Below are 109736 nucleotides of genomic sequence, written 5' to 3' on the forward strand. Positions count from 1 at the left end.
TCAAGGTCGAGTGGCAGGAGACCGCCTTCGCCCAGATGCTGCCCTCGCTGCAGACCGGCCGCGTCGATGCAGTCATGGCCGGCATGAGCGACCTGCCGGCGCGCCGCGAGACCGCGGACTTCATCGACTATCTGGATTCCGGCGCGCAGTTCTACACGGTCACGGCTTTCAAGGACACGATCAAGACCCCGGAGGATCTCTGCGGCAAGAGCGTCGGCGCCAGCCGCTCGACCAACTGGCCGAAGCAGATCGGCGAGTGGAGCGATGCGAACTGCGTCGCCAAGGGCAAGCCGGCGATCAACGTGGTCGGCACCGAGGGCTCGGTCGATGCCCGCACCCAGCTCAAGACGCAGCGCCTGCAGGGCGGCGTCCAGGGCAGCGAGACGATGAGCCATTTCCAGAAGCTGGAGCCGAACACCTACATCCCGCTCGGCAAGCCCTTTACCAGCTCGCTCTCCGGCATCCCCTTCGCCAAGACGGCCGAGGGCACGCAGCTGCGCGACGCCGTCAAGGCCGCGCTCGATCGCCTGCAGGCGAACGGCACCTATGACGCGCTGATCCAGAAGTACGGCCTGCTCGACAACGCGGTGAAGCCGATCACGGTCAACCAGGGCAAGTAAGCCGTCTGGGTGGTGAGGCCCTCAGCCTTGCTGCCACGCAACGACCACGCTGTCATTCCGGGCGCAGCGAAGCGGAGACCCGGAATCCGTCGGAGAGCGCACGGCGCCCTATGATGGATTCCGGATCTGCGCGGCTTCGCCGCTTGTCCGGAATGACGGCGTTCTGCTGAAGCTCTCCCGAGCGGGGTTGCGGTGGCGGCGGTGCTGCCGTAACCCGGTCTGGTCTTTTCCGGATCGCCACCGCCTGCCGCCATGACAGTCTCGATCACCGACCGTTACGCCGCCCTGGTCGAGGCGGGCGCCATCGAGCGCGATCCGGCGCAGGTGGCGGCGGTGAAGAAGCTCGAGGCGCTGACGGCGGCGCTGGCCGCCCGCCGCCTCGCGCGCAAGGGCAGCGCGCTGGGCTGGCTCTTCGGCAAGAAGCCGGATACGGCGCAGGCGCCGAAGGGGCTCTATATCTGGGGCTCGGTCGGCCGCGGCAAGACCATGCTGATGGACATGTTCTTCGAGGCTGCGCCGGTGAAGCGCAAGCGCCGCGTGCATTTCCACGAGTTCCTCGCCGACGTCCACCGCCGCATCAACGCCTACCGGCAGAAGATCAAGAGCGGCGAGGTCAAGGATTCCGATCCGATCGCACCGGTTGCGGCAGATCTCGCGGAAGAAGCCTATCTGCTCTGCTTCGACGAGTTCACGGTGACCGACATCGCCGATGCGATGATCCTCGGGCGGCTGTTCACGGCGCTCTTCGCCGCCGGTATCGTCGTGGTGGCAACCTCCAATGTCGAGCCGTCCCGCCTCTATGAGGGCGGGCTCAACCGGGCGCTGTTCCTGCCCTTCATCCAGCTGCTGCAGAGCAAGGTCGAGGTTCTCAAGCTCGACGCTCGCACCGATTTCCGGCTGGAGAAGCTCGGCGGCGCGCCGGTCTACCATGTGCCCGCCGATGCGAAGGCCAGGGCCGCTCTCGATACCGTCTTCAAGGCGATTTCCGGCGCGGCCCACGGGCATAAGGCAGTGCTGAGCGTGCAGGGCCACGAGCTCGTCGTGCCGCATGCGGCGGACGGCGTGGCGCGGGCGCACTTCACCGATCTGTGCTCCCAGGCCTATGGAGCCTCGGACTACATCGCCCTGGCGCAGCGCTTCCATACGCTGGTGCTCGACGACATTCCGATCCTCGATTACGACCGGCGCAACGAGGCCAAGCGCTTCATCATCCTGATCGACACGCTCTACGAGCACCATGTGAAGCTCGTCGCCTCGGCGGCGGCAGAGCCGCATGAACTCTACCATGCGAAGCAGGGGCGCGAGGCCTTCGAGTTCGACCGCACCGTCTCGCGGCTGATCGAGATGCGCTCGGAGGATTATCTCGCGCTGCCGCATGGAAGGCCGGATTCGGTGGCGAGCGGCGATACAACGGGGCTGGTGGAGACGTGAGCGTGAGGCGAGCTCAGATCCCTGCCGTCATTCCGGAGCGCCCGAAGGGCGAGCCCGGAACCCATGAACACGCCGTTCGAAATCGGGCCGCAGCCTGCGAGGTGCCTCCCGCGTGGACGCCGGTGTTCATGGGTTCCGGGCTCATCGCTGCGCGATGCCCCGGAATGACGGCGGTGGGGTGCCCCGCTCCGGGAGACCTATGAGCCATGCCGCAGCGCGAGCCGAGCGAGACCCGCATCCTTTCGGTCGCCAGCGAGCATCTGCGCAAGTTCGGGCTGAAGCGCTTCACCGTCGTCGCCGTGGCGGAAGAGGCGGGCATGACCCATGCCAATGTCTACCGCTACTTTCCCTCGCGCGTGGCGCTGATCGACGCCGTGGTCGATGTCTGGCTGAAGGCGACCGAGCGCAAGCTCGCGGACATCGCCGATGGCCCCGACCCGGCTGACGACAAGCTCGAACGGCTGATCCTGGCGCTGGCCAAGGCCAATCGCGACCTGTTGCAGGAAGACCCGCATCTCTTCGCGGCGCTGTCGCTGGCCGTCGCCAAGCGCCATGCCATCAGCCGGCGCAACCGCACGCGGGTGAGGGCCCTGTTCGAGCGTGTCGTCGACGAGGGGGTCGCAACGGGCGTCTTCGAGCCGCGCGACCGCGAGCGCGCCGTCGCCTTCGTCATCGATGCGACGAACCGCTTCATTCACCCTGCCTCGTTGGCGCTGGAAGCCGACGTGCCGCAGGCCTCGGTGGACACGCGGCTGTCCACCTTGATCCGGGTGATCCTGCGGGTGCTCGGCAGTGGGATCGTGTGAATAATCTGGTTACGAATTACAATCTCTGTAAATTGTAACTTGTGCTTTTTATCCCAAACGGAACTGGGTGGGCGAGGCGACTTTCGATAAGTCTTTGAAAAATCGAGCTTGGCTTCGCGCAGATCGTCCCATCTGCGTCCAACGCCCGAGAAAAGCCGCTTTTCGGGCAAGGGTTGCGGCAAAAGCCCGGTTTGGGCCAAAGGAACGCACGGTTCGGCCGGCCCCCCGGCCTGCCGCAGAGCCAAGGCATTTTGAATCCCGAAGCCGGCAACTGCCGGTGTCGATGGTAGCGCCAGAAACAAAAGGACTAGGCAATGGCCCGTAAGAAGATCGCCCTCATCGGCTCCGGCCAGATCGGTGGCACGCTCGCCCACCTCGCCGGCCTCAAGGAACTGGGGGACGTCGTCCTGTTCGACATCGCCGAGGGCATCCCGCAGGGCAAGGGCCTCGACATCGCCGAGTCCGCTCCGGTCGACGGCTTCGACGCCGGCTACAAGGGCACGAACACCTATGAGGACATCAAGGGCGCCGACGTCGTGATCGTCACCGCCGGCGTGCCGCGCAAGCCCGGCATGAGCCGCGACGACCTGATCGGCATCAACCTGAAGGTGATGAAGTCGGTCGGCGAGGGCATCAAGCAGTATGCGCCGAAGGCCTTCGTGATCTGCATCACCAACCCGCTCGACGCCATGGTCTGGGCGCTCCAGAAATTCTCGGGCATCAAGCCGAACATGATCTGCGGCATGGCCGGCGTGCTCGACTCCGCCCGCTTCCGCCATTTCCTCGCCGAGGAGTTCCAGGTTTCGGTCAAGGACGTCTCGGCCTTCGTGCTCGGCGGCCATGGCGACGACATGGTACCGCTGGTCCGCTACTCGGGCGTCGCCGGCGTCCCGCTGCCGGACCTCGTCAAGATGAAGTGGACGACGCAGGAGAAGCTGGACGCCATCGTCGAGCGCACCCGCAAGGGCGGCGGCGAGATCGTCAACCTGCTCAAGACCGGCTCGGCCTTCTACGCGCCGGCTGCTTCCGCCATCGCGATGGCGGAGAGCTACCTCAAGGACCAGAAGCGCGTCCTGCCGGCCGCGGCCTATCTCAAGGGCCAGTACGGCGTGAAGGACATGTTCGTCGGCGTGCCGGTGGTGATCGGCGCCAAGGGCGTCGAGCGGGTCGTGAAGATCCGCCTCAATGGCGCCGAGAAGGAGATGCTGGCGAAGTCGGTCGCCTCGGTGCAGGGCCTCGTCGACGCCTGCAAGGGCGTCGACGCATCGCTGGCCGGCTAAGGCGAGCGATGCGCCGGGCGCAGGCACATAAGCAGCAGGTTATCGGGGGACAGCTGCGGCCGTCACCCGAGATGCAGCACCTTCTTGACAAGGTGGGTGAAGGAGCCGCGGCTCTTCTTGCGCTCGACGTCGGCCTGGCTTCTGAGCCAGGTCATCTGGACGACGCGCCGCTCGCCGACGAAGGATGTGTGCCCGTGCCAGGAGTTGTCCGCGCGACGGAACGCGAAGAGCGAGCCGGTGACCGGGCTGATCTCCTCCTTCATGTTCTCGAAGTCGGTGCCGTTGTAGAGCACCCGCAGGCGTCCGGCGGGCGAGTCCTGCCAGGCGTCGTTGAGATAGACGAGCAGGGTCGCGATCTTCGACTCGCTGTCGGTATGGATGCGTCCATCCTTCGCGGCGGAGAGCTTGCGGATCGTGATCATCTTCGGCTTGTCGACGAGGTCGATGTCGAGCTTTTCGGAGACGATCTCGGACATCTCGCGGCCCTTCATCTCCTCAAGGAGTTTCGCGAAGGCGCCATGCCGGTCGAGGTCTTCCTCGGGGTGGTAGCCCGACTCGCGAATGTTGGGGAAATCGCTGCGCAAGTTGTCGACAGCCCCCGGCAAGATGACGTTGCTGGCCACCAAGTAGTTGTAGGGTTCTCGCTCGGTCCGCGCGGAGCGAACGGAATCGATGTTGATGCAGGAATACGACATCGGCATAGGTTGATCCTCCAATCAGATCTTCAGTCTGATTGTTCCGTCCTATCATCGAAATCCTCGGCCACGCAATCGGCCGCGAGGGCCGCTCGCGCCGGGGTTTCGCCGTCTTCGACCAGCTGGGGTACGGTGCCCGGTTCCGGCCCCTCTTTTTCCAAAGCCCAGTCAGGAGCTACCGGATGAACATCCACGAATACCAGGGCAAAGCCATTCTCAAGGAATTCGGCGCGCCCGTTTCGGCCGGCTTCCCGGCACTGTCGGTGACGGAGGCGGTCGAGGCCGCCAAGAAGCTGCCGGGTCCGCTTTACGTCGTGAAGTCGCAGATCCACGCCGGTGGCCGCGGCAAGGGCAAGTTCAAGGAACTGCCCGCCGATGCCAAGGGCGGCGTGCGCCTTGCCAAATCGGTCGAGGAGGTCGAGGCCTTCGCCAAGGAGATGCTCGGCAACACCCTCGTCACCGTGCAGACCGGCCCGGCCGGCAAGCAGGTGAACCGCCTCTATATCGAGGACGGCTCGGACATCGAGAAGGAGTTCTACCTCTCGGCGCTGGTCGACCGTGAGACCTCGCGCATCGCCTTCGTCGTCTCGACCGAGGGTGGCATGGACATCGAGGCTGTCGCCCACGACACGCCCGAGAAGATCCTGACCTTCTCTGTCGATCCCGCCACCGGCATCATGCCGCATCACGGCCGCACCGTCGCAAAGGCGCTGGAGCTGACCGGCGACCTCGCCAAGCAGGCCGGCACGGTTCTGACCCAGATCTACAACGCCTTCGTCGCCAAGGACATGGCGATGCTCGAGATCAACCCGCTGATCGTGACCAAGCAGGGCCAGATCAAGTGCCTCGACGCGAAGGTGAATTTCGATTCCAACTCGCTCTACCGCCACCCGGACGTCGTCGCCCTGCGCGACGAGACCGAGGAGGACGCCAAGGAGATCGAGGCTTCGAAGTATGACCTCGCCTATATCGCGCTCGACGGCACGATCGGCTGCATGGTCAACGGTGCCGGCCTCGCCATGGCGACGCTCGACATCATCCAGCTATACGGTGAATCGCCGGCGAACTTCCTGGACGTCGGCGGCGGCGCCTCCGAGGAGAAGGTGACGGCGGCGTTCAAGATCATCACCGCCGACCCGAAGGTGAAGGGCATCCTCGTCAACATCTTCGGCGGCATCATGAAGTGCGACGTCATTGCCCGCGGCGTGCTCGCGGCGGTGAAGGCCGTCGGCCTTCAGGTTCCGCTGGTCGTTCGCCTCGAAGGCACGAATGTCGAGGAAGGCAAGCAGATCATCCGCGAATCCGGCCTCAACGTCATCCCCGCCGACGACCTCGACGATGCGGCGCAGAAGATCGTCGCCGCGGTCAAGAAGGCCTGAGGAGCAGACATGTCCATCCTGATCGACAAGAACACCAAGGTCATCTGCCAGGGCTTCACCGGCAAGAACGGCACCTTCCACTCCGAGCAGGCGATCGCCTATGGCACGCAGATGGTCGGCGGCACCTCGCCGGGGAAGGGCGGCTCGGTTCATCTCGGCCTGCCCGTCTTCGACACGGTCGCCGAAGCCAAGGAGCAGACCGGCGCCACCGCTTCGGTCGTCTATGTGCCGCCTCCGGGCGCCGCGGACGCGATCTGCGAGGCGATCGATGCCGAGATTCCGCTCGTCATCTGCATCACCGAGGGCATCCCGGTGCTCGACATGGTGCGCGTCAAGCGCTCGCTGATCGGCTCCAAGACGCGGCTGATCGGGCCGAACTGCCCGGGCGTCGTCACGGCCGGCGAGTCGAAGATCGGCATCATGCCGGCGAACATCTTCAAGCCCGGCTCGGTCGGCATCGTCTCGCGGTCAGGCACGCTGACCTATGAGGCGGTGTTCCAGACCACGAACGAGGGCCTCGGCCAGACGACCGCCGTCGGCATCGGCGGCGACCCGGTCAAGGGCACCGAGTTCATCGACATGCTCGAGATGTTCCTCGCCGACGACAAGACCCACTCGATCGTGATGATCGGCGAGATCGGCGGCTCGGCCGAGGAGGACGCGGCGCAGTTCATCAAGGACGAGGCCAAGCGCGGGCGCAAGAAGCCGATGGTCGGCTTCATCGCCGGCCGCACGGCGCCTCCGGGCCGCCGCATGGGCCATGCCGGCGCGATCATCTCGGGCGGCAAGGGCGGCGCCGAGGACAAGATCGCGGCGATGGAAGCGGCCGGCATCCGGGTTTCGCCCTCGCCGGCGCGCCTTGGAAAGACCTTGGTCGAGGTGTTGAAGGGCTGAAGGCGGCCGGGGCGCCGGAGCACGTCATGGTCGGGCTCGACCCGACCATCTCGTCCCGGCGGCCGTGACGCCCGAATGACAAGAGATGCTCGGGTCAAGCCCGAGCATGACGGCAGACTGAAGGAGGCCCGGGCAAGGGTCCGGGCCTATCGCAAGCGGTGAAGGAAGGCAGGAGCATCATGGCTCGCCAGGATATCAACGAGGCTCTCGCGCAGACCGGGTTCCTCTACGGCGGCAACGCGGCTTACATCGAGGATCTCTACGCCCGCTACGAGGCCGACCCGAAGTCGGTCGACGAGCAGTGGCAGAGCTTCTTCGGGGCGCTGCAGGACGACAAGCAGTCGGTGCTGGAGAACGCCAAGGGCGCCTCCTGGAAGAAGCCGAACTGGCCGGTCGCCGCCAATGGCGAGCTGATCTCGGCGCTCGACGGCAACTGGGCCGTGGTCGAGAAGGTCGTCTCCGACAAGCTCGGTGCCAAGGCCAAGGCCGCCGGCACGACGCTCTCTCCCGCCGATGTCCAGCAGGCGACGCGCGATTCCGTGCGCGCGATCATGCTGATCCGCGCCTACCGCATGCGCGGCCATCTCCATGCCAAGCTCGACCCGCTCGGCATCGAGAGCCGCAACGATCCCGAGGAGCTGTCGCCGGCCGCCTTCGGCTTCGGCGAGGCCGATCTCGACCGCAAGATCTTCATCGACAACGTGCTCGGCATGGAGTTCGCCACCATCCGCGAGATGGTCGCGGTGCTGCAGCGGACCTATTGCGGCACGGTCGGCATCGAGTTCATGCACATCTCCGACCCCGAGCAGAAGGCCTGGCTGCAGGAGCGCATCGAGGGGCCGGACAAGGAGATCGCCTTCACCAAGGAAGGCAAGAAGGCGATCCTCAACAAGTTGGTCGAGACCGAGGGCTTCGAGAAGTTCCTTGACCTGAAATTCACCGGCACCAAGCGCTTCGGCCTCGACGGCGGTGAATCGCTGGTTCCGGCACTGGAGCAGATCATCAAGCGCGGCGGCTCGCTCGGCGTGCGCGACATCGTCTTCGGCATGGCCCATCGCGGCCGCCTCAACGTGCTGACCCAGGTGCTCGGCAAGCCGCACCGCGCGCTGTTCCACGAATTCAAGGGCGGTTCCTTCGCCCCAGACGATGTCGAGGGTTCGGGCGACGTGAAGTACCATCTCGGTGCTTCGTCCGACCGCGAGTTTGACGGCAACAACGTCCACGTTTCGCTGACCGCCAACCCATCGCATCTAGAGATCGTCGACCCCGTCGTGCTCGGCAAGGTGCGCGCCAAGCAGGACCAGTTCGGCGACATCGTCGAGCGCTCGAAGGTGTTGCCGCTGCTGATCCACGGTGACGCGGCCTTCGCCGGCCAGGGCGTGGTGGCGGAGTGCCTCGGCCTTTCCGGGCTGAAGGGCCACCGCACCGGCGGTTCGCTGCACTTCATCATCAACAACCAGATCGGCTTCACCACCTATCCGCGCTATTCGCGCTCTTCGCCCTATCCGTCCGACGTGGCGAAGATGGTCGAGGCGCCGGTCTTCCATGTGAACGGCGACGATCCGGAGGCGGTCGTGTTCGCCGCCAAGGTCGCGATCGAGTTCCGGCAGAAGTTCCACAAGCCGGTCGTGATCGACATGTTCTGCTATCGCCGCTTCGGCCATAACGAAGGCGACGAGCCGGGCTTCACCCAGCCGCTGATGTACCGCAAGATCCGCGGCCACAAGACGACGCTGGAGCTCTATGGCGCCAAGCTCGAGGGCGAGGGCGTGATCAACGCTGGCGAGCTCGACGAGATGCGCGCGGCCTGGAAGGCGCGGCTCGAGGTCGAGTTCGACGCAGGCCAGGCTTTCAAGCCGAACAAGGCGGACTGGCTCGACGGCCGCTGGGCCGGCATGAAGGCGATCCGCGCCGACGAGGACGATCCGCGCCGTGGCGCCACCGGCGTGCCGGCTGAGACGTTGAAGGAGATCACCGAGAAGATCACCGCAGTTCCGGCCGGCTTCAACGTGCACCGCACGATCCAGCGCTTCCTCGACAACCGCAAGAAGGCGGTCGAGAGCGGCGAGGGTATCGATTGGGCAACCGCGGAGGCGCTGGCTTTCGGTTCGCTGCTGCTCGACGGCAACCCGGTCCGCCTCTCCGGCCAGGATTGCGAGCGCGGCACCTTCTCGCAGCGCCACTCCGTCCTGATCGACCAGGAGACGGAGGCGCGCCACACCTCGCTGAACAATATCCGCGAGGACCAGTCCCGCTACGAGGTCATCAACTCGATGCTCTCGGAAGAGGCGGTGCTCGGCTTCGAATATGGCTACTCGCTGTCGGAGCCGAACGCGCTGACGATGTGGGAGGCGCAGTTCGGCGACTTCGCCAACGGTGCGCAGGTCGTGTTCGACCAGTTCATCTCCTCGGGCGAGCGCAAGTGGCTGCGCATGTCCGGCCTCGTCTGCCTGCTGCCGCATGGCTATGAGGGCCAGGGTCCGGAGCACTCCTCGGCCCGCCTCGAGCGCTTCCTGCAGATGTGCGCCGAGGACAATATGCAGGTGGCGAACTGCTCGACGCCGGCGAGCTACTTCCACATCCTGCGCCGGCAGCTGAAGCGCGACTTCCGCAAGCCGCTGATCCTGATGACGCCGAAGTCGCTGCTGCGCCACAAGCGCTGCGTCTCCGACCTCAGCGAGCTGGCCGAGGGCTCGACCTTCCACCGCGTGCTGCATGATGATGCCGAGCGCGGCAAGTCGACCACCAAGCTCGTCAAGGACGCGAAGATCCGTCGCGTCGTGCTCTGCACCGGCAAGGTCTATTACGATCTGCTCGAGGAGCGCGAGAAGCGCGGCGTCGACGACGTCTATCTGATGCGCGTCGAGCAGCTCTATCCGTTCCCGCTGAAGACGCTGGCGCAGGAACTCGCGCGCTTCAAGGCCGCCGATGTGGTGTGGTGCCAGGAGGAGCCGAAGAACATGGGCTCCTGGACCTTCGTCGAGCCCTATCTCGAATGGGTGCTGGGCCATGCCGGCTCGAAGCCGAAGCGGCCGCGCTATGTCGGCCGCCCGGCCTCGGCCGCGACCGCGACCGGCCTGATGTCGAAGCACAGCGCGCAGCTCAACGCCTTCCTCGACGAGGCCTTCGCGGCTTGAGGGAGCGCGCCCGTGCCCTATTTCTTCTGCAGGTTGCTGCCGCCCCGGCCGGGCTTCCCGGGCGATGCCTCGGCCGAGGAGCTGCGCCTGATGCAGGAGCACGGCACCTATTGGCGTGAGCAGGCCGCGCGGGGCATCGCCATCGCCTTCGGGCCGGTGCTCGATCCTGCCGGAGCCTGGGGGCTTGGCGTCGCCGAGGCGAGCGGCGAAGATGAGATCAGAATGCTGACGGAAGGCGACCCGGTGATCCGCGCCGGGCTCGGCTTCCGTTTCGAAATCCACCCGATGCCGTCGCTGATCCTGCGCGACGCGCAAAGCTCCGCGCGAAACAGCGCTTGAATCAGAGAGAGGCCCGGAAGGGACTGAGGACAATGGCCACCGAAATCCGCGTACCAACACTCGGCGAATCCGTCTCGGAAGCGACGATCGGCAAGTGGTTCAAGAAGCCGGGCGAGGCGGTGAAGGCCGACGAGCCTCTCGTCGAGCTGGAAACCGACAAGGTGACGCTGGAGGTCAACGCCCCGGCCGCCGGCGTGCTCGGCGAGATCGTCGCCAAGGAAGGCGAGACGGTCGGCGTCAACGCGCTGCTCGGCTCGATCGCCGATGGCGGCGTGGCCGCCGCTGCGGTGCCTGCGCCGAAGGCGGAGGCCAAGCCAGCCGCCGCTGCGCCGGCTCCGGCCGCCGAGGCTCCGAAGGCGGCTGCGACCAAGGCCGCCGATTCCGGCCCGGCCGTGGCGCGTCTCGCCGCCGAGAGCGGCATCGACGCCTCCTCGGTCCCGGCTTCGGGCAAGGACGGCCGCGTGACCAAGGGTGACATGCTTGCCGCGATCGCGACCGGCGGCATCGTCGCTCCGGCCGCTCAGCCGGCTCCGGTCCAGCTCCGCGCCCCCTCGGCGCCGGACGATGCGTCGCGCGAAGAGCGCGTCAAGATGACGAAGCTGCGCCAGACCATCGCGCGCCGCCTCAAGGAAGCCCAGTCCAACGCCGCGATGCTGACGACCTTCAACGAGGTCGACATGACCAACGTCATGGCGCTGCGCAACCAGTACAAGGACGTGTTCGAGAAGAAGCACGGCGTGAAGCTCGGCTTCATGGGCTTCTTCGTGAAGGCCTGCGTCCAGGCGCTGAAGGAAATTCCGGCGGTCAACGCCGAGATCGACGGCACCGACATCATCTACAAGAACTACTACCACATCGGCGTCGCCGTCGGCACCGAGAAGGGCCTGGTGGTTCCGGTGGTGCGCGATGCGGACGCGCTTTCGATCGCCGGCGTCGAGAAGAAGATCGGCGAGTTCGGCAAGAAGGCCCGTGACGGCCAGCTCAAGATTGAGGAGATGCAGGGCGGCACCTTCACGATCTCGAATGGCGGCGTCTACGGCTCGCTGATGTCGACCCCGATCCTGAACGCGCCGCAGTCGGCGATCCTGGGCATGCACAAGATCCAGGAGCGTCCGGTCGTCGTCGGCGGCAAGATCGAGATCCGCCCGATGATGTATCTTGCGGTCAGCTACGACCACCGCATCATCGACGGCAAGGAAGCCGTGACCTTCCTCGTCCGCATCAAGGAAGGCCTTGAGGATCCGGCGCGCCTCGTGCTGGATCTCTGAGACAGCAAACCCGCGGCTGCGGGGCAGGAGGAGACAGGCCATGGCTTTTCAACCGAATGTCCCGCCGCTGCAGCCGCATCTCTGCGTCAAGGGCGGCAAGGCGGCGATCGCCTTCTATGAGAACGCGTTCGGCGCGACCTGCACTCGCATGCAGATGGCCGAGGATGGCGAGCGGGTGATGCACGCCAACCTCGCCCTCTTCGGCAGCGAGATCATGCTGCATGACGAGTTCCCGGAATTCGGCGGCCATGTCATGGCGCCGTCGAGCCTGAAGGGCACGGGCGTCGCCATCAACATCAACCTGGCTGCGCCGGCCGATGTCGACGCTTCCCTCGCGAAGGCCGAGGCCGCCGGCGCCGACGTCTTCATGCCGGCGAGCGACGTCTTCTGGGGCGCCCGCTATGGCCGCCTGCGCGATCCCTTCGGCCATGTCTGGGCTTTCAACGCGCCGTTGGCGCAGGGGTAGAGGCATTCCGCACTTAGGTTGAACCGCCACGCCGGTCATGCGCGCGCTTCCCCTCCCCCTTGTGGGGAGGGGAGAGGGGTTGGGGGTGGTGCCGCTTGGTGATCGGCGGCAGATCAATGCCGTGGCAGCAGCGCCGAAACCACCTCCCCGTCGATCGCCCCTGCTTTTCGACCCCCACCCCATCCCCTCCCCACAAGGGGGAGGGGAGTCGCGCGCTATCATCTCGATCGATCATCGCGCGCCCGCTACGGACGGCTGCGCGACCCCTTCGGCCATGTCTGGGCTTTCAACGCGCCGTTGTGAGCGCCCCGAACGGATTGGCCTGGGCTGAACAAGCTGTCACTCTCCTCCTCCCCAGGCTGGAGTGAGCCATGACCGCATTGCCTATGACGACCGAAATCACCGTTCTCGGCTGGAGCGTGCTGCTCCTGCTTGTCCAGATCGTCCTGCAGGCCGGCACCGCGGCTGACCTCGGACCGGGCTATCTTTTCAGCCCGCGCGACGAGCCGCGCGAACCGCAGAACATCGCCTCGCGGCGGCTCAAGCGGGCGCTCGACAATCTGCTCGAAACCTATCCGGCCTTCGTCGCGCTGGCGCTAGCGCTCACGATCACCGGCAAGGCCGGTGGCAGCGCTGCGACGGGCGCCTGGATCTACCTCGCCGCGCGGGTTGTGTATGTCGCGCTCTATGCAGCAGGCGTCCCGGTGCTTCGCACCCTCGTCTGGACGGCTTCGTTCGTTGGCCTCGCGATGATGCTCTATCGCCTGCTGAGCTGAGCCGAGAGCGTGCGGCGGCGCGGGCCGCCGCACCTCGGAGCCGCACTTATTTTACCACCATCGCCGAGAAGGGATGGACATAGGCCTGCAGCATCACGAGGCCGCCGACCAGGCTCGCCAGCACGATCGAGTGCCAGAAGACGAAGCGCAGGATCACGCCCTCATGGCCGAACCAGCCGGTCGCCGTCGAAGCGACGACGATCGACTGGGCATCGATCATCTTGCCCATCACGCCGCCGGAGGAGTTCGCTGCGCCCATCAGGATCGGCGAGAGGCCGAGCTGTTCCGAGGTGACCTTCTGCAGATTGCCGAAGAGCACGTTCGAGGCCGTGTCAGATCCCGTCAGCGCGACGCCCAACCAGCCGAGCAGTGTGCCGAAGAAGGGATAGAGCACCCCCGTTCCGGCGAAGGCGAGGCCGAGCGTGGCGTCGATGCCCGAAAGCCGGGTCAGCGTGCCGATCGCCAGCATCGCAGCGATGGTGATCAGCGAATAGGCGCAGAGTTTCAGCGTCCTGCCGTAGACCTGCGCCATCTTGAACGGGCCGAAGCCCATGGCGAAGCCGGAGATGATCGCCGCGATCAGCATGCCCGAGCCGGTATAGGAGAGCCAGGTGAAGGAGAAGATGGCTCCTTCCGGCGTCGGCTTCGCCGCGACGGGCGCGACCTTGTTGATCATGTTGTGCAGATCGGGAACGGGATAGTTCCAGGTCGCCCAGGGGTTGACCAGGTTCTTGAACCAGCCCGTGCCCCAGATCAGCAGGATGATGCAGACGATGATCCAGGGCGTCAGCGCCATCCAGACCTGCGACGAGCTTGGCCTGGTCGTGGCGGCGGGCTGTGTCAGGCTGCCGTCGTCGGAAACGTCGTGGCCGCGCAGTTTGGGTGAGGTCCAGACCTCTCTTGGCTTCCAGATCTGCAGGAAGCCGATCAGGCAGGCCATCGAGATGAGCGAGGCGCCGATATCGACGATCCAGGGATTGATGAAGTTCGAGATCAGGAATTGCGGCACGGCGAAGGAAACGCCGGTGACGAGGACCGCCGGCCAGATCTGCAGCATGCCGCGCCAGCCGGCGAAGACACAGATCAGCCAGAACGGCACCAGCACGGAGAAGAAAGGCAATTGCCGCCCGACCATGGCGCCGAGCAGGAACGGATCGATACCGGTGACCTGGCTCAGACCCTGGATCGGCGTGCCGAGCGCGCCATAGGCGACGGGCGCCGTGTTGGCGATGAGCGAGAGGCCCGAGGCCGCCAGCGGCGAGAAGCCCAGCCCGATCAGGATCGCACCGGTGACTGCGACCGGTGTACCGAAGCCAGATGCGCCTTCGAAGAAGGCGCCGAAGGCGAAGGCGATCAGCAGGAGCTGGATGCGCCGGTCGTCGGTGACGCTGCCGATCGTGGTCTGCAGGATCCTGAAGGCGCCTTTCTCGACCGTCAGCCGGTAGAGGAAGATGACGTTGAGCACGATCCAGCCGATCGGGAAGAAGCCGGTGACGGCGCCGAGCACCGTGGCGCGCAGGGACATCCCGGCCGGCATGGTGAAGATGAAGATCGCGACCAGATTGGCGACGATGAGCGCGATGACGGCAGCGATATGCGCCTTGACGGCGTTGGATGCGATGAGACCGAGCAGAACGACGACGGGTAGCGCGGCTGCGAGCGTCGACAGAACGCTGTTGCCGAATGGATCATAAACCTGATTCCACATGACGGCGTGCCCCTCCAGCGGGCTGATCTGCAGAGAGTTTCAGCGAATGGCGTTTCGTCCTTTTCTTGTGTTGGCGCAGTAAGCGCCGCTCATTGAGTCGCAGCAAGCGCCACGGCATGCAGTCAACACAGGAATGGCGTAGCGCTTGGCGCAGAACCGATGTATGCCGGCCGCCATCCGCCGCGGCGTTCGCCCGCGGCCTTAAGCCGATCAGCGGAAGGACGTCATGGCCTACGATCTCGTCGTCATTGGAACCGGCCCCGGAGGCTATGTCTGCGCTATCCGGGCCGCCCAGCTCGGCTTGAAGGTCGCGGTGGTCGAGAAGCGCAAGACGCATGGCGGTACCTGCCTGAACGTCGGCTGCATTCCGTCCAAGGCGCTGCTGCACGCCTCCGAGATGTTCGAGGAAGCCGGCCACACCTTCGAGAAGCTCGGCGTCGTCGTCGGCAAGCCGAAGCTCGACCTCAAGGCGATGATGGCGCACAAGCAGGAGACCATCGACGCCAACGTCAATGGCGTCGCCTTCCTGTTCAAGAAGAACAAGATCGAGGCCTTCCACGGCACGGCTTCGATCCCGGCCGCCGGCAAGGTCGTCGTCACGGCCGAGGACGGCAAGATGCAGGAGCTGGAGGCGAAGAACATCGTCATCGCCACCGGCTCGGAATCGGCGCCGCTGCCGGGCGTCGAGATCGACGAGAAGACGGTCGTGACCTCGACCGGCGCGCTCGAGATCGGCGCGGTTCCGAAGGAGCTCATCGTGGTCGGCGCCGGCGTGATCGGCCTCGAGATCGGTTCGGTCTGGAGCCGGCTTGGCGCCAAGGTCACCGTCGTCGAGTTCCTCGACCGCATCCTGCCCGGCATGGACAGCGAGGTCGCCAAGCAATTCCAGCGCATCCTGGAGAAGCAGGGCTTCACCTTCCAGCTCGGCTCCAAGGTCACCAAGGTCGATGTGGCCAAGAAGGGCGGTGCGATCGTCACCGTCGCGCCCACCGCCGGTGGCGAGGCCCGGACGCTCAACGCCGACATCGTGCTGGTCGCGATCGGCCGTCGCCCGAACACCGATGGCCTCGGCCTCGACAAGGCCGGCGTCGCCACCGAGCGGGGCAGTGTCGTCATCGACGACCACTTCAAGACCAATGTCCCGGGCATTTACGCCATCGGCGACGTGGTGCGCGGGCCGATGCTGGCGCACAAGGCAGAGGACGAGGGCGTTGCGGTCGCCGAGATCATCGCCGGCAAGCATGGCCATGTGAACTATGACGCCATTCCGGGCATCGTCTACACGGCGCCGGAAGTCGCAGCGATCGGCAAGACCGAGGAGGAGCTGAAGGCAGCCGGTGTCGAGTACAAGGTCGGCAAGTTCCCGTTCACCGCGAACGGTCGCGCCCGCGCCATCCGCCACACCGACGGCTTCGTGAAGTTCCTCGCCGATGCCAAGACCGATCGCGTGCTCGGCTGCCACATCATCGGTCCGCATGCCGGCGACCTGATCGCCGAGGTCACGGTGCTGATGGAGTTCGGTGGCTCGGCCGAGGATCTCGCCCGGACCTGCCACGCGCATCCGACGCTGGCCGAGGCGGTCAAGGAAGCCGCGCTCGCGGTCGACAAGCGCCCGATCCATATGTGAGTGAGCCACAACGTCATTCTCGGGCGAAGCCTGGCTTCGACCCGGGAATCGCGTGACGGGACTGGGTATCTTCTCGTCCCAATACCGTCGGGTCGAATTCGACCATGCTGAACGCAATGATTGTTCCGGCTCGCTCCGCCTTTGGTCGCAAGGCGATCCGATGCTAGGATCGGTGCCATGACCCGTGACGAAGCCACCGCCGAGTTGGTCTGCCGTGCCAAGGTCTTGCGCGATCGTGGCGCACAGGCGGCATTCGTCTATGGGTCGACCGCTCGCGACGAGGCAAGAGAGGACAGCGACATCGACATTTTCATTGATGTCGATCCTGGCCGGAAATTCTCGCTGCTCGATCTCGTCGGAATGCAGCGCTACCTGACGGAGGAACTCGGTGTCGCCATCGATCTGACAACGCGATCGAGCCTGCATCCCAAGCTCCGGGCGCAGATCGAACGGGAAGCGATCCAAGTCTTCTGATGGCGCGTCGAAGCGATGTCGTCCTTGAGGAAATCCTCGACGCGATCGCGCTCATTGAACATGAGCTTGTCGGCCATACCCGAACATCGTTCGCGGCATCGCTTTTTCTGCAGCGGGGCACGGAGCGGTCGCTCGAAATCATTTCCGAAGCCGTGCGGCATCTTCCCGATGTCTTGCTCGCAATGCGGCCAGACATTGCCTGGAATGATGTCCGTGCGATCGGCAACAGGATCAGGCACGAGTATTGGCGCGTCGATCCAGCGCTGATCTGGTCAATCGTTGTCGACGACCTTCCGGCTCTCCGTGCCGCGGTCGAGGATCTACGGCGTGCCTGCCCGTGAGCGACGATCGCTGCGATTGAAGGGCTATCCCCGCCGGGCGTGGAAGGCCGTCAGCGTGTTCTTGAGCAGGCAGGCGATGGTCATCGGGCCGACGCCGCCCGGGACCGGGGTGATGGCGCCCGCGACCTTCGCGGCATCAGTGAAATCGACGTCGCCGGTGAGCTTGCCGTCGGGCAGGCGGTTGATGCCGACATCGATCACGGTCGCACCGGGCTTGATCCAATCGCCCTTGACCATGCGCGGGCGGCCGACGGCGGCGACGACGATGTCGGCACGGCGGACGACGCCAGGTAGATCGCGCGTGCGCGAATGGGCGATGGTGACGGTGCAGTCGGCCTGCAGCAGCAATTGCGCGACCGGGCGGCCGACCAATTCCGAGCGGCCGATCACTACCGCGTCGAGCCCCGACAGCGAGGGCAGGGCCTGCCTCAGCAGGAGCATGCAGCCAAGCGGCGTGCAAGGCACGAGGCCGTTCTTGCCGCCCGCGAGCAGGCCGGCATTGATCGGGTGAAGCCCATCGACATCCTTGGCGGGATCGATGGCGTCGATGACGCGGCCGGTGTCGATATGCTTCGGCAGCGGCAGCTGGACGAGGATGCCGTCGACGCTGTCGTCGGCGTTCAGCTCGGCCAGCTTGGCGAGGAGTTCCGCTTCGGTGGTCTCAGTCGGCAGCCGGTGGGCGACCGAGTTCATGCCGACTTCGACGGCGAGCTTTTCCTTCGAAGCGACATAGACCTTGCTCGCCGGGTCTTCGCCGACGAGGACGACATGCAGCCCCGGCACGACCCCGCGCGCGGCCTTGATCGCAGCGACCTCGCGGCCGATCTCGGCCCTGAGCGCGGCGGCGGCGGCCTTGCCGTCGATGATGCGGGCTTCTCCGGTCATGATCCGACCTCGTCCTTGGTGATCATGCCGCCCTCATGCGCGATCCGGCCGGCCCGGACAAGCCCGAATGCGGCGGCGGCATGCCCACAGGCGCCATCGGCGGGGGAGGAACGGTAGGCGTGGCTTGCGGGCTTGGGGGCAGCCCGGTATCGACGAACCCAGGCGGCCATGAACGGAAGGGGCAAGGACAACGTGACGAGAGGTTTCGCCCGTCTGCCCGACGCTCCGGCCTTCCGCCTCACTGATCTGCGTGTCCCTGCCTGCCTGATCGAGGGCAGCGACATCCCGGCCGATCGCCGTGGGCTGGCGCGCGTGAATCTCGCCATCGCCGATGGCCGGATCGAGGCGATCGAGCCGGCCGGCGCGCTGACTGCGGGGGCGATGCCGACGCTCGATCTCGACGGCGGCATGGTGCTGCCACGGCTGGTCGATTGCCACACCCATATCGACAAGGGTCATATCTGGCCGCGCAGCCCCAACCCGGACGGCACCTTTCCGGGCGCGCTTGCGACTGTCGCGGCCGATCGCGAGGCGAACTGGTCAGCTGAAGACGTTCGCACGCGGATGGGCTTCTCGCTGCGCACCGCCTTCGCCCACGGCACGGCGGCGCTGCGCACCCATATCGATTCACTCGGCAAGCAGATCGGCATTTCCTGGCCGGTTTATGCCGAGATCCGGGCGGAATGGGCCGGGCGCATCGCGCTGCAGGCCTCGCCGCTGTTCGGGGCCGACGCCGCGCTCGATCCGGCCCATATGGCCGCGGTGATTGCAGCGGTGAAGGCGCATGGCGACCGCCTGCTCGGCTGCGTCACCTATATGATCCCGGAGCTCGACCGTGCGCTCGACATCCTGTTCCAGGCGGCGATCGAGAACGGCTTCGACCTCGATTTCCATGTCGACGAGACGAACGATCCAGCGGCGCGTTCGCTCGAGCACATCGCGGATGCGGCACTGCGCCATCGCTTTACAGGCCGCATCCTGTGCGGGCATTGCTGCTCATTCAGCCTGCAGGCGCCGGAGGACGAGGCGCGCATCGTCGCCAAGCTGCGCGAGGCCGGCATCGCCGTGGTCTCGCTGCCGCTATGCAACATGTATCTGCAGGATCGGCAGCGGGGTCGTACGCCGCGCTGGCGGGGTGTCACCGCGCTGCATGAGCTCAAGGCGGCAGGCGTGCCGGTGATGATCGCCTCCGACAATACGCGCGACCCGTTCTACGCCTATGGCGATCTCGACCTCGTCGAGGTGCTGCGCGAGGGCACGCGCATCCTCCAGCTCGACCATTCCGGGCCGGATTGGGCTTGTGCCGTGGCGCGCACCCCCGCTGAGGCTATGGGCCTGTGGAATGCCGGCGTCATCGCCGTTGGCGCGCCGGCCGACCTCATCCTGACGCGGGCGCGCGACTGGACCGAACTCTTCTCCCGGCCGCAGGCCGACCGCAGCGTGCTGGTCGCGGGTAAGCCGATCGACCGGACCTTGCCGGATTACCGCGAACTCGACCATCTGATGGCGAACGCGACGTGACGATCTTTTCCACCATGACCTTTCCCGTCATGGTCGGCCTTGTGCCGACCATCCACGTCTTCCTCCGTCGCCTGCGGTGTTCAAGACGTGGATGCTCGCCACAAGGGCGAGCATGACGTCACAGGAACACTCTGCATGACGACCCGCTACGACATCGCCACGCTGAAGACCCGCATCAGTGGCATCCGCACCGAGGAAAATCCGGCGCTGGTGAAGCAGAAGAGCCGCGACTTCTTCTGGTACTCGCCGGTGCTGAAGCGCCAGCTCGACCATGTCGTCGCCGACATCGTCGTCTCGCCGACGAGCGAGGCGGAGGTTCTGCAGGTCCTCGCCGCCTGCCATGAGCTCGGCATTCCCGTCACGCCGCGTGGCACGGGCACGGGCAATTACGGGCAGGCAATGCCGCTCTCTGGCGGCGTGCTGCTCGATCTTTCCGGCTTCAACAAGGTCAAGGAGATCGCCGCCGGCCGCTACATCGCCGAGCCCGGCGCGATCATGGCCCGGATCGACGACGAGACGCGGAGCCATTCGCGGCAGGAGCTGCGCCTGCACCCCTCGACCTACCAGACGGCCTCGATCGGCGGCTTCATCGCCGGCGGGTCCGGCGGCGTCGGCTCGATCAAATGGGGCGGCCTGCGTGACTGGGGCAACATCATCCGGCTCAAGGTCGCGACGATGGAGAAAAGCCCGCGCATCCTCGAATTCGCGGGCGAGGACCTGCACAAGGTCGCCCATGCCTATGGCACCAACGGCATCATCACCGAAGTCGAGATGCCGCTCGGGCCGGCCTATGATTGGGTCGACGTCATCATCGGCTTCGAGAGCCTGCGCGCTGCAACCGAGTTCGCCAATGCGGTCGGCGAGCAGGACGGGCTCGCGCTCAAGAACCTCTGCGTCGTCGCCGCGCCCGCCCCGCACGACTACTTCCTGCGCCATCGCAAGTTCCTGCCGCGCGACAGCCATCTCGTCATCGTCATGGCGGCCGATTTCGCAGTCGACGCGCTCTGCGCCTATGCGCGGCGCTTCAAGGGGGCGGAGCTGCTGCTGCGCACCGACAAGCTTGCGCCGGAGGACGCCAAGGGCCTGCCGCCAGCCTATGAGCTCGGCTGGAACCACACGACGCTGAGGGCGCTGCGCGTCGACCCGGCGATCACCTATCTGCAGGTGCTCTATCCCTTCCCGAACCAGGTCGAGCTGGTCGACAAGATCCATGCCCGCTTCGGCGACGAGGTGACCTGCCATCTCGAATTCGTCCGCTTCGACGGCAAGATCACCTGCTTCGGCCTGCCGCTGATCCGTTTCACCTCCGAGGAGCGGCTGGAGGAGATCATCGCGATCCATGAGGAGATGGGCGCGCCGATCTTCAATCCGCATCGCTACACGCTGGAGGAGGGCGGCATGAAGCAGACCGACGAGACCCAGCTCGCCTTCAAGCGCGAGGCCGATCCACAGGGCCTGCTCAATCCCGGCAAGATGATCGCCTGGGAGGATCCTGCTTACGATTACCACTCGGGCAAGACCTTCCTGTTCCGCAGCCTCACTGAGGCCGGCGTCGGCTAAGAGCAGGTTGGTTTCGCACGGAACCGTGCCGTCATCCCGGGCTTGACCCGGGATCCATCGAAGGACGCCGTAACTCTATGATGGATCCCGGATCGGCGCCGCTGACGCGGCTTGTCCGGGATGACGTTGTGGTTCCATCAAAAACAGTCCGCTCTCGGAGCCTCAGCAATGCGCGTTCTCGTGCTCTATGCTCATCCGGTTCCGGAGAGCTTCGGCGCAGCGGTCCATCAGACGGTGGTCGCGACGCTGAAGCAGGCGGGGCACGAGGTCGATGACTGCGACCTCTATGCTGATGGTTTCGACCCCGTGCTGAGCTGCGGGGAGCGCCGCGGCTATCACGACACAGCCAGCAACACATTGCCGGTTGCCGGCTATGTCGAGCGCGTCCGGGCGGCCGAAGCCCTGGTGCTCTGCTTCCCCGTCTGGAACTTCGGCTACCCGGCGATCCTGAAGGGTTTCCTCGACCGGGTCTTCCTGCCTGGCGTCTCGTTCAAGATGGTGGACGGCAAGGCTCAGCCGGCGCTCCACAATATTCGCCGGCTCGCGGCGGTGACGAGCTATGGCGGCTCGCGCTGGCGCGCCTTCCTGATGGGCGACCCGCCACGCAAGGCTGTTTGCCGGGCGCTGCGCGCAGTTTGCCATCCGCTGGCGCGCACGACTTACCTCGCCCATTACGAGATGAATCTCTCGACTGCGGAGAGCCGGGAGGTGTTCCTGCAAAAAGTCGCCACAAAGCTGGCGGTCTTTTAGCTCTGACGTCGGATTGTCATCTCTCTGTCATGTTGGCGCGCGACTACGCAGCCGGCGAAGCGTCTGCTTATCCGTCCAAGGATCGGCCCGAAGGATCGACCTATGACCAAGGCAATCGAGAAAAGCGTCGGCCGTGCCCTGCTCGTCACCGCCCGGCTGCATCGGTCGCGGATGGGCGAGAGACTGAATGGGCTCGGCCTGTTTCCGGGGCAGGAGCAGGCGCTGAAGGCGTTGCAGCCGGCACCGATGACCATGGGCGAGCTCGCCTCGCTCTTGCGCGTGAAGCCGCCGACCGTGTCGAAGACGATCGGGCGGCTGTCGCTGCAGGGGCTGGTGACGCGTGAAGGCGGCAACCGCGACGGCCGGCTGGTCCAGGTCGCCCTCACCGAAGCCGGGCAGAAGACCGCGGTCGAGCTCGATGCCGTCTGGAACGATGTCGAGGAGGAGCTTCTCGACAAGCTTGACGGCAAGGAGCGCAAGCAACTGCGCAAGCTGCTGCGCAAGGCCGCGAAGGGCCTGTCCAAGGCCGGTGCCGATCACGACGATCCGGATACCGATATCGACGAGGCCGATAGCGACGCCTGATTTCTGCATGGAGCGCATGCGCTCCTGCACTGGCAAAGGCTTCTAAATCGGTTCAATCTGGTTTCGTCATTCCTCCAAAGCATGGCGAAATCGGACGTGCCCCTGCCATCCGAGGCCTCTTCCGAAGCGGGTCGGGCCCGGCTCGCGGCCATCGGCCTGATGGGCGTGGCCGTCCTGCTGTTCTCGATGCTCGATGCCAGCGCGAAATGGCTGGGACAGTCGATGAACCCGCTGCAGGTGGTGTTCGCGCGCTACGCCGGCAGCATGATCCTGGTCCTCGCCCTGATCAATCCATGGACGCATCCCGGCGTGCTCAGGACCAAGCGCCCCTGGCTGCAATGGGGGCGTTCGCTGCTCCTGCTCGGCTCGACCGCGCTGAACTTCATCGCGTTGCGCTATCTCCAACTCGCCGAGACGATTTCGATCATGTTTGCGGCGCCGCTGCTGGTTGCGCTGGTCTCGGGGCCGCTGCTCGGCGAATGGCCGGGGCCGCGCCGGCTGGCGGCGATCGCTGTCGGCTTCCTCGGCGTGCTGGTGGTGACGCGGCCAGGCGTCGGCGGCATGCACCCGGCTGCGCTGCTCAGCGTGCTCGGCTGCTTCTGCTTCGCCTTCTACGCGCTCTCGACGCGGGTGCTGTCCGGCCATGATTCATCGGAAACCACGATGATCTATTCGGGCGCGGCCGGAACGCTCGCCACCATTCCGCTGCTGCCCTGGATCTGGGAGACGCCGCAGGGGCTGCTGCCCTGGTTGCTGATGTTCGCGGTCGGCGCGCTTGGCGGCTTCGGCCACTGGCTCTTGATCCTGGCGCACCGGCTGGCACCAGCGACGGTTCTTGCGCCCTTCATCTATTCGCAGATCGTCTGGATGGTGCTGCTCGGCTGGCTCGTCTTCGGCCAATGGCCCGATCGCTGGACCTTCGCCGGCGCCGGGATCGTCATCGCCTCCGGGCTCTATTTGCTCTACCGCGAGCGCGTGCGGCATGTGCCGGAGGAAGCCGCCTCGGCACGGCTGGATTGAGCCTGCAGAGGCGCGTCATGCTCGGGCTCGACCCGTATCTCTAGAAGGAAAGGCGCGGGGAACCCTCCCCCATAGGGAGAGGGCAGGGTGAGGGGAAGGCCGCTAACCGGAGTTGCTGTGAGGTGGTGGCTGCGCTGCTGAGGTGGTGCTCCACTGGTCGAGCGGCCTACACCTCACCCCTGCCCCTCTCCTTACAGGAGAGGGGTTCCCCGCGCCCTCTCGTCCCGAGATGCTCGGGGCAAGCCCGAGCATGACGTCTTGCAGGTGTCGGGCTTCTTTAGACCGTGACCTGGGTACCGACCTCGACGACGCGGCCGGTCGGGATCTGGAAGAAGCTCGTCGCGTCGGTCGCGCTCTTGGTCAGGCCGATGAAGAGATTGTCCTGCCAGACCGGCATGCCGGATTGCGGCGAGGGCTTGATCGAGCGGCGCGACAGGAAGAACGAGGTCGACATGATGTCGAACTTGAAGCCCTGCTTGCGCAGCATGGCGAGGCCCTTGGGCACGTTCGGGCTCTCCATGTAGCCATAGACCATGTCCACCCGCCAGAAGTCGTCGGTGATGCGGGCGAGGCGCACGCGCTCTTCCTCGGGCACACGCGGGGTATCGGCCGAGCGCACGGTCAGGATGACGTTGCGCTCGTGCAGGACCTTGTTGTGCTTGAGGTTGTGCAGCAGCGAGGCCGGCGCGGTCTCGGGGTCGCTGGTCAGGAAGACGGCCATGCCCTTCACCCGGACCGGCGGGCTCTTCGACAGCATGGTGACGAGCTCGAGCAGCGGCACGTCGGTCTTGCGGGTCTTGTCGAACAGAATCTTGGTGCCGCGCATCCAGGTCCACATCACCAGCGTCAGCGCCATGGCGAGCAGCACCGGCACATAGCCGCCGTGGAAGAGCTTCAGCATGTTGGCCGAGAAGAAGGAGACGTCGACCAGCAGGAAGGGCAGGATGAGCGCCGTGGTGGCGGTCAGGCTCCAGCCCCAGTGCCGGCGGATGACGATGGCGGCGAGCAGCGAGGAGACCACCATCGTGCCGAAGACCGAGATGCCGTAGGCGTGCGACAGGCTCGACGAGGTGCGGAACGACCAGACGAGGATCAGCACGACGACGAGCAGCAGCAGGTTGACGCGCGGCACATAGATCTGGCCCGAGGTCTGCTCGGAGGTGTGGCGGATTTCCATGCGCGGCAGCAGGCCGAGCTGGATTGCCTGCCGCGTCAACGAGAAGGCGCCGGTGATGACCGATTGGCTGGCGATGATGGTCGCTACCGTCGCCATGACCACGAAGGGCAGCAGCAGCCCCTCCGGCGCGAGCCGGTAGAACGGGTTGTCGATGGCGCTGGGGTCAGCGAGGATCAGCGCACCCTGGCCGAGATAGTTGAGCCACAGCGCCGGGAAGACGACGTAGAGCCAGGCGCCGCGGATCGGGCCGCGGCCGAAATGGCCCATATCGGCATAGAGTGCTTCGGCACCCGTCACGGCCAGACAGACGGAACCGAGCACGGCGAGCGCGACGCCGGCGTGGTCACGGAAGAACAGCAGCGCGTAATAGGGGTTGATCGAGCGGAAGACGCTGAGATCGTCGGCGATATGGTAGACGCCGAGGCCGGCCAGCGTCAGGAACCAGATCAGCATGATCGGGCCGAAGAAGGTCGCGACGCGATGGGTGCCGTGGCTCTGCATCACGAAAAGCCCGATCAGGATAACCGAGGCGATCCAGAGGATATAGTCGTCGAGCGCCGGGGTGATCAGCTTGACGCCCTCGATCGCCGAGAGCACCGAGATCGCTGGCGTGATGACGGTGTCGCCGTAGAACAGGCCGGCGCCGATCATGCCGAGCAGCAGCGCCATGTGGCTGCGTGCCCGGCCGAGGCTGCGCTGGGCGAGCGCGACGAGAGTCAGGATGCCGCCTTCGCCATTGTTGTCGGCCCGCATCAGCAGCACGACGTATTTCAGCGTCACGACGACGACGAGCGACCAGAGGATCAGCGAAAGAACGCCGATGACGACGGTGGGCGGAACGGTGACGTTTTCTTGCCCGCCGGTCGCGGCGAGGATCGTTTCGCGGAGCGCATAGAGCGGACTCGTGCCGATATCGCCGTAGACGACACCCAGAGCGCCAAGGGCCAGCGCGGCGTAACCGGACTTGCCGTGTCCATGGCTGACGGCTTGGCCTCGGCCGTCGTCGAGTCCGAAGCGGGAATCCTCCGGCCGGACGGTCGCAGGATTCGGGTTTTCATGCCCCATCAGGGATCTCCGCACGCGCTGCGGTGCAGCGAAAGGCCGGGGCCTCTAGCATAATGCGAACGGCGCGCAAAGGCAGGGATCAGTTGGCGGCGCCGAGCCCGGCGCCAAAGCGCCGCTCGACATAGCTCGCGACCATGGCCTTGAACTCCTCCGCAATGCCGGTGCCGCGCAGGGTTGCGACCTTCTTGCCGTCGACGAAGACCGGGGCGGTCGGCGCCTCGCCGGTGCCGGGAAGCGAGATGCCGATATCGGCATGCTTCGACTCGCCGGGGCCGTTGACGATGCAACCCATCACCGCGACGTTGAGGTTTTCGACGCCGGGGTAGCGCGTCTTCCATTCCGGCATGGAGCTCGAAATCCAGTTCTGGATGTCGCGGGCGAGCTCCTGAAACACGGTCGAAGTCGTGCGCCCGCAGCCGGGGCAAGCGGCGACGAGCGGCACGAAGGCGCGGAAACCCATGGTCTGGAGCAGCTCCTGCGCCGTCTTGACCTCGAGCGTGCGGTCGCCGCCCGGTTCCGGCGTCAGCGAATAGCGGATCGTGTCGCCAATGCCCTCCTGCAGCAGGATGCCGAGCGCGGCGGAGGAGGCGACGATGCCCTTCGAGCCCATGCCGGCCTCGGTCAGGCCGAGATGGATGGCGTAGTTCGCCCGGCTCGCCAGCATGCGATAGACCGTGATCAGGTCCTGCACGCCGGAGACCTTGGCGGAGAGGATGATGAACTCGCGGGCAAGGCCGAGTTCCTCGGCGCGTTCGGCCGAGAGCAGGGCGGACTGAACCATCGCCTCACGCATGATGGCGCGGGCATCGAGCGGCCGCGGCGAGCGCGCGTTCTCGTCCATCAGCGCCGTCAGCAACTCCTGGTCGAGCGAGCCCCAATTGGCGCCGATGCGCACGGGCTTGCCGTGCCGGATCGCCATCTCGACGATCTGGGCGAACTGCTTGTCCTTCTTGTCCTTGAAGCCGACATTGCCGGGGTTGATCCGGTATTTCGCCAGCGCCTCGGCACAGGCCGGGTGATCGGCGAGCAGCTTGTGGCCGATATAGTGGAAGTCGCCGACGAGCGGCACATCGACGCCGATGCGATCGAGCCGCTCCCGGATCTTCGGCACGGCAGCCGCGGCTTCGTCGCGGTCGACGGTGATGCGCACCAGCTCCGAACCCTGCCGGGCGAGCGCTGCGACCTGGGTCACCGTGGCGGCGATATCGGCCGTGTCGGTGTTGGTCATCGACTGCACGACGATCGGCGCGCCACCGCCGACGGTGACGTTGCCGACCTTGACCGGCACGGTGAGCTGCCGGGCGAGCGGACCGGCGCGTTCCGGCGTCAGATGGGAGAAGGCGCGCTCATTCATGCGGGCTGCTCTAGAGGCTGTCGGTGACCATGAAAAGGCTCATGACGAAGCGGCGTTCCGGCAATGCTCGCAGCGGCCGACGATCTCGACCATCTGATGGGAGGGCGAGAATTGCCGGGTTTCGGCGATGGCCGCCACTGCTTTCTTCATCGCGGGCGAGGAATCCTCGTCGACGCCGCCACAGACCTCGCAGATCAGGAAGGCGACGACCTCGTTCGCACCATGGCCGTGCAGGCAGGCGATATAGGCGTTCTTCGAGGACAGCCGGTGGACAAAGCCCTGCTCGACGAGAAAATCGAGCGCGCGGTAGATCGAGATCGGGGCGAGGCGCCGCCCGCCGGCCGGCGAAATCCGATCGGCGAGATCATAGGCGCCGACCGGACGATGATCTGCTTGGAGCGCTTCCAGCGCCTGCCGTCGGATCGGCGTCAGGCGCAGGCCGCGCTCGCGGCAGATCCGCTCGGCGCGGGCCAGCGCCTCAGCGGCATGGCGACGGTGATCCTCGGCATGGCGACAATTCTCGCCATGTGTGTGGTGCACAAGGTCGTCATGCATATGCGTGTTTGACTGCATTTTCGTCATGTTGCGTTGCAAAGAGTCATCGGGCAACCTGCGGGCGCCTGTCGTTGCGGCATTGCCACGTTCATGCCCGAACCTAAGCATTTTCTCCTCGATTGTCAGGGGCCTTGACGCTCATGTTCCTCAAAGACCGTACTGCCGCCATTACCGGCTCGACCTCCGGCATCGGCCTGGCCTACGCCCGTGCACTTGCTGCCGAAGGTGCCAACCTCGTCATCAACGGTATTCTGCCGCCAGCCGATGCAGAGAAGCTGCGCACCGATCTGGAGAAGGAGTTCGGCGTCAAGGTGCTGTTCTCAGCCGCAGACATGACGAAGCCCGCCGAGATCGCCGGCTTCATCGCCGATGGCGAGAAGGCCTTCGGTGCCATCGACATTCTGATCAACAATGCCGGCATCCAGTTTGTCTCGCCCATCGACGAGTTTCCGCCGGAGAAGTGGGACCAGATCATCGCGATCAACCTGTCCTCGGCCTTCCATACGATCCACGCTGCTCTGCCGAAGATGAAGGAGAAGGGCTGGGGCCGCATCATCAACACGGCCTCGGCGCATGCCTTCGTCGCCTCGCCGTTCAAGTCGGCCTATGTCGCGGCCAAGCACGGCATCGCAGGCCTCACCAAGACGGTGGCGCTGGAGGTCGCGACCAAGGGCATCACCGTCAACGCCATCGCCCCCGGCTATGTCTGGACGCCGCTGGTCGAGAAGCAGATTCCCGATACGATGAAGGCGCGCGGCCTCACCAGGGAGCAGGTCATCAACGACGTGCTGCTCGATGCCCAACCGACCAAGGAATTCGTCACGGTCGAGCAGGTCGCGGCGCTCGCCGTCTTCCTCTGCACCGACGGCGCCAAGTCGATCACCGGGGCGACGCTGCCGATGGATGGCGGCTGGACCGCCGCGTGAGCGGGCGCCCCTCCCGCAAGGCCGAGCCGGTCAAGGGGATGGCCGGGCCGAAGGCGGAAAAGACGGTCTCGCTGGCCCTGCAGGGCGGAGGCGCGCATGGCGCCTTCACCTGGGGCGTGCTCGACGTCATCCTGGAGGATGGGCGGCTCGGCATCGAGGCGCTCACCGGCACCAGCGCCGGCGCGATGAATGCCGTCGTTCTGGCAGAGGGCTGGATCGACGGCGGCGCCGACGGCGCCCGCGCCAAGCTGGAAGCCTTCTGGCGCGCGATCAGCGTCGACGGCAAGTATCGTGGCTCGGAGCGCCCGCTGCTGGACACGATGCTCGGCGCCTGGGGGCGTAACGGCACGCCGCCCGGCCTGCTGTTCTTCGAGATGTTCGCGAAGGTGGCGAGCCCCTATGACGTCAATCCGCTCAACATCAACCCGCTGCGTGGCGTGATCGCCGACCTGATCGATTTCAAGAAGGTCCGGGCCTGCGACGCGGTGAAGCTCTTCATCGCCGCCACCAATGTCCGCACCGGCAAGATCGCAGTGTTCGAAGGCGGCCAGCTCACTCCGGACCATGTGATGGCCTCAGCCTGCCTGCCGATGGTTTTCCAGGCGGTGGAGATCGATGGCGAAGCCTATTGGGACGGCGGCTACATGGGCAACCCGGCGCTGTACCCGCTGTTCTACAAGGCTCATTGCGACGACATCCTGCTGGTGCAGATCAACCCGGTCCAGCGCAAGGAGCTGCCGACCAAGGCGCGCGAGATCCAGGACCGGATCAACGAGATCACCTTCAACGCCTCGACACTGCGCGAATTGCGCGCGATCGACTTCGTCAACCGGCTCATCGACGCCGGCAAGCTGCCGCGCGACGAGTACAAGCGCGTGCTGATGCACCGGATCGACGGGGGCCCGCCGCTGGCGGAGCTGACCTCCTCGTCGCGGATGAACGCCGAATGGTCGTTCCTGCTGCGGCTGCGCGACATGGGCCGTATGGCGGCCAAGCGCTGGCTGAAGCGCAACTATGCCGCGATCGGCATGACGGGGACGCTCGATCTCAGGGAGGCGATCGGCTGAAGCCTGGCCATCGGAAATTCTTCGCGTTCCGGCGTCTCACTTGTTCCGGGGAGCGCGCTTGCGCGAGGGTGAGGCGAAATGTCATTCACCGGTGCGGGACCCGTTTTCAGAAGGACAGGGATTTTCCATGAGCAGCAAGCTGATCGTCACCGCCGGCCCCTATACCTTCGACGCGAAGCTCGAGCTCGAGGCCGCGCCGAAGACCTGCGCCGCCTTCCTGCGGCACCTGCCCTTCGCCAGCAAGATCGTGCATGTGCGCTGGAGCGGCGAGGGCGTGTGGATGCCGCTCGGCGATCTCGATTTCGGCGTCGGCTACGAGAACAACACCGCCTATCCGGCTCCGGGCCAGATCATCCTCTATCCGGGCGGCGTCAGCGAAACCGAGATCCTGCTCGCCTATGGCGGCGTGCAGTTCGCCAGCAAGGCCGGCGTCCTCTCCGGCAACCATTTCCTCACCCTGACCTCGGGCCTTGAGAACCTCTACGCGCTCGGCCGCAAGACCCTATGGGAAGGCGCGCAGGACATTCGCTTCGAGCTGGCCGGCTGAACCGCTTTCAATACGAGAGCTCGAGACAAGAGGGGCGGGGCGCATGGCGTGTCCCGCCCTTTCTGTTTCACGCGGCGGCCGGCGGATCCTCCGAGGGGTTCTCCGGCGCCGGTTTGCGCGGCTTCAGCACGTGGGGCGCGGCCGCTTCGGCTGGTGATGCCTCGTCGGCCTGCATTTCGGGCGCCGCAGGCTTCGTTTCCGCTTCGGCCTCGGGCTTGGCCGTGCCGGCGAGGTTCTGGCACAGGCCCAGCATGGCGCGGGCGATCTCGGCCTCGCCCATGATCGTCAGCGTCGCGCCGCATTTGGTGAGATGGGCGACTTCCGCGTCGGAATGGGCGCGGGCCACGATCGGCAGCGTCGGATTCTCGGCCCGCGCCTGCTCGCAGACCTGGCCGGCCTCGAAGCTGCCGGGTATGGCGACGAAGAGGCGGATGGCGCGGCCTATCCCGGCAGCGGACAGTACCTCGGGATCGGCCGCATTGCCAACGAGCAGCTCGGCGCCGTCGCGCTTCGCGATCTCGACCGCATCCGGATTGTCCTCGATGACCAGCAGCTTCGCGCCTTGGGCGAGCAGGCCGGCACCGAGCAGACTGCCGACCCGGCCGTAGCCGACCACGACAATGTGATCGTTGAGGCTGGTGGGGGTGATGTCGCGCTCTGGCGGCGTCTCGGGCTGGGGAACAGGGGCCTCGGCCTTTTCGGACGCAACCGGCTCGGCTGGGGCAGAGACGGGCTTCGGCTTCGCCACTGCGGGCGGTTCCGAGGCCAGGCGCTCGGCCAGCGCGAACATCACCGGGTTGAGCAGGATCGAGAGGATCGCGCCGGCGAGGATCAGATCGCGGCCCTGGGCGGGCAGGATTCCGAGCGCGGTGCCGAGCCCGGCCAGGATGAACGAGAACTCGCCGATCTGCGCGAGGGAGGCCGAGATGGTGAGCGCGACCGCGTTCGAGCGGCCGAAGGCGCGCACGATCAGCCAGGCGGCGGCGGATTTGCCGATCAGGATGATGGCGAGCGTCGCGACCAGCGGGCCCGGTGCCCGCAGGATGATGCCGGGGTCGAAGAGCATGCCGACCGAGACGAAGAACAGCACCGCGAAGGCGTCGCGCAGCGGCAGCGTTTCCTCGGCGGCGCGCTGCGAGAGCGGCGACTCCGACAGGATCATGCCGGCGAAGAAGGCGCCAAGCGCGAAGGAGACGCCGAACAGCGTCGCGGCCGAATAGGCGACGCCGAGCGCGACGGCGAGAACGGCGAGGCGGAAGAGCTCGCGCGAGCCGGTATGGGCGACCCAGTGCAGCACCCAGGGGATGACGCGCCGCCCGACGACGAGCATGAAGGCGAGGAAGCCGATCAGCTTGGCGAAGGTCAGGCCGAGCACGCCCCAGACGCCGAGGTCGAAGCGGGTTGCCAGCGGCGCGCCCAGGCTTGGCGCCGAGCCGCCATTTATGATCTCCGCCAGCACTGGCAGCAGCACCAGCGCCAGCACCATGGCGATGTCCTCGACGATCAGCCAGCCGACCGCGATGCGGCCGCGCTCGGTCTGGACCATCCGGCGCTCCTGCAGCGCGCGCAGCAGCACGACGGTCGAGGCGGTGGAGAGGGCGAGGCCGAAGACCGCGCCGGAGAACCAGCTCCAGCCGAGCATGGTGCCGAGCCCGAGGCCGAGCAGCGTCGCGATGCCGATCTGGACGACGGCGCCGGGCACGGCGATCGCCTTCACCGACAGCAGGTCTTTGAGCGAGAAATGCAGACCCACTCCGAACATCAACAGGATGACGCCGATCTCGGCGAGCTCATTGGCGAGGTTCTGGTCGGCGACGAAACCGGGCGTGAAGGGGCCGACGGCGACGCCAGCGACGAGGTAACCGACGAGGGGGGAGATCCGTAGCCGTTGGGCAAGCGCCCCGAAGACGAAAGCAAGGCCGAGGCCCGCGACGATGATGGCGATCAGCGGGCCGTGATGCATGGGTCTCCCGAATCCGAAACGTCAAGAAATCGAAAATGTTGGAACGTTTCGGAGCATGGGGACTGAGGTCGTCGATTTCAACCGAAAGACGTACGTCTTTTTGGGCTTGCCATGGCGAATTTTCTGCCTCTTCGGCGTGACCCATGGGCGCGACGTCAGCCGCCGGGTGGCCGCAGTGCAAGCGCCGGATAACGATCAGTCTTAGAGCCTGACCGAAAATGCGAGCCCTCATCCTGAGGAGGCCCGCAGGGCCGTCTCGAAGGATGGTCCAGATGTCTCCGGAGCCTCCTGGAACATCCCTCGAGACGCCATTCCTGGCGGAATGGCTCCTCAGGATGAGGGCTCGGGGATTTTTGAGTCAGACTCTTACGCCTTGGGTTTCTCGAGCAGGATCTGGCCCTGCTTCTCGACCCCGATCTTCAGCTTCTCGGCAAAGACGGAGAGCATCCAGGGCAGCGTCACCTCGACGCGGATGAGACGCTCTTCGACCTCGACGCGGCCATGGACGGTGTGGCCGAGCGCGCCGACGCCGAAATGCAGGCTGTCGCCCTCCCAGTGCTCCTCGACGAGCTGCATCCTGACCATGCCGAGCCTGTCGCGGATGCGGTCGATCCCGCTGCGCAGGCGGTTGAGCGCAGCCTCGCGACCGAGATCATGCGAGATGGTGATGGAGACGGGTTTGCCCATGGCGCCTCGACGAGCAGCGGAGCGGAAGTGCTCTATCTCTTTGTTTTGACGCAATTCCGGACGCAGAACCGCTATGCACTTCTGCTGGAATTGCTCTAGCTGCAGCCAGACATGGCGACGGCGCCGGAGATTTTCCAGCGCCGTCGAAAAGCCCGCCGGAAGGCGGGCGTGATTATCGACAGAATAATCCTGAGAGACGAGCGCGAATGAGCCCGGCGACCGGCCGGAAGCTCAGTGGCGCTCGCTCAGGCGCCGCTGACCGGTTTGCGTGACGCGCCAGGCGACCCCATCCGACTCGACGAGCCCGCGATCGCGCAAGGCGAGCAGCATCGTATCGTCGAAGATGAAATGCTGGGTCTGTTCTTCAATGCTTTCCAGCGCGATCCATTCCGGATCAGAGAGAACCGAGGGATGTGCGATCTGGAGGTGCTGAACGTGCATATAGCGTCTCCTTCTCGTTGATTGCCCCTGTTCCCTGGGAGATCGCATCCAAACATGACGGGGTTATGGCCGAACAGCGAAGAATCATGACCCATGGCTTTTTGCGTCGGCTGTCTTTTCGCAAGTCAGCGGGAACACAGCTGCTCCGTCTGTCGTTCCATGGCCATGTCCCTTTCAGGAACGGAGAGACCGCCATGGCGATGGCCAACAAATTTCCGCCGGATGTGCCGGATAACGCCGAGGAAGCTCAGGATCAGGCGGAAACCGCGGTGAGAACGCTGCGCGGCAAGGCGGCGGACATGGCCGACAAGGCGAGCGAGACCGTGAAGGACGGCTATGAGCGGGCGAAAGAAGCCTGGGACGAGGCCGACCCGATCGAGACGGTCCGCGAAGGCGGGCAAGCGGTGGTGCGGACGGTGGAGCGGCATCCGCTCGCCATGATCGGGCTTGGCGCCCTGAGCGTCGGGCTGATCGCCTGGGCGACGCTGCGCAGCCGGCCTGTCTCGCGTTGGGAGCGGTATCAGCCCGATTATGGCCGGGTGCGTGGCTGGCTCAATGACTACGGCTCCGATGTCGCGGAAGCCGGCAACCGTGCCTTGAAGGCCGGCAGCAACTGGCTGGGCGCTCGCCGCGAGGTTGCCGACGACTATGTGGATCGCGCGGGCGACTATGCGTCACGGGCGCGTGAATACGCCGACAGGGGCGGGCGCATGCTGGTCAAGCGGGCCGAGCGCGAGCCGATGGCGGCTCTGGTCGGGCTCGGGCTTGCCGTCTACGTGATCGGCTCGCTGCTGATTTCGGCCTCCGTGAAGGAGCCGCCTGCGGCGCCGGCTCGGAAGCGGTCCGCACGGCGCTGAGGCGCACGCAGCCACGAATGAGGAAGCACCCAAGAGAAAGCCCTGCGGCGCTGGGCGCCGCAGGGCTCGCAAACTCGAAAAGCGGCGCCTTCCGCAAGGAGGCTCCGCCTTATGTTCACCACCAGTAGCGGCGCGGGCCGTAATAACCGTAGCCCCGGTAATAGCCACGGTCGGCGCTGGCGGCGATGGCGCCGCCGACGACACCCGCGGCCACGCCCGCTGCAACGGCGCTGCCGGCCTCGTTCGAGGCGCGACGGTTCTCAACGTAATTCGCCGAACGGCACTGCTGATAGGCGCGGGTGCCGGGGCGGAAGCCCTGAGATTCACAGGTGACTTCGGCGTCAGCCATGGACTCCTGCGCGGTCTGGCAACCGGCGAGGAGAGCGGCCATCGCGCCGACGATCAAAATGCTACGCATATTATATCCCTTTTCAGCCTCCCATTGGCCTGTGCGGACTTAAGAGCAGGCGTTGGCGCAGGTCAAGAATAAGGCAGGTCTTGCGTTAAAGTTCGCACAGCCGAAATCATTCAATAGCCGCACAATCCCGCTCAGATTGAGCGAATGCCGAGTTGGTGAAGGAACCTGAAGGGGCATGCGCAGATCTGGGCTTGCATTTGCGCGACAGCGGCGGAACATGGTGCTCAAACCGATCAGGACAGCCCGGACCATGCCGATACCGCGTTTCTTCCTTCTTCTGCCGGCTTTGTTTCTGGGAGCTTGCGCCTATCACACCTCGCGCAGCAGCGCCGTCGTGGTCACGGATACGCAGGGCGTCGTGGAGGGCTGCACCAAGCTCGGCGTGATCGACGGCAAGTCCGATCTGCATTCGGTGCTGCTCGCCGATACGGCGCGCGATACGATCGTGACGCGCCTGAAGATCAGGGGGGCGGAGATGGGCGGCAGCCATGTCGTCTCCAGCGCCGCCGACATCAAGTGGAAGGGGCCGGACACATCGGGCACGGTCTACAAGTGCAATCGATGAGCCGGATGGCGGAAGGGGCCCGGGCGGGCGCCTGAAACGCGCTCCGGCGCCCGCAGGATTTTGGCGGTCAGCTCTTCAGCAGCCACTCATGCTCGGCGGCGTTGTGGAACTTCCAGGTCCGCTTCGGGCCGGCCATGACGTTGAGATAGTAGAGGTCATAACCGTGGCAGGTGGCGCAGGGGTGATAGCCCTTCGGCACCAGCACGACATCGCCGTCCTCGACGGCAAAAGCCTCGTCGAGGCTGCGGTCATCCGTGTAGACGCGCTGGAAGCCGAAGCCCTGCGGCGGGTTGAGACGATGATAATAGGTCTCTTCGAGATAGGATTCCTGCGGCAGGTCGTCCCGGTCGTGCTTGTGCGGCGGGTAGCTCGAAGTGTTGCCGGCCGGGGTGATGACCTCGACGACGAGCAGTGAATCCGCCGGCTCGTTTTCCGGCAGGATGTTGGTGACGTGGCGGGTATTGGAACCCTTGCCACGCACCTCCTGGCCGAGATCGTCCGGCTTGATGACGCGAACGGGCAAGCCACCTTTCAGGCCGGGAGCCGTGCAGACCGCGAGTTCGAGATCGGTGGTGGCGGTGACCGACCAATCCGAATCCTGCGGGACATAGACCGACCAGGGCTTGCCCTCGAAAGGGCTCATGCGCTGGCCGAGCTCGCCGAGATCCTTGCCACCGACCGCGGCCTTGCCCTTGCCGGTGACGAAGACGAGGCAAGTCTCGCGATTGCCGGTCGGGGCGGAGACGGTCTCGCCCGGCTTGAGGCGATGCAGATCGAAGCCGACATAGGTCCAGCCGGCATTGTCCGGCGTGACGTGAGTGACGCGGCCGTGGGTGCCGTTCGGCCTGACCTTGAGATGGGACATCGCGTTTCTCCGTTCAGGCCAATCCCGCTTCCTTGATGAAGCGCGTCAGGTTGGCGTGTCCGAGCTTGGCGTAAGCCGCGGGCTCGGCCTTCTTCGGGTCCTGCTCCGCCTCGACCACGATCCAGCCGGAATAGTCCCACAGCTCTCTCAGCACGCGGACATAGTCGATCAGCCCGTCGCCCGGCACGGTGTAGACGCCTGCGAGGACCGATTCGAGGAAGGACCAGTCCTCGCGATTGGAGCGCCACATCACCTCCTCGCGGATATCCTTGCAGTGGACGTGGTGGATGCGCGCCTTCCAGTGGCGGGCGAGGCGGGCGGGATCGCCGCCACCCCAGGTGGCGTGGCCGGTGTCGAGCAGGAGGCCCACAGTCGGGCCGGTGACGCCCATGAACCGGTCGATTTCGGCCTCGGTCTGCACCACCGTGCCCATATGGTGGTGATAGACGAGCTGCAGGCCGTACTCGGTCTTCACCGCCTCGGCGAAATTGGTGTAACGCGCGCCGAAATCGTCCCAGCGAGCCTTGGGCAGGACGGGGCGGGCCGAGAGCGGCTTGGTGATGTCGGAATGGATCGCGTTCGAGGTCTCGGCCGCGATCAGCACCGAGCAGCCCATGTCGCGCAGCAGCGTCGCATGGGCCCTCACCGCCTCCATCTCGGCGGCGACGTCGCGGACGAGCAGCTCGGTCGAATACCAGCCGGAGACCAGCGCGTGGCCATGGGCGTCGAGGATCGGCTTCAGCCTGGCGGCCTCGCGCGGGAACTTGTTGCCGAGCTCCATGCCGGTGAAGCCGGCTTCGCGGGCTTCCTTCAGGCAGGTCTCGAGCGGGATGTCGCCGCCGATCTCCAGCATGTCGTCATTCGACCAGCCGATGGGGTTCGCGCCGATGCGGATCATGTCAGGGTCTTTCTCGCCTAAGGGAACGGCTTCAGTTGCCGATGTGCTGACGCTTGCGCTGCGTCTCGTAGTTCGCCCGCGCCGTGCGGACCTCAACGCGCTCGCTGACCTCCGGCACGGCTACATCCCACCAGGCCCCGCCGGAGCCGGTCGAGATCAGCGGGTCGGTGTCGATGACGACGACAGTGGTGCGGGTATTTGCTTTCGCTTGCGCCAAAGCGGCTTCAAGCTCGGCGATCGAGGCCGCCTTGGTCGCGATCGCGCCCATGCTGGCGGCGTGAGCGACGAAGTCGATCTCCGGCAGCGTCTCGTGCCGGGTATCCTTGAGCAGGTTGTTGAAGCTCTCGCTGCCGGTCGCGTTCTGCAGGCGGTTGATGCAGCCGAAGCCGCGATTGTCGAGCAGGACGATGCTGAGCTTCAGCCCCAGCATCACTGAGGTCGCGATCTCGGAGTTGAGCATGAGGTAGGAGCCGTCGCCGACCATGACGACGACCTCCTTGTCGGGCCGCGCCATCTTGGCGCCGAGCCCGCCAGCGATCTCGTAGCCCATGCAGGAATAGCCGTACTCGGCATGGTAGGAGCCGGGCGCGCCGGCCTGCCAGAGCTTGTGCAATTCGCCGGGCAGGCCGCCCGCCGCATGGAGCAGGATCACCTCCGGACCGAGCGCGCGCTGCACCGCGCCGATGACCTGCGCGTCCGAGGGCAGGGCGGCGTTGCTGGCGGCGGTCGCCTTGTCCGCCTCCTTGCGCCAGGCGGCCTTGCCCGCCTTGGCGTCGGCCGTCCAACTCTCGGGCGCCTTCCAGCCGCCGATAGCCTCGGTCAGCTCGGCCAGACCCTCGCGGGCATCGGCGATGAGCGGCAAAGCGCGGTGCTTGCCGGCGTCGAAGGGCTGGACGTTGAGGCCGATGATCGTCTTCTGCTGGGCGCTGAACAGCGCCCATGAGCCGGTGGTGAAATCCTGAAGCCGCGTGCCGATGGCCAGGACGAGATCCGCCTCGGCTGCGAGGCGATTGGCGGCCGCCGTGCCGGTAACACCAACAGCGGCCATGTTGAGCGCATTGTCGTCCGGCAGGGCGGATTTGCCGCCTTGCGTCTCGCAGACCGGGATGCCGGTCGCGGCCGAGAAGCGGGCCAACTCGTCGCTGGCGCCGGAATAGAGCGCGCCACCACCCGCGACGATCAGTGGCTTCCTCGCCGCTTTCAATGCATCCACGGCCGCCTTCAGTTCGTCGCGGTCGGGGCGCGGGCGGCGCGGCGTCCAGAGGCGCTCAGTGAAGAAGCTCTCGGGATAGTCATAGGCTTCCGCCTGCACGTCCTGGCAGAGCGCGAGGGTGACGGGGCCGCATTCGGCCGGGTCGGTCAGCACCTGCATGGCGCGGGAAAGCGCGGAGATGATCTGCTCGGGCCGGGTGATGCGGTCGAAATAGCGCGAGACGGGACGGAAGCAGTCGTTTGCCGAAACGGTGCCGTCGCCGAAATCCTCGACCTGCTGGAGGACGGGATCGGGAATGCGATTGGCAAAGACATCGCCGGGCAGCAGCAGCACCGGCAGGCGGTTGACATGGGCGAGTGCCGCGGCTGTGACGAGATTGGTCGCGCCGGGGCCGATCGAGGTGGTCGCGGCCATGAAGCGGCGGCGCATATTCGCCTTGGCATAGGCGATGGCAGCATGCGCCATCGCCTGCTCGTTATGGGCGCGGAAGGTCGGCAGGCGCTCGCGCTCGTGCCAGAGCGCCTCGCCCAGACCCGCGACATTGCCATGGCCGAAGATCGCCCAGACGCCCCCGAAGATCGGCAGGCGCTGCCCGTCGATCTCGGTCATCTGCGCCGCGAGGTAGCGCGTCAGCGCCTGCGCCATGGTGAGGCGGACGGTGGCAGTCATGATCGGTCTCCGGGCCGGAGTTTTCTTAGCATCGGCTTGTTCCGAAAACCGGTTCCCACTTTTCGGGCCGATGCACTAGGCCGCCTTGCGGCCGCGCGTGGCAAGCCAGAGGTTGGTCAATGCCTCGAAGCGCCGGGCAATGTCGGCGATGGCGGCTTCGTCGTCGAGCTTGCCGGCGAGCCAGCCTTCCGCTGCGGCCATGAAGATGGTGCGGCCGACGGCGAAGCCCTTGACGATGGGCGCGCCCGCCGTGGCGGCGAAACCGGCCTCCAACTCCTCGGCCGGGGCGTCGAGCCCGAGCAGCAGGACGCCGCGGCACCAGGGATCGTGCTTCGCGATGGTCTTCTCGATCGCGGCCCAGGCGGCCGGCGAGGATTGCGGCTCGAGCTTCCACCAGTCGGGCTTGATGCCGAGCGCATAGATTTCTTCCAGTGCGCGGGCGACGGTGTCCGGCCCGAGCGGGCCGTTCTTGCCGGCGATGATCTCGATCAGCAATTCGCGGCCGACCTTGCGCGCCGCCTCGAACAGGCCGCGCAGCTTGTCCTGCTGGGCCTGCTTCAGCTCCGCCGGGTCGTCCGGATGATAGAAGCAGAGCGCCTTGATGCAGTGATCGACCGGCCATTCCGGCAGGAGCGAGCCGATGTCCTGGCTGGTCTCGAAGCGCAGCGGCCGCGATCCCGGCAGTTCGACCGGGCGGCCGAGCCAAGCGAAGGGGTGGCGGGCGAACTCGAACATCGCCTCGCGCCCATGCTTCTCGTCGAGCAGCATGCCGTAGCCGGGCCGGCCATCGGCGACACGGGCGGCGGCTTTCACCGCGAGCACCTTGAAGTCGCGGATGCGGGCGGGATCGGCACTGAGCTTTGCCGCGAGATCTTCCAGTTGGGCGCGGTGGTCGCAGGCGAGCGCCATCAGCGAGGGGATGCTGCGCCGACGTGTCGTCGCCCAATGGATGTGGTTGATGTCCTCGTCCTTGCGCAGGGCGCGGTGCGGGCTGCCGTTCTTCAGGAAGTACTGCAGCTCCTCGAAGGTCGGGCTCTCCGGCGAGCAGAGCAGGCGCGAGACGGCGAAGGCGCCGCAGGCATTGGCCCAGGTCGCGGCGGTCTGCAGGCTCTCACCGCCGAGCCAGCCGCGCAGGAAGCCGGACATGAAGGCGTCGCCGGCGCCCAATACGTTGTAGACCTCGATCGGGAAGCCCTTGCCGACGATGCCGTCCTCCAGATCGTCGGAGATCGCGCCTTCATAGACGATGCAGCCCATCGGTCCGCGCTTGAGCACGATGGTGGCGGGGGTCAGCGAACGGATGGTCTTCAGCGCCTGCAGCAATTCGCTCTCGCCCGAGGCGATCAGCACCTCTTCCTCGGTGCCGATGACGAGATCGCAGCCGGGCAGGACCGTCTTCATCCGCTCGGAGACGGCCTGCGAAGCGATGTAGCGGTTGTCGCCGGCATCATGGCCGGCGAGCCCCCAGAGATTGGGGCGATAGTCGATGTCGAGCACGACCTTGCCGCAGGCCTCGTGCATCAGCTTCATCGCCTTGCGTTGGGCGGCCTCGGGCTTCGGACGCGCGAAATGGGTGCCGGTGACGACGACGGCGCGGGCCCGCGCGATGAATGCCGGGTCGATGTCGCCTTCCTCCAGCGCCATGTCGGCGCAGTTCTCGCGGTAGAACAGGAGGGGGAAGGACTTGTCGCTCTCGACCGAGAGGATGGCGAGTGCGGTGAGCCGCTCGGAATCGGTCTTCAGACCGTCGAGATTGACGCCTTCGCGGGCGAGCTGCTCACGCAGGAAGCGGCCGAACTGCTCGTTGCCGACGCGGGTGAGCAGGGCCGAGCGCAGGCCGAGACGCGCGGTGCCGATGGCGATGTTCGCCGGGCAGCCGCCGACCGATTTGGCGAAGCTGGTGACATCCTCCAGCCGCGAGCCGATCTGCTGGCCGTAGAGATCGACCGAGGCCCGGCCGATGGTGATGACGTCGAGCGCCTGCGCCGATCCGCCGAGCGGTCCCGTCATATGCTCCTCCAGGCCTTGCCGCTTCTCATGACGTGCGGTTGGCCGAGCGGCCCCGCCTTGGCGGTATGAAATAATAATTCCATTAATCCGTCAACACGGAATGTCTATTCCTGTTCGCGCGAGCGACGCCGGCGGTTGCGTCCGGCGCGGCGGGCATCGCCGATGCCGACGGCAAGCGCCATGGCCAGGGCCATGGTCGAGGACAGGGTACGGAAGCCGCCGAAATCGGCCTCGGCCACCTCGAACCAGGTCTGGGCAACACTGGCGAGGGGCGAGAAAGCGCTGTCGGTGATGGCGACGACGGGCACGCCGCGCTCGGCGAGGCCGCGCGCATCCTCGATCGTGGTGGGTGTATAGGGCGAGAAGCTGATGACGAGGGCAGCATCCTTCGGCGTCGCGAAGGAGATGATCTCCGGACTCAGCCCCGCTGCCGACTCGACCAATTGGTTGCGCACCTCAAGCTTGCCGAGCGCATAGGCGAGGTAGCTCGCCACCGGGAAGGAGCGGCGGCGCGCGAGGATATAGATCGTCTCGGCCTCGGCGAGCGTCGCGATCGCGCGGTCGAGCGCCGCGTCGTCGAGCGCACGGCTCATCACGTCGAGCGATTTGCGCGAGGCGGTGAGGAAGCCGTCGAAGATGCGGTGATTGCGGGCCACTCCGCTCTCGCCGGCACGCAGAGTATTGAGGCGCTCCTCATAGCTCGAGTTGCGCTCCCGGAGCCGCTCCCGGAAGACAGCCTGCAAGCTCGTGAAACCGTCGAAGCCGAGATGCTGGGCGAAGCGGATCAGCGTCGAGGGCTGCACGCCGGCCGAGACCGCGATGCTGGCGGCGGTGCCGAAGGCGATCTCGTCGGGATTGTCGAGCGCATAAGCCGCGATCTGGGCGATGCGCTTGGGCAGGCTCTCGCGCTGGGCGAGAATCAGCGTGCGCAGCCCGTCGAAGTCACGCGGCAGTTCCGCAACGGCGGTTTCGCTCATTCTGGGTTTCCGTTGCCGTCCCTGTTGCGACAGTTCTGGCAGCGAAGCGGAAACGGAGCAAGCGTTCCAATCAGGGAATGAACAGTCGATATCAGCCCGGCAGCCCGGCGGTGCAGCTCTGGCCGCCGTCGACCGGCAGGCAGACTCCGGTGATGAATTTCGCCTCGTCGGAGGCGAGGAAGACCGCGGCGTTGGCGATGTCCCAGGCGGTGCCCATCTTGCCCATCGGCACCTGCGCGTTGCGGGCGGCGACCATCTCCTCGACGGTAGCGTATTGCGAGGAGATCTGCTTGTAGATCAATGGCGTATCGATCAGGCCCGGCATGATGCAGTTCGCGCGGATGTTCTGCTTGGCATACTGCATCGCGAGCGCGACCGTCGCCTGGTTCACCGCCGCCTTGGTGGCGTAGTAGGCGAAATAGGGATAGCCGGTCCAGCGGATGGCGGCGAGCGAGGAGATGTTGACGATCGCGCCGCCGCCGCCCTTCAACATCTCAGGAATTGCCGCCTTGGCGCAGCGATAGACCGAGCCGAGATTGAGCTGGAGCGAGGCGTTGAACTCACCCTCCGACAGCTCGACCGGTCCGCCCATATGGGTGACGCCGACATTGTTGTGCAGGATGTCGACGCGGCCGAAATGCCCGGCGGCCTCGGCGACGCAGGCCTCGACCGAGGCAAGGTTCGTCACGTCGGCGGCAAGCGCCAGTGCCCGGCCGCCTTCGCCAGCGATGATGGCGGCGGTTTCCTCGGCGGCGGCCCGGTTCAGGTCGATGCAGGCGACGCCCGCGCCTTCGCGGGCATAGGCGACCGCTGCCGCCTTGCCGTTGCCCCAGCCGGGCCCGGAAGAACCGGCGCCGAAAACGATCGCGATCTTGCCCTTCAGCCGGTCGGCCATGGTGGTTTTCCGCAGTTCACAGAGAGGGCGTCATTCCGGGTGGAGCGAAGCGGAGACCCGGAATCCATCATAGGGCGCTTTGCTCTACGATGGATTCCGGGTCGGCGCCGCTGCGCGGCTTGCCCGGAATGACGGGTGTTGTGCTTGGGATGGCCGCTCAGCTCAGCGAGCTGCCGACCGCCTTCTCCAGGATGCCCCAGGCCTCGTCGCCGTATTTCTTCTTCCACTCGGCGTAGAAGCCGGCCTTGCGCAGCGCATCGCGGAAGGCGTCGGCCTTGGTCTCGTTGACGACCATGCCCTTCGAGACCAGCTCGCCCTGCAGGCCGGCATTGAGCTTGGCGACGTCCTCGCGCTCCAGCACGGCGGCGGCGTTGATGTTCTTGGCAACGATGGCGCGCAAATCTTCCGGCAGCTTCTCCCAGGCGCGGCGGTTGGCCAGGAACCAGAAGCCGTCCCACATATGGTTGGTCAGGGAGAGGTACTTCTGCACCTCGAAGAGCTTGGCCGTCGCGATGATCGCGAGCGGGTTCTCCTGGCCGTCGACGATCTTGGTCTGCAGCGCGGTGTAGACCTCGGCGAAGTTGATGCTGGCCGGAGCCGACTGGAAGGCGGTGAACATCGAGGTCCAGAGCGGGGAGACCGGCACGCGGATCTTGAAGCCCTTCAGATCGTCGGGCGTGTTGACCGGGCCCTTGGACGAGGTGATCTGGCGGAAGCCGTTGTCCCAGATCTTGTCCATGACGACGAGGTTGGCCTTGTTGATCTGGCCACGGACGTATGCGCCGAGCTCGCCATCCATCGCCTTCCAGACCGCGTCGTAGTTCGGGAAGGCGAAGCCGATGCCGGAGAGCGAGGCGTTGGCGACCAGCGTCGAGAGGATCAGCGGCGAGAGGGTGAAGAACTCGACGCCGCCCGAGCGGACCTGGCTCAGCATGTCGGTGTCGGAGCCGAGCTGGTTGTTCGGGAAGATCTGGATGTCGACGCGCCCCTTCGTTTCTTCCTTGATCTTGGCCATCGCCTCGTTGGCGCGCAGGTTCATCGGGTGCGCGACGGGCAGGTTGTTGGCGTATTTGTAGGTGAACTCGGCGCTCTGCGCATTGGCGCGGCCGATATGGAAGGTGCCGATGGCGGAAGCGGCGGCTGTCGCCTTGAGCAGGCTGCGGCGTGAGATGGTCATGGGCGTTTCTCCTTGGCTGCTTTTACTTGTTTCTGCGGTTGATTTCAGGGGCGCGTCATCCCGGCCGCAGCGCAGCGGAGTGCCGGGATCCATCGTAGGGCTCCGCGCTCTACGATGGATCCCGGATCTGCGCGGCTAGCGCCGCTTGTCCGGGATGACGTCGAGCCTGTTCGTTCCGACATGAGCTTCACAGCACCCAGGTCGAGAGGCCGGGGACGAGGGCGATGACGACGAGGCCGATCAGCAGGGCGACGAGATAGGGCCAGATCGCGCCCATCGCCTCGTCGGGCGAGACATTGCCGATCTTGCAGGCGATGTAGAAGCCGATGCCGATCGGCGGCGTCATCAGGCCGATATTCATCGCGGTGACGACGACCATCGAGTAGTGCACGTCGTTGATGCCGAGGTTCTTGGCGATTGGGAACATCAGCGGCGCCATCAGCACGATCGCCGGCAGGCCCTCGAGGATGCAGCCGAGGATCATGAAGACGACGATGGTGACCGCCATGAAGGTGAGCCAGCCGCCCGGCAGCCCGGCCATGAAGGTCGCGAGGTCGCGGGCGAAGCCGGTCTGGGTCAGCGCCCAGGCCATGGCGAGCGCCGTGCCGAGGATCATCAGGATCGCGCCGGAGAGCGCGGCCGTCTCGACCAGCATCTGGTAGAACTTGGCCCGGCCGATGCCGCCATAGAGCACGATGCCGATGATCAGCGCGTAGAGCACCGCGATGGTCGAAACCTCGGTTGCGGTGGCGACGCCGCCACCGACCGCAGCGCGGATGATGAAGGGCAGGACGAGGGCGGGCGCGGCGATCAGCGCCGCCTTGCCGATGACGGAGAGGGGAGCGCGGCGCACGCCCTTCATGTCCTCGGCCATCGCCTTCCAGCGGGCGAGGCCGGCGAGCGCGACGAGCAGCACGCCGGCGATGACGAAGCCGGCATTGAACAGGCCGGCGATGGAGACGCCGGCGACGGAGCCGAGCACGATCAGCACGATCGAGGGCGGCACCGTGTCGGCCATCGCCGCGCCGGTGGAGAGCAGCGCGATCAGGTCCTTGGGCTTGTAGCCGCGCCGCTTCATCTCCGGGAAGAGGGCGGGGGCGACCGTCGCCATGTCCGAGACCTTCGAGCCCGAGATGCCGGAGACGAGGAAGAGCGAGCCGAGCAGCACATAGGACATGCCGGCGCGGACATGGCCGAGCATCGAGGCAAGGAAATCGACGATCGCCTTGCCCATACCGGTGGCGTCGAGGATGCAGCCGAGCAGCACGAAGATCGGCACGGAAAGCAGGATGATGCTCGACATGCCCTCGTCCATGCGCCCGATCATCACGACGGTCGGCACGCTGGTCGAAAACATCAGGAAGCAGAGCGTGCCCAGGCCGAAGCAGAAGGCGATGGGCACGCCGGCGACGAGGCAGAGCGCGACGACGCCGATCAGAAAGATCAGGATATTGAGATAGCCCAGCTTCTTGAAGGCAGGCGTGCCGAGCCAGAAGAGCAGGCCCAGCCCGGCGACCAGCAGAGCGGCCAGCACCAGATCCTGCGGGCGGGAGGTCTTGATCGCGTAGCGCAGGGCGAGGAGCAGCATCAGGATGACGCCGGTGGCGATAGCCGAGACGCGCCAGCTATTGGGAATGTTGAGCGCAGCCGAGGTGACGTAGCTCTCCTCGATCGCGTAATCGATCGCCGGATAGACCATGGCGGCGAGAAAGGCGGCCGCAGCGAGCAGCGCGAAGGTCTCGACGAACCGGCGCAGCCGCTCCGGCATCATACCGACGAAGAGCGTCAGCCGCAGATGCTCGTTGCGGTCGATGGCGATGGCTGCGCCGAGCATGGCGAGCCAGATGAACGAAATCGAGGCGACCTCGTCGACCCAGACGAAGGGCAGCGAGAAGACATAGCGCGATGTCACGCCTAGCAGGAGCACGCAGACGATGAAGGCGACGAGCGCGGCGGCGACGAACTCGACCGGGCGCATGATCGCGGAGCCAGGACGTGCGTCCTCGTTCTCGCTGAGATTCTCGGGCAGCGTCAACGTATCGACGACATCGACCATGCCGCGGCCTCAGCTAAAGCTCAGGCGGCACGAGCTTGCGCCCGCCACGCAGGTTGCCACGAGGGCCATCGTTCATCCTCCCTTCGCGCCGATCTTGTAGGTCGTCGACGTCGATTTCGGTCCATACTGTGAGCAGCGGACGGCCGGCAGATTTACACGAGGAAGGCGCCATTGCAATCAGCAATGCGCCAATCTAGGCTCAGGCGATAAGAACAAGGTCCATATTATGGACTATCAGGAGGAGCGCTTGCCGCAGAGTTTCGCGCCCGAAGCCGGCCTGTCCGGCTCGCAGAGCGTCGACCGTGCGCTCGGGCTGCTCTCGCTGATCGGGCGAGAGCCGGCCGACGGGCTGCCGCTTGGCGAGATCGTCTCCGGCAGCGGGCTCAACAAGCCGACGACGCGCCGGCTGCTGCTGGCTCTGATGCGGGCCGGGCTCGTCGAGCAGGAGCCGCTGACGCGGCGCTATTGCCTGGGCGAGGAGGCCTTCGTGCTCGGCGTGCTGGCGGCGCGCCGCCACGGCCTGCTCGAATTGGCGATGGACAGCCTGCGCCGGCTTTCGGCGGAGACGCAGGATACGAGCTTCCTGACCGTCCGGCGCGAAAACTACGCGATCTGCCTGCATCGCGAGGAGGGCACCTATCCGGTGCGGACCCATGCGCTCCAGACGGGGGACCAGCATCCGCTCGGCGTCGGCGCCGGCTCGCTTGCGCTTCTCGCTGCGCTGCCGGACGAGGATGTGGACCGCATCATCGCCGCCAACGAGACGGTGCTGCTGGCGCGCTATCCCGGCTTCGCGCCCGATCCGATGCGGGCCGATATCACTGCCACGCGCGAGCGTGGCTTCTCGCTCAACCCCGGCCGGCTGGTCGCCAGCTCCTGGGGCATCGGGCGGGCTTTCCGTTATCCGGACGGGCGCGTCGCAGGGGCCTTTTCGATCGCCGCGATCGACAGTCGCATGGCGCCGGTCCGGCAGGAGGAGCTGTCGCGGCTGCTGGCACGCGAGGCCGCGCGGATGGAAGCGCTGCTGGCGCAGATGTTCGTGTCAAAACGGGGCGCAGCGCCCATGACAGCGGCAGCGCCGCGATCCATCGAGACAGGGAGAGCCGCAAGATGAGCTCCGCAACCGCAGCCCCCGTCGGAGGCGTCGTGCCGATGTCGCAGCGGGTGATGAATCTCGCCCATATCGTGACGCAGAATGCGCGCCGGCTGCCGAAGCATCCCGCCTTCATCTGGGGCGAGAAGAGGCTCGACTGGGCTGAGATCGATGCGCAGGTCTCGGGCCTGGCGGCGGGTTTGAAGGCGCGCGGCATCGGCAAGGGCGACCGCGTGCTGGTCCATTCCAAGAATTGCGACGCGATGTTCGTCTCGATGTTCGCGACCTTCCGGCTCGGCGCCGTCTGGGTTCCCACGAATTTCCGCCTGCTGCCGGACGAGGTCGGTTATCTCGCCTCGGCCTCCGGTGCGAAGGCCTTCCTCTGCCATGGCGATTTCCCCGAGCATGCCGCTGCCGTCGCGGCGGCGAAGCCGGCGCCGGAGTTCACCTGGCGGATCGGCGAGGGGGCTTTCGGGGAGGACGAGGTCGGTGCGGTCATCGCGCGCCATCGTGGCAAGCGCGTCGAGAATGCCGCGGTCGAGCGCGACGATCCTTGCTGGTTCTTCTTCACCTCGGGCACGACGGGGCGCTCCAAGGCCGCCGTGCTGACGCATGGCCAGATGGGCTTCGTCGTGACGAACCATCTCTGCGATCTCGTGCCGGGCTCGACCGAGGCCGACGCCTCGCTGGTGGTGGCGCCGCTCTCGCATGGTGCGGGCGTGCATCAGCTGATGATCTCGGCGCGCGGCGCGACCTCGATCCTGCTGCCGACCGAGCGCTTCGACATCGACGAGGCCTATCGGCTGATCGCGAAGCACCGCGTCAGCAACATCTTCACGGTGCCGACGATCCTGAAGATGCTGGTCGAGCATCCGGCCGCCGACCAGCACGATCATTCCAGCCTGCGCTACATCATCTATGCAGGCGCGCCGATGTATCGTGAGGACCAGAAGGCGGCGCTGAAGAAGCTCGGCAAGGTGATCGTGCAGTATTTCGGGCTGGGCGAGGTCACCGGCAACATTACCGTGCTGCCGCCGGCGCTGCACGAGCCCGAAGACGGCCCGCATGCGCGCATCGGCACCTGCGGCTTCGAGCGCACCGGAATGCAGGTGCAGATCCAGGACGAGGACGGAAAAGAGGTTGGCGCGAACGTCCAAGGCGAGATCTGCGTGATCGGCCCGGCCGTCTTCGCCGGCTATTACGACAACCCGGAAGCCAATGCGAAATCCTTCCGCGACGGCTGGTTCCGCACCGGCGATCTCGGGCACATGGACGAGCAGGGCTTCGTCTACATCACCGGCCGGGCCTCGGACATGTACATCTCCGGCGGCTCGAACATCTATCCGCGCGAGATCGAGGAGAAGATCCTGACTCATCCGGCGATCGCGGAGGTCGCTGTGCTCGGCGTGCCCGACCCGGTCTGGGGCGAGATCGGCATTGCGGTCTGCGTGACCAGGCCGGGGCAGAGCGCGACCGAAGCCGAGATCGCGGAGTTTTTGGCGCCGAAGATCGCTCGCTACAAGATGCCCAAGCGCTTCCTCTTCTGGGAGGCGCTGCCGAAATCGGGCTATGGCAAGGTGCCGAAGCGCCTCGTCAAGGACGAGCTGGAGAAGCGCGGCGAGCTCGATTTCCTGAAGGGGAAGGCCTCGTGAGGCGGATCGAACAGCCCGGCACCGGCGCGCCCGAGCGCGTCCAGTGGGCGGAATGCCACGGGCTCGTCTTTCCGATGACGCTGCAGGCCGGTTTGCCGCTGCTGGAGGCGGTCAGGCGCAGCTTCGCGGCGGCGGGCTTCGTCTCGGGCGTGGCCAAGCTCGACGGGCTGAAGCTCGCGCCCTTCGCCTATGTCATGCCGGCGCTGTCGAAGACGCCGGAACACGCCGCCTTCTACAGCGAGACCTTCCGGCCGGCCGGCGTGTCGCAGGTGGAAGTGGGCGCGATGACCTTCGGCCAGCGTGACGGCGCGCCCTTCTTCCATGCCCATGCGCTGTGGACGGAAGGTTCGGCCAGGCGCAGCGGCGGCCATATCCTGCCAGACGAGACGGTGGTCGCGGAGACGATCACCCTGCCGGCCGTCGGCTTGGATGGCGCGGCCTTCGTCGCCGAGCCGGATAGCGAGACGAACTTCAAGCTGTTCGGGCCGAAGCTGGCGGCGCTGCTCGATGCGACCCGGAACGGGCGCTTCTTCGCGCTGCGGGTCAAGCCGAATGTCGATTTCTGCGGGGCGCTTGAGGCTTTCTGTACCGAGCGCGGTATCCGCGAGGCGCTGATCCATGGCGGTGTCGGCTCGACCATCGGGGCGCGGTTCGCGGATGGCGGGGCGGTCGAGAACTTCGCCACGGAGGTTGCGATCACGGAGGGGCGGATCGCGGACGGCGGCGAGGGTTTGCGGGCGGCGATCGATGTGGCGCTGGTCGACTATCGCGGCGGATTGGCGAGCGGGCGGCTCGTCCGCGGGGACAACCCGGTGCTGATGACCTTCGAGCTGGTGCTGGAGGCGCGCTGACGCGGTTCTGCATCAATCGAAGAGGCGCCGTCATCCCGGACAAGCGGCTTCAGCCGCGCAGATCCGGGATCCATGCCGGAGCGCAGATGACAAAGGTTCAGGCATGGATCCCGGGTCTCCGCTTCGCTCCGCCCGGGATGACGGCGGTCCCTCGGGTTTCCGATTTCAGTTCCTCCCGCCGCGCTGCTTCTCGATCTCCCTGTCACGCAAATCCTTCCGCCGGATCTTCCCCGTCGCGGTCAGTGGCAGCTCCGTCACGAATTCGACTTTGCGCGGATACTGGTAGGCCGCCAGCCTATCGCGCACGAAGGCCTGGATCTCGGCCGCCAATGCCGACGACGGTTCCACATCCGGCTTCGGCAGGACGAAGGCCTTGACGATCTCGGTACGTACCGGATCAGGCACGCCGACGACCGCGACCATCAGCACCGCCGGATGGCGGATGATGCAGTCCTCGATGTCGCCCGGCCCGATGCGATAGGAGCCGGAGGAGATGATGTCGTCGTCGCGGCCCTGAAACCAGAAATAGCCCTCCTCGTCGCGGGCGCCGGTGTCGCCGGTGACAAGCCAGTCGCCGACGAATTTCGCTGCGGTGGCGTCGGGCTGGTTCCAGTATTCCAGCATCATCACCGGATCGGGCCGCGCGACTGCGATCAGCCCCTGCTCGCCGGGCGGCAGCTCGCGGCCCTCGGGCGAGATTACCGCGACGCGGTGGCCCGGCACGGCGCGGCCCATCGAGCCCGGCTTCACAGGGTAAAGGCTCGCGCAGTTGGCGACGAGCAGGTTGGCCTCGGTCTGGCCGTAGAACTCGTTGACCGGGAAGCCGAAGGTCTCGCGGCTCCAGTCCAGCATGTCGGCGCCGAGCGTTTCGCCGCCGGTGCCGATGGAGCGCATGGCATAGCCGAAACGCCGGGGATCGCGCACCTGCCGCATCAGCTTGAGCGCGGTCGGCGGCAGGAAGGCGTTGCGAACCTTGTGCCGCGCCATCAGCGCGAAAGCCGCCTCGGGGTCGAACTTGCGGGCGCGCGAGGCCAGCACTGGCACGCCGCAATAGAGGCTCGGCAAGAGCACGTCGAGCAAGCCGCCGATCCAGGCCCAGTCCGCCGGCGTCCAGAACAGGTCGCCGGACTGCGGGAAGAACTCCTGCGGCAATTGCACGCCCGGCAGGTGGCCGAGCAGCACGCGATGGGCGTGCAGAGCGCCCTTCGGCTTTCCGGTGGTGCCGGAGGTGTAGATGATCACGGCCGGGTCGTCGGCGCGGGTGTCCGCCGCAGTGTAGCTGTCGGAGGCCTTCGCCATCTCCGCCTCGAAGTCGAGATGGCCGGCGCCGCCGACGACGAAGATCCGGCGCAGATCGGGCAGGGCATGGCGGATCGCCTCGACCTTGCCGATGTTCTCGGCGTCGGTGACGAGCACGCTGGCGCCGCTATGGCCGAGGCGGTGCTCCAGCGCTTCGGGGCCGAACTGGATGAAGAGCGGCAGCGCGACGGCGCCGCGCTTGTAGGTGCCGAGATGGGCGATCGCGGTCTGCGGTGATTGCGGCAGCAGGATCCCGACGCGCTCGCCCGGCCCGATGCCATGATGCGCGAGCAGGTTAGCGAAGCGATTGGAGGCGCGGGCGAGATCGTCGAAGGAGAGCGTCGCGACCTTGCCGCCGTCTTCCTCGAAGATCAGCGCCGGACGGCCCGAGCCATCGGCATGAGCGTCCGAGCAGGCGGTGCCGATGTTGAAGCGGTCGGGGATGCGCCAGGCGAAGCGGCGCAGCGTATCGTCATAGGTCGTGCCGCGTTCCAGCAAGGGCCGCTCCGGTCGTTTCCATGCGTTTGAGCTGATCCTGCCCAGCCGGTGGGCAGGCTGGCAACCCCGGCGGCTGAGGCATACGGTCTGCGCAAAAGCGCGAAGGGGAGGGAATGCTCATGAGCCGACCGATCTGGATCGAAGCCGCGATCAACGGGCCCTGGGGCAAGGAACGGCAGCCGGGCATCCCGATCATGATACCCGACATCGTCGCTGATGGCATTGCCGCAGCTGAGGCGGGAGCGGCGATCGTCCATCTCCATGTCTACGATGTCGCGACCGGCAGGCAGCGCGACGACTGGCAGCTTTATGCGCGGGCGATCGAGGGCATTCGCGCCCGGGTCGATGCCATTGTCTATCCGACCATCCCGATCCTCGGCTCTGCTTACGCCGGCGACATGCATGGCTCCGGCCGCTACACGCATCTTGAGGAGCTGGCGAAGCGCGGGCTGGTCGAGTGGGGCGTGCTCGATCCCGGCTCCTGCAACTGGACGACCTTCGCCGGCATCCCGCAGGGCGAGGCCGGCTTCATCTACCAGAACCCCGGCGAGCATATTCGCGAGGGGATGGAGGTGGCTGAGCGTCACAAGGTCCATCCGAGCTATGCGATCTACGAGCCCGGCTTCACCCGGCTCGGCGCCGCTCTCGCCAAGGCCTATCCGGGCATGCCGACGCCGATCTACCGGCTGATGTTCTCGGACGCTTTCGCCTGGGGCTTCCCGCCGCGCGAATGGGCGCTGGAGGCGCATCTCAGGCTGCTGGCGGAAGATGCGCCCGATGCGCCGGTGATGATCGCCGGGCTCGGCGTCGATCTCTCGGATCTGGTCGCGCCTGCAGTCGCGCGCGGCGTCCATGTCCGCGGCGGGCTGGAGGATGCGCCCTTCGGCGAGACGCGCGGCAATGCGGCGCTGATCGCCGATCTGGTCAGCAAGGTCGAGGCCGCGGGAGGCCGTACGGCGGCCGTCACCGAGGTGCGCGCCGATCTCGCGGCGCGCACCTCGGGAACCGGGGCTTGACAGCCTTCGATCGCTAGGCAGCCGTTTCGGTTGCGAGCCGGGCGCGCAGCTGATCGACGTCCGGGACGAACCAGAGCGCCGAACCTTCATTGGTTTCGCGCACGAAGTCGCGCAGGGCGCCGCTGGCGTCGAGGGCTGCGGCGATATCTCCGACGAGCGCGCAGCGCAGGCGATAGTTCGCGAATTTCTGGAAGATCTCGCCGCCGATGCGGGTGCGCAGGTTCAGTACGTCCGGGCCGAGCCGCTCGACCGGGATCGCGAGCAGGTCGGCGCCGACGGACCAGGCTTCGCCGATGAAGTCGTTGGCATCGGCGGGGCTCGCCAGGAGTGGCCCGGTGCTGGCGAACAGGAGGGTGCGGACGCTTCCGATTTCGATCAGTTGAGACATCGCCCCTGCCTAGTAACCCCCGTCATTGGTGACAAGCTGGGATGTCCGGTGAGCCGCCGGCAAGCTGCCGCATTGGAATGACGGTGACAGCGTCTTAAATGCTGAGAACGACTGATCCGCGAAAGCGAGCCGATGTCCGAACGCGATAGCGAAGCCAATCGACTTTCCGCCCGTGCCGCGCGTTATGCCCGCGTCGGCGCCAATGTCGGCGGGGTGGCGGCGCGGATTGCCGGCTCCCGGCTCTTCGGCGTGGAGGGGCGGGACGCCTCGAATGCCGAGGCGCTGGCCAAGGCGCTCGGCGGGCTGAAGGGCCCGATCATGAAGGTGGCGCAGCTCATCGCCACCATCCCCGATGTCGTTCCGCCCGAATATGCCGCCGAACTGCAGAAGCTGCAGTCGCAGGCGCCGCCGATGGGCGCGGCCTTCGTCAAGCGCCGGATGATGGCGGAACTCGGCCCGCAATGGCGCGAGCGTTTCGGCGAGTTCGATCTGAAGCCGGCGGCGGCCGCCTCGCTCGGCCAGGTGCATCGCGCGACGACGACTGAGGGCGCGCCGCTGGCCTGCAAGCTGCAATACCCCGACATGGAATCGGCGGTGGAAGCGGATATCGCCCAGCTCGAAGTGCTGTTCGCGCTGCACCGGCGCATGGGCGCTGTGATCGACACCAGCGAGATCGCCAAGGAGATCGGCGCGCGCGTCCGCGAGGAGCTCGACTATCGCCGTGAGGCCCGGCACATCGCGCTCTACCGGGCGATCCTCGCGGATACGCCGGAGGTGTGCGTGCCGGCGGTGGAAGCTGGGCTTTCGACCCGGCGCCTCCTTACCATGCACTGGCTCGACGGCAGTCCGATCCTGTCGCACAAGCAGGACGGGCAGCAGGCGCGCGATCGCATCTCGACGGCGATGTTCAAGGCCTGGTGGCGCCCGTTCAGCCATCACGGCGTCATCCATGGCGATCCGCATCTCGGGAACTACACGGTCTTTTCCGAGGACGGCATACCGCAGGGCATCAACCTGCTCGACTATGGCTGCATCCGCATCTTCCCGCCTTCCTTCGTTGGTGGAGTGGTCGATCTCTATCAGGGCCTGCGGGACGGCGAGGAAGCGCGCGTCATCCATGCCTACGAGACCTGGGGCTTCAAGGGGCTGAGCAAGGACCTCGTCGACACGCTCAACATCTGGGCGCGCTTCATCTACGGGCCGCTGCTGGAGGACCGGACACGGCGCATCGCCGAGGGGGTCAAGCCGTCGGAATATGGTCGCAAGCAGGCCTTCCAGGTGCATCAGGCGCTGAAGCGGCGGGGGCCGGTGACGGTGCCGCGCGAGTTCGTCTTCATGGACCGCGCCGCGATCGGGCTCGGCGGCGTCTTCCTGCATCTCGACGCCGAGTTGAACTTCCACCGGCTGTTCGAGGCGGAGATCGAGGGGTTCTCGGTCGAGACGGTCGCCGAACGGCAGGCTGCCGCGCTGACGGCCGCTGGGCTTTCGGTGCCGCGCGCTTAGAGCGTGCTGGGTTTACACGGAACCACGGCGTCATCCCGGGCTTGCCCCGGGATCCATGCCGGAGCGTTTCCGATCAAGGTTCAGGCATGGATCCCGGCTCTCCGCTTCGCTGCGGCCGGGATGACCCGCGTGGTTCCGTGTAAAATCAGCGCACTCCAGCCTGGCTGGATACTTTGCGGAGCGTCGGCTCAATCGCCTCCGCTACCGCCGTCTCCACCTCCGTCCCCGTCAAACCAGCCTGTCCCTCCGTAGCCTCCGGCCGAGCCGGTGTCGCGGCGCCAGGCGGCGATTCCTCGTCGTCGCGCTTGGTTTGCTCCCGCGCCTCGGCGAACCAGCGCTTGGCTTTCTCGCGCAAGGCTGGATCGAGATAGAGCGGATCGTCCTTCGCGGCCGCTTTGATCGGGTCGTCCATGAGCGCCTTCCCTTGACCGCCAGAGTATAGACGAATCCGGTCAAACCGGCTCCGGCTGCCGCCGAAGGGCGTTAACGCCTCCCCTTCAAGCTGCGGGGAGATGCTTTTTCTCGGATTAAATCGATTGAATTTATTGAATCGAGCCGCTAGAGGATGAGGGTGCGGCATTTGAGCCATGCCCGTCACGGTTGCGTTGCGCTGGTGCGTTGCCCGTGCGTCGCGGGTGCGCTACAGGCTTAGAGAGAGTGTGTCTTTTTCAGGATCGAGACGATGGCCGACCACGCCCAGCATGCCGACATCCCCGCGATGGACTACGAGGAGCATGAGCGCACCTATACCGGCTTCGTGCACTTCGCCGAGGTCGGCGGCATCGCCTGCCTCGCGATCGTTGCGGCGCTCGCGGTCGGCGGCACCAAGCATGCCTGGGCCACGGCGCTGATCGGAACGATTCTTGCGGTCATCGGCACCGGTGTCGGCATTGCTGCTCCCTCGATCTCCTGGCGCGCGCCGGTCGTCGCGCTGGTTCTGATGCTCCTCGCCCTCCTGCTGCTCTGACCGTCTCCCTATAACGCCGGAAAGGCCTGCCCCACCATGCGCATTGCTGTCCCAGCCGAAACGCAAGGGGCGGAAACCCGCGTCGCCGCGACGCCGGAGACCGTCCGCAAGTTCAAGGGCCTCGGCGCCGAGGTCGTGATCGAGACGGGGGCGGGCAAAGCCTCCGGCATCCCCGATGCGGAGTATGAGACGGCTGGGGCGACGATCGCGAAAACGGCCAAGGAGGCGCTGAAGGGCGCCGAGATCGTGCTGAAGGTGCGTCGTCCGGCGGAGAAGGAGATCGCGGCGCTGCCAGCCGGCGCGCTGGTCATCGCGACAATGGACCCCTACGGCAACGAGGCGCAGGTCGAGGCGCTGGCCAAGGCCAATGTCGCTGCCTTCGCCATGGAGTTCATGCCGCGCATCACCCGCGCCCAGGTGATGGACGTGCTCTCCTCGCAGGCGAACCTGGCCGGCTACCGTGCCGTGATCGACGGGGCCGCCGAATACGGTCGGGCGCTGCCGATGATGATGACGGCGGCGGGCACCGTGCCGGCCGCGAAGATCTTCGTGATGGGCGTCGGGGTCGCCGGCCTGCAGGCGATCGCGACCGCGCGCCGTCTCGGCGCCATCGTCACCGCCACCGACGTGCGCCCGGCCACCAAGGAGCAGGTCGAATCGCTCGGCGCCAAGTTCCTCGCCGTCGAGGACGAGGAGTTCAAGCAGGCGCAGACCGCCGGCGGCTACGCCAAGGAGATGTCCAAGGAGTACCAGGCGAAGCAGGCGGAGCTGACCGCCAGCCACATCGCCAAGCAGGACATCGTCATCACCACCGCGCTGATCCCGGGCCGCCCGGCGCCGAAGCTGATAACGGCTGCGATGGTCGAGAGCATGAAGCCCGGTTCCGTGATCGTTGACCTCGCGGTCGAGCGTGGCGGCAACTGCGAGCTGGCGAAGCCCGGCGAGGTCGTCACGACGGAGAACGGCGTCAAGATCGTCGGCCATCTCAACGTGCCCGGACGTCTGGCTGCAACCTCCTCCTCGCTCTACGCCAAGAACCTCTTCGCTTTCGTCGAGACGCTGATCGACAAGGCCGAGAAGAAGCTCGCGGTGAACTGGGACGACGAGCTGGTCAAGGCGACCGCCCTGACGAAGGACGGCGCCGTCATCCATCCGAATTTCTCAGCCAAGGCCTGAGCGAAGGAATTCCGACCATGGCAAATCCCTCTCCCGAACAGGCTCTGGAACAGGCCCGCAACGCGGCCGCTCTCGCCAAGCAGGCCGCCGAGCTCGCCGAGCGCTACGCCGAACAGGCTGCCGCTGCCGCCAGCATCGCGACTGGCGGTGTCGATCCGACGGTGTTCCGCCTCGCCATCTTCGTGCTCGCCGTCTTCGTCGGCTATTACGTCGTCTGGTCGGTGACCCCGGCGCTGCACACGCCGCTGATGTCGGTCACCAACGCGATCTCCTCGGTCATCGTCGTCGGCGCCCTGCTGGCGGTCGGCGTCTCGGCGGCGGATGCGCTGGGAGACGGGCCGATCTGGGCCAAGCTCTTCGGCTTCGTCGCGCTGATCCTGGCCTCGGTGAACATCTTCGGTGGCTTCCTCGTCACCGAGCGCATGCTCGCGATGTACAAGAAGAAGGGCTGACGCATGGCCGCGAACCTCTCAGCCCTCCTCTACGTCGTTTCGGGCGTCCTGTTCATCATGGCTCTGCGGGGCCTGTCGCATCCGACGACCTCCCGCCAGGGCAACCGCTACGGCATGATCGGCATGGCGATCGCCATCGTCACGACCGTGCTGTTCTTCCCGCCTGCCGGCTTCTCCGGCTGGCTGCTGGTTGCCGTTGGCATCGCCATCGGCGGCGGCATCGGCGCCTATATGGCGAAGCGCGTGCAGATGACGCAGATGCCGCAGCTCGTCGCCTTCTTCCACTCGCTGGTCGGCCTGGCGGCGGTGCTGGTGGCGGCGGCGGCGCTCTACGCGCCGGACGCCTTCGGCATCGGCCGCACCGGCGCGATCCACGGCTCGAGCCTGTTCGAGATGGCGCTCGGCGTCGCGATCGGCGCGATCACCTTCACCGGCTCGATCATCGCCTTCCTCAAGCTCGACGGGCGGATGAGCGGCAAGCCGATCATGCTGCCGCAGCGCCATGGCATCAATATCGGCCTCGGCATCGCGCTCGTGGTGCTGCTCGCGATCTTCATCAAGAGCGAGAGCCATGCGGTGTTCTGGCTGATCGTTGCGGTGTCGCTGGCGCTCGGCGTCCTGTTGATCATCCCGATCGGCGGCGCCGACATGCCGGTCGTGGTCTCGATGCTGAACTCCTATTCCGGCTGGGCCGCAGCTGGCATCGGCTTCACGCTCGGCAACATGGCGCTGATCATCACCGGCGCGCTGGTCGGCTCCTCGGGCGCGATCCTGTCCTACATCATGTGTAAGGGCATGAACCGCTCCTTCATCTCGGTCATCCTCGGCGGCTTCGGCGGCGAGACGGTCGCGGCGGCGGGCGGTGCGGTCGAGGCGCGGCCGGTCAAGCAAGGCTCGCCTGATGATGCCGCCTACATCATGAAGAACGCCGCCAAGGTCATCATCGTGCCGGGCTACGGCATGGCGGTGGCGCAGGCGCAGCATGCGCTGCGCGAGATGGCGGATGGGCTCAAGAAGGAAGGTGTCGAGGTCAAATACGCCATCCATCCGGTGGCGGGCCGCATGCCCGGCCACATGAACGTGCTGCTGGCCGAGGCCAATGTGCCCTATGACGAGGTCTTCGAGCTTGAGGACATCAACTCGGAATTCGGCCAGGCTGACGTCGCCTTCGTCATCGGCGCCAACGACGTCACCAACCCGGCCGCCAAGACCGATCCGCAATCGCCGATCTACGGCATGCCGATCCTCGATGTCGAGAAGGCCAAGACGGTGCTGTTCATCAAGCGCGGCATGGGCTCGGGCTATGCCGGCGTCGAGAACGAGCTGTTCTTCATGCCCAACACCATGATGCTCTTCGGCGACGCCAAGAAGGTCACCGACGAGATCGTCAAGGCGATGGCGCACTGAACCCGTCCCCGCAAAACTGGGCACCACTTTTGCGACGAGGACCGGTTTCAGACTAAACTGAGCCACTGTCATCGGATTGCTGCAAAGGGCCGGCTTGATCGCCGGCCCTTTCGTTTTCCGGGCGTGCCGCCGTGATCATCCTGCGCCTTCTGAAGCTGGTCGTTATTCTGGGCGTCGCCGGCTATCTCGCGATGCTCGGCATGCTCTATGCTCGGCAGCGCGAGCTGTTGTATCCGCGCGATCCAGCGAAGGCCGACATCGCGACGGCGGGCCTGGTCGCAGCCGAAGAGGCGACCATCGCGACCGCCGATGGCGAGCGGCTCGTTGCCTGGATCGTGCCGCCGCGGGCGGACAAGCCAGTCCTGCTCTATTTCCACGGCAATGCCGGCAATCTCGCACGGGCCGGCCGGGTGGGGCGTTTCCGGGCGCTGACGGAGGATGGCACCGGGCTCTTCGCCGTGAGCTATCGCGGCTATGGCGGCTCGACCGGCAGTCCGAGCGAAGAGGGGCTGCTGCAGGATGCCCGAGCTGCCTATGGCGCTGCGGTTGACCGTTTCGGCACGGGGCGGCTGGTCGGCTATGGCGAATCGCTCGGGACCGGTGTGGTGTTGAAGCTGGCGGCCGAGGTGCCGCTAAAGGCTGTCGTGCTCGAGGCACCCTACCGTTCGACGGCTGCCGTCGCGCAAGCCATCTATCCCTATGTGCCGGTGGGGCTGCTGATGAAGGACCAGTTCCGCTCTGAAGAGGTCATCGGGCGGATCAAGGCGCCGCTACTCGTGATGCACGGCGAGCGCGACAGGATCATCCCCTTCGCCCAGGGGAAGGCGCTCTATGAGCTCGCCAACCCGCCAAAGCGTTTCCTGCGCTTTCCCGATGGCGGGCACGAGGACCTGCCGCACTACGGCTCGCTCGCCGAGGTGCGACGCTTCCTGGCTGATGTCGCGGAAGGCAGAGTGATGGGGGCTGATACGCGAACGGTGGGAGAGCCGGCCACCAGGACCGGCGCCGCACCATGATCAGAGCATTTCCGCGCTTCTCTGAATCGCGGAAATGCTCCATCTTTTTGTTTTATCGCATTTTCTTTACGCGAACCGGCATCCACTTCGCTCGAAAATGCTCTAGCCGCGGAAGAACCCGCCGCCGCCCATACGGGACTGGCCAGCCCGGGCCTGGGCGTTGTTGCCGTCGAGGCTGAGCGCCCGCTGATAGGCTTCCGAGGCTTCCGTCTTCTTGCCGAGTTTTTCGAAGGCGAAGCCGCGTCCGGCCCAGGCATCGGCGTTGCGGTTGTCGACGTTGAGCGCGGCGGTGAAATCCTCCAGCGCGGCGTCGTATTTGCCGAGCGCGTTCAGGCTCTGGCCGCGGGCGATATAGGGCGGCGCGGTGTAGGGGTTCCGGTCGATCACCGAATCGAAATCGGTGACGGCATGCTGATGCTGGCCTTCCTTCTGGTAGACGAGCCCGCGGGCGTGGAAGGCTTCGGCCGCTTCCGGATTGAGGCGGATCGCGGTGTTGAGGTCGGCAATGGCCTGCTGGCTGTTGCCCTGCTGGCGCAGCAGGTTGGCGCGGGCGACATAGGCCGGCGCGTAGTTCGGATTGGCCGTGGTCGCGCGATTGAAATCGGCGAGTGCGGCGTCGTTGCGGCCGCTCTGGCGCAGTGCGAGGCCGCGATTCGTGTAGGCCGAGGCGAGGTTCGGATCGAGCTGGACCGCCTTGGTGAAGTCGCCGATCGCATCCGAGAAGCGGCCGACGCGGGCATAGGCCGCACCGCGAAGATTGTAGGCGCCGGGATCATTGGGGTTGCGGCTGATGACCTCTGTCAGCGAGCCGATATTGACGTTGGCGTCGGCGGTGTCGCGGGTGTCGAGCTCAGCGATGGCGGGTTGCGAGGAGAGGCCGGAGACGGTGTCGCATCCTGCGAGCGCAAGCGCCATGCCGGCTGCGGCCAGCCAATATCTGCCTCGAATCATGCTCTGCCTCTTTGGTTCCGTGCTTCGCCTGCCGCACGGCCTCCGCGCGGAAGGCTCATCCGGCTCAAAGCCGGACACGGCGTCTCTGCGCTCCCCAACCGACAGCGCCTCGCGGAAGAGAACGCCTGAAACCCGCCAAAACTTGGTTAACGTGGCTGAAAAGCAAGAGCGCCCGGAGCGGGCTCCGGGCGCAATTCGCTATCGGCCCTGAGTCCGGGGCGGCGCAATGGCCACCCGGGAACTGATCAGGGGCGCTTCGGCTTGGCCGGCGCGGGCAGGAGGCCTTCGCGCTGCAGCTTCTTGCGGACGAGCTTGCGAGCGCGGCGGACGGCCTCGGCCTTCTCACGCGCCTTCTTCTCGGAGGGCTTCTCGTAGTGACCGCGGAGCTTCATCTCACGGAAGATACCTTCGCGCTGCATCTTCTTCTTGAGAGCGCGAAGAGCCTGGTCGACATTGTTGTCGCGAACGAGAACCTGCACGTGAAACGTCCGTCCTTAGCGGTTGATCCAAAAATGAGGGCCGGCGACGGCACGAGGCACATCGCTCGAAGGTTCGTGCGGATAGCAGAATTCAAATCGCCTGTCCACGCCACAAACCCGTGAAAATCGGGGTTTGTGGTGGTTTCAGGCCAGCGCTGCGCCGAATGCCTAGACTCCGTCGCCGGTAATGCGCGTGACATGACCCATCTTGCGGCCGGGGCGGGCGTCGCGCTTGCCGTAAAGATGCAGATGAGCGCCGGGCTCGGCGAGAATCTCGCGCCAGTGCAGCGCGGCATCGCCGATCAGATTCTCCATCTCGACGTGGCCGCGGCGGGCAGTCGAGCCGAGGGGGAAGCCGCAGACGGCGCGGACATGCTGGTGAAATTGCGAGGTCTGCGCGCCCTCGCTGGTCCAATGCCCGGAATTGTGAACGCGCGGTGCGATCTCGTTGATGACGATGCGCTCGGCCTCGCCCTCTTCGAGCACGAACATCTCGACGGCGAAGACGCCGACATAACCCAGTGCTTCGCCGATGCGGCGTGCGGCATCGATGGCGGCGTCCGAAGCCCCGGCGGAGAGATTCGCGGGCACATGGGTGAAGGCGAGGATGTGGTCGCGGTGCTCGTTCTCGCAGACATCGAAGGCGGCGAAGGCGCCGTCGAGGCCGCGGGCGGCAACGACCGAGACCTCGCGGACGAAGGGCACGAAGCCTTCGAGGATCGCGGGAAAGCGGCCGATCGCTTCGTGTGCCTCGCCGAGATCGCTGCCCGGCGCGATCTTGACCTGGCCCTTGCCGTCATAGCCGAAGCGGCGGGTCTTGAGCACGGAGGGGCGTCCGAGCGCGGCGACGGCGGCCTCGAGGTCGGCCAGCGAATCGACGGCGCGGAAGGGGGCGACGGGCAGGCCGAGATTGGCGATGAAGCTCTTCTCGCTCAGCCGGTCCTGCGTGACCGCAAGCGCGCGGGCGCCGGGGTGAAGCGGGATGCGCCCGGCCAGGAAAGCAGCGGTCGCGGCGGGAACGTTCTCGAATTCGTAGGTCACCACGTCGACTGCGCCGGCGAAGGCGGCGAGCGCCGCCTCGTCGTCATAGTCGGCAATGGTGTGACGGGCGGTGACGTCGAAGGCCGGGCTGTCGGCCTCGGGCGCGAAGATGTGGCAGCGGATGCCAAGATCCGCCGCTGCCAGCGCCATCATGCGGGCGAGCTGGCCGCCGCCGAGGATGCCGAGCATGGCACCCGGCGCAAGGCCGATGGGAACAGGGGGGCTCATGCGTCCTCGCGGCTGGGGCGCTCGGCGATGCCGGCGCTCTGGCGGGCGCGATAGGCATCGAGCCGCTCGGCGAGAGCTTCGTCTGACAGCGCGAGCACGGCAGCGGCGAGAAGAGCGGCGTTGACTGCGCCGGCCCTGCCGATGGCGAGCGTGCCGACCGGGATGCCCGCCGGCATCTGCACGATGGAGAGCAGGCTGTCCTGCCCCGAGAGCGCCTTGGATTCGACCGGCACGCCGAAGACCGGCAGCGGCGTCAGCGAAGCGGTCATGCCCGGCAGATGGGCGGCCCCGCCGGCGCCGGCGATCACCACTTTGAAGCCTTCGGCCTTGGCGCCCTTGGCGAAAGCGAAAAGACGCTCCGGCGTGCGATGGGCCGAGACGATGCGGGCGTCATAGGGAATGGCGAGCGCGTCGAGCGCGTCAGCGGTATGGCGCATCGTCGCCCAGTCGGACTGGCTGCCCATGATGATGGCGACGGGAGGGTTGGTCTCGGCCATGGAATGCGCTCAAGGCTCCGCTTGGAGGCCGTTTTATCGATCTGCTTGCAGTGCAAGCAGATCGATAAAACAGTCTCCATCTTACTTAAAGTGAGAGACGGATTCACCGATCAGGTTGACGCAACCTGATCGGATCCGGCTCTCGGGAAGCGCGCGATCTAGACCGTCCAAGGCTTGCGAATCAAGGGCGAATCGGCCTGGCGCCGCCGAAGGAAGCGGCGTCAGGCGATAATGTCGGGCGTCAGCGCGTCCTCGATCTGGGCGATGCGGTCCTTCAGGTAGAGCTTGCGCTTCTTCAGCCGCTGCACCTGAACCTGGTTGACCGAGCCGACCCGTTCCAGCGCGTCGATGGCGCTGTCGAGATCGCGGTGCTCCTCGCGCAGCCGCGCCAGCTCCGCGGTGAAGGTCTCGACCTCTTCCGGGCTGAGCTCGAATCCCATGGCCATCTCATCATCGCCGCACTTGCGCGCGACTATGCCTTTGCCGCGACGCCCATCGCAAGAGCGGGCGTGGCGGCACGAGGGCTAGAAGGTCGTCCTATTCACGGCTTTCCGGAAACGGACTGGCTAGGATCACAGAATCTCATGAATGCCGTGTGACATCACAGGGAAGACGTGAAGCCAGCTCTATGCCAGATTGAGACGTCAACCGCTCATCAGGAGGATCCAGATGTCGTTGCAAACCCGTCTTGCGGAACTCGAGCGCAAGCACCGTCAGCTCGAAGACGCGATCGCACAGGCCGTGTTGAGCCCGTCATCGAGCGACCTCAGCGTCGCAGAGTTGAAGCGGAAGAAGTTGCAACTGAAGGATGAGATCGAGCGCGTCAGGCAGACGATGCCCATGCGCACCTTGCATTGAGGCGAGAGCGGGCGGCCTAGATCGCCGCGCGTCCTATCGGACGCGAGAGGGGTGATCTATGTATTTGTTATCGCATCGGATCTTTCCGAAAAGTGGATTCCACTTTTCGGTCCGATGCTGTAGCCCGCCAAGAATTCGACGATCAAGCGTTCGACGATGCGGATGGACCGGCCCCGGAAAGGGGCCGGTTTTTTGTTGGCGCTTGCCTTGCCGAGGGCCGTCAACAGGATGACGCAATCGCGCAGGAACATCTTGCGCGATCAGCCGTTGAGGCCGGGCGCTCATCCAAAGGGGAGGCAACCTTGGGCATCGTCTGGACCATCATCATCGGCTTCATCGCCGGGATCGTCGCCAAGTTCATCATGCCGGGCTCGAACGAGCCGTCCGGCTTTGTACTGACGACGATCCTCGGCATCATCGGCGCTTTCGTCGCGACCTATCTCGGCCAGTCACTCGGCTGGTACGCACCGGGCCAGGGAGCAGGGCTGATCGGCGCCATCGTCGGCGCGATCGTCGTGCTCGTCATCTGGGCCGCCATTTCCGGCCGCAATCGCGCGGTCTGATCCACGAGCCTATTCCAGGACAGAGGAGTGATTGCCGTGAGTGACGACAACAGCAGCAGCGGTTTCCCGTCCCTGACGGCCTTGCTCGGCCTTCTGGCCGTGGCGGGCTATCAAAACCGCGACAAGATCGCCGAGTGGCTCGGCAGTCGCGGCCAGCCGGAGCCGGGACAGGTTCCCTCGTCCGCACCGCAACCCGGGCAGGCGCAAGCGCTGCCGCAGGAGGGTGGCGGGCTTCTCGGCAGCCTCGGTGGCTTGCTGGGGGCGGGCGGCGTCGGTGCGATGGTCAACAACGGGCTCGGCGAGCTGGTCGACCGCTTCAACCAGGCGGGGCAGGGCCAGAAGGCCGATTCCTGGGTGCGCCAGGGGCCGAACGAGGAGGTCGCGCCGAACGAGCTGGAGCAGGCGCTCGGCCCGCAGGTCATCGACGCTATCGCGCGCCAGACCGGGCTGTCTCGCGAAGACCTGCTCGCGCGGCTGTCGCGGGTGCTGCCGGAGGCGGTCGATCGCTACACGCCTGAAGGACGCCTGGGCCGGACTTGACGCCGATCTCTGGCGCGGGCTCCTCAGAGCGCCCGCGCCATCTCCCGCAGGCGGAATTTCTGGATCTTGCCGGTCGAGGTCTTCGGCACCTCGGCGAAGACGATGGTCCGCGGACATTTGAACGAAGCGAGGTGCTGCTTGCACCAGGCGATGATCTCGGCCTCGGTCGCGGTCTGGCCAGGCTTTAGCTCGATGAAAGCGCAGGGTGTCTCGCCCCATTTCTCGTCGGGCCGCGCCACTACGGCTGCCGCCTGCACGGCGGGGTGCTTGTAGAGCGCATCCTCGACCTCGATCGAGGAGATGTTCTCGCCGCCGGAGATGATGATGTCCTTCGAGCGATCCTTGAGCTGGATGTAGCCGTCCGGATAACGCACGCCAAGGTCGCCGGTGTGGAACCAGCCCCCAGTGAAGGCGGCCCCGGTCGATTTCGGGTTCTTCAGGTAGCCCTTCATCACGACATTGCCGCGCATCATCACCTCGCCGAGCGTCTGCCCATCGCGCGGGACGGGCTGCATCGTCTCGGGGTCGAGCACGTCGAGCCCCTCCAGTGCCGGGTAGCGCACGCCCTGGCGCGCCTTCTTGGCCGCCTGATCGGCGGGGGAAAGCGCATTCCAGTCGTCGTTCCAGTCGTTGACGACGGAGGGGCCGTAGCATTCGGTCAGGCCGTAGAGATGCGTCACCTCGAAGCCTGCCTGCTTCATGCCGGCGAGCACCGCCTCGGGCGGCGGGGCGGCGGCGGTGAAGAAGGAGACCGTCTGCGGGAAGTCGCGCCGCTCGTCGGCTGGGGCGTTGAGCAGCGTCGACATCACGATCGGCGCGCCGCAGAGATGGGTGACGCCATGGTCGGCCAGCGCATCGTACATCGCCTTGGCGCGGACCTGCCGCAGGCAGACATGGGTGCCGGCGACGATCGAGATCGTCCAGGGGAAGCACCAGCCGTTGCAGTGGAACATCGGCAGGGTCCAGAGATAGACCGGATGCCGGCCCATATTGCCGGTGATGACGTTGGAGGTGGCGAGCAGATTGGCTCCGCGGTGGTGATAGACCACGCCCTTGGGGTCGCCGGTGGTGCCGGAGGTGTAGTTCAGCGCGATGGCGTCCCATTCGTCTGATGGCATCTGCCAGTCGAAATCCGGGTCGCCGCCGGCAATGAAGTCCTCGTACTCGATGCTGCCGAGGCGTTCGCCGGGCCCGTCATAAACCGGGTCGTCATAGTCGATGACCAGCGGCTTCGCCTTGCAGAGCGCGAGCGCCTCCTTGATCGTCTTCGAGAATTCGCGGTCGCAGATCAGCACCTTGGCCTCGCCATGGTCGAGCGAGAAGGCGATGATCGCGGCATCGAGCCGGGTGTTCAACGTGTTGAGCACGGCGCCGGCCATCGGCACGCCGTTATGGCATTCGAGCATGGCCGGCGTGTTCGGCAGCATCGCGGCGACCGTGTCGTTCTTGCCGATGCCGTGCTTCGCCAGAGCGGATGCGAGCCGGCGCGAGCGGGCATAGAACTCGGCATAGGAGCGGCGGAGCGGGCCGTGGATGATCGCCGTGCGGCTCGGGAAGACGGCGGCTGCACGCTCAAGGAAAGTGAGCGGCGTCAGCGGCTGGAAATTCGCCGGGTTGCGGTCGAGATCGGTGTCATAGGCCGAACGGGTCATCGGAAAACCTTCCACGCAAGCGCGGGAAGCCTTAGCGGCTAGCGCGCCCTTGCGTAATCCATCCCTTTTTCCGATGCGGCGCAATCGCGCGGTGGCAGCTCAGCCCAAAAGGTGCAGGTCGCGCACCCCGTCGAAGACCAGCTTCAGGCCGACGAGGAGCAAGAGCCAGTAGACGATGCCGTAGAAGCGCTCGGCCGGAACCCGCCGGACCAGCCAGACCCCGGCGAAGGTCGCCGCGATGGCGAAAGGCAGCAGCGCGGCGGAGGCCATGAGGTTCTGGCCGTTGAGCTGGCCGAGCGCGAGATAGGGGATGAGCTTCACCCAATTCATCGCGGCGAAGAAGATCGCGCCGGTGCCGACGAAGACGGCGGGCGGCAGCTTCTGCGGCATGACATAGATCTGGAAGGGCGGGCCGCCGGCATGGGCGACCATGCTGGTGAAGCCGCAGAGGAAGCCCCAGAGACCGCCAGCGCTCCAGTTCGCCTGCGTCGCAACCGCCGGCTTCTTGCCGTCGGTCAGCATGCGGCGCAGCGCGAAGCCGACCGAAATGAGTCCAACGGCGAGAACGACGGCCGCATCCGAGACTTTCGCCGCCAGCAGATAACCGGCGAGGATGCCCAGCAGCGCTCCGGGCGCCAGCGTCGCGAGATTGCGGCGGTCGAAGTCACGCCGGTAGGACCAGACCGAGACCACGTCCTGCGCGATCAAGAGCGGCAGCATGATCGCCGCCGCCGTCACCGGCGAGACGACGAGCGCCATCAGCGGCAGGGAGAGCAGGCCGAGCCCGGAAAAGCCACCTTTCGCGAGCCCCGTCAGGATGACGGCCGGCACCATGGCGGCGAAGAAGACGAGGTCGAAGGACATGGGTGACGCTGCGCCGCAGGGCCTAGAGGCTGTTAGGGACCGTGGAAGCGATTTGACGCTGGCGATTTTGCGCGAATGCAAGGAGTTCGAGGACGCAAACCTTTTGGTTTGCTACGAAGAATGACGCGGCAGTCGCGCAAAAGCGCCGCGCCCTGCGGGTGAGGTGAAAACGGTGGATCTGCAGCGTCGCATCGCTTGCCGATACGGACGTATCGGCAGCGCAATGCTCCTCCCATCTCCACCGTTTTGACCTCATCAAATCGTTTCCACGGTCCCTAACAGCCTCTAGAGGTGCAGAATGGGATGGGCGAAAGTCTTAAACGTGCAAGCTTGCGCTGACCGAGGGGAGTGCGCAGGATTCCGCGCAAAACCAGCCCCGCCATCGCCGGCTCGCTTTCGGGGCTTTAGGACGAAACCCGGCGCAGAGGAACGCTTCCGATGAATGGCTCCCATGCGGCACCCGCCCGCCCCGCCGAAGGCTATCGCGAAACCTATGCAAGCTGGCAGGCCGATCCGGACGCCTATTGGCTCGAGATCGCCAAGGGAATCGATTGGATCCGGCCGCCGGAGAGGGCCTTCGACGCCTCGGCCGGCATCTATGGCCGCTGGTTTCCGGATGCGACCTGCAATACCTGCTTCAACGCGCTCGACCGGCATGTGCGCGATGGGCGCGGCGAGCAGATCGCGCTGATCTACGACAGCCCGGTGACCGGGACGAAGGCCAAATACACCTACAGCCAGATACTCGACGAGGTCGCGACGCTCGCTGCCGTGCTGCAGGATCTCGGCGTCGCCAAGGGCGACCGCGTCATCATCTACATGCCGATGGTGCCCGAGGCGGCCTTCGCCATGCTGGCCTGCGCCCGTATCGGTGCGGTGCATTCGGTGGTGTTCGGCGGCTTCGCGGCGAAGGAGCTGGCGACGCGCATTGATGATGCCGAGCCCAAGGTGATCCTGACCGCGACCTGCGGCATCGAGCCGACGCGGGTGGTCGAGTACAAGCCACTGCTCGATGGCGCGATCGAGATGGCCCGGCACAAGCCGCAGACCTGCGTCGTGCTGCAGCGGCCGGAGGCCGACGCCTCGATGCATGCTGTCCGTGACAAGAACTGGCGCACGCTGGTCGCCGTGGCGAAGGCGGCCGGGCGCAAGGCTGATTGCGTCGAGGTCGCAGCGACCGACCCGCTCTACATCCTCTACACCTCCGGCACGACCGGCAAGCCTAAGGGCGTGGTGCGCGACAATGGCGGGCACATGGTCGTGCTCAAGGCGACGATGGATCAGCTCTTCGACGTCAAGCCCGGCGAGGTGATGTTCACCGCCTCTGATGTCGGCTGGGTCGTCGGCCACGGCTACATCGTCTATGCGCCGCTGATCCAGGGTGCGACCAGCGTGCTCTATGAGGGCAAGCCGGTCGGCACCCCCGATCCTGGCGCTTTCTGGCGGGTCATCGCCGAGCATGGCGTCAAGGTGCTGTTCACGGCGCCAACCGCCTTCCGCGCCATCCGCAAGGAGGATCCCGAGGGCAGGCATCTCGCAGGCCACGACCTGTCGCGGTTTAAGGCGCTGTTCCTCGCTGGCGAGCGGGCCGACCCCGAGACCCTGAAATGGGCCGAGGACCTGCTGAAGGTGCCGGTGATCGACCATTGGTGGCAGACGGAGAGCGGCTCGCCGATCGTCGGTGATCCGCTGGGCCTCGGCCTGCTGCCGGTGAAACACGGCTCGCCGACGGTGCCGCTGCCGGGCTGGGACGTGCAGTGCCTGGATGAGGCCGGCCATCCGGTGAAGCCGGGCACGATGGGCGCGATCGTGTTGAAGCTGCCGCTGCCGCCCGGCGCCCTGCCGACGCTCTGGAACGACGACGAGCGCTTTCGGCAGTCGTATCTGATGACCTATCCGGGCTACTACAACACCTCGGATGCGGGCTTCATCGACGAGGACGGCTATGTCTTCATCATGGGGCGCACCGACGACATCATCAATGTCGCCGGCCATCGGCTTTCGACGGGCGGGATGGAGGAAGTGCTGGCAGCGCATCCGGCCGTGGCGGAATGCGCGGTCGTCGGCATCCGCGACGCACTCAAGGGCGAGCAGCCTTGCGGCTTCGTCGTGCTGAAGGCGGGTGTCAGCCAGTCACCGGCCGAGGTCGAGAAGGAGCTGGTCGCGCTGGTGCGCGAGCGGATCGGCCCAGTGGCGGCCTTCAAGCTCGCCGTGACGGTGAACCGGCTGCCGAAGACGCGCTCCGGCAAGATCCTGCGGGCAACGATGAAGAAGATCGCGGACGGCGAGGATTATGCCGTGCCGGCGACGATCGAGGACGCAGGGGTGCTCGACGAGATCGGTACGGCGCTGAAGGGCAAGGGGATCGGGTAGCCAACCCCGCGTCATTCTCGGGCGGTGCGGAGCGCTGATCCGAGAATCTTGTCGAAGAGATGCTCGGGCCAAGCCCGAGCATGACGGTCGGAAGGAGGCCTCAGCCCTCGTCGTCTTCGTCGGCCGGGCGCTTGAGCTGCTTCAGCTTGGCGAAGACGGAATCGACGTCGATCGCCGCCTCCTCCTCGCGCTTTGGGCGGCTCATATCGGCGAAGGGCTGGCTTTCGCTGCGCGCGGGCGCCGGCGCGGTGGTCTCTTCGGCTGGCAGCAGGGTCGAGCCGGCTTCGGCCAAGGCGGCCGGGCGATCCTTGGCGGCGCGGCCGACCTCGAAGTCCAGGTCGATCTGCGAGCACAGGCCAAGGCTGACCGGGTCGATCGGGGTGAGCTGCTGGGCGTTCCAGTGCGTCCGGTCGCGGATCTGGGCGATGGTCGACTTGGTCGTGCCGATCAGGCGGATGATCTGCGCGTCCTTGAGCTCGGGATGGTTGCGCAGCAGCCAGAGGATCGCGTTCGGACGGTCCTGGCGCTTCGAGACCGGGGTGTAGCGCGGACCCTTGGCGCGCTTGACCTCCGGCACCTTCACCTTGCGCTCGGCGAGGCGCAGATGATGGTTCGGGTTCTTGGCGGCGCGCTCAAGCTCCTCGCGGGTGAGCTGGCCCGAGGTGATCGGGTCGAGGCCCTTGATGCCGGCCGCCACCTCGCCATCGGCGATGCCGCGCACCTCGAGCGGGTGCAGCTTGCAGAACTCGGCGATCTGCTCGAAGGTCAGCGAGGTGTTCTCGACCAGCCAGACCGCGGTGGCCTTGGGCATCAGCGGGGTTTGTGACACGGGGCGTCTCCTGGAAGGCCTTCGCGCCCGATCGGGCTCGTCAAGGCAGGGTCGCGGACAAAAGCTCTCATGCGCCGACCGGCCTCCCCGGCCGGCCATCCAAATCATCGACGATGAGCAGGATGGCGCGCCTTATAGGCGAGGGCGTGGCCAGTGTCCACGAAAAGCATGGAACTCTCACACCGTCAGCACGATCTTGCCGATATGGACGCTCGATTCCATCAGGCGGTGGGCATCCGCGGCCTGGGCGAGCGGGAACGTCGCATGGATCTGCGGCCTGCAGCGCCCGGCCTCCAGCAGCGGCCAGACCTTCTCGTGCAGCTCGGCGGCGATGGCGGCCTTCTCGGCGACGGTGCGGGGACGCAGCGTCGAGCCGGTATGGGTCAGGCGCTTCAGCATCAGGCGGCTGAAATTGGCTGATGTCTTCGGGCCGTTGAGGAAGGCGATCTGGACGATGCGGCCCTGATCGGCAGCAGCCTCATAGTTGCGGTCGATATAGTCGCCGCCGACCATGTCGAGGATGAGATCGACGCCGCGGCCTGCCGTCGCCGCTTTTGCCGCGGCGACGAAATCCTCCGCGCGGTAGTTGATCGCGTGGTCGGCGCCGAGCTCGCGGCAGGCACGGCATTTCTCGTCGGAGCCGGCCGTCGCCAGCACGGTCGCGCCGAAGGCCTTGGCGAGCTGGATCGCGGTGGTGCCGATGCCGGAAGAGCCGCCATGGACAAGGAAGCTCTCGCCCGCCTGCAGGCGCCCGCGCTGGAAGACATTGGTCCAGACGGTGAAGTAGGTCTCAGGCACGGCGCCCGCTTCGACGATCGAAAAGCCTTTCGGCACGGGCAGCGCATTGCTCTCATGAACGACGGCGTATTCGGCGTAGCCGCCGCCGGGGACGAGAGCACAGACCTGCTGGCCGATCGCGAAGCGCTCCGCCCCTTCGCCGCGCGCGACGACCTTGCCGGCGAATTCGAGGCCTGGGATGTCGGAGGCGCCCGGCGGCGGGGTGTAGCCGCCTTGGCGTTGCAGGACATCGGGGCGGTTCACGCCGGCCGAGGCAATGGCGACGAGGATCTGGCCGGGGCCGGGCCGCGGTACAGGGCGGGTTTCGGGGCGCAGGACTTCCGGGCCTCCCGGGCTGGGGATGCCGATCGCCGTCATCGTCTCCGGGATTTGCGCCATGGCCTATCGTCCTTCATCATGATGCGGTGCAGCGTGACTGCGGCCGCGAGTGGGGTAGCTTGCCGCGCGCAGTTTGAGCAGATGCGAGGCCGCCATGTCGATATTCCCGGAGGATGATCGCCCCAAACCGAAGAGTGTGCACGAGATCGGGCAGGACCTGTCGATGCTCTCGCTCGCAGAGATCGATGAGCGCATCGCCGTGCTGAAAGCCGAGATCGAACGCCTGGCCGAGGCTCGGGCACGCAAGGATGCGTCCCGCTCCGCGGCGGATGCGTTCTTCCGGAAACTCGCCTGAAAAAAGCGTCAAAAAGAAACGCCCGTTAAGGGGGCGTTAATGATTCCAAATTATGAATCGCATCATCCAGTTTGTCTGGATGTCGAGTGGCTCCTGCCCACTCTGTTTGACGCCTCCCTGTTGACCTTCGAGCCGCCTTTGGCGGCTCTTTTTTTGTTTTTGCGCTCCCTCGCGCCTTTTTGTGGAGAGGGCCGCTGCTTGTGCCCGGATGGGCCGCCGGCCGCGTTTCCGCCATAGCGGTGTAGCCCTGTTAAGGTTAACGACATCTTAGCGGCGTCCGGAAACGCGATCGGCGTTATCCTTGCCACGTCAGCGGCATGATCCGTGGCGCGTTCCAAAGGCGCACGGGCTTGTGCCGATGGGAGACACCGCATGAACGACGTCCAGCTGCTCGATCCGCCGACGGAGGAGGGCGCGCTTTCCTTTGCGCGCCGTTTCGTCCGTTCGGAGGCCTTCATGCTGCTGTTTCGCGAAGGCATGGGGCTGGTGGAACAGACCGCCGCCTATCTCGACGGAGAGGGGCGCAAGGAAGCGGCGGCGCTGCCGCGCGAGATCGCGCTGACCTATGCCACCGAGAGCATGCGCCTGACGACGCGGCTGATGCAGATCGCCTCCTGGCTTCTGGTCCAGCGCGCGGTGGCCGAAGGCGAACTCACGGCCGAGCAGGCCAGGAGCGAGCACAACAAGGTCAAGATCAGCGACCCGATGATCGCGCCCGCCGAGCACATCGTCGCACAATTGCCGGAGCGCCTGCGTGACCTGATGGCGCATTCGCAGCGGCTGCAAGCCCGCGTGCGCCATCTCGAAAACCAGATGTCGGGAACCGAGACCCACCGCGAAGCCGGCAATCCGGTTCAGGATCAGTTGGCGAGCTTGCAGGCGCGCCTCGGCATGAGGCGCTGAGGGAACGCCTGTCCGGAGGCCGCTGGATCGTGCGGTGTTTTGGCGGAACCACTGCCGTCATTCCGGGGCGCCGCACAGCGGCGAGCCCGGAACCCATGAACTCGACACCGATTCAGCGAGCGCGGGGAACCCTCTCCCGGAGGGAGAGGGCAGGGTGAGGGGTAGGCCGTCGAACGAGTAGCCGTGAGATGGTCGCTGCTGCGGTAAGGTTGACGCCTTACTGGTCCAGCGCTTCACCTCACCCCTGCCCCTCTCCTTACAGGAGAGGGGTTCCCAGCGCTGTCCGCGCTTTTCTGGATCAGAGTCGAGTTCATGGGTTCCGGGCTCGAGCGCGGAGTTTATCCTTGGGCCGACCGAAGGTCGGACCCGAGGGCGCTCGCCCCGGAATGACGGCAGTGGTTCCGTGAAAACACCGCACGCGCCCGGTCCCGAAAACAAAAAACCCGGCCGTGAGGCCGGGTTTTCTTGTCTTGGATCAACGACGGCGCCGCAGCGCCGCAGCATCACTTCTTGCCGATCGCGCCCAGGCCGCCGAAGCGCGAGTTGAAGCGCGAGACGCGGCCGCCGCGGTCCATCAGCTGCTGGGTGCCGCCGGTCCAGGCCGGATGCGTCTTCGGGTCGATGTCAAGGTTCAGGGTGTCCCCTTCCTTGCCGTAGGTCGAGCGGGTGAAATATTCGGTGCCATCGGTCATGACGACCTTGATGGTGTGATAGTCAGGGTGGATGCCGGTCTTGGCCATGACGAAATCCTCGAAACCTTACAAAACGGGCGTGTCGACAAGCAGGCGAGCCTGCCCGGCCCGTCGAAAGAATTCGGATGAGCCTGTCGTGAAGTCGCGTGCACATATCGCAGCCGGGGCTTCAGCGCAAGCTTAACCGGCAAGGAGGAGGCCCCTGCGGCGATGCGTCGTTTGCCAAGCGCGCCGCCATGGGCTTCACCGGCGAGATTGATATTGGTTGAAAAAGCGCGCGCGTCGCGTGCGCGAGACGAAGGAGGTTCGGCGCGTGGCCGAGGTTGACAAGAACGACAAGAAGGCGCGTCCCGACTTCCGCTCTCTCGCGACCTTCTGGCCCTATGCGCGCGCGCAGAAGGCGCGGATCGCCTTCGCGCTCGTCGCGCTGGTGATCGCGTCGCTGGCGACGCTGGTGCTGCCCATGGCCGTCCGGCGCGTCATCGATGTCGGTTTCGCCGGCGGCGAACGGCAGCTCGCCAATAGCTACTTCATCCTGCTGATCGGCGTGGTCGCCGTGCTGGCGCTGGCGAGTTCGGCGCGCTTCTATCTCGTCATGACCATCGGCGAGCGCATCGTCTCTTCGTTGCGCGCCGATGTCTTCCGCCACCTGACACGGCTGGAGCCGGCCTTCTTCGATTCGAGCAAGGCGGGCGACCTCGTCTCGCGGCTGACCGCCGACACGACCCAGATCAAGTCGACCTTCGCCTCGACCGCCTCGATCGCCCTGCGCAACGCCATCATGGCGCTGGGCGCGCTCGGGCTGATGGTGGCGACGAGCCCGCGGCTCTCCGCCATCGTCATCGGCGTGATCCCGCTGATCGTCGTTCCGCTGGTCCTTTCGGGCCGTTCGGTTCGCAAGCGGGCGCGGGCGGCGCAGGACAGGCTGGCCGATGCCTCCGCCTTCGCTGCCGAGGCTGTCGGCGCGATCCGGACGATGCAGTCCTTCGGGGCCGCCCGCCAGACCTCGGCCCGCTTCGAGACCGCCTCCGACGAGGCCTATGCCGCTTCGCGGGAGGCCACAGCCTCGCGCGCGCTGCTCTCCGGCGTCGCGATCTTCCTGGTCAGCGCCAGCGTCGTCTGCGTGCTCTGGACGGGGGCGACCGAGGTCTTCGACGGACGGATGACCGGCGGCCGGCTTTCGCAGTTCATCCTCTATGCGGTGCTGGCGGCAAGCTCGCTCGGCCAGCTCTCCGAGGTCTATGGCGACATCAGCGCGGCGGCTGGCGCCTCGAGCCGGCTCGGCGAGATCCTGGCCCTGAAGCCCGCGATCGCCGCGCCGCCGCATCCCAAGCGGATGCCGGGGCCCTCGCTCGGCGAACTCGCTTTCGAGAACGTCTCGTTCAGCTATCCCAGCCGGGTCGGCCCGGCGCTGTCGAATCTGAGCTTCTCGATTCGTCCGGGTGAGCGCGTGGCGCTGGTCGGGCCATCCGGCGCGGGCAAGAGCACGGTGCTGCAGCTCGCGCTGCGCTTCTACGATCCACAGGACGGGCGCGTCGTCGTCGACGGTGTCGCTGGCCCTGAGGCCGATCCGGAGGTCTGGCGCGAGCGCTTCGCACTGGTGCCGCAGGAGCCGACCGTCTTCGGCGTCTCGGTGCGGGACAACATCGCCTATGGCCGCCCCGACGCCTCGCGGGAGGAGGTCGAGGCCGCGGCGCGACTCGCAGCGGCCGATGAGTTCATCCGGGCGCTGCCGCAGGGCTACGACACGATCGTCGGCGAGCGTGGCGTCACGCTGTCGGGCGGGCAGCGCCAGCGCCTCGCCATCGCGCGGGCGATCCTCAAGGATGCGCCCATCCTGCTGCTCGACGAGGCGACGAGCGCGCTCGACTCGGAAAGCGAACGGGCGGTTCAGGATGCGCTCGACCGGCTGATGCTGGGGCGCACGACACTGGTCGTGGCGCATCGTCTCGCGACCATCCTCTCGGCCGACCGCATCCTCGTCATGGAAGATGGCCGCATCGTCGAGGAAGGCACGCATGCCGAGCTCAAGGCGCGCGGCGGGCTTTATGCGCGCCTGGCCGCGCTGCAGTTCGGGCTGGAAGCGGCTTAGGACAGAGCGGGACAAAAGCCGTCATTCCGGGGCGGCCCCTTGGGCCGAGCCCGGAACCCATGAACACGACGCTCCAGATATAGCCGGACCGGTTCGGAGCACTGCTCTTCCTGCTGAGACAGTGTTCATGGGTTCCGGGCTCAGGCCTTCGGCCTGCCCCGGAATGACGGCGCTGCCACAGCAAGGCCAGCTTGGCCAAGTGTCCACGAGACCTAAGGTCCCACCAGCGCGCGCTGTTGTGCCTCGCTGGGCTGGCCGAAGAAGCGGATATTGCCGGGCTGGATGAGAACGCCGAGCGCCTCGCTGCCGTCGGGCGAGAACAGCGCATAGAACCGGTTATCGCCGCAATCGTGGCGCTTGCAGGTGTCGACGCGCTCGAAGGTCTGGCCGCCGACGGTGACGATCGTGCTGGGTCCGCCCGGACCACTCAGCTGGTCTGCCTTGAGCCAGGCTTCGCGCGGGCCGAGCTTGCCGACCATGCGTGTCCAGGCCTCGCGATAGGTCGGCTGCTTCAGCATGTCGTGGAGGTAGCGCCCACCGCCGTTGGGCGCCTGGGCCGAGGCCGGGGCTGTCAGCATCAGCGCGAGAGCCCCAGCGATTGCGAAAGAGAGGCGCCGGACGGACATGCTCAGCGCTCCGTGATCTTGAACTCGATACGGCGGTTGCGGCGGTGTGCCTCGTCGGTATTGGCGACGTCGAGCGGCTGATATTCGCCGAAGCCGGTGGCGGCGACACGATCGGTCGGCAGGCCGCGCGAGATCAGGTATTCGACGACCGCGATGGCGCGCGCCGAGGCGAGATGCCAGTTCGAGGGGAACTGGGCCGTCTTGATCGGGCGGTTGTCGGTATGGCCGTCGACGCGCAGGATCCAGGGCAGGTCCGGCGGCATCTCGCGGCCGAGATCGAGCAGGATGGCGGCGAGCTTGTCGAGCTCGTCCTTGCCTTCGGGCTTCAGCACGGCCTGACCGGCATCGAAGAAGACCTCCGACTGGAAAACGAAGCGGTCGCCGACGACACGGATGTCAGGCCGGGTGCCGAGCACCTGCCGCAGGCGCCCGAAGAAATCCGAGCGGTAGCGCGCGAGTTCCTGGACGCGCTGGGCGAGCGCGACGTTGAGCCGCGAGCCGAGTTCGGAGATGCGGGTCTGCGATTCCTTGTCCTTGGCCTCCGAGGCGGCGAGCGCCTCCTCCAGCGCCGCAAGCTGGCGGCGCATGGCGAGGATCTGCTGGTTGACGAGATCGACCGTCGCCTGGGCGCGGGCGGACAGCTGCTTTTCGGCGTCCAGCGCTTTCTGCGTTTCGGCGAGTTGGGCCGGAGCGCCATTGTCCTGGGTGGCGAGCTGGCCCTGCAGGCGGCTGCGCTCGTCCTGCTCGCGCGTCAGGGTCGATTGCATGAGCTGCAGGCTCTCCTGCGCCTGCCGGTTCGAGGCGCGCTCGAGCGCGAGCAGGTCGGTGAGTTCGGAGATCTGCTTGTTGAGGCGTTCCAGCGCGGTGTCCTTGCCGGTCAACTCCTGTGAGAGGAAGAACTGGCCGAGGACGAAGACCGTGAGCAGGAAGACGATGCCGATCAGCATCGTCGAGAGCGCGTCGACGAAGCCGGGCCAGAAATTCGCGTCCTCGCGGCGATGGGCGCGGGAGAGGGCCATGGGTCAGGTTCCTGAGGTGCCGATGGCGATCATGGCTCGGTGATCTGGTCAGCCGTAAGGCGTTCGATCAGCCGCTTCAGATCCTTCTCGCGCGTGGCCTGCGCCTCGACCCAGTCGCGGATCATCTGCTGCTCGGAGCGCATATGCTGGACGAGGCCCTGGATGCCCTCGGCGAGGTTGGCGAGCGCCTGGGTCGCCGCACGGTTGTTCGAGGCGCCGTCCGCCATCGCAACGCTCAGCTTCTCGAAGCGGTCGGAGAACGGATTATCGGCGGCAAGCAGGGGCGCGATGGTCTCCGGCGTTGCGGTCCGGGTGCCGAGCCAGCTTTCCACCTCGTTGCGGAAGCGGCGCTGCGCCTGCGCCACCTGAAGGTCGAGGAAGCCGAGAATCAGCGAACCGGCGATGCCGAAGAGCGAGGACGAGAAGGACAGGCCCATGCCGGCGAGCGGGGCGGAAAGCCCGGCCTTCAGCTCGTCGAAGAGCACGCCGGCTTCGGCGCCGGTACGCAGCGACTTGATCACGGTGCCGACCGAGCCGACCGTTTCGAGCAGGCCCCAGAAGGTGCCGAGCAGGCCGAGGAAGACGAGCAGCCCCGCGAGATAGCGCAGGACCTCGCGCCCGTCATCGAGCCTGACCGCGATCGACTCGAGGGCGGAAACGGCTTGCGCCGGAGCCAGCGTGCCGCCCTCGAGTGCCGGCAGCACGGCGCCGAGGGGGGCGATGACCTGACCGCGCCGGACTTTCGCCTGGGCCGGGGCGGCGGCGAGGCGGGTCGCGGCACGGGCTTCGCTATGGAGGCGCCAGAGCTCGCGCAGGGCGATCAGCACGCCGACGAGCAGCGCGCCGACGATGAGGCCGTTCAGCCCCGGATTGGTCATGAAGGCCTGGGTCAGGCCGCTGTGGAGGATGTAGCCGAGGAAGCCGATCAGCGCGATGAAGATGAGCGCGCGGACGACGTAGCGAAGCGGGCGTGAGAAACGGGTCTCCGTCCGCAGGGTTGCGGCCGTCGCCGGCTCGGCCGCGAAATCCTCGTTCGCCATCAGTCGTCTTCCGTTCGCCTCGGAGTGCGGGGGGACTGTCGCCTCCCACGCCTCAGGGATCAAGCACGAAAGAGCTACAGTTCCGTCTCAGAGCCGGTTCGAAAACCTCCTCAGCCCTCATCCTTCGAGACGCCGCTTTGCGGCTCCTCAGGATGAGGGCTGGTGCGACCGGACAGCTTCTCAGGCGGCGGCGGTCTTCAGCGCGGCGCTCAGCGCCCGCTCGCCGGCCTCGTTGCCGCAGATGATGTCCTTCGCGCTCGTCACTGGCTTGCCGTCGAGCGTGCCGAAGGTGCCACCCGCCTCGCGGATCAGCACGGCGCCTGCCGCAAAATCCCAGGTGTTGAGGCCGCGCTCCCAATAGGCGTCCATGCGGCCGGCGGCGACATAGGCGATGTCGAGCGCGGCCGAGCCCATGCGGCGGACATTGGCGAAACGCGGCATCACGGCCGCGAGCTCGCGCAGGAACTGGCCGTGGCCGCCCTTGCCGATATGCGGGATGCCGGTGCCGATCAGCATCTCGGCCGGCTCGCTGCGGCCGGAGACGCGGAGGCGGCGGTTGTTGACATAGGCGCCCTTACCCTTCTCGGCCATGAACATCTCGTCCTTGGCGGCATCATAGACCACGCCGGCGATGAACTGGTTGTCGCGCTCCAGCGCGACCGAGATGTTCCAGTGCGGGATGCCGCGCAGGAAGTTGTGGGTGCCGTCGAGCGGGTCGATGTGCCAGCGGTTGCTCTCGTCCTTGCCGTGGACGACGCCGCTTTCCTCCATGACGAAGCCATAGCCGGGGCGAGCCTTCTCCAGCGCCTCGCGCAGGATCTGTTCCGCCTTGTGATCGGCCTTGGAGACGAAGTCGCCGGGACCTTTGGCCAGAACCTGCAGGTTCTCGACCTCGCCGAAGTCGCGCTTCAGCGAGCGGGACGCCTTCATCACGGCGTCGGTCATCACGGTCATCAGGGGGGAGCGGATCATCGGAACCTCTTGCGCGCCGCAACGGCGCGATGAGCCAGCGGCGCTGGTGATGCGCCCGGCAGGAATAGCGAACCGTCACTTGCGCGGCTCTTACTGCGCCGTCAAGACGGCGCTGCTGATGCGGCTGGCCGCAATGCGCGCGGCGCGGGCCTGCTGTTCGGGCTTCAGCCGGCCGAACAGGCCGTCGAGGCCGGGATCGTCGAGGCCCTGCGCGCGGGCGGCGAGATGCCAGGCGGCGGCCTCGATCGTGTCGGGCGGAATGCCCAGGCCGAACTGGTACAGCTTGGCCAGACGGTTCTGGGCAATCGGGTTGCCGCCCGCGGCGGCGCGCTGGAACAGCTTCGCCGCGCGCGCCTCATCCTTGGACACGCCGGTGCCGTTGAACAGCATGATCGCATATTCGACCATGCCGGGAACATTGCCGGCCGCAGCCGCCCGCTTCATCCAGTGTGCGGCCGTCTCCTCGTTCGCCGGCATGCCGCGGCCCTGCTTCGCCAGCACGCCGAGGGCGTACATGGCGTCGCTGACATTGGCCTTGGCGGCGGTCTCCAGGCAGGTGACGGCGCGCTGGTCATCAGCCTCGCGGCCGGTGGCGAGCAGGGTCAGCCCGAGATTGTAGTTGGCGGCCGGATGGCCGGCTGCAGCCGCCTTTTCAAGCAAGGCGCCGGCGCGGGTCGGATCACGCTTGCCGCTCTTCTCGTCGAGGAGCTGGGTCGCCAGAGCGAAGGCGGCATTGATGTCGCCGCGCGCCTCGGCCCGCTCATACCATTCGGTCGCGACCTTCTGGTCGGGCGCAACACCGAGCCCCTGGCGATAGAGCTCGCCGAGCAGCGTCATCGCGGCGGCGTCACCGCTGTTGGTCTCGATGCGCTTAAGCGCCTCGGACAGGGCGCGCCGGTAGTGGCCGACCTGATAGGCGCCATAGGCATTGTCCGCGTCGGGCGCGGCCCAAGCCGGTGCCGCAACCAGCATGGAGCCGGCGAGGCAGGCAAGGCGGGCGAGATGCTTCATCGCGCCGCCTTTCGCGCCGCGAACGCGGCGATCGCGGCATTGGTAGCCTCGACAAGTGCGCGGATATCCTGGCCCTCCTCGAAGGCCCAGGCGCCGAGCGCGACGAACTCGGCCCCGGTCTCGACCAGCGCGGGGACCGATTCGGCATCGGGCGCATAGGCGACGCAGGGCGTTTCGAAGATCTCGGCCCACCAGCCGGCACGCTCGATGACGGCGGCAAGCGGCGGCACGCTGCCGTCGGCGCGCGGCTCGCCGAACATCACATAGTCGACGCCGGCCTCGCCGACATCCATCGCATCGTGGCGGGCGCGCAGGCTGCCGGCGCCGATGATGCGCTCATTGCGCAGGCTGGAACGGGCCTCGGCGATCGCCTCGGGGCCGCCGGTGACATGCACGCCGTCGGCGCCGCCGCGGGTCGCGACGAGCGCGCTGTCCTCGACGACGAGGGCGACGTTATTGGCCTGGACCGGCCCGGCGAGGCGCTTGACGCGCTCGATGCGGCTGCGGTCGTCGCCGGGCGTGAGGCGCAGCACGATGGCGGCGATGTCGCCGCCTGCCATGGCTTGCATCAGGCGAAAGACGATCGCCTCCGCGTCCTCGACGGGCGGGGTGACGAGCATCAGGCGGGTGGGGGAGGAGTGCATGGTCATGATCGGCTGCGCAAACGGCCCGCAGCGAAGTCCAATGTCAAGACCACGAGCCCAGCAATCAGGCTCCAGAAGGCGGAGCCGATGCCGAAAAGCGAGAGGCTGGAGGCCGCGACGGCGAAGGCGACGACAGCGGCGAAGCGCTCCCTGTCGGAGGACATGGCCTGGGCGAGCGCCCCGGTGAGCGAGCCGACGAGGCCGAGGCCGGCGACCGCGACGATCAGCGCTTTGGGCATGGCGAGCACCAGCGCGATCAGCAGGCCGGCAAAGCCGGCGACGGTGAGCCAGAGCGCGCCATAGACCACGCCGGCTTTCCAGCGCTGCTTCGGATCGGGATGGGTGTCGCCGCCGGTGCAGATCGAGGCGCTGATCGCGGCCATGTTGGTCATATGCGCGCCGAAGGGCGCGGTGACGAGCGAGGTCAGGCCGGTGACGAAGAGGGCGGGCGCCGTTGGTGGGCCATAGCCGGCGGCGCGCAACACGGCGAAGCCCGGCAGGTTCTGGGCGGCCATGGTGACGAGGTAGAGCGGGACGCCGATGCCGAGCATGGCGGCAATATCGAAGCGCGGCGTGACAAATTCGAGGCCGGTCAACGCGAGTCCCCCGGCTGGCCATTGGGCGAGGCCGCCAGCGAAGCTGATGGCGATGCCGGCAAGCAGAGCGGCGATCACGCCGAGGAAGGGGGTGATCAGCCGCGCGACGAGGAAGACCGCGAGCAGCGGCAGGACGAGCGCCGGCGATAGCCGCATCTCGTCGAAGACGGCGACGACAAAGCGGAAGATGACGCCTGCCAGCATCGCGGACGCGACCGGCATCGGGATGCGCTCGATCAGCCGGCCGAGCGGGCGGAAGGCGGCGGTGAGCATCATCAGCACTGCGGCGAGCAGGAAAGCGCCGACCGCCGACGCCATGTCGAAGCCGCTGGCAGCGGCGATGAGGGCAGCTCCCGGCGTCGACCAGGCACAGATCATCGGCAGGCGGTAGCGCCAGGACAGCCAGGCGCTGGAGATCGCGGTCGCGACGGCGAGCGCCGCGATCCAGGAGACGGTCTGCCCGGCTGTCGCGCCGAGCGTCTGCGCCGCGGAGAGGATGACGGCAACCGAGGCGGCGAAGCCGACGAAGACCGCGACCAAGGCGGAGAAGACGATCGACATGGCGTTCCGGCAGAAGACGCGCGAAAGGGGGGCTGCCCTTCAACCAGAAATCGCTAGAGGCGTGAAGGCCCGGACCTGCGTGGTGGGTACGATGCAGAGTTCTGCGCGTCCATCGGCGAAAGTGTCGGCGCCGTCGCCCGGCCTACGACAGCAGGAAGGCGAGCCGCTCGTCGGCGCGACCGGGTGCGATCTCCAGAATTTCGGCGCTGACGACATTCTCGGCGACGAAGGGGTCGGAATTGACACGGGTTTCCAGGTCGATGCGCGTAACGCCATGAGCGAGCACCATGCCACCGAGCCCGGGCTTCAGGCTGCCGGTCATGAGGAAGACGCCGTCCTCGAAACCACGCCTGATCCACTCGTTGTGGGCTTCCACCAAGGCCGGAGCCTGCGCCTTGTTGGCGGAGAAGCGGAGAGCGACGACGAACATGAGAGTTCCCTTTCGAGATGGATCAGGGGGCTTCGGGCGAAGCAGAAGAGGGAGTTTGCGCGTCGAGCCACATGTTGATCGCCGCGAACTCGCGGCGAATGAAAGCTTCGTCGCGGAAGGCTGCGGCCAATGTCGCAATGCCCTGGCTGCGCATCAGCAGATGCATGGCGAGCGCATCGGCATCGGATGCCCGGCCGAGCGCGGCGAAGCGACCCGCCAGCCATCCCCGGAACAGCGTGAAGATTCCGGCTGCCTGTTCGAGCGCAGCATGATCGAGCTTGGCAAGCTCGGCACACAGCGTGCCGACAGGGCAGCCGTAGAGCATGATCTTGGTGCGGTTAGCGATCAGCATCCCGGTGAAGGAGCGGATATGATCGAGCGGCGTGTCGCCTGAATTCTGCCAAGCTGCGAGCAGAGCGCGGCTCCGTTCCACACGCTGTGCGATGACCGCGTCGAGAATCTCGTCCTTGGTTCTGAAGTGGTAATAGAAATTGCCGCGGGAGATGCCGGTGGCGGCCGCGATATCGGCAAAGGCGGTCGCCTCGAAACCGACCTCGTAAAACAGCCTGTCGGCCGCTTCTACGATTTGCTGTCTGGTATCGGCGGCGCCCAATTCAACCTCCAGGGGCGGTTCGGAATTCCCGGTCGGATCGACTAGGTCAATCGTCCCAATTTGTTTTTAGGACGATTGACCTAGGCCATCAAGAGCAAACCTGAAACGGCAAACGCCGCCGGGGTTGCCTGCGGCGTTCGATGGTTCAGGCGGGTTTTCGAGAAAGCCAGAGCACGCTGATTTTTAGCGGAAACGGCCCCGTCATTCCGGACAAGCCGCGAAGCGGCGGCGATCCGGAATCCATCATAGAGCTCGGCGCTCTCCGATGGATCCCGGGTCAAGCCCGGGATGACGGCGTGTTTCCGCGTAAAATCAGCAGGCTCTAAGAAACCGGGTTCTTCAGAGAACTCACGCCGCTTTCTTGGCGCCGAAGGTCGGGTCGAGCTCGCCCTTGGCGTAGCGCTTGGCCATCTCGGCGAGCGTGACGATCCGCTTGATCTTCGAGGCCTGGCCGGCGGTGTTGAACTCCTCCAGCCGCTTCTTGCAGAGGGCGGTCATTGCCTCCATGGCGGGCTTGAGGTACTTGCGCGGATCGAACTCGCCGGGGTTCTCGGACAGAATCTTGCGGATCTGGCCGGTCATCGCCATGCGGTTGTCGGTGTCGATATTGATCTTGCGCACGCCGTGCTTGATGCCGCGCTGGATCTCCTCGACCGGCACGCCCCAAGTCTGGGGCATCTTGCCGCCATACTGGTTGATGATGTCCTGGAGATCCTGCGGAACCGAGGAGGAGCCGTGCATCACCAGATGCATGTTCGGCAGCTTCTTGTGGATCTCCTCGATGACATGCATGGCCAGGATCGCGCCGTCGGGCTTGCGGGTGAACTTGTAGGCGCCGTGCGAGGTGCCCATGGCGATGGCAAGCGCATCGACCTTGGTCTCGGCGACGAACTTCACCGCCTCGTCGGGGTTGGTCAGGAGCTGGTCGTGGCTGAGCTTGCCCTCGAAGCCGTGGCCGTCCTCCTTCTCGCCCTCGCCGCTCTCCAGCGAGCCCAGCACGCCGAGCTCGCCCTCGACCGAGATGCCGCCGAGATGGGCCATGTCGGTCACGGTCTTGGTCACGCCGACATTGTAGTCCCAGTCGCCGGGGGTCTTGCCGTCGGCCTTGAGGGAACCGTCCATCATCACCGAGGTGAAACCGGCCTGGATCGCGGTCATGCAGGTCGCCGGCTCGTTGCCGTGGTCGAGATGCACGCAGACCGGGATATGCGGATAGATCTCGGTGACGGCGTCCATCATGTGCTTGAGCATGATGTCGTTGGCGTAGCTGCGGGCGCCGCGCGAGGCCTGGATGATGACGGGCGCGTCGGTCGCATCAGCCGCCGCCATGATCGCCAGCGCTTGCTCCATGTTGTTGATGTTGAAGGCGGGCACGCCGTAGTCGTTCTCGGCGGCGTGGTCGAGCAACTGGCGAAGCGTGATACGGGCCACGATGGCACTCCCCTTTGGTTCATCGATCTGATGGTGGATTTAGAGCGTCAGCGCCACCGGCGCAAAGCTAAAGCACTGACATGCTGAAAATGCGAAGGGCCGCTCCGTTGCCGGGCGGCACCTCGGGAAACGGCCGGAATCAGGCTTTCCGCAGCGCCTCGACGCCCGGCAGGGCCTTGCCTTCCATCCATTCGAGGAAGGCGCCACCCGCGGTCGAGACATAGGACAGGCTGTCCGCGACGCCGGCATGGTTCATGGCCGAGACGGTGTCGCCGCCACCGGCGACCGCGACGAGCTCGCCGGCGTTGACGCGCCTGGCCGCGGCCTTGGCGACGGCGACGGTCGCGGTGTCGAAGGGCGGCAGCTCGAAGGCGCCGAAGGGGCCGTTCCAGACCAGCGTCTTCACCTTCTCGAGCCGGAGCACGACCTCGGCGATGCTGAGCGGGCCGGCATCGAGGATCATCTCGTCGGCCTCGACACCGTCGGTCGGCACGACCCGGTAGCTGGGATGGGCCTTGAACTCGCGCGCGACCAGCGCATCGACCGGCAGCAGGATCTCGCAGCCAGCGGCCTTGGCCTTGGCCTCGATCTCGCGGGCGGTGTCGAGCAGGTCATGCTCGCAGAGCGACTTGCCGACATCGACGCCGCGCGCCGCCAGGAAGGTGTTGGCCATGCCGCCGCCGATGGCGAGGACGTCGACCTTCTTCACGAGGTTGCCGAGCAGGTCGAGCTTGGTCGAGACCTTGGCGCCGCCGACGATCGCCATCACCGGGCGGGCGGGATTGTCGAGGCCGGCGGAAAGCGCCTCCAGCTCCGCCTGCATGGTCCGCCCGGCATAGGCCGGCAGCACATGGGCGAGGCCCTCGGTCGAGGCATGGGCGCGGTGCGCGGCCGAGAAGGCGTCGTTGACGTAGATGTCGCCATTGGCGGCGAGCGCCGTGACGAAATCGGCGTCGTTCTTCTCGTCGCCGGGGTGGAAGCGGGTGTTCTCCAGCAGCAGGACATCGCCGTTCTTCGCGGCGGCAACGGCCTTGGCGACCGGCTCGCCGATGCAGTCCTCGACGAAGGCGACGGGGCGGCCGAGCGCCTGCGTGAGCGCCGGCACGACCTGGCTCAGGCTGTTCTTGTCGTCGCGGCCCTTCGGGCGGCCGAAATGCGCGAGCAGGATGACCTTGCCGCCCTTGTCGGCGATCTCGCGGATGGTCGGCAGCACGCGGTCGATGCGGGTGGTGTCGCTGACCTTGCCGTCCTCCATCGGGACGTTGAGGTCGACGCGGACGAGGACACGCTTGCCGGCGAGATTGGCGTCGTCGAGGGTACGGAAGGCGGTCATCGGCGTCTCTTCAAATGCGTTCGAACAGGCTGGGATAATCGACGACGAGGCCGTCCTCGTCGACAGAAAGATCGGCCTCGAAGCTGCGGTCGGCCGCCTGATAGCGGAACAGGCGCGGCTCCAGGCAGGTGTAGACCTGCCGGTCGAGCCGCGGCACGAAGCTGTCGAAGGGGATGTAGAGCATCGCGAATTCGCGACTCTGGCCGGGCTGCCAGCTCTCGCGCCGGATCGGCAGCGTATTCGTGAAGGGCGTGCCGGCGAGGTCGATGTCGATGCAGTCGTCGAAAGCGGGCAGGCGCTCGCCAAAGACATCGCGCCAAGCGCCGTCACGCCGTTCCAGAAACACGCGGCGCCCGTCAGTCGTGGCAATGGTGACGGCGGTCACGGCAAAGTCCGGACCGCAGTCGATGGCATAGGAAACGCCATAGGGCTTACCTTCGCCGCGCTCGCCGATCACCACGGATTCGGCGCGAATGCCAGCCGGCGTGCCGCGCAGCGTGAAATGCTCCAGCCCGACGCCCTCAACCGGCCGCCAGCGCAAGCTGCGCGGCTCCGCGAGAAGGACGACGTCCCGAAAGCTCATCGCGTCAGCAGGCTCCCGAACAGGCCGGGTACGCCAAATTTTAGCACCACAATGGTGAGGGCGACAGTGAGAACGGCCGTGACGATGGCGGTCAGGAACAGCGTGCCGGTGCGCGGCGTTGCATCGACGCGATCGCGCAGGGAAGAAATCTCGCCGCGGATGGAGGCGAAGTCCATCGTGCCGGCGGCGGCGTCGACCTTATGGGCGCTGCGCTCCAGCGAAGCCTCGGCGCGGGTCAGGACGGCCTCGTAGCGGGCGAATTTCTCCTCGATGCGCGCCGCCTTCTCCTCGATGCGGGAGAGCTGATCGAGCTGGCGCGGGTCGGGCTTCGATGCGGTTTCGACGGAAGCCGGCACCGCGGAGCCGACGATGGCGGGTGCGGGCGATGCAGGCATCGCGGCTGCGGGAGCGGGGCTGAATGCGGGGGGCGGCGTCACGGCGGGCGCCTCGAAAGGCACCGGGGACGTAACAGTCGGCTCGATCTTGGCCATGGGCTCTCCGGCAACTTGGAGGAAAGGGCGCGGCCGCGCGCGGCGCGGCCTCGCTTTCATGCGCCATGCCCCTTGCCGGGGACATGGCGGTTTTCGTTGCCGCATCGGATTCTCCCGAGAAGTGGAAGCCACTTTTCGGTCCGATGCGGTGGATCAGAGCAGGGCGGCCATGGCGACGGCCGTGTCGCTCATGCGGTTCGAGAAGCCCCACTCATTGTCGTACCAGGACAGCACGCGCACGAACTTGTCGTCCATGACCTTGGTCTGGTCGAGGGCGAAGGTCGAGGAATGCGGATCGTGGTTGAAGTCGATCGAAACATTCGGCTGGTCGGTGACGCCGAGGATGCCCTTCAGCGGGCCGCGCTTCGACGCCTTGATGATGGCGTCGTTGATCTTCTCGACCGAGGTCTTGCGCTTGGCGAGGAACTTGAAGTCGACGACCGAGACGTTCGGGGTCGGCACGCGGATCGAGGTGCCGTCGAGACGGCCCTTGAGCTCGGGAATGACCAGGCCGATCGCCTTGGCGGCGCCGGTCGAGGTCGGGATCATCGACATCGCCGCGGCGCGGCCGCGGTAGAGATCCTTGTGCATGGTGTCCAGCGTCGGCTGGTCGCCGGTATAGGCATGGATCGTGGTCATGAAGCCCTTGTCGATGCCGACCGTGTCATGCAGCACCTTCACCACCGGCGCGAGGCAGTTGGTGGTGCAGGAGGCGTTCGAGACGACGATATGGTCCTTGGACAGGGCCGTATTGTTGACGCCGTAGACGACGGTGAGGTCGGCGCCGTCGCAGGGAGCGGAGACCAGCACGCGCTTGGCGCCGGCGGCGAGATGCGCCGCAGCCTTGTCCTTGGTGGTGAAGAGGCCGGTGCATTCCAGCGCGATGTCGACGCCGAGCGCCTTGTGCGGCAGCTCCTTCGGATCGCGGATGGCGGTGACCTTGATCGGGCCACGGCCGACATCGATCGTGTCGCCGGAAACGGTCACGGTGCCGGGGAAGCGTCCATGGACGGAGTCGAAGCGGAAGAGGTGGGCGTTGGTCTCGACCGGGCCGAGATCGTTGATCGCGACGACCTCGATGTCCTTGCGCTTCGACTCGATGATTGCGCGCAGAACGTTGCGCCCGATGCGGCCGAAGCCGTTGATCGCCACCTTGACCGTCATGTCTTCCTCTCCTTCGCCGAGCGAACCGGCGCAGCCGTCGCTATCCACGCGGGCAATTCGGCCAAAGCATGGCCGAACGCAAGGCCTCTATTGGGAAACTCAGCTTTTCGCCCGAGGAATCAGGCGTTGTGCTGCTTGATCGCTGCTTCGGCGACGGCCTCCGCCGTGATGCCGAAGTGCTTGTAGACCTCCTTGTAGGGGCCGCTCGACCCGAAGGAGTGCATGCCGACGAACGCACCGTCATGGCCGATCACCGCATCCCAGCCGAAGCGCACGCCCGCCTCGACCGCGACCTTGACCGGCGCGGAGCCGATGATCGCGGCCTGGGTGGCCTCGTCCTGTGCCAGGAAGAGCTCGAGCGAGGGCACCGAGACGACGCGGGCGCGCACGCCCTTCTCGGCCAGCAGCTTGCGCGCGGCGACGGCGAGCTCGACCTCGGAGCCCGAGGCGAAGAGCGAGACCTGGGCCTTGCCGCCCTCGGCCGCGAGCAGCTCATAGGCGCCGGCCGCCGAGCGGTTCTTTGGCGAGGCATCGCTGCGCAGCTGCGGCAGGTTCTGACGCGACAGGGCCAGCACCGTCGGGCCGTCGGTGCGCTCCAGAGCGGCCTGCCAAGCTTCCGCCGTTTCGACCGCGTCGGCCGGACGGAAGACGCGCATGTTCGGCATGGCGCGCAAGCTGGCGATCTGCTCGATCGGCTGGTGGGTCGGGCCGTCCTCGCCGAGGCCGATCGAGTCATGGGTCATGACATAGACCACCGGCAGACCCATCAGGGCGGCGAGGCGCATCGACGGGCGGGCATAGTCGGCGAAGACCAGGAAGGTGCCGCCGGCCGTGCGGAAGCCGCCATGCAGGGTGATGCCGTTCATCGCCGCGGCCATGCCGTGCTCGCGGATGCCGTAGCGGACATAGCGGCCCTTCGGAGTCTTCGGGGTGAAGTCCTCGGCGGCCTTGGTCCGGGTGTTGTTCGACGGCGTGAGATCGGCCGAGCCCATCACCAGCTCCGGCATGACCGGGGTGATGGCTTCCAGCGCCAGCTCCGAGGCCTTGCGGGTCGCGACGGCTTGCGGCGCAGCGATCAGCCCCTTCTTGTGAGCGAGGATCGCCTTGTCGAGCTTGGCGGGAACCGTGTGGCCGAGACGGCGCTCGAACTCGCCGCGCTTGCGCGGCGAGAGCGCCTCGAAGCGGAGGAGCCAGTCCTTATGGCCGAGATGGCCGGCCATGCCGTAGTTGCGCCAGGCCTTCAGCACATCGGCGGGAACCTCGAAGGGGCCGCCTGCGATGCCGAGCTTCTGCTTGGCGGCAGCGAGTTCCTCGGCACCGAGTGGCTCGCCATGAGCCTTGGAGGTGCCGGCCTTCTTCGGCGCGCCGAAGCCGATCACGGTCTTGCAGGCGATCATGGTCGGCTTGCTCGACTTCTGGGCGCGGCGGATCGCGGCCTCGATGGCGTCGGGATCATGGCCGTCGACGCGCTCGGAGCGCCAGCCGCAGGCCTTGAAGCGCGCGACCTGGTCGACATTGTCGGTGATCGAGAGCGGGCCGTCGATCGAGATGCCGTTGTCGTCCCAGAGCACGATCAGCTTGTTGAGCTTCTGGTGGCCGGCGAGCGCGATCGCCTCCTGGCTGATGCCCTCCATCAGGTCACCGTCCGAGGCCAGCACATAGGTGTGGTGATCGACGACCTTCTTGCCGAACTCGGCGGCGAGCATGCGCTCGGCCATCGCCATGCCGACGGCGGTGGCGAGGCCCTGGCCGAGCGGGCCGGTGGTGGTCTCGACGCCGGAGGTCATGAAGTTCTCGGGGTGGCCGGGGGTCTTCGACTCGAGCTGGCGGAAGGCCTTGAGGTCGTCGAGCTCCATGCCGGGCGTGCCCGTGAGATAGAGCAGGGCGTAGAGCAGCATCGAGCCGTGGCCGGCGGAGAGCACGAAGCGGTCGCGGTCCGGCCAGCGCGGATCGATGGCGTCATACTTCATCACGCGGGTAAACAGCACGGTGGCGACGTCGGCGGCGCCCATCGGCAGGCCGGGGTGGCCGGACTTGGCCTTCTCGACGCCGTCCATCGCCAGGCCGCGGATGGCGTTGGCGAGCTTGTCGTGCTGGGCGCGGGCGATGCTGGTCATGATGGTCTCACAGGGCTCCGTCTGGCGGGAGGGCCGGGTCCGACCTGCGCGATAGCAGACCGGGGGAGGCGGGAAGGCAGTCTTGCAGCTGCTTTCGGCAAGCTTGGAAAGGACGGGTGGATTAGGCCCGGCCCTCCCTTCGAGTCAATTCGCGGAACCCTGCTTTCAGGGTCGCAGGCGCCGCCTTAGGGCGGTTTTCCGCAGACGGTGCATCAGCCATGGCGGGCAAGCCCTTGGGAGGCAGTGTCTATGCGCTTTTGGATCGATTCCTGTTTTCCGGCGTTCTGCTGTAAATTCAGGCACGAATCGTGTGAGCCGGCTTCGATCTGAAAGGAGAGCAACCGTGGCGAGCCTGATGCTGGACAATGCGCTGGCGCGTCTCGACAGCGCGCTGGGACAGCTCGAGGCGGCGGCACGGCGGCGGATCGAAGCGGAACGCGGCCGGGGCAATCTCGAAACCGAACTGGCGCTGATGCAGGACGACCGGGCGCGGCTCGCTGCCGATCTCGACGGTGCGATGGCGCGGCTCGGCCATGTCGAGACAGCTGCCGCCGATGTCGACCAGCGGTTGCTGCGGGCGATGAACGTCATCAGCGCGGTGATCGAGCGCGTGCAGGCACAGCAGCCGGCCGAGGAGCCGGAGCACGAGGCCGAAGCGAGCTAGAGCACGCGCCGATCGGATTGCATCGCAATCTGATCGGATCACGCGTTCTCTATCAATGTCTTGGAGACGGATTCACCGATCAGGTTGATTCGACCTGATCGGATCCGGCTCCAGAAGCGGAAAAGGCAGGAGAACGGATGCCGCAAGTCAACGTCATGATCGCCGGCAAGGCCTACCGCATGGCGTGCGGGGAGGGCGAAGAAGCCCACCTGGAGGGCCTCGCCCAATACTATGACGAGAAGATCGGCGAGATGCGGCAGGCCTTCGGCGAGATCGGCGACATGCGGCTGCACGTCATGGCGGCGCTGATGGTCGCGGACGAGGTCCATGAGCTGAAGCAGCGGCTGGCGAAGCTCGAATCCGACCTCGCCGCAACACAGGGCGATGCGGGGGCAGCCGACCAGCGTCTGAGCGAGGTCGAGGACCGGGCGGCGGAAGCGCTAGTTGCGGCGGCCGAGCGGATCGAGGGCGTCGCGAAGAGCCTGATTCCGACCGTTGTGGGCTGAGGCCCGGCCGGCAATGGCGTTTTGGTAGATCAAAGCGAAAAACCCCGGACGTTGCCGTCCGGGGTTTTTCTTGTGCAGCTCAGGCCGGGATCAGACGCCCGGGGCGCCGCCGGCGCCGTCCAGCACCGTGACGGCGCGGCGGTTCTGCGACCAGCAGGAGATGTCGTTGCAGACCGCGACAGGGCGTTCCTTGCCGTAGGAGATGGTGCGCATGCGGTTCGCCTGGATGCCGCGCGAGGCAAGGTAATCACGCACCGTCTGGGCGCGGCGGGCGCCGAGCGAATAGTTGTACTCGCGGGTGCCGCGCTCGTCGGCGTGGCCCTCGACCGTGAAGGTGTAGCGCGGATAGCGCTGCAGCCAGCCGGCCTGCTTGTCGAGGGTGGCAGTGGCAGTGGAGGTCAGGTCGGTGGAGTCGGTCTCGAAGAAGACGCGGTCGCCGACATTCACGACGAAGTCCTGGGCGCTGCCGGGCGTCGCGGCGCCGCCGGCGCCGAAGCCCGAGCCGTCGGCATTCTGGTCCTTGGAGCAGGCGCCGAGCGCGAGCGTCGCGGCGATGGCGGCGGCGAAACGGACGGCACGGCCGCCGGCGAAAAGATGGGTCATCATGGCTGAACTCCGGGCGATCGAAATCTCTTGGCGGCGCGCTTCAAGGACGGCTTCGCGTGGGTCCATCAATGAAGCGTCAACCTAAACGAGACCTTGCCAAATCAGGGCGAAGTGGCGGCATTGCGGCTTATGGTTAACCAATTATGGCGAAAGGCATTTGCGAGCCCGGCTGTGGCCTTGAGGGCACATGTGACGAAAGCCGCCGCTTGCCGGGAGGCCAATTGCGAGCCGTCGCGCATTCACGGGCATCGCTGGCAGGCCTGTGAAAGAAGCTTGCAAATCGGCGGAACAATTGCAGCGCCTGTTTCGTTCGGCTGGCCCTATCGTCTCGCGGTCGCAGGCTCGATACTTGCTTTGCTTTCACTTTTCCCGCGGACCGGAGATCGCGATGGCCCATTCCCTCAAGTCTGTCGCTGAGAGCGCGGCGCCCGTACGGGGCCCCAACCAGCCCGATCTGAACTCCGAGATCGTATGGGAAGCGCGTCGCGACCTCGCCGCGACGTTCCGGATGGCGGCGCGACACGGTTTCGAGGAGGGGATCTGCAACCACTTCTCCGCACTCGTGCCGGGCTATGACGACCTGTTCATCGTCAATCCGTATGGCTGGGCCTTCCGCGAACTGACCGCATCGAAGCTGCTGATCTGCGACTTCCACGGCAATGTCGTCGTGGGCGAAGGACAGCCGGAGGCGACGGCCTTCTACATCCACGCTCGGATCCACAAGAACATCCCGCGCGCCAAGGTCGCCTTTCACACGCATATGCCCTATGCGACGGCTCTCTCGATGACCGAGGGCGAGCCGCTGATCTTCGCCGGTCAAACGGCGCTGAAGTTCTACGGACGCATGGCGGTTGACCGCGACTACAACGGTCTCGCCCTCGACGAACACGAGGGCGACCGCATTGCGGCCGCGATCGGCGATGCCGACATCGTCTTCATGAAGCATCACGGCGTGATGGTGCTGGGGCCGACCATCGCCGAGGCCTGGGACGATCTCTACTATCTGGAGCGCGCCTGCGAGGTGCAGGCGCTGGCGCTCTCGACCGGCCGCCAGGTATTGCCGGTCAAGCCAGAGATTGCGGAGGCGGCCTATCGCCAGATGCGCGAGGGCGACCCGGAATCGGCACGCCTGCACCTAGCTTCGATCCGCCGGCAACTCGATGCCGAGGAGCCAGTCTATCGCGATTGAGCCGGATATCGAAATAAGCAAGCCGCCCGACGTCGCCGGACGGCTTCTTAAACAATGTGATCTGGTTTGGTTCAGATTTAGCGCTGGCCGCTCAGCAGTGGCGACCAGGTCGGGTCGGAGGCGAAGGCCGGTGTCGGCACCGGCACTTCGACGCGGCCGGTGATGTCGACCATGTACAGTTTGCCGCCGGACTGGCCGCCGGGATCGCGGAAGAACATCAGGTACTGGCCGTTCGGCGCCCAGTTCGGGGCCTCGTTGTGGAAGCCTTCGGTCAGGATGCGCTCGCCCGAGCCATCGGGGCGCATCACGCCGATCGCGAAGCCGCCACCACCCTGGCGGGTGAAGGCGATGAGGTCGCCGCGCGGCGACCATGAAGGCTGCGAATAGCGGCCCTGGCCGAAGGAGATGCGCTGGCCTTCGCCGCCGGAGGACGGCATCACATAGAGCTGCTGCTGGCCGCCGCGGTCGCTCTCGAAGACGATCTTCGAGCCGTCGGGCGCGTAGGAGGGCGAGGTATCGATCGCCGCCGTCGAGGTCAGGCGGGTCGTCGAGCGCGAGCCGATGTCGATGGCGTAGAGATTGGCGTTGCCGCCCTGCTGCAGCGAGAGCACGACGCGCTGGCCGTTGGGCGCGAAGCGCGGGCTCGAGCTCATGTCGGGAAAGTTGCCGACGATCTGGCGCTGGCCGGTCTCGATGTTGAGCACCTGCACGCGCGGCTGCTCGCCCTGGCGCTGCGACATGAAGGTGACGTCCTGCGAAACCGGCGAATAGCGCGGCGTCACCACCGAGGTGTCGCCATTGGTGAGGTAGCGCACATTGGCGCCGTCCTGGTCCATGATGGCGAGACGTTTTCGGCGGGTCTCCTTCGGGCCGGATTCGTCGACGAAGACGACGCGGGTGTCGAAGAAGCCGCCGAGGCCGGTGACCTTGCTGAAGATCGCGTCCGAGATGATGTGGCCGACGCGGCGGGCATTGCTCGGGTCAGTGAAATATTGCTGGCCGTCGGTCTGCGTGCCGGTGGCGACATCCCAGAGCCGGAACTCGGCGCGGATGCGCCCGGCCTCGCGCGCGACGCGACCGGTGACCAGCGCCTGCACGCCGCTGGCCTTCCAGGCGTCGAAGCGGGGTGCGGCGTCGAAGGGCGGGTTCGGTTCGGGGAAGCGGCTCTTGTCGATCGGCGTGAAGTAGCCGCAGCGCTTCAGGTTGTTGGTGATCACGCTGGAGACGAGCACGCCGCCATCGCCCGCGAAATCGGCGATGGCGATCGGCATGGGTTGGAAGGCGCCTCCGCGCAGGTCGATGACGAGCTCGGCTTTGGCCGCCGCGGGCACCATCAGGGCAGCGCCGGCAGTGGCGAGCAGGCGGCGGCGCGTCGGCGCGGCCGTCAGGAAGGGGAGGGGGATACGGTCGATCATCGGGGTCACATGACGTCCCTTGCGTCGAAATTGACGACGACGTCGCGCCAGTCGTCATAATAGGCGGCGAATTGAGCCGGAATGCGCAAAGGCGCGCAGCGGCGGGTGGCGGTCAGCGCCGAGTCGGCGGCGACACGGAAGAGCGGGTCGGACGAGGAGTTGATCACGCCCGGTTGACCGGCGAGCGAGCCGTCGGTATTCAGCTTCATCCGCACCGACGGGACGATATTGCCGTTGCCATGGGCGTTGGCGAGCGCGATCGGCACGTTCCAGCACTTCAGCAACTGGTCCTGGATGATGCCGATGAGCTGCGCCCGCAGCGACGGGCTGAGCTTCTGCGCAGCGCCGCGCTCGGTGCCAAGCGAAGCCGTGCGGTTGACCTGCGGCGCCGAAGAGCCGGAGGACTGCGCCTTCTCCTTCGACTGCAGCAGGCGCTCAATGTCGCTGGCATTGAAGTTCTTGGCGATCTGCGCCTCTTTCTTCGCCTTGGCTTCGGCCTCCTGCTTGGCCTTGGCCTCGGCGGCGAGCTTCGCCTTCTGCTCGGCCTCGGCCTTCGCCTTGGCGGCGGCTTCAGCCTTTTCCTTGGCAGCCTTGTCGGCTTCGGCCTTGGCGAGCGCCTCGGCCTTGGCCTTCGCCTCGGCCGCGCGCTTGGCGGCCTGGGCCTCGGCTTCCGCCTTGGCCTTGGCGGCGGCCTTCGCCTCCTCCTCGGCCTGCTTCGCCTTGGAGGCGAGCTCGGCTTCCTCGGCGAGCTTCGCCAGCTCCTCGCGCTTCTGCTCGGCTTCGCGGGCGGCCGCGGCCTCGCTCTTCTGCGGGGGCTGCTTGGCGGGCTCCGGCGGCTTGGTCTCGGGCTTGGGCAATTCGACGGGGCGGGCCGGCGGCGGCGGTGTCGAGGCGTTGTCCTCGGCGACTTTCAACTCGGGCGGGCGCGAGGGCGGGGCGGGCGTGTCGGTCTTGGCCTCGCCGGCTTCCTTGCGCTCGACGACCTCGGACTGGCGCTCGGCGCGCGGCGTCGGCTGCGCCTGCACCTTTTCGGCACTGCGCTCGCCGCGCGTGACCTGGTTCAGCGCATTGGGATCGACGAGTTCGACGGCGATCGCCTCCTCGTTCTCCGGCAGCGGCGCCGGCGATGAAAACGCCAGCAGCCCCGCGACGAGGACCGTCGCGTGGCCGAGCGCCGACACCAGCATGCCAGGTTCGGAGGTCGAAAGCTTCACGCCCTGAACATCCTTACGCTTGTTACGCTCAGCGGTTCGCTGGCTCGGTGACGAGCGCGACCCGCTTGAAGCCGGCCGAGGTGATGGTCGACATCACCGAAGCGACCCGGCCGTAATCCACCAGCTTGTCGCCGCGCACATAGATGCGCTCGTCGAAGCCCTGCTTGGCGAGACCCTGCAGCTTGCTGACGAGGTCCGGCTCCAGCGTCGGCTGATCCTGGAGGAAGATCTGCCCCTTGCTGTCGATCGCGATGGTGAGCGGCTTCTGATCGACATTGATCGGCTTGGCGCCGGTCTGCGGCAGATCGAGCGGCACGCCGGTCGCGATCAGCGGAGCGGCGACCATGAAGATGATGAGCAACACCAGCATGACGTCGATGAACGGCGTCATGTTGATCTCGGCGATGGCGCCATGGCGGCGCCCGCGGCGGCCCCGGCGGCCGGCGCCCTTCGCGGCTGTGGCGGCGGACATACCCATGGTTCAGCCCCTCACGCGGCCATGCGCTCGTCGATCTGCCGCGACAGGATCGCGGAGAACTCGTCGGCGAAGGCCTCGAGCCGGGCCTGGGCCTTGGCGACCTCGGCCTGGAGCTTGTTGTAGGCCATCAGCGCGGGAATTGCGGCGAAGAGGCCGATCGCGGTGGCGAAGAGCGCTTCGGCGATGCCGGGCGCGACCACTGCGAGCGAGGAATTCTTGGAAACCGCGATCGCGGTGAAGGAATGCATGATGCCCCAGACCGTGCCGAAGAGGCCGATGAAGGGTGCTGCAGAGGCGATGGTGGAGAGCACGAGAAGCTTCGATTCGAGCCGCTCAGTCTCGCGCTGGATGGTGACGTCGAGGACCTTGTCGATGCGCTGGGAGAGGCTGGCGACGGAGCGGCCGCCATTCTCGAAGGAGCGCTTCCATTCGCGCATCGCCGCGACGAAGACGGCGGCCATGTCGTTGACCGGCTTGCTCGCGAGGTCGCGATAGAGCTCCTCGAGCGAGCGCCCGGACCAGAACACCTCCTCGAAGGCGTCCATGTCGCGCCGCGTGCGCCGGTAGAGCAGCGTCTTGTCGATGATGATCGACCAGCACCAGATCGAGGCGCCGATCAGGCCCATCATCACCAGCTTGACGACGATATGGGCATGCCAGAACAGCGTCCAGAACGACATGTCGATCTGTGGCGCGGCCTGCGCGACATCGGCGGGGTTCATCCTGTCATCCTTCTCACCCAGGCGGTACGCCGGTGGCCCGAACCTGCAAGGCTCATGGCCCCGGCCCCAAACCCCGCCGCTCGCGTCGCGGGAGACCCACGCCGCCGCCCGTTTCGCGATCCGGGGAAATGCCGTACCCCGTCAATCGCGCGCGAATCCGGCGAAAGATGGGCCGAAACGGGGTTTCCCACGAAACGCATGCTCCAAGAGGAGTTAAGCATCCGGCAAGGTTAATGTCGGGTATACGCCCGGTGCGATGCGGCGATGACAGGGGCGGGCGGGGGCTCCGAGCCCCCGCTTGAACCATCGGACGGGCGCATGATTTTGCTGCTCCGCTGCAAGTAGCGGCCAGTATTCCGTGCAGATGTCGCGGATCGGGATCGTGAGGGAAGGCCCGGCGAGCATGTCCGGAAAAGCCCGCAATCTGACCCGACCGCAGGTTTTCACCCGCTGGAGCATCCTTCGAGACGTCATTCTTGACGGAATGGCTCCTCAGGATGAGGGCGCCCGGTGAATTTTCAAACGGTCTCTAAGATCGATTTGCGAAATACAGATGGATCATTCTGACCAGCTCCCGGCGGATTTCGGGGGCGTGGAGCATTCCCCGCCGTGCCGCATTGTGGATCACACCGTCAATCGCGTCCGAGACGACGAGTCCCGTTGTTGACGCTGAGACCTCCGCAAATCCCGACCGATAGGTCGTGGCGGCTTCCGTGTAGAGCGCAAGGTACTGCGCCTCGATTTGACTGTTCTGGTCCCGATAGGCCTCCAGGCCGGGAGCCTCGTCGAGAAGAACACGGTGCAGGCCGGGATGGGTGCCGTGGGCTTCGACAATGTTGGAAACCAGCGTTTCGACGAATGCGGCAAGGGGCAGTTCCGTTGCGAGGGCATTCCGCACAGCGTTCAAACTGTCATCCAAATGCTTCCGCCGGATGGCGTCGACGAGCGACACCTTGTCCGGGAAGTATTGATAAAGCGACCCGATGCTTACCCCGGCAGCTTCGGCGACCTTGTTCGTCGTGAAGCCGGTCCAGCCTTGCTCGCTGAGAACGCGAGCCCCAGCTTCGATCACCGCCTCGACCGTCGCTCGGGATCTGGCCTGGCGCGGCTGCTTGCGCATGGCCGGCTGCCGCTTGGCAATGCGAGTAGACAAGCCGATCTCCTCGTCCAAAATGTGAGGAAGTTACTCACATTTTTGCAAACGGGAAAGGTTCAGCCATGACCGCAACGCTTCGCACCCTGTATGGGTATCAAGCTTGGGCCAACAAAGACCTGCTCGGCAAGCTGGGGCTTCTCGATCCAAAAAGCCAGGGTGAAGCGCTTCGCACTGCTCTGAGATTGATCAGCCACTACCATGTCGTGGCAGAAATATTTGCGGGGCATCTCACCGGAGAGGGGCATCGCCACGCCGCCGACAACACTGCCGAGACGCCGACCTTGCAGGAGCTTGGCGCTTCCGTCGCAGCTACGGATAGGTGGTATCAGAACTATGTCCGAACGGCCGCCCGCGAAGAGCTTTCAGAGTCGATCACGTTTACATTCACCGACGGTGACAGAGGCTGCATGACGCGAGAGGAAATGCTTATGCATGTCGCCCTGCATTCAGCGGTCCATCGCGGTGAAGTCTGCCGAATTCTTTCGCAGTTAGCTATCACCCCTCCTTGGGATACCCTAGCTGTGTATTTGCACCAGGTAGAGCCGTTCAGGCGTGAGGTGAAACAGGAGCCTGCCTCGATGCCTGCATAGATCGCCGCGCGTCCGACAGGACGCGGTAACGGTGATCTATGCTTTTGTTATCTCGTTGGATTTCTCCGAAAAGTGGATTCCACTTTTCGGTTCGATTCTAGAGCATTTCCACGTTTCCCGGAATCGCGGAAATGTTCTAAGTCTTTGTTTTGTCGCATTTTATTCACGCGAACCGGTATCCACTTCGCTCGAAAATGCTCTAGCGTTGCGTCAGGAGATTGGCGTCTCGTGCCAGCCGCCAGCGTCCGTCCGCTTCCTTGCGCAGAAGCGTGAGTGTGTAGCCCGATCGGCGAACAGGGGTGTTGCCGGGCGGGAAAGCCGTCATGTCGATGCGATTGCGGAGGAAGGCCCAGTCGCCGAGGACCTGCAGTTCGAGGATTTCGCTGGAGCCCTCGATCCGGGTATCGCCCATGCTTTTTGAGGCGGCGGCGAAAGCTTGCTTTCCGAACGGCTCCTGTCCGGGGACCATGAAGATGACGTCCTCCGTCATCAGGGACAGAACGGTCGCGTGATCTCCCGCCTTGCTCGCCGACATCCAGGTTTCGACGACCTGGCGGATGGCTGTCTCGTCATCGGTCATGTCCTGAATCCTTGATACGAAGCCGAACTCCGGGAATCCGGCAGTTCAACGCGAGCCCTTGGCTAATGGTTGCGAGACATCCGCAGCCGATCCGATCGCAGTCCGGGATCGTGCTCGCCCCCTGGCCGAAAAGAAAAGCCCGCCCCGGCGGACCGGGGCGGGCGCGATGGAGGCTTGCCTCAACGGAGGCGTCAGGCGGCGTCAGGCTGGGCCGGGGGATTGGCCGGCGGGTTGTTGCGGCGTTCGGTCATGAACTGATCGAACTCGGCCTTGTCGCGGGCCATGCGCAGGCGGCCCAGGAAGTCGTGGAACTCGCGCTGCTCATCCTCGAGCCGGCGCAGCGTCTCGGCGCGGTACTCGTCGAAGGCACGGTTGCCGCTGGAGGGACCGCCGCGGCCCCAGCCGCCGAAGCCGCTGCCGAAACCGCCTTCGCGGCCGGCCATACGCTCGCGCAGACGATCCATCTTGCCCTGAAGACGGCTCATCCGGTGCTCGTAACGGTCTCCTGCGTATCCACAACCCATGCGTCCACTCCAGAAAAGAAAGGCCAGGGTCGCCAGACCCAGGGGCCAGAACACGATGAAGCCGAGAACCGCGAAGGCGATCCAGGCTCCCTTCCCATATTCGTCCAGCTTCTCGACGATCGGCATTGCTCCCTCTCATGACAGGACGTGAATGTAAATCACATTTACATAGATGCCCCGGACACCGCGGATTGTCAAGGAGCCGACTCGCGGAAAAGAATCAGCCGGGGTTGGAAGAGCCGTTGCCGCTGATGCCGAGGCCCTGGAAGTAGATCAGCATGCCGGCCTCCAGCAGCTCGGCAGCCGACATCGGCAGCGGGCGACGCCCGCCATCGGCGCGGCCGAACAGGGCGGCGACGCCATGCGACATCGCCCAGATGTGCAGCGCCATCATCAGGGCAGGGGGGCGCTTGCCCTGCGGCAGCTGGGCGATCAGGGCCTCGGAAGCCTGGCGCAGGCCGGCGAAGGCGCGGTCGGCCGCGGCGCGCAGCTCGAGACTGGCGTCGAGCGGCACGCCCGCCTCGAACATCGCCGAATAATAGGCGGGTTCGTCATGAACGAAGGCGAGATAAGCGCGCCCCAGCCGGTGGAAGGCGGTTTCGGGATCAGGGCGACCTTGATCCCAGGCGCGCGCGAGGGCGGCTTCGAAGGCCTGGAAGCCGCGCGCCGCGACATCGGCCAGCAATTCATCGCGGTCGCGGAAATGCCGGTAAGGTGCGGCCGGGCTGACGCCGGCCATGCGCGCGGCTTCGGCGAAGGTGAAGCCGTTCGGCCCCTTCTCGCCGATCAGCCCGAGCGCAGCCCGCACCAGCTCCTCCTTGAGGTTGCCGTGGTGATAGCCGCGGGGCGTTTCGGGTCTGTCGCGCTTCCAGCTCATGTTAAGAGCGCTAACATGCCGAGCCGACCGGCGTCGATGGGCACGCGCGATATCGTCAATCGTCGAGCATCAGGCGCTTGCGCAGACCGTCCGGGATGCGCCGGGCCCGGCCGCCACCGACGCAGGCAACCTTGACCCCGGCGGTGATCAGCTCCTCCTCGCCGCGCAGCACTCGCTGCGCGAGATCCATGGTGGCGCCGCGCGCTTCGACACAGCGGGTCTCGACGGTGAGCAGATCGTCCATCACGGCGGGGCGCAGGAAGTCGATCGTCATCTTGCGCACGGCGAAACCCAGCGCGGTCTCGCCATCGAAGAGCTCGCGCTGCTCGACGCCGAGCGCGCGGATCAGCTCGGTGCGCCCGCGCTCCATGAAGCGCAGATAGGAGGCATGGTAGACCACGCCCGAGAAATCGGTGTCTTCATAATAGACGCGGACAGTGATCTGATGGGGGCTGGTCATGCAGGCCGGCATATAGGGCAGACGCATCGCGAGTAAATGGCTGCGGGAACAAAAGCGCGGTCCGGCGCGTGATCAAGGGGGCGGGGGCAACAACGATACGGAGATATCCATGTCGCTATCGGCCAAGGCACTTGAACGGCTTCTCGACAAATCCGAATTCGATCTCGTGGGGCGCACGCGGCGCGGCAAGCTCTCGGGCGAAAGCGATGACGGCCTGCGTGATCTCGGCCGGACCTTGCGCGAGAAGCGTGACCGCGCCCGGGACATCGCCCGCCAGCAGCGCCGCGAGTTCCGCGGCAAGGCGCCGCCGCAGGGTTCGCGCCCAGCCTCGGACAATCAGGGCACCAAGGCCAAGGCCGATGCGCTGACGGTCGCGCTGAAGCGCGTGGGAGCCGAGCAGACCCGACGGGCCGAGAAACTGCGTGCGCCGAGCCAGCGCAGCCTCGCCCGCAAGGCGCTCGCCCTGAAGCAGCGCGAGCGTGCGCTGGAACGCCCGAAGAGCCGTACCGCCGGCAAGGGTATGCGGCCGGTCGAAAATCCGAAGGCGGCGAAGTCCGGTGCGCTCAAGGATGCCGGTGCGCGCCCCGCGATGATGCGCGCGAAGATTGCGCGCCAATAGCGGCGGATCGGTCAGCAGGTTCCGACAACGCCGCTGCAGAAGGCCCGGAAAGCTCAGAGGCTGTTTTGGAAACCCGCAGCCCTCTCCTGAGGAGCCGCGCAGCGGCGTCTCGAAGGATGCCCCAGAGGGTTCCGAAGCCTCCTTAAACATCCTTCGAGACGCCATTCCTCACGGAATGGCTCCTCAGGATGAGGGTTTGGAGTGCTCAGCGCTTGCAGGGCTTGTTCATGAAGGAGCCGCAGTCATAGGGCTGCGAAAGCTGCTCGCGGATCGAATAGTCCTTGCCCTCGAAGTGGTTGACGATGTCGTCGATACGCCAGCCGCCGTCCTCCCGCACCATCTGGAACTGGACGGTCACGGGCTTGCCGAAGCTGCGGAAATTGGCCAGCACGGTCGCCTTGCCGGCCGCAACCGGGATCGTGTCGAAGCTCAGCTTCTTCACCTCGCCGTCCTGGCCGTTGAGGAAGGGATCGGCGCCGATCTGGCCCATATCGCCGCTTTCGTCCTGATAGAGATCGTCGCGGGCGAAGAGCGCAGCCAGGCTCTTGCTCATCAGCCGGTCGCGATGCGGCGGGCGCCAGGCCGGCGGCGGGGCCTTGCCCTTGTCTGCGAGCGTCTTGATCGTGATGGCGTAGCCTTCTTCCACCGGCCCGCGCGGGACGTCGTCGCGGGCGCGGGCCGAGATGGCCAGGACTGCGAACAGGCCCGTCAGGGCGAGCGCCAGCGCGAAATTCCGCACGATCTGCTTCACGCCTCGTCCTCGTCGTTTCCGAACAAGCCGAACTGCGCCGTCTCGCGCGAAGGCTCGGGCATGCCGAGATGACGGAAGGCGTGCGGCGTCAGCAGGCGTCCGCGCGGCGTGCGCTGGATGAAGCCCTGCTGCAGCAGGAAGGGCTCGATGATCTCCTCGATCGCGTCACGCGGCTCCGAGAGCGAGGCCGCGATGGTCTCGATCCCGACCGGCCCGCCGCCGAAATTGATGGCGACGGTGGTGAGATAGCGCCGGTCCATCTGGTCGAGGCCGATGGCGTCGACGTCGAGCAGGGAGAGCGCCTTGTCGGCGACCTTGCGGGTGACGATCGGGTCACCGTCGACGATGGCGAAATCGCGCACACGGCGCAGCAGACGCCCGGCGATGCGAGGGGTACCGCGCGAGCGCTTGGCGATCTCGTTGGCGCCGTCGTCGGACATCGGCACGCCGAGCACGCGGGCGCCGCGGGCGACGATGCCCTGCAACTCCTCGACCGTGTAGAACTGCAGGCGGATCGGGATGCCGAAACGGTCGCGCAGGGGCGTGGTCAGGAGGCCGGCGCGGGTGGTGGCGCCGACCAGGGTGAACTTCGGCAGGTCGATCTTGACCGAGCGCGCCGCGGGGCCTTCGCCGATGATGAGGTCGAGCTGGTAGTCCTCCATCGCCGGGTAGAGGATTTCCTCGACCGCCGGGTTGAGGCGGTGGATCTCGTCGATAAAGAGCACGTCGCGCTCTTCGAGATTGGTGAGCTGGGCTGCGAGATCGCCGGCCTTGGCGATGACGGGGCCGGAGGTCGAGCGGAAATTGACACCGAGTTCGCGCGCCACGATCTGCGCCAGCGTCGTCTTGCCGAGGCCGGGCGGGCCGACGAAGAGGACATGGTCGAGCGCGTCGCCGCGGGTGCGGGCAGCGTTGATGAAGACCTGGAGATTGGCGCGCGCCGCCGCCTGGCCGGTGAAATCGGCGAGCGAGAGCGGACGCAGCGAGGCCTCGCTGTCGTCGTCGCGGCGTTCGGCCGTCATCAATCCGGAACGCTTGGGCTCGCTCACAGCGCGATCTCCAGTTCGAGGGCGTCGTGGATCGGAATGTCCCGGTATCCTGTCTTGATGATGGTCGGCACGACCGAGCGATAGGCGTCGATCGCCTCGAGATAAAGCCCGGAGAGGCGGAAGCCGCGGCGCTGGTAGAAGGTCAGGCCCGGCATGTTGTCGTTGGTCAGCATGGCCTTGAGCCTCTTGGCGCCGGCTGCTTTCGCGGTCGCGATGACAGCATCGAGCATCTGGATCGCCACGCCTTCGCCGGGGCGCAGCGAATGGAGCGCGCAGAGATAGGCGGTGTCATCCTTGACCGTCCAGCTTGCGAGGGCGGCCGTTGCGCCAGATGGTTCGAACAGGCCGAGCGCGTCGATCTCGGCGACGTCATAGACATGCAGGTCGATCATCATGCTGTGCGAGCCCCAGCTCGCCAGCATGATGCGGCAGAGTTCGGTCTTGTCGGTGACGACGCGCAATTCCAGCTCGTCGGGCGGTGCGCTCACTTCGCCAGTTCCTTCAGGCCCAGCTTGATGAGCTGGGCCGTGCCGGCGCCGTCGCCGGCGGCCTTGGCGGCGGCCGCGACGGCAGCCACGGCCTGGGCCTGAGGATAACCCAGATTGGCAAGTGCCGAGACGGCGTCGGCGATGGGTTGCGGCAGCTTCCTGTCCTCCAGCGCGCCGGAGAGCTGGACGACGCCGGGATCGATATGGCCGAAGGCCGGAGCCTTGTCCTTGAGTTCGGCGCAGAGCCGCTGCGCCAGCTTGGGGCCGACGCCGGGCGCGCGGGCGATCGCCGCCTTGTCGTTGGTGGCGATAGCCGTCGCGAGCGCGCCCGGGTCGAGCGTCGAGAGGATGGCGAGCGCGACCTTGGCGCCGACGCCCTGCACCACCTGCATCAGCCGGAACCAGTCGCGCTCGACATCGGACATGAAGCCGTAGAGGCGGATCGCATCCTCGCGGACATGGGTCTCGATCGAGAGCGCTGCCGCCTCGCCGGTCTTGGGCAGGCGCTGCAGCGTGCGTGCGGAGCACTGCACGACATAGCCGACGCCCTGCACGTCGATAATGACGTGGTCCTCGCCATAGGAATCGATCAGGCCCTTGAGCTTGCCGATCATCGTGTCTTTCCCCCGGCCGCCACTCTCAACCCGCCGCGCGCATCTGCGCGACCAGCGCCTTCATGCCGCGATGCTGGGCATGGCAGATCGCGACGGCGAGCGCGTCCGCCGCGTCGGCCGAGCTGGTCTCGGCCTTGGGCAGCAGTACGCGGATCATCGCCTGCACCTGCTTCTTGTCGGCGTGCCCGACGCCGACCACGGTCTTCTTGACGAGGTTGGCGGCATATTCGGCGACACTCAGGCCCGCGAGCGAGGGCACGACCAGCGCGATGCCGCGCGCCTGGCCGAGCTTCAGCGCCGATTGCGGATCGCGGTTGATGAAGGTCTCTTCCACCGCGGCCTCGTGCGGGCGATGCGTGGCGATGATCTTGTGCAGCCCCTCGTGCAGCTGCCGCAGGCGCTCGCCAAGGGCGAGATTGCCGTCGCTCTCGACGCAGCCGCAGGCGACGAAGGAGAGCTTGCTGCCTTCCGAGACGACGATGCCCCAGCCGGTCTTCCGGAGGCCGGGGTCGATGCCGATGATGCGAATCGCGGGTGCCATGACGCGCTCAAGCTAGCGGATGTTTCGGATTTGTCCCGCTCGGAACTTGAGCAGGGATGAATTCCCCTCATCGATCGCATCAAAAAGGAAAGTTGTTCTTGCCGGAGCGCGGCGGGCATGGTTCGCCGGATCAGACTTGCTCATGCCGACGCCATGCCCTTCAGCCTCTCCTCCTTCATGCCCGGACTCACCTTCGACGGCATCGCCGTGCTGCTGGCGGCAACGCTGCTCGGCGGACTGGTGCGCGGCTTCACCGGTTTCGGTTTCGCAATGGTGTTCATGCCGCTGGCTTCGGTGGTGCTCGGGCCAGTGGCGGCGCTGGGGCTGATCTGGTTCATCGACCTGCCTTTCGCCCTGCCGATCGCGGCGCGCAGCGCCAAGCGGGCCGAGTGGAGCGAGATCTTGCCGCTGCTGCTGACCGCGACGCTGGCCCTGCCGGCCGGCATCTGGCTGCTCACCTGGCTCGACCGCGAGACGATGCGCTGGCTCTTGGCCACGCTGGTGCTGATCGCGGTCGGGCTAATGGCCTCGGGCTGGCGCTATCACGGGCGCCCGACGATCTCGCTCTCGCTTGGGGTCGGCGCGCTGTCGGGGCTGTTCAACGGCATGGCCTCGATTGGCGGCATGCCGCTCGCGGTGTTCTGGCTTGGTGCGCAGCGCAACGACCGGCACAAGACGCGGGCCAATATGCAAGCCTTCTTCGGCGTCTCGACGCTGATCAGCGGCACGGTCCTGTGGTGGAAGGGCATCCTCAGCTTCGGCGCGCTGCTGATGGCGGTGCCGCTCTTCGCGGTCTACGGCATCGGACTCTGGGCGGGTACGCACGGCTTCCGCCTCGCCTCGGAGCAGAGCTTCCGGCGCGGCGCCTATCTGGTGATCTTCCTGAGCGCGCTGATCAGCCTGCCATTGTGGGATGCGGTGATCGGGCGGTGACAATCATGCGTCATGCTCGGGCTTGACCCGAGCATCTCGTTGTAGGGAGGCTCGAGAGCCTCATTCGGCAGGAGATTCTCGGGTCTGCGCTTCGCTTCGCCCGAGAATGACGCGCCCTGAAATCAGGCGCTGAGCTTCGCCATGATGTCGTCGGCGATCTCGAAATTGGCGAAGACGTTCTGGACGTCGTCGTCGTTGTCGAGCGCTTCCATCAACCGCATCATCGAGGCGGCTTTTTCCTCGTCGAGCGGGGCCGTCGTCGTCGGCCGCCAGACCGGCTTGGCCGAGGCGGGCGCGCCGAGCGCAGCTTCGAGCGCCTTGGAGACCTCGTTCAGGGCGTCGAAGGCGCAGGTGATGACATGGCCGTTCTCGTCGGAGACGACGTCGTCGGCGCCGGCCTCGATCGCGGCTTCCATCACCTTGTCGGCATCGCCAGCCTCCGGCGGATAGCTGACCTCGCCGACGCGGTTGAACATGAAGGAGACGGAGTTGCTCTCGCCCAGCGCGCCGCCGGCCTTGGTGAAGTAGGAGCGGACGGCGGAAGCGGTGCGGTTGCGGTTGTCGGTCAGGGCCTCGACGATGACGGCGGCGCCGCCCGGGCCGTAGCCCTCGTAGCGGACCTCATCGTAGTTGTCGCCTTCGCCACCGGCCGCCTTGTTGATGGCGCGCTGGATATTGTCCTTCGGCATGTTCTCGGCGCGGGCGGCGAGCACGGCCATGCGCAGGCGCGGGTTCATGTTGATGTCGGGCATGCCCATCTTGGCTGCCACAGTGATTTCGCGGGCCAGTTTCGAGAACAGCTTGGAGCGCACCGCATCCTGCTTGCCCTTGCGGTGCATGATGTTCTTGAACTGTGAATGGCCGGCCATGGGAGCTCGTTACCTTCGAAGGTTGCGGCAGAAAAATGCTGGAAGCCCGGCCTTATAGGCGCCGCCTCCTGCTCCGTGCAAGACAGGAGAGGGAGCGATGCCGTCAGGAAACCCAGGCGGTCGGCAGGGCCTCGCTGAGATGCGGGCCGATCCGCACGGCCCAGACCGCCTTCGCCAGCCCGGTGGCGTCGTCGATGTCGACTGCGACGCCGGAGAGCGTGCCCTCGCCGGTGGCCGGCTCCAGCCGCGCGCCCGGCACCTTCTGCAGGAAGCGGCGCACCGGCTCGTCCTTCTGCATGCCGAGCACGGAATCATAGTCGCCGCACATGCCGGCATCGGATTGATAGGCCGTGCCGGCCGGCAGGATGCGGGTGTCGGAAGTCGGCGCGTGCGTGTGGGTGCCGACGACGAGGCTGGCGCGGCCGTCAAGAAAATAGGCCATCGCCTGTTTCTCGCTCGTCGCCTCGGCATGGATGTCGACGATGACGGCATCGGCGACTTCGCCGAGTGGGCAGGCGGCGAGCTCACGCTCCACCGCGGCGAAGGGGTCGTCGAGCGGGTCCATGAAGAGCCGTCCCATGACGTTGACGACGAGAACGCGGGCGCCGTTGCGGGCCTCGATGACGGTAGCGCCACGGCCGGGCGTGCCCGGCGGGTAGTTCGCCGGGCGGATCAGCCGGTCCTGCCTGGTGATGAAGACAAGCGCCTCGCGCTGGTCCCAGGAATGATTGCCGAGCGTGATGACGTCCGCGCCGGCGGCGAGGACCTCGTCGCAAATCGCCTCGGTGATGCCAAAGCCACCGGCGGAGTTCTCGCCGTTGATGACGACGCAGTCGAGCTTCCAGGCTTCGCGCAGGGCCGGCAGGCGCTCCTGAACCGCAATCCGGCCGGGGCGGCCGACGATGTCACCGAGGAAGAGAAAACGCATGAGGCCATCCGGACGCAGTGAAACATCTTCACTCGCGCGAAGACGCGCGGGAATCAACCGCAGCGGATGGTTTCGCGTTCGGTGACAATCCAGTCGAGGCGCCGGTCGTGCGGCTCGTGCGGCACGGCCTCGATCTCCTGTGCGGCATAGCCGATGCCGATGCTGATGGTCGGCCCGAGCTCCGCCAGCGCACGGTCGTAATAGCCCTTGCCGTAGCCGATGCGGTAGCCGCGCCGGTCGAAGGCTGCGAGCGGCACGATCAGGATGGCAGGCTTCACCTCGGGCTCGGAGGGAGCCGGGACGAGCGTTCCGAAGCCGCCGGGCACGATCGGCTCGTAGGGCGCCCAGCGGCGGAAGATCATGCGCTTGTCGACGATTGCCGGGAGGCAGAGCGGCAACCCGCGCTCATGCAGGGCTTCGAGGATCGGGCGTGGATCGGCCTCCGAGCGCATCGGCCAATAGGCGGAGACCGGGCCGGCGCTGTCCCAGACGGGCAGCGCGAGGACACGGTCAGTAATTTCCGGATCCCATTCGAGCCGGCTGTCGAGATCCAGCGCGTCGCGGCGTGCCAGCGCGGCGTCACGAAGAGCGGCCTTGCGTGGGGAAGGGGAGGCCGGGGGTATGAAAGACGTATCGGGACGCGTGGTCGTCATGGTCAGGCTGCGGAGCCACCTCGGCCGTGGAGTTTTGAATCCCGGGACACCTACTAAAGTAGGTGGGCGCCGTGTGTCCGGTTCCGATGGATCCGGTCAGGGACAGCTCCCTAGGGAGTCGTATGGGCCCGGGGAATGCTGTCTCTCACGCACCAGGCAGCCCCGCTTCGCCAATGTAGGCAAGCCGCCGGCAAAGCGCCAGAGGCGATTTGCCGGCACGCAGCCAAATCTGCGGGGGCGCCATGAAAGTGTTCATATTTTGGCCGTGGTGAGCAGGTGATATAGGAAAGCGCGACATGTTCGGAAAACCGGTTTCATCGATGCTTTCTTCGATCCTTGCCCGTCATCTCTCCCGTCCGGGACTGACTGCGCTTGCCCTGGCCGCGGCGCTTTGCGGTGGTGCCGTGCCAGGTTCGGCACAGGATGCCGCCGACCTGCTGGTGCGCACGACGCGGCTGGAGAACCAGTTGCGCCAGATGTCCGGCCAGATCGAGCAGCTCCAGTTCGAGAACCGGCGCCTCAGCGAACAGCTCCGCAAGTTCCAGGAGGATGTCGATTTCCGCCTGAACGAGAAGGGCGGCGGGCGTTCAGGCACGGCCGCGCCGGGCGCTCCGCCGGCCGGTGGCGCTGCTCCCGCGCCACAGCGCCAGCGCCGCGGCGATGCCTTCGACCCAACGATGCAGCAGAGCGCGGCCGGCGCACCGCAGCAGCTTGGCGGCGGGATCGCCAGCATCATCGAGGATGACGATGGCGGCGGACCTGCCACGGGTCGGCCACTCGACCTGCAGGGCGTCGGGCGCCCGGTTCCGCAGGGCGGCCTGCAGCAGCAGGCCGTGCCGCGGGGCGCGAGCGTCGCGGCCGTCAGCGGTCCGCAGACCGCGAAGGACGCCTACGACCTCGCCTTCGCCTCGCTTCAGCGCAGGGAATACGAGCAGGCGGAGATGGGGTTTCGCCAGTTCCTGCAGAGCTATCCGCGCGACCGGCTGGCGGTTGATGCGACCTACTGGCTCGGCGAGAGCTATCTGCAGCGCCAGCGCTACCGCGAGGCGGCCGAGCAATTCCTGAAGATCTCGCGGGAATCGCCGAAGGCAACGAAGGCGCCGGACAGCCTGCTCAAGCTCGGCATGGCCCTGAACGGGCTCGGCGCCAAGGACCAGGCCTGTGCGACCTATGCCAAGGTCGGCGTCGATTATCCGTCGGCCTCCAATGCGGTGCGTCAGGGCGTGGCGCGCGAGCGGCGCCGCTCCGGCTGCGCTTGAGCGCGCTGCCGCAGAACGAGACGAATGTGCCGCCGGTCTCGCCTGTCGAGGCCGGCGAACTCTTTCTGGGGCTGACAACGGAAAGCGGCCTGCTCGTCGCGGTTTCAGGCGGGCCGGATTCGATC

Annotated in this window: 114 protein-coding genes and 1 other RNA gene (2 of these 115 cut by a window edge); 49 read left to right on the forward strand and 66 right to left on the reverse strand. The window is 66.3% G+C overall.

Annotated features, from left to right (window positions below; translation table 11 throughout):
- From FQV39_RS25420 to mdh, 4 genes are all read left to right on the forward strand, one after another.
- A protein-coding gene (locus tag FQV39_RS25420; protein ID WP_149132824.1) for an ABC transporter substrate-binding protein crosses the window boundary here: on the forward strand, positions 1 to 620 show its 3' portion. The gene continues 211 nt to the left of window position 1, outside the view; 620 of the gene's 831 nt are visible here — the last part of the coding sequence; the start codon falls outside the window, past its left edge; it ends in the stop codon at positions 618 to 620.
- Between the two features lie 252 nt (positions 621 to 872).
- On the forward strand, positions 873 to 2051 hold the full coding sequence (gene zapE, locus FQV39_RS25425; RefSeq protein WP_149132825.1) for a cell division protein ZapE: 1179 nt from the start codon (positions 873 to 875) through the stop codon (positions 2049 to 2051).
- Positions 2052 to 2257: 206 nt separating this feature from the next.
- On the forward strand, positions 2258 to 2857 hold the full coding sequence (locus FQV39_RS25430; RefSeq protein WP_149132826.1) for a TetR/AcrR family transcriptional regulator: 600 nt from the start codon (positions 2258 to 2260) through the stop codon (positions 2855 to 2857).
- Positions 2858 to 3171: 314 nt separating this feature from the next.
- Positions 3172 to 4137: a malate dehydrogenase gene (mdh, locus tag FQV39_RS25435; RefSeq protein ID WP_149132827.1), complete on the forward strand. Its 966-nt coding sequence runs from the start codon at positions 3172 to 3174 to the stop codon at positions 4135 to 4137.
- Between the two features lie 62 nt (positions 4138 to 4199).
- Here the strand turns inward: mdh and FQV39_RS25440 are convergent, their stop codons facing one another.
- On the reverse strand, positions 4200 to 4838 hold the full coding sequence (locus tag FQV39_RS25440; RefSeq protein WP_149132828.1) for a 2OG-Fe(II) oxygenase family protein: 639 nt from the start codon (positions 4836 to 4838) through the stop codon (positions 4200 to 4202).
- 176 nt (positions 4839 to 5014) lie between these two features.
- Here FQV39_RS25440 and sucC point away from each other — a divergent pair, with 176 nt between their 5' ends.
- From sucC to FQV39_RS25475, 7 genes are all read left to right on the forward strand, one after another.
- Entirely contained in the window at positions 5015 to 6211 is a 1197-nt protein-coding gene (gene sucC, locus FQV39_RS25445) for an ADP-forming succinate--CoA ligase subunit beta (RefSeq protein ID WP_149132829.1), read from the forward strand.
- 9 nt (positions 6212 to 6220) lie between these two features.
- Positions 6221 to 7105, forward strand: coding sequence for a succinate--CoA ligase subunit alpha (gene sucD / locus FQV39_RS25450; RefSeq protein WP_149132830.1), 885 nt, complete (start codon positions 6221 to 6223; stop codon positions 7103 to 7105).
- Positions 7106 to 7284: 179 nt separating this feature from the next.
- Positions 7285 to 10242: a 2-oxoglutarate dehydrogenase E1 component gene (locus FQV39_RS25455; protein ID WP_149132831.1), complete on the forward strand. Its 2958-nt coding sequence runs from the start codon at positions 7285 to 7287 to the stop codon at positions 10240 to 10242.
- A gap of 12 nt (positions 10243 to 10254) precedes the next feature.
- Positions 10255 to 10581 carry a YciI family protein gene (locus tag FQV39_RS25460; protein ID WP_149132832.1) on the forward strand — a complete coding sequence of 109 codons (327 nt, stop codon included), beginning with the start codon at positions 10255 to 10257 and terminating at the stop codon, positions 10579 to 10581.
- Between the two features lie 32 nt (positions 10582 to 10613).
- Positions 10614 to 11849 carry a 2-oxoglutarate dehydrogenase complex dihydrolipoyllysine-residue succinyltransferase gene (gene odhB, locus FQV39_RS25465; RefSeq protein WP_149132833.1) on the forward strand — a complete coding sequence of 412 codons (1236 nt, stop codon included), beginning with the start codon at positions 10614 to 10616 and terminating at the stop codon, positions 11847 to 11849.
- 40 nt (positions 11850 to 11889) lie between these two features.
- Entirely contained in the window at positions 11890 to 12315 is a 426-nt protein-coding gene (locus tag FQV39_RS25470) for a VOC family protein (RefSeq protein ID WP_149132834.1), read from the forward strand.
- 371 nt (positions 12316 to 12686) lie between these two features.
- On the forward strand, positions 12687 to 13091 hold the full coding sequence (locus FQV39_RS25475; RefSeq protein ID WP_149132835.1) for an MAPEG family protein: 405 nt from the start codon (positions 12687 to 12689) through the stop codon (positions 13089 to 13091).
- A gap of 46 nt (positions 13092 to 13137) precedes the next feature.
- On the opposite strand, the gene FQV39_RS25480 is transcribed toward FQV39_RS25475, so the two are convergent.
- Entirely contained in the window at positions 13138 to 14799 is a 1662-nt protein-coding gene (locus FQV39_RS25480; RefSeq protein WP_149132836.1) for an L-lactate permease, read from the reverse strand.
- A gap of 226 nt (positions 14800 to 15025) precedes the next feature.
- Here FQV39_RS25480 and lpdA point away from each other — a divergent pair, with 226 nt between their 5' ends.
- The 3 genes from lpdA to FQV39_RS25495 all read left to right on the forward strand — a co-directional run bounded on the left by lpdA (position 15026) and on the right by FQV39_RS25495 (position 17241).
- Entirely contained in the window at positions 15026 to 16426 is a 1401-nt protein-coding gene (gene lpdA / locus FQV39_RS25485) for a dihydrolipoyl dehydrogenase (protein ID WP_149132837.1), read from the forward strand.
- Between the two features lie 177 nt (positions 16427 to 16603).
- Positions 16604 to 16900, forward strand: a complete 297-nt coding sequence (locus FQV39_RS25490; protein WP_149132838.1) for a nucleotidyltransferase family protein — start codon at positions 16604 to 16606, stop codon at positions 16898 to 16900.
- On the forward strand, positions 16900 to 17241 hold the full coding sequence (locus FQV39_RS25495) for a HepT-like ribonuclease domain-containing protein (protein ID WP_149132839.1): 342 nt from the start codon (positions 16900 to 16902) through the stop codon (positions 17239 to 17241). The genes FQV39_RS25490 and FQV39_RS25495 overlap by 1 nt, the downstream gene beginning before the upstream one ends.
- Before the next feature lie 24 nt (positions 17242 to 17265).
- Here the strand turns inward: FQV39_RS25495 and folD are convergent, their stop codons facing one another.
- Positions 17266 to 18126, reverse strand: coding sequence for a bifunctional methylenetetrahydrofolate dehydrogenase/methenyltetrahydrofolate cyclohydrolase FolD (folD, locus tag FQV39_RS25500; protein WP_149132840.1), 861 nt, complete (start codon positions 18124 to 18126; stop codon positions 17266 to 17268).
- A 192-nt stretch (positions 18127 to 18318) separates the two neighbouring features.
- Here folD and FQV39_RS25505 point away from each other — a divergent pair, with 192 nt between their 5' ends.
- From FQV39_RS25505 to FQV39_RS25525, 5 genes are all read left to right on the forward strand, one after another.
- Entirely contained in the window at positions 18319 to 19647 is a 1329-nt protein-coding gene (locus FQV39_RS25505) for a cytosine deaminase (RefSeq protein ID WP_472840662.1), read from the forward strand.
- 135 nt (positions 19648 to 19782) lie between these two features.
- Complete coding sequence (locus FQV39_RS25510; RefSeq protein ID WP_149132842.1) at positions 19783 to 21207, forward strand: FAD-binding oxidoreductase; 1425 nt, start codon at positions 19783 to 19785, stop codon at positions 21205 to 21207.
- Positions 21208 to 21375: 168 nt separating this feature from the next.
- Entirely contained in the window at positions 21376 to 21957 is a 582-nt protein-coding gene (locus FQV39_RS25515) for an NAD(P)H-dependent oxidoreductase (protein ID WP_149132843.1), read from the forward strand.
- A 102-nt stretch (positions 21958 to 22059) separates the two neighbouring features.
- Positions 22060 to 22542: a MarR family winged helix-turn-helix transcriptional regulator gene (locus FQV39_RS25520; protein ID WP_149132844.1), complete on the forward strand. Its 483-nt coding sequence runs from the start codon at positions 22060 to 22062 to the stop codon at positions 22540 to 22542.
- Positions 22543 to 22638: 96 nt separating this feature from the next.
- A complete protein-coding gene (locus tag FQV39_RS25525; protein ID WP_248313139.1) occupies positions 22639 to 23562 on the forward strand; it encodes a DMT family transporter in 924 nt (307 codons plus the stop codon).
- Positions 23563 to 23839: 277 nt separating this feature from the next.
- Here the strand turns inward: FQV39_RS25525 and FQV39_RS25530 are convergent, their stop codons facing one another.
- The 3 genes from FQV39_RS25530 to FQV39_RS25540 all read right to left on the reverse strand — a co-directional run bounded on the left by FQV39_RS25530 (position 23840) and on the right by FQV39_RS25540 (position 27740).
- Positions 23840 to 25804 carry a potassium transporter Kup gene (locus FQV39_RS25530; RefSeq protein WP_149132846.1) on the reverse strand — a complete coding sequence of 655 codons (1965 nt, stop codon included), beginning with the start codon at positions 25802 to 25804 and terminating at the stop codon, positions 23840 to 23842.
- Positions 25805 to 25883: 79 nt separating this feature from the next.
- Positions 25884 to 27158 (reverse strand): flavodoxin-dependent (E)-4-hydroxy-3-methylbut-2-enyl-diphosphate synthase, encoded by a 1275-nt coding sequence (gene ispG / locus FQV39_RS25535; protein ID WP_149132847.1) that lies wholly within the window; start codon positions 27156 to 27158, stop codon positions 25884 to 25886.
- Positions 27159 to 27197: 39 nt separating this feature from the next.
- Positions 27198 to 27740 (reverse strand): Fur family transcriptional regulator, encoded by a 543-nt coding sequence (locus tag FQV39_RS25540; RefSeq protein ID WP_248313140.1) that lies wholly within the window; start codon positions 27738 to 27740, stop codon positions 27198 to 27200.
- A 113-nt stretch (positions 27741 to 27853) separates the two neighbouring features.
- Between FQV39_RS25540 and FQV39_RS25545 the strand changes: the two genes are divergently transcribed.
- From FQV39_RS25545 to FQV39_RS25555, 3 genes are all read left to right on the forward strand, one after another.
- Complete coding sequence (locus FQV39_RS25545; RefSeq protein WP_149132848.1) at positions 27854 to 28639, forward strand: 3-hydroxybutyrate dehydrogenase; 786 nt, start codon at positions 27854 to 27856, stop codon at positions 28637 to 28639.
- The gene (locus FQV39_RS25550; protein WP_248313141.1) at positions 28636 to 29706 is read left to right on the forward strand and encodes a patatin-like phospholipase family protein; all 1071 of its coding nucleotides are present in this window, start codon (positions 28636 to 28638) and stop codon (positions 29704 to 29706) included. The genes FQV39_RS25545 and FQV39_RS25550 overlap by 4 nt, the downstream gene beginning before the upstream one ends.
- Before the next feature lie 127 nt (positions 29707 to 29833).
- Positions 29834 to 30253: a DUF3830 family protein gene (locus FQV39_RS25555; RefSeq protein ID WP_149132849.1), complete on the forward strand. Its 420-nt coding sequence runs from the start codon at positions 29834 to 29836 to the stop codon at positions 30251 to 30253.
- 67 nt (positions 30254 to 30320) lie between these two features.
- On the opposite strand, the gene FQV39_RS25560 is transcribed toward FQV39_RS25555, so the two are convergent.
- From FQV39_RS25560 to FQV39_RS25570, 3 genes are all read right to left on the reverse strand, one after another.
- Positions 30321 to 32216 (reverse strand): cation:proton antiporter domain-containing protein, encoded by a 1896-nt coding sequence (locus FQV39_RS25560; RefSeq protein WP_149132850.1) that lies wholly within the window; start codon positions 32214 to 32216, stop codon positions 30321 to 30323.
- 366 nt (positions 32217 to 32582) lie between these two features.
- The gene (locus FQV39_RS25565; protein WP_149132851.1) at positions 32583 to 32903 is read right to left on the reverse strand and encodes a polyhydroxyalkanoic acid system family protein; all 321 of its coding nucleotides are present in this window, start codon (positions 32901 to 32903) and stop codon (positions 32583 to 32585) included.
- 231 nt (positions 32904 to 33134) lie between these two features.
- On the reverse strand, positions 33135 to 33344 hold the full coding sequence (locus FQV39_RS25570; RefSeq protein ID WP_149132852.1) for a hypothetical protein: 210 nt from the start codon (positions 33342 to 33344) through the stop codon (positions 33135 to 33137).
- A gap of 194 nt (positions 33345 to 33538) precedes the next feature.
- Between FQV39_RS25570 and FQV39_RS25575 the strand changes: the two genes are divergently transcribed.
- Positions 33539 to 34201 carry a hypothetical protein gene (locus FQV39_RS25575; protein WP_149132853.1) on the forward strand — a complete coding sequence of 221 codons (663 nt, stop codon included), beginning with the start codon at positions 33539 to 33541 and terminating at the stop codon, positions 34199 to 34201.
- A gap of 115 nt (positions 34202 to 34316) precedes the next feature.
- Here the strand turns inward: FQV39_RS25575 and FQV39_RS25580 are convergent, their stop codons facing one another.
- Positions 34317 to 34619, reverse strand: coding sequence for a hypothetical protein (locus FQV39_RS25580; protein ID WP_149132854.1), 303 nt, complete (start codon positions 34617 to 34619; stop codon positions 34317 to 34319).
- A 250-nt stretch (positions 34620 to 34869) separates the two neighbouring features.
- Between FQV39_RS25580 and FQV39_RS25585 the strand changes: the two genes are divergently transcribed.
- Positions 34870 to 35184 carry a DUF4156 domain-containing protein gene (locus tag FQV39_RS25585; protein WP_149132855.1) on the forward strand — a complete coding sequence of 105 codons (315 nt, stop codon included), beginning with the start codon at positions 34870 to 34872 and terminating at the stop codon, positions 35182 to 35184.
- A 67-nt stretch (positions 35185 to 35251) separates the two neighbouring features.
- Here FQV39_RS25585 and iolB read toward each other — a convergent pair whose 3' ends face one another.
- From iolB to FQV39_RS25625, 8 genes are all read right to left on the reverse strand, one after another.
- On the reverse strand, positions 35252 to 36049 hold the full coding sequence (gene iolB, locus FQV39_RS25590; protein WP_149132856.1) for a 5-deoxy-glucuronate isomerase: 798 nt from the start codon (positions 36047 to 36049) through the stop codon (positions 35252 to 35254).
- 13 nt (positions 36050 to 36062) lie between these two features.
- Complete coding sequence (iolE, locus tag FQV39_RS25595) at positions 36063 to 36947, reverse strand: myo-inosose-2 dehydratase (protein WP_149132857.1); 885 nt, start codon at positions 36945 to 36947, stop codon at positions 36063 to 36065.
- 31 nt (positions 36948 to 36978) lie between these two features.
- Positions 36979 to 38829, reverse strand: a complete 1851-nt coding sequence (gene iolD, locus FQV39_RS25600) for a 3D-(3,5/4)-trihydroxycyclohexane-1,2-dione acylhydrolase (decyclizing) (protein WP_149132858.1) — start codon at positions 38827 to 38829, stop codon at positions 36979 to 36981.
- A gap of 75 nt (positions 38830 to 38904) precedes the next feature.
- Entirely contained in the window at positions 38905 to 40839 is a 1935-nt protein-coding gene (locus tag FQV39_RS25605; protein ID WP_149132859.1) for a bifunctional 5-dehydro-2-deoxygluconokinase/5-dehydro-2-deoxyphosphogluconate aldolase, read from the reverse strand.
- Between the two features lie 104 nt (positions 40840 to 40943).
- Entirely contained in the window at positions 40944 to 41816 is an 873-nt protein-coding gene (locus FQV39_RS25610) for a MurR/RpiR family transcriptional regulator (RefSeq protein ID WP_149132860.1), read from the reverse strand.
- Positions 41817 to 41907: 91 nt separating this feature from the next.
- Positions 41908 to 42711 carry an SDR family NAD(P)-dependent oxidoreductase gene (locus FQV39_RS25615; RefSeq protein ID WP_149132861.1) on the reverse strand — a complete coding sequence of 268 codons (804 nt, stop codon included), beginning with the start codon at positions 42709 to 42711 and terminating at the stop codon, positions 41908 to 41910.
- A gap of 157 nt (positions 42712 to 42868) precedes the next feature.
- Positions 42869 to 43888, reverse strand: coding sequence for a TRAP transporter substrate-binding protein (locus FQV39_RS25620; RefSeq protein ID WP_149132862.1), 1020 nt, complete (start codon positions 43886 to 43888; stop codon positions 42869 to 42871).
- 187 nt (positions 43889 to 44075) lie between these two features.
- Entirely contained in the window at positions 44076 to 45944 is a 1869-nt protein-coding gene (locus FQV39_RS25625; RefSeq protein ID WP_149132863.1) for a TRAP transporter large permease, read from the reverse strand.
- A 247-nt stretch (positions 45945 to 46191) separates the two neighbouring features.
- Between FQV39_RS25625 and FQV39_RS25630 the strand changes: the two genes are divergently transcribed.
- The 3 genes from FQV39_RS25630 to FQV39_RS25640 are packed head-to-tail and all read left to right on the forward strand — an operon-like array spanning position 46192 to position 49540.
- A complete protein-coding gene (locus FQV39_RS25630; protein WP_472840608.1) occupies positions 46192 to 47058 on the forward strand; it encodes an IclR family transcriptional regulator in 867 nt (288 codons plus the stop codon).
- Positions 47055 to 48689 carry an acyl-CoA synthetase gene (locus tag FQV39_RS25635; RefSeq protein ID WP_149132865.1) on the forward strand — a complete coding sequence of 545 codons (1635 nt, stop codon included), beginning with the start codon at positions 47055 to 47057 and terminating at the stop codon, positions 48687 to 48689. The genes FQV39_RS25630 and FQV39_RS25635 overlap by 4 nt, the downstream gene beginning before the upstream one ends.
- Entirely contained in the window at positions 48686 to 49540 is an 855-nt protein-coding gene (locus FQV39_RS25640; RefSeq protein ID WP_149132866.1) for a PCC domain-containing protein, read from the forward strand. Before FQV39_RS25635 ends, FQV39_RS25640 begins: the two co-directional genes overlap by 4 nt.
- A gap of 165 nt (positions 49541 to 49705) precedes the next feature.
- Here FQV39_RS25640 and FQV39_RS25645 read toward each other — a convergent pair whose 3' ends face one another.
- Complete coding sequence (locus FQV39_RS25645; protein WP_149132867.1) at positions 49706 to 51337, reverse strand: acyl-CoA synthetase; 1632 nt, start codon at positions 51335 to 51337, stop codon at positions 49706 to 49708.
- Between the two features lie 119 nt (positions 51338 to 51456).
- On the opposite strand from FQV39_RS25645, the gene FQV39_RS25650 reads away from it, so the two are divergent.
- On the forward strand, positions 51457 to 52353 hold the full coding sequence (locus FQV39_RS25650) for a 3-keto-5-aminohexanoate cleavage protein (protein ID WP_149132868.1): 897 nt from the start codon (positions 51457 to 51459) through the stop codon (positions 52351 to 52353).
- Between the two features lie 13 nt (positions 52354 to 52366).
- On the opposite strand, the gene FQV39_RS25655 is transcribed toward FQV39_RS25650, so the two are convergent.
- The gene (locus FQV39_RS25655; RefSeq protein WP_149132869.1) at positions 52367 to 52741 is read right to left on the reverse strand and encodes a DUF4180 domain-containing protein; all 375 of its coding nucleotides are present in this window, start codon (positions 52739 to 52741) and stop codon (positions 52367 to 52369) included.
- 132 nt (positions 52742 to 52873) lie between these two features.
- On the opposite strand from FQV39_RS25655, the gene FQV39_RS25660 reads away from it, so the two are divergent.
- Positions 52874 to 54244: an ABC1 kinase family protein gene (locus tag FQV39_RS25660; RefSeq protein ID WP_149132870.1), complete on the forward strand. Its 1371-nt coding sequence runs from the start codon at positions 52874 to 52876 to the stop codon at positions 54242 to 54244.
- Positions 54245 to 54389: 145 nt separating this feature from the next.
- Here FQV39_RS25660 and FQV39_RS25665 read toward each other — a convergent pair whose 3' ends face one another.
- Complete coding sequence (locus FQV39_RS25665) at positions 54390 to 54656, reverse strand: hypothetical protein (protein ID WP_149132871.1); 267 nt, start codon at positions 54654 to 54656, stop codon at positions 54390 to 54392.
- 270 nt (positions 54657 to 54926) lie between these two features.
- On the opposite strand from FQV39_RS25665, the gene FQV39_RS25670 reads away from it, so the two are divergent.
- The 5 genes from FQV39_RS25670 to FQV39_RS25690 all read left to right on the forward strand — a co-directional run bounded on the left by FQV39_RS25670 (position 54927) and on the right by FQV39_RS25690 (position 59262).
- Entirely contained in the window at positions 54927 to 55211 is a 285-nt protein-coding gene (locus tag FQV39_RS25670) for an aa3-type cytochrome c oxidase subunit IV (RefSeq protein WP_149132872.1), read from the forward strand.
- A 36-nt stretch (positions 55212 to 55247) separates the two neighbouring features.
- Complete coding sequence (locus FQV39_RS25675; RefSeq protein ID WP_149132873.1) at positions 55248 to 56387, forward strand: Re/Si-specific NAD(P)(+) transhydrogenase subunit alpha; 1140 nt, start codon at positions 55248 to 55250, stop codon at positions 56385 to 56387.
- 17 nt (positions 56388 to 56404) lie between these two features.
- Positions 56405 to 56839: an NAD(P) transhydrogenase subunit alpha part 2 gene (locus FQV39_RS25680; RefSeq protein WP_149132874.1), complete on the forward strand. Its 435-nt coding sequence runs from the start codon at positions 56405 to 56407 to the stop codon at positions 56837 to 56839.
- Positions 56840 to 56842: 3 nt separating this feature from the next.
- Positions 56843 to 58246 (forward strand): NAD(P)(+) transhydrogenase (Re/Si-specific) subunit beta, encoded by a 1404-nt coding sequence (locus FQV39_RS25685; protein ID WP_149132875.1) that lies wholly within the window; start codon positions 56843 to 56845, stop codon positions 58244 to 58246.
- A 131-nt stretch (positions 58247 to 58377) separates the two neighbouring features.
- Positions 58378 to 59262: an alpha/beta hydrolase gene (locus FQV39_RS25690; protein WP_349238562.1), complete on the forward strand. Its 885-nt coding sequence runs from the start codon at positions 58378 to 58380 to the stop codon at positions 59260 to 59262.
- A 102-nt stretch (positions 59263 to 59364) separates the two neighbouring features.
- On the opposite strand, the gene FQV39_RS25695 is transcribed toward FQV39_RS25690, so the two are convergent.
- From FQV39_RS25695 to FQV39_RS25715, 5 genes are all read right to left on the reverse strand, one after another.
- A complete protein-coding gene (locus FQV39_RS25695; RefSeq protein ID WP_149132876.1) occupies positions 59365 to 60213 on the reverse strand; it encodes a tetratricopeptide repeat protein in 849 nt (282 codons plus the stop codon).
- A 245-nt stretch (positions 60214 to 60458) separates the two neighbouring features.
- Positions 60459 to 60692, reverse strand: coding sequence for a 30S ribosomal protein S21 (gene rpsU / locus FQV39_RS25700; RefSeq protein ID WP_089174137.1), 234 nt, complete (start codon positions 60690 to 60692; stop codon positions 60459 to 60461).
- A gap of 168 nt (positions 60693 to 60860) precedes the next feature.
- Entirely contained in the window at positions 60861 to 61961 is a 1101-nt protein-coding gene (locus FQV39_RS25705) for a 5-(carboxyamino)imidazole ribonucleotide synthase (protein WP_149132877.1), read from the reverse strand.
- Complete coding sequence (gene purE, locus FQV39_RS25710; RefSeq protein ID WP_149132878.1) at positions 61958 to 62458, reverse strand: 5-(carboxyamino)imidazole ribonucleotide mutase; 501 nt, start codon at positions 62456 to 62458, stop codon at positions 61958 to 61960. The genes FQV39_RS25705 and purE overlap by 4 nt, the downstream gene beginning before the upstream one ends.
- A gap of 221 nt (positions 62459 to 62679) precedes the next feature.
- Positions 62680 to 62898: a YdcH family protein gene (locus tag FQV39_RS25715; protein WP_112579711.1), complete on the reverse strand. Its 219-nt coding sequence runs from the start codon at positions 62896 to 62898 to the stop codon at positions 62680 to 62682.
- A 229-nt stretch (positions 62899 to 63127) separates the two neighbouring features.
- On the opposite strand from FQV39_RS25715, the gene FQV39_RS25720 reads away from it, so the two are divergent.
- The gene (locus FQV39_RS25720) at positions 63128 to 63316 is read left to right on the forward strand and encodes a YdcH family protein (protein WP_149132879.1); all 189 of its coding nucleotides are present in this window, start codon (positions 63128 to 63130) and stop codon (positions 63314 to 63316) included.
- 56 nt (positions 63317 to 63372) lie between these two features.
- Here the strand turns inward: FQV39_RS25720 and FQV39_RS25725 are convergent, their stop codons facing one another.
- On the reverse strand, positions 63373 to 63567 hold the full coding sequence (locus FQV39_RS25725; protein ID WP_149132880.1) for a hypothetical protein: 195 nt from the start codon (positions 63565 to 63567) through the stop codon (positions 63373 to 63375).
- Positions 63568 to 63618: 51 nt separating this feature from the next.
- Here FQV39_RS25725 and FQV39_RS25730 point away from each other — a divergent pair, with 51 nt between their 5' ends.
- Both FQV39_RS25730 and FQV39_RS25735 read left to right on the forward strand, forming a co-directional pair.
- Positions 63619 to 63879 carry a GlsB/YeaQ/YmgE family stress response membrane protein gene (locus FQV39_RS25730; RefSeq protein WP_149132881.1) on the forward strand — a complete coding sequence of 87 codons (261 nt, stop codon included), beginning with the start codon at positions 63619 to 63621 and terminating at the stop codon, positions 63877 to 63879.
- 36 nt (positions 63880 to 63915) lie between these two features.
- A complete protein-coding gene (locus FQV39_RS25735; RefSeq protein ID WP_248313142.1) occupies positions 63916 to 64419 on the forward strand; it encodes a YidB family protein in 504 nt (167 codons plus the stop codon).
- Positions 64420 to 64442: 23 nt separating this feature from the next.
- On the opposite strand, the gene FQV39_RS25740 is transcribed toward FQV39_RS25735, so the two are convergent.
- Complete coding sequence (locus tag FQV39_RS25740; protein WP_149132882.1) at positions 64443 to 66071, reverse strand: acyl-CoA synthetase; 1629 nt, start codon at positions 66069 to 66071, stop codon at positions 64443 to 64445.
- A 99-nt stretch (positions 66072 to 66170) separates the two neighbouring features.
- Complete coding sequence (locus FQV39_RS25745; RefSeq protein ID WP_149132883.1) at positions 66171 to 66935, reverse strand: sulfite exporter TauE/SafE family protein; 765 nt, start codon at positions 66933 to 66935, stop codon at positions 66171 to 66173.
- Positions 66936 to 67373: 438 nt separating this feature from the next.
- On the opposite strand from FQV39_RS25745, the gene FQV39_RS25750 reads away from it, so the two are divergent.
- Positions 67374 to 69308 carry a propionyl-CoA synthetase gene (locus FQV39_RS25750; protein ID WP_149132884.1) on the forward strand — a complete coding sequence of 645 codons (1935 nt, stop codon included), beginning with the start codon at positions 67374 to 67376 and terminating at the stop codon, positions 69306 to 69308.
- 100 nt (positions 69309 to 69408) lie between these two features.
- Here the strand turns inward: FQV39_RS25750 and FQV39_RS25755 are convergent, their stop codons facing one another.
- Positions 69409 to 70137, reverse strand: a complete 729-nt coding sequence (locus FQV39_RS25755) for a DUF1013 domain-containing protein (protein WP_149132885.1) — start codon at positions 70135 to 70137, stop codon at positions 69409 to 69411.
- A 177-nt stretch (positions 70138 to 70314) separates the two neighbouring features.
- Positions 70315 to 71313 (reverse strand): NAD(P)H-quinone oxidoreductase, encoded by a 999-nt coding sequence (locus tag FQV39_RS25760; RefSeq protein ID WP_149132886.1) that lies wholly within the window; start codon positions 71311 to 71313, stop codon positions 70315 to 70317.
- A 94-nt stretch (positions 71314 to 71407) separates the two neighbouring features.
- Here FQV39_RS25760 and FQV39_RS25765 point away from each other — a divergent pair, with 94 nt between their 5' ends.
- Together FQV39_RS25765 and rcdA are read left to right on the forward strand one after the other, a co-directional pair.
- A complete protein-coding gene (locus FQV39_RS25765) occupies positions 71408 to 71608 on the forward strand; it encodes a DUF1192 domain-containing protein (protein ID WP_149132887.1) in 201 nt (66 codons plus the stop codon).
- Between the two features lie 372 nt (positions 71609 to 71980).
- Positions 71981 to 72511 (forward strand): protease adaptor protein RcdA, encoded by a 531-nt coding sequence (gene rcdA / locus FQV39_RS25770; RefSeq protein WP_149132888.1) that lies wholly within the window; start codon positions 71981 to 71983, stop codon positions 72509 to 72511.
- A gap of 503 nt (positions 72512 to 73014) precedes the next feature.
- On the opposite strand, the gene rpmE is transcribed toward rcdA, so the two are convergent.
- Positions 73015 to 73251, reverse strand: coding sequence for a 50S ribosomal protein L31 (rpmE, locus tag FQV39_RS25775; RefSeq protein WP_149132889.1), 237 nt, complete (start codon positions 73249 to 73251; stop codon positions 73015 to 73017).
- 265 nt (positions 73252 to 73516) lie between these two features.
- Here rpmE and FQV39_RS25780 point away from each other — a divergent pair, with 265 nt between their 5' ends.
- Complete coding sequence (locus FQV39_RS25780) at positions 73517 to 75295, forward strand: ABC transporter transmembrane domain-containing protein (protein WP_149132890.1); 1779 nt, start codon at positions 73517 to 73519, stop codon at positions 75293 to 75295.
- Between the two features lie 212 nt (positions 75296 to 75507).
- On the opposite strand, the gene FQV39_RS25785 is transcribed toward FQV39_RS25780, so the two are convergent.
- From FQV39_RS25785 to tkt, 15 genes are all read right to left on the reverse strand, one after another.
- Complete coding sequence (locus FQV39_RS25785) at positions 75508 to 75921, reverse strand: Ivy family c-type lysozyme inhibitor (RefSeq protein WP_149132891.1); 414 nt, start codon at positions 75919 to 75921, stop codon at positions 75508 to 75510.
- Positions 75922 to 75923: 2 nt separating this feature from the next.
- Positions 75924 to 76940, reverse strand: a complete 1017-nt coding sequence (locus FQV39_RS25790; RefSeq protein ID WP_149132892.1) for a peptidoglycan -binding protein — start codon at positions 76938 to 76940, stop codon at positions 75924 to 75926.
- Positions 76941 to 76969: 29 nt separating this feature from the next.
- Positions 76970 to 77980 (reverse strand): flagellar motor protein MotA, encoded by a 1011-nt coding sequence (locus tag FQV39_RS25795; protein WP_248313143.1) that lies wholly within the window; start codon positions 77978 to 77980, stop codon positions 76970 to 76972.
- Positions 77981 to 78160: 180 nt separating this feature from the next.
- A complete protein-coding gene (locus FQV39_RS25800; protein WP_149132893.1) occupies positions 78161 to 78952 on the reverse strand; it encodes an inositol monophosphatase family protein in 792 nt (263 codons plus the stop codon).
- 90 nt (positions 78953 to 79042) lie between these two features.
- Positions 79043 to 79963, reverse strand: coding sequence for a tetratricopeptide repeat protein (locus FQV39_RS25805; protein WP_149132894.1), 921 nt, complete (start codon positions 79961 to 79963; stop codon positions 79043 to 79045).
- Positions 79960 to 80613, reverse strand: a complete 654-nt coding sequence (locus FQV39_RS25810) for a thiamine phosphate synthase (RefSeq protein ID WP_149132895.1) — start codon at positions 80611 to 80613, stop codon at positions 79960 to 79962. Before FQV39_RS25810 ends, FQV39_RS25805 begins: the two co-directional genes overlap by 4 nt.
- The gene (locus FQV39_RS25815; RefSeq protein ID WP_149132896.1) at positions 80610 to 81764 is read right to left on the reverse strand and encodes a benzoate/H(+) symporter BenE family transporter; all 1155 of its coding nucleotides are present in this window, start codon (positions 81762 to 81764) and stop codon (positions 80610 to 80612) included. Before FQV39_RS25815 ends, FQV39_RS25810 begins: the two co-directional genes overlap by 4 nt.
- Before the next feature lie 142 nt (positions 81765 to 81906).
- On the reverse strand, positions 81907 to 82194 hold the full coding sequence (locus tag FQV39_RS25820; protein WP_149132897.1) for a YciI family protein: 288 nt from the start codon (positions 82192 to 82194) through the stop codon (positions 81907 to 81909).
- A 22-nt stretch (positions 82195 to 82216) separates the two neighbouring features.
- Positions 82217 to 82807 carry a TetR/AcrR family transcriptional regulator gene (locus FQV39_RS25825; protein WP_149132898.1) on the reverse strand — a complete coding sequence of 197 codons (591 nt, stop codon included), beginning with the start codon at positions 82805 to 82807 and terminating at the stop codon, positions 82217 to 82219.
- Between the two features lie 348 nt (positions 82808 to 83155).
- Entirely contained in the window at positions 83156 to 84238 is a 1083-nt protein-coding gene (gene fba, locus FQV39_RS25830; RefSeq protein WP_149132899.1) for a class II fructose-bisphosphate aldolase, read from the reverse strand.
- A 139-nt stretch (positions 84239 to 84377) separates the two neighbouring features.
- Positions 84378 to 85571: a phosphoglycerate kinase gene (locus FQV39_RS25835; RefSeq protein ID WP_149132900.1), complete on the reverse strand. Its 1194-nt coding sequence runs from the start codon at positions 85569 to 85571 to the stop codon at positions 84378 to 84380.
- A gap of 10 nt (positions 85572 to 85581) precedes the next feature.
- Complete coding sequence (locus FQV39_RS25840) at positions 85582 to 86154, reverse strand: putative glycolipid-binding domain-containing protein (RefSeq protein ID WP_149132901.1); 573 nt, start codon at positions 86152 to 86154, stop codon at positions 85582 to 85584.
- Entirely contained in the window at positions 86151 to 86645 is a 495-nt protein-coding gene (locus FQV39_RS25845; RefSeq protein WP_149132902.1) for a hypothetical protein, read from the reverse strand. Before FQV39_RS25845 ends, FQV39_RS25840 begins: the two co-directional genes overlap by 4 nt.
- Positions 86646 to 86798: 153 nt before the next feature.
- On the reverse strand, positions 86799 to 87809 hold the full coding sequence (gene gap / locus FQV39_RS25850) for a type I glyceraldehyde-3-phosphate dehydrogenase (protein ID WP_149132903.1): 1011 nt from the start codon (positions 87807 to 87809) through the stop codon (positions 86799 to 86801).
- A gap of 119 nt (positions 87810 to 87928) precedes the next feature.
- Complete coding sequence (gene tkt, locus FQV39_RS25855; RefSeq protein WP_149132904.1) at positions 87929 to 89926, reverse strand: transketolase; 1998 nt, start codon at positions 89924 to 89926, stop codon at positions 87929 to 87931.
- A 343-nt stretch (positions 89927 to 90269) separates the two neighbouring features.
- Here tkt and FQV39_RS25860 point away from each other — a divergent pair, with 343 nt between their 5' ends.
- Together FQV39_RS25860 and FQV39_RS25865 are read left to right on the forward strand one after the other, a co-directional pair.
- Positions 90270 to 90590: a DUF4164 family protein gene (locus tag FQV39_RS25860; protein ID WP_349238563.1), complete on the forward strand. Its 321-nt coding sequence runs from the start codon at positions 90270 to 90272 to the stop codon at positions 90588 to 90590.
- Positions 90591 to 90727: 137 nt separating this feature from the next.
- Entirely contained in the window at positions 90728 to 91096 is a 369-nt protein-coding gene (locus tag FQV39_RS25865) for a cell division protein ZapA (RefSeq protein ID WP_149132905.1), read from the forward strand.
- 90 nt (positions 91097 to 91186) lie between these two features.
- Here FQV39_RS25865 and pal read toward each other — a convergent pair whose 3' ends face one another.
- Positions 91187 to 91699 (reverse strand): peptidoglycan-associated lipoprotein Pal, encoded by a 513-nt coding sequence (gene pal / locus FQV39_RS25870; RefSeq protein ID WP_149134041.1) that lies wholly within the window; start codon positions 91697 to 91699, stop codon positions 91187 to 91189.
- A gap of 391 nt (positions 91700 to 92090) precedes the next feature.
- On the opposite strand from pal, the gene FQV39_RS25875 reads away from it, so the two are divergent.
- A complete protein-coding gene (locus FQV39_RS25875) occupies positions 92091 to 92891 on the forward strand; it encodes an aldolase (protein WP_149132906.1) in 801 nt (266 codons plus the stop codon).
- Between the two features lie 77 nt (positions 92892 to 92968).
- Here the strand turns inward: FQV39_RS25875 and tolB are convergent, their stop codons facing one another.
- The 5 genes from tolB to FQV39_RS25900 all read right to left on the reverse strand — a co-directional run bounded on the left by tolB (position 92969) and on the right by FQV39_RS25900 (position 97873).
- Positions 92969 to 94306 (reverse strand): Tol-Pal system beta propeller repeat protein TolB, encoded by a 1338-nt coding sequence (gene tolB, locus FQV39_RS25880; RefSeq protein WP_149132907.1) that lies wholly within the window; start codon positions 94304 to 94306, stop codon positions 92969 to 92971.
- A 5-nt stretch (positions 94307 to 94311) separates the two neighbouring features.
- Positions 94312 to 95520 carry a cell envelope integrity protein TolA gene (tolA, locus tag FQV39_RS25885; protein WP_248313144.1) on the reverse strand — a complete coding sequence of 403 codons (1209 nt, stop codon included), beginning with the start codon at positions 95518 to 95520 and terminating at the stop codon, positions 94312 to 94314.
- A 28-nt stretch (positions 95521 to 95548) separates the two neighbouring features.
- Complete coding sequence (locus tag FQV39_RS25890; protein ID WP_149132908.1) at positions 95549 to 95998, reverse strand: ExbD/TolR family protein; 450 nt, start codon at positions 95996 to 95998, stop codon at positions 95549 to 95551.
- An 11-nt stretch (positions 95999 to 96009) separates the two neighbouring features.
- On the reverse strand, positions 96010 to 96720 hold the full coding sequence (gene tolQ, locus FQV39_RS25895) for a protein TolQ (RefSeq protein ID WP_149132909.1): 711 nt from the start codon (positions 96718 to 96720) through the stop codon (positions 96010 to 96012).
- A gap of 529 nt (positions 96721 to 97249) precedes the next feature.
- Positions 97250 to 97873, reverse strand: coding sequence for a TetR/AcrR family transcriptional regulator (locus tag FQV39_RS25900; protein WP_349238564.1), 624 nt, complete (start codon positions 97871 to 97873; stop codon positions 97250 to 97252).
- A gap of 65 nt (positions 97874 to 97938) precedes the next feature.
- On the opposite strand from FQV39_RS25900, the gene FQV39_RS25905 reads away from it, so the two are divergent.
- Positions 97939 to 98466 carry a DinB family protein gene (locus tag FQV39_RS25905; RefSeq protein ID WP_149132910.1) on the forward strand — a complete coding sequence of 176 codons (528 nt, stop codon included), beginning with the start codon at positions 97939 to 97941 and terminating at the stop codon, positions 98464 to 98466.
- A gap of 199 nt (positions 98467 to 98665) precedes the next feature.
- On the opposite strand, the gene FQV39_RS25910 is transcribed toward FQV39_RS25905, so the two are convergent.
- The 4 genes from FQV39_RS25910 to ybgC all read right to left on the reverse strand — a co-directional run bounded on the left by FQV39_RS25910 (position 98666) and on the right by ybgC (position 100907).
- Positions 98666 to 99046 carry a YybH family protein gene (locus FQV39_RS25910; RefSeq protein ID WP_149132911.1) on the reverse strand — a complete coding sequence of 127 codons (381 nt, stop codon included), beginning with the start codon at positions 99044 to 99046 and terminating at the stop codon, positions 98666 to 98668.
- Positions 99047 to 99237: 191 nt separating this feature from the next.
- Positions 99238 to 99696 carry a DUF2852 domain-containing protein gene (locus tag FQV39_RS25915; RefSeq protein WP_149132912.1) on the reverse strand — a complete coding sequence of 153 codons (459 nt, stop codon included), beginning with the start codon at positions 99694 to 99696 and terminating at the stop codon, positions 99238 to 99240.
- Between the two features lie 94 nt (positions 99697 to 99790).
- Positions 99791 to 100447, reverse strand: coding sequence for a TetR/AcrR family transcriptional regulator (locus FQV39_RS25920; RefSeq protein WP_149132913.1), 657 nt, complete (start codon positions 100445 to 100447; stop codon positions 99791 to 99793).
- A gap of 55 nt (positions 100448 to 100502) precedes the next feature.
- Positions 100503 to 100907, reverse strand: a complete 405-nt coding sequence (gene ybgC, locus FQV39_RS25925; protein WP_149132914.1) for a tol-pal system-associated acyl-CoA thioesterase — start codon at positions 100905 to 100907, stop codon at positions 100503 to 100505.
- Positions 100908 to 101016: 109 nt separating this feature from the next.
- On the opposite strand from ybgC, the gene FQV39_RS25930 reads away from it, so the two are divergent.
- Positions 101017 to 101526 (forward strand): hypothetical protein, encoded by a 510-nt coding sequence (locus FQV39_RS25930; protein WP_149132915.1) that lies wholly within the window; start codon positions 101017 to 101019, stop codon positions 101524 to 101526.
- A gap of 205 nt (positions 101527 to 101731) precedes the next feature.
- On the opposite strand, the gene FQV39_RS25935 is transcribed toward FQV39_RS25930, so the two are convergent.
- Genes FQV39_RS25935 through ruvC form a run of 5 tightly spaced genes read right to left on the reverse strand, consistent with a single transcriptional unit; the run spans position 101732 to position 104969 of the window.
- Entirely contained in the window at positions 101732 to 102277 is a 546-nt protein-coding gene (locus tag FQV39_RS25935) for a DUF3828 domain-containing protein (protein WP_149132916.1), read from the reverse strand.
- Complete coding sequence (ruvB, locus tag FQV39_RS25940) at positions 102274 to 103299, reverse strand: Holliday junction branch migration DNA helicase RuvB (protein WP_149134044.1); 1026 nt, start codon at positions 103297 to 103299, stop codon at positions 102274 to 102276. The genes FQV39_RS25935 and ruvB overlap by 4 nt, the downstream gene beginning before the upstream one ends.
- Positions 103300 to 103322: 23 nt before the next feature.
- A complete protein-coding gene (locus tag FQV39_RS25945; protein ID WP_149132917.1) occupies positions 103323 to 103814 on the reverse strand; it encodes a GNAT family N-acetyltransferase in 492 nt (163 codons plus the stop codon).
- On the reverse strand, positions 103811 to 104428 hold the full coding sequence (gene ruvA, locus FQV39_RS25950) for a Holliday junction branch migration protein RuvA (protein WP_149132918.1): 618 nt from the start codon (positions 104426 to 104428) through the stop codon (positions 103811 to 103813). Before ruvA ends, FQV39_RS25945 begins: the two co-directional genes overlap by 4 nt.
- Before the next feature lie 25 nt (positions 104429 to 104453).
- On the reverse strand, positions 104454 to 104969 hold the full coding sequence (gene ruvC / locus FQV39_RS25955; RefSeq protein WP_149132919.1) for a crossover junction endodeoxyribonuclease RuvC: 516 nt from the start codon (positions 104967 to 104969) through the stop codon (positions 104454 to 104456).
- 117 nt (positions 104970 to 105086) lie between these two features.
- Between ruvC and FQV39_RS25960 the strand changes: the two genes are divergently transcribed.
- Positions 105087 to 105902, forward strand: coding sequence for a sulfite exporter TauE/SafE family protein (locus tag FQV39_RS25960; RefSeq protein WP_149132920.1), 816 nt, complete (start codon positions 105087 to 105089; stop codon positions 105900 to 105902).
- A 122-nt stretch (positions 105903 to 106024) separates the two neighbouring features.
- On the opposite strand, the gene FQV39_RS25965 is transcribed toward FQV39_RS25960, so the two are convergent.
- From FQV39_RS25965 to ssrS, 4 genes are all read right to left on the reverse strand, one after another.
- Entirely contained in the window at positions 106025 to 106771 is a 747-nt protein-coding gene (locus FQV39_RS25965; RefSeq protein WP_149132921.1) for a YebC/PmpR family DNA-binding transcriptional regulator, read from the reverse strand.
- Positions 106772 to 106874: 103 nt separating this feature from the next.
- Entirely contained in the window at positions 106875 to 107699 is an 825-nt protein-coding gene (locus tag FQV39_RS25970) for a TIGR00282 family metallophosphoesterase (protein ID WP_149132922.1), read from the reverse strand.
- Between the two features lie 53 nt (positions 107700 to 107752).
- Positions 107753 to 108352 (reverse strand): 5-formyltetrahydrofolate cyclo-ligase, encoded by a 600-nt coding sequence (locus tag FQV39_RS25975; protein WP_149132923.1) that lies wholly within the window; start codon positions 108350 to 108352, stop codon positions 107753 to 107755.
- Between the two features lie 8 nt (positions 108353 to 108360).
- A non-coding RNA gene (gene ssrS / locus FQV39_RS25980) (6S RNA) lies at positions 108361 to 108518 on the reverse strand.
- Between the two features lie 154 nt (positions 108519 to 108672).
- Here ssrS and ybgF point away from each other — a divergent pair.
- The gene (gene ybgF, locus FQV39_RS25985) at positions 108673 to 109611 is read left to right on the forward strand and encodes a tol-pal system protein YbgF (protein WP_149132924.1); all 939 of its coding nucleotides are present in this window, start codon (positions 108673 to 108675) and stop codon (positions 109609 to 109611) included.
- Positions 109608 to 109736, forward strand: the 5' portion of a protein-coding gene (tilS, locus tag FQV39_RS25990; RefSeq protein WP_248313145.1) for a tRNA lysidine(34) synthetase TilS. Its footprint extends 930 nt past the window's final position; only the first 129 of its 1059 coding nucleotides appear in the window; the start codon lies at positions 109608 to 109610; its stop codon lies beyond the right edge, outside the window. Before ybgF ends, tilS begins: the two co-directional genes overlap by 4 nt.

Source organism: Bosea sp. F3-2 (assembly GCF_008253865.1).
GTDB lineage: Bacteria > Pseudomonadota > Alphaproteobacteria > Rhizobiales > Beijerinckiaceae > Allobosea.

Excerpts from the sequence above, each read along its gene's own strand:
- iolE (WP_149132857.1), bottom strand. The coding sequence starts at position 36,947 with ATGATCCGCATCGGCGCGAACCCCATCGGCTGGTCGAATGACGACATG.
- zapE (WP_149132825.1), top strand. The coding sequence starts at position 873 with ATGACAGTCTCGATCACCGACCGTTACGCCGCCCTGGTCGAGGCGGGC.
- FQV39_RS25655 (WP_149132869.1), bottom strand. The coding sequence starts at position 52,741 with ATGTCTCAACTGATCGAAATCGGAAGCGTCCGCACCCTCCTGTTCGCC.
- FQV39_RS25750 (WP_149132884.1), top strand. The coding sequence starts at position 67,374 with ATGAATGGCTCCCATGCGGCACCCGCCCGCCCCGCCGAAGGCTATCGC.
- FQV39_RS25745 (WP_149132883.1), bottom strand. The coding sequence starts at position 66,935 with ATGTCCTTCGACCTCGTCTTCTTCGCCGCCATGGTGCCGGCCGTCATC.
- FQV39_RS25650 (WP_149132868.1), top strand. The coding sequence starts at position 51,457 with ATGAGCCGACCGATCTGGATCGAAGCCGCGATCAACGGGCCCTGGGGC.
- FQV39_RS25580 (WP_149132854.1), bottom strand. The coding sequence starts at position 34,619 with ATGCGTAGCATTTTGATCGTCGGCGCGATGGCCGCTCTCCTCGCCGGT.
- FQV39_RS25470 (WP_149132834.1), top strand. The coding sequence starts at position 11,890 with ATGGCTTTTCAACCGAATGTCCCGCCGCTGCAGCCGCATCTCTGCGTC.
- FQV39_RS25480 (WP_149132836.1), bottom strand. The coding sequence starts at position 14,799 with ATGTGGAATCAGGTTTATGATCCATTCGGCAACAGCGTTCTGTCGACG.
- FQV39_RS25430 (WP_149132826.1), top strand. The coding sequence starts at position 2,258 with ATGCCGCAGCGCGAGCCGAGCGAGACCCGCATCCTTTCGGTCGCCAGC.
- FQV39_RS25545 (WP_149132848.1), top strand. The coding sequence starts at position 27,854 with ATGTTCCTCAAAGACCGTACTGCCGCCATTACCGGCTCGACCTCCGGC.
- FQV39_RS25960 (WP_149132920.1), top strand. The coding sequence starts at position 105,087 with ATGGTTCGCCGGATCAGACTTGCTCATGCCGACGCCATGCCCTTCAGC.
- odhB (WP_149132833.1), top strand. The coding sequence starts at position 10,614 with ATGGCCACCGAAATCCGCGTACCAACACTCGGCGAATCCGTCTCGGAA.
- iolB (WP_149132856.1), bottom strand. The coding sequence starts at position 36,049 with ATGTCCCATCTCAAGGTCAGGCCGAACGGCACCCACGGCCGCGTCACT.
- FQV39_RS25915 (WP_149132912.1), bottom strand. The coding sequence starts at position 99,696 with ATGCCGATCGTCGAGAAGCTGGACGAATATGGGAAGGGAGCCTGGATC.
- ruvC (WP_149132919.1), bottom strand. The coding sequence starts at position 104,969 with ATGGCACCCGCGATTCGCATCATCGGCATCGACCCCGGCCTCCGGAAG.
- ispG (WP_149132847.1), bottom strand. The coding sequence starts at position 27,158 with ATGAATGAGCGCGCCTTCTCCCATCTGACGCCGGAACGCGCCGGTCCG.
- FQV39_RS25975 (WP_149132923.1), bottom strand. The coding sequence starts at position 108,352 with ATGACGACCACGCGTCCCGATACGTCTTTCATACCCCCGGCCTCCCCT.
- FQV39_RS25490 (WP_149132838.1), top strand. The coding sequence starts at position 16,604 with ATGACCCGTGACGAAGCCACCGCCGAGTTGGTCTGCCGTGCCAAGGTC.
- FQV39_RS25905 (WP_149132910.1), top strand. The coding sequence starts at position 97,939 with ATGACCGCAACGCTTCGCACCCTGTATGGGTATCAAGCTTGGGCCAAC.
- rcdA (WP_149132888.1), top strand. The coding sequence starts at position 71,981 with ATGAACGACGTCCAGCTGCTCGATCCGCCGACGGAGGAGGGCGCGCTT.
- FQV39_RS25440 (WP_149132828.1), bottom strand. The coding sequence starts at position 4,838 with ATGCCGATGTCGTATTCCTGCATCAACATCGATTCCGTTCGCTCCGCG.
- FQV39_RS25620 (WP_149132862.1), bottom strand. The coding sequence starts at position 43,888 with ATGACCATCTCACGCCGCAGCCTGCTCAAGGCGACAGCCGCCGCTTCC.
- ybgC (WP_149132914.1), bottom strand. The coding sequence starts at position 100,907 with ATGACCAGCCCCCATCAGATCACTGTCCGCGTCTATTATGAAGACACC.
- FQV39_RS25765 (WP_149132887.1), top strand. The coding sequence starts at position 71,408 with ATGTCGATATTCCCGGAGGATGATCGCCCCAAACCGAAGAGTGTGCAC.
- FQV39_RS25785 (WP_149132891.1), bottom strand. The coding sequence starts at position 75,921 with ATGTCCGTCCGGCGCCTCTCTTTCGCAATCGCTGGGGCTCTCGCGCTG.
- sucD (WP_149132830.1), top strand. The coding sequence starts at position 6,221 with ATGTCCATCCTGATCGACAAGAACACCAAGGTCATCTGCCAGGGCTTC.
- FQV39_RS25835 (WP_149132900.1), bottom strand. The coding sequence starts at position 85,571 with ATGACCGCCTTCCGTACCCTCGACGACGCCAATCTCGCCGGCAAGCGT.
- rpmE (WP_149132889.1), bottom strand. The coding sequence starts at position 73,251 with ATGGCCAAGACCGGCATCCACCCTGACTATCACACCATCAAGGTCGTC.
- FQV39_RS25795 (WP_248313143.1), bottom strand. The coding sequence starts at position 77,980 with ATGGCGAACGAGGATTTCGCGGCCGAGCCGGCGACGGCCGCAACCCTG.
- FQV39_RS25575 (WP_149132853.1), top strand. The coding sequence starts at position 33,539 with ATGGCGATGGCCAACAAATTTCCGCCGGATGTGCCGGATAACGCCGAG.
- FQV39_RS25875 (WP_149132906.1), top strand. The coding sequence starts at position 92,091 with ATGGCCCATTCCCTCAAGTCTGTCGCTGAGAGCGCGGCGCCCGTACGG.
- FQV39_RS25585 (WP_149132855.1), top strand. The coding sequence starts at position 34,870 with ATGCCGATACCGCGTTTCTTCCTTCTTCTGCCGGCTTTGTTTCTGGGA.
- FQV39_RS25665 (WP_149132871.1), bottom strand. The coding sequence starts at position 54,656 with ATGGACGACCCGATCAAAGCGGCCGCGAAGGACGATCCGCTCTATCTC.
- FQV39_RS25565 (WP_149132851.1), bottom strand. The coding sequence starts at position 32,903 with ATGGGCAAACCCGTCTCCATCACCATCTCGCATGATCTCGGTCGCGAG.
- FQV39_RS25800 (WP_149132893.1), bottom strand. The coding sequence starts at position 78,952 with ATGATCCGCTCCCCCCTGATGACCGTGATGACCGACGCCGTGATGAAG.
- folD (WP_149132840.1), bottom strand. The coding sequence starts at position 18,126 with ATGACCGGAGAAGCCCGCATCATCGACGGCAAGGCCGCCGCCGCCGCG.
- ybgF (WP_149132924.1), top strand. The coding sequence starts at position 108,673 with ATGCTTTCTTCGATCCTTGCCCGTCATCTCTCCCGTCCGGGACTGACT.
- FQV39_RS25720 (WP_149132879.1), top strand. The coding sequence starts at position 63,128 with ATGTCGTTGCAAACCCGTCTTGCGGAACTCGAGCGCAAGCACCGTCAG.
- FQV39_RS25495 (WP_149132839.1), top strand. The coding sequence starts at position 16,900 with ATGGCGCGTCGAAGCGATGTCGTCCTTGAGGAAATCCTCGACGCGATC.
- FQV39_RS25970 (WP_149132922.1), bottom strand. The coding sequence starts at position 107,699 with ATGCGTTTTCTCTTCCTCGGTGACATCGTCGGCCGCCCCGGCCGGATT.
- FQV39_RS25520 (WP_149132844.1), top strand. The coding sequence starts at position 22,060 with ATGACCAAGGCAATCGAGAAAAGCGTCGGCCGTGCCCTGCTCGTCACC.
- FQV39_RS25685 (WP_149132875.1), top strand. The coding sequence starts at position 56,843 with ATGGCCGCGAACCTCTCAGCCCTCCTCTACGTCGTTTCGGGCGTCCTG.
- FQV39_RS25890 (WP_149132908.1), bottom strand. The coding sequence starts at position 95,998 with ATGGGTATGTCCGCCGCCACAGCCGCGAAGGGCGCCGGCCGCCGGGGC.
- FQV39_RS25760 (WP_149132886.1), bottom strand. The coding sequence starts at position 71,313 with ATGGCGCAAATCCCGGAGACGATGACGGCGATCGGCATCCCCAGCCCG.
- FQV39_RS25510 (WP_149132842.1), top strand. The coding sequence starts at position 19,783 with ATGACGACCCGCTACGACATCGCCACGCTGAAGACCCGCATCAGTGGC.
- FQV39_RS25540 (WP_248313140.1), bottom strand. The coding sequence starts at position 27,740 with ATGACGAAAATGCAGTCAAACACGCATATGCATGACGACCTTGTGCAC.
- FQV39_RS25555 (WP_149132849.1), top strand. The coding sequence starts at position 29,834 with ATGAGCAGCAAGCTGATCGTCACCGCCGGCCCCTATACCTTCGACGCG.
- FQV39_RS25920 (WP_149132913.1), bottom strand. The coding sequence starts at position 100,447 with ATGAGCTGGAAGCGCGACAGACCCGAAACGCCCCGCGGCTATCACCAC.
- FQV39_RS25865 (WP_149132905.1), top strand. The coding sequence starts at position 90,728 with ATGCCGCAAGTCAACGTCATGATCGCCGGCAAGGCCTACCGCATGGCG.
- FQV39_RS25810 (WP_149132895.1), bottom strand. The coding sequence starts at position 80,613 with ATGACCATGCACTCCTCCCCCACCCGCCTGATGCTCGTCACCCCGCCC.
- tolB (WP_149132907.1), bottom strand. The coding sequence starts at position 94,306 with ATGATCGACCGTATCCCCCTCCCCTTCCTGACGGCCGCGCCGACGCGC.
- ruvA (WP_149132918.1), bottom strand. The coding sequence starts at position 104,428 with ATGATCGGCAAGCTCAAGGGCCTGATCGATTCCTATGGCGAGGACCAC.
- FQV39_RS25570 (WP_149132852.1), bottom strand. The coding sequence starts at position 33,344 with ATGCACGTTCAGCACCTCCAGATCGCACATCCCTCGGTTCTCTCTGAT.
- FQV39_RS25815 (WP_149132896.1), bottom strand. The coding sequence starts at position 81,764 with ATGTCGATCGTCTTCTCCGCCTTGGTCGCGGTCTTCGTCGGCTTCGCC.
- FQV39_RS25475 (WP_149132835.1), top strand. The coding sequence starts at position 12,687 with ATGACCGCATTGCCTATGACGACCGAAATCACCGTTCTCGGCTGGAGC.
- FQV39_RS25965 (WP_149132921.1), bottom strand. The coding sequence starts at position 106,771 with ATGGCCGGCCATTCACAGTTCAAGAACATCATGCACCGCAAGGGCAAG.
- FQV39_RS25680 (WP_149132874.1), top strand. The coding sequence starts at position 56,405 with ATGGCAAATCCCTCTCCCGAACAGGCTCTGGAACAGGCCCGCAACGCG.
- FQV39_RS25725 (WP_149132880.1), bottom strand. The coding sequence starts at position 63,567 with ATGTTCCTGCGCGATTGCGTCATCCTGTTGACGGCCCTCGGCAAGGCA.
- FQV39_RS25740 (WP_149132882.1), bottom strand. The coding sequence starts at position 66,071 with ATGACCCGTTCGGCCTATGACACCGATCTCGACCGCAACCCGGCGAAT.
- FQV39_RS25820 (WP_149132897.1), bottom strand. The coding sequence starts at position 82,194 with ATGTTCGTCGTCGCTCTCCGCTTCTCCGCCAACAAGGCGCAGGCTCCG.
- FQV39_RS25455 (WP_149132831.1), top strand. The coding sequence starts at position 7,285 with ATGGCTCGCCAGGATATCAACGAGGCTCTCGCGCAGACCGGGTTCCTC.
- FQV39_RS25670 (WP_149132872.1), top strand. The coding sequence starts at position 54,927 with ATGGCCGACCACGCCCAGCATGCCGACATCCCCGCGATGGACTACGAG.
- FQV39_RS25715 (WP_112579711.1), bottom strand. The coding sequence starts at position 62,898 with ATGGGATTCGAGCTCAGCCCGGAAGAGGTCGAGACCTTCACCGCGGAG.
- FQV39_RS25695 (WP_149132876.1), bottom strand. The coding sequence starts at position 60,213 with ATGATTCGAGGCAGATATTGGCTGGCCGCAGCCGGCATGGCGCTTGCG.
- FQV39_RS25635 (WP_149132865.1), top strand. The coding sequence starts at position 47,055 with ATGAGCTCCGCAACCGCAGCCCCCGTCGGAGGCGTCGTGCCGATGTCG.
- FQV39_RS25615 (WP_149132861.1), bottom strand. The coding sequence starts at position 42,711 with ATGGCCGACCGGCTGAAGGGCAAGATCGCGATCGTTTTCGGCGCCGGT.
- mdh (WP_149132827.1), top strand. The coding sequence starts at position 3,172 with ATGGCCCGTAAGAAGATCGCCCTCATCGGCTCCGGCCAGATCGGTGGC.
- tkt (WP_149132904.1), bottom strand. The coding sequence starts at position 89,926 with ATGACCAGCATCGCCCGCGCCCAGCACGACAAGCTCGCCAACGCCATC.
- pal (WP_149134041.1), bottom strand. The coding sequence starts at position 91,699 with ATGACCCATCTTTTCGCCGGCGGCCGTGCCGTCCGTTTCGCCGCCGCC.
- ruvB (WP_149134044.1), bottom strand. The coding sequence starts at position 103,299 with ATGACGGCCGAACGCCGCGACGACGACAGCGAGGCCTCGCTGCGTCCG.
- FQV39_RS25560 (WP_149132850.1), bottom strand. The coding sequence starts at position 32,216 with ATGCATCACGGCCCGCTGATCGCCATCATCGTCGCGGGCCTCGGCCTT.
- purE (WP_149132878.1), bottom strand. The coding sequence starts at position 62,458 with ATGGCCGAGACCAACCCTCCCGTCGCCATCATCATGGGCAGCCAGTCC.
- FQV39_RS25625 (WP_149132863.1), bottom strand. The coding sequence starts at position 45,944 with ATGGTCGATGTCGTCGATACGTTGACGCTGCCCGAGAATCTCAGCGAG.
- FQV39_RS25840 (WP_149132901.1), bottom strand. The coding sequence starts at position 86,154 with ATGAGCTTTCGGGACGTCGTCCTTCTCGCGGAGCCGCGCAGCTTGCGC.
- FQV39_RS25675 (WP_149132873.1), top strand. The coding sequence starts at position 55,248 with ATGCGCATTGCTGTCCCAGCCGAAACGCAAGGGGCGGAAACCCGCGTC.
- FQV39_RS25660 (WP_149132870.1), top strand. The coding sequence starts at position 52,874 with ATGTCCGAACGCGATAGCGAAGCCAATCGACTTTCCGCCCGTGCCGCG.
- gap (WP_149132903.1), bottom strand. The coding sequence starts at position 87,809 with ATGACGGTCAAGGTGGCGATCAACGGCTTCGGCCGCATCGGGCGCAAC.
- FQV39_RS25845 (WP_149132902.1), bottom strand. The coding sequence starts at position 86,645 with ATGGCCAAGATCGAGCCGACTGTTACGTCCCCGGTGCCTTTCGAGGCG.
- FQV39_RS25910 (WP_149132911.1), bottom strand. The coding sequence starts at position 99,046 with ATGACCGATGACGAGACAGCCATCCGCCAGGTCGTCGAAACCTGGATG.
- FQV39_RS25530 (WP_149132846.1), bottom strand. The coding sequence starts at position 25,804 with ATGGGGCATGAAAACCCGAATCCTGCGACCGTCCGGCCGGAGGATTCC.
- FQV39_RS25930 (WP_149132915.1), top strand. The coding sequence starts at position 101,017 with ATGTCGCTATCGGCCAAGGCACTTGAACGGCTTCTCGACAAATCCGAA.
- FQV39_RS25705 (WP_149132877.1), bottom strand. The coding sequence starts at position 61,961 with ATGAGCCCCCCTGTTCCCATCGGCCTTGCGCCGGGTGCCATGCTCGGC.
- FQV39_RS25790 (WP_149132892.1), bottom strand. The coding sequence starts at position 76,940 with ATGGCCCTCTCCCGCGCCCATCGCCGCGAGGACGCGAATTTCTGGCCC.
- iolD (WP_149132858.1), bottom strand. The coding sequence starts at position 38,829 with ATGACTGCCACCGTCCGCCTCACCATGGCGCAGGCGCTGACGCGCTAC.
- FQV39_RS25515 (WP_149132843.1), top strand. The coding sequence starts at position 21,376 with ATGCGCGTTCTCGTGCTCTATGCTCATCCGGTTCCGGAGAGCTTCGGC.
- FQV39_RS25610 (WP_149132860.1), bottom strand. The coding sequence starts at position 41,816 with ATGAGCGAAACCGCCGTTGCGGAACTGCCGCGTGACTTCGACGGGCTG.
- lpdA (WP_149132837.1), top strand. The coding sequence starts at position 15,026 with ATGGCCTACGATCTCGTCGTCATTGGAACCGGCCCCGGAGGCTATGTC.
- FQV39_RS25805 (WP_149132894.1), bottom strand. The coding sequence starts at position 79,963 with ATGAAGCATCTCGCCCGCCTTGCCTGCCTCGCCGGCTCCATGCTGGTT.
- sucC (WP_149132829.1), top strand. The coding sequence starts at position 5,015 with ATGAACATCCACGAATACCAGGGCAAAGCCATTCTCAAGGAATTCGGC.
- FQV39_RS25605 (WP_149132859.1), bottom strand. The coding sequence starts at position 40,839 with ATGACGGGACCGCTCGGCGGATCGGCGCAGGCGCTCGACGTCATCACC.
- tolQ (WP_149132909.1), bottom strand. The coding sequence starts at position 96,720 with ATGAACCCCGCCGATGTCGCGCAGGCCGCGCCACAGATCGACATGTCG.